This window comes from Cellvibrio polysaccharolyticus, assembly GCF_015182315.1.
Taxonomy (GTDB): domain Bacteria; phylum Pseudomonadota; class Gammaproteobacteria; order Pseudomonadales; family Cellvibrionaceae; genus Cellvibrio; species Cellvibrio polysaccharolyticus.
Map to the genome: position 1 here is coordinate 2,244,358 of NZ_PRDL01000001.1, position 115,343 is coordinate 2,359,700.

Sequence of the window (115,343 nt, forward strand, 5' to 3'; positions counted from 1 at the left end):
AATGACCGATCACACTAATGACAGCAGCGATAAGAACGGGAAACTGCTCTATTGCTCGTTTTGTGGAAAAAGTCAGCACGAGGTTCGCAAGCTGATTGCGGGGCCTTCCGTATTTATTTGTGATGAATGTGTTGATCTGTGCAATGACATCATTCGTGAAGAAATTCAGGAAAGCAGTTCCGAAGGCGCCTCCGGCAAGTTGCCCAAGCCGCATGAAATTTCCGGAATCCTCGATCAGTACGTAATCGGTCAAAAACGTGCCAAGAAAATTCTTGCTGTCGCGGTTTACAACCATTACAAACGGTTGAGAATGGGCGATAAAACGTCGCGCGACAAAGAACATGTCGAGCTGGGTAAAAGTAATATTTTGCTGGTCGGTCCTACCGGTAGCGGTAAAACCCTGCTGGCTGAGACTCTGGCGCGGCTGCTTGATGTACCTTTCACCATTGCTGATGCCACCACACTGACCGAAGCCGGTTATGTGGGCGAGGATGTCGAAAACATTATTCAGAAGCTTCTGCAAAAATGTGACTACGACGTTGAAAAAGCTCAGCAAGGCATTGTTTACATTGATGAAATTGACAAAATTTCACGCAAATCCGATAACCCGTCCATCACTCGCGATGTGTCCGGTGAGGGTGTGCAGCAAGCATTGCTCAAGCTGATCGAAGGTACCGTTGCGTCTGTACCGCCGCAAGGTGGACGTAAACATCCGCAGCAGGAATTTTTGCAGGTTGATACCTCGAACATCCTGTTCATCTGTGGTGGTGCTTTTGCCGGCCTCGATAAAGTCATTCGCGAGCGCTCTGACAAGGGCGGCATTGGTTTTGGTGCCGAAGTAAAAAGTAAGGATGACAAGCGTAATTTCGGTGAGACGCTTTATGATCTCGAGCCGGAAGATCTGGTACGGTTTGGTTTGATTCCGGAGTTTGTAGGCCGCTTGCCGGTTATTGCAACGCTGGATGAGCTCGACAAAGCCGCACTGATTCAAATCCTTACCGAACCGAAAAACTCCCTGACCAAGCAATATGGTCGGTTGTTCGAGATGGAAGGTGTAACGCTTGATTTCCGTCCGGATGCTCTGGATGCCGTTGCCCAGCGCGCCTTGCAGCGTAAAACCGGTGCGCGTGGTTTGCGCTCGATCATGGAGTCGGTACTGCTCGACACCATGTATCAAATCCCTGCTGAAGAAAATGTAACCAAAGTTGTGGTAGATGAATCTGTTATAAAAGGTGAGTCTGAACCTTTGCTCGTGTACGAGAATGCTGAAAAGCATGCCAAAGCTGCGACTGATGAGTAACGCTTGTTAGAAAACTGAATATAAAAAGGGCACCAGTGGTGCCCTTTTTATATTTTCCTGCCATTTCAACTTGTAATTCCTGCCAACTGCCCCCAATACTTAAGGCATGGCCAATCGGAAAACCGGATTGGCAATCTCTGATACCAAGGGGCTATTAATGGATCCACACGACACTTCAACGACCAGTTCATCGGAACTGCCACTTTTACCCTTACGTGATGTAGTGGTCTATCCGCACATGGTAACGCCTTTATTTGTCGGGCGCGGAAAGTCGATTGAGGCGCTTGAACGAGCTATGGCCAATGACAAGCAGGTTCTGCTTGTTGCGCAAAAAAATCCTGCTGAAGATTCTCCCGGCGCCGAAGACGTTTACCGCGTCGGTACTATCGCTTCCATCCTTCAATTGCTCAAGCTGCCAGACGGTACTGTTAAAGTTCTGGTAGAAGGCGTTGACCGTGCGCGCATCGACAACATCGAAGATCTCGATGCCTGGTTCAAAGCCAATGTCAGCGTTATTCCTGAAGTGGAAGTGGAAGCGGCTGAAAGCGATGCGATGATTCGCACCACCATTTCCCAGTTCGAGCAATACGTTAATCTGAGCAAGAAAGTACCTTCAGAAGTGATTACTTCGCTTTCAGGTATTGATGAAGCCGGCCGTCTGGCGGACACGGTTGCTGCGCATATGGCGCTGGATTTACCGCAAAAACAACAAATTCTCGAAATGCCCGATGTACGCGAACGGATTGAGCATTTATTGAGTTTGATGGATGCGGAGATGGATGTTTTTCATGTTGAGAAAAAAATCCGTGGTCGCGTCAAGAAACAAATGGAAAAAAGTCAGCGTGAGTATTATTTGAATGAGCAAATGAAAGCCATTCAAAAAGAGCTTGGCGAAATGGGTGAAGAGGTCAATGAGATTGATGACCTCGAACGCAAAATTGGCGAAGCCGGGATGCCGAAAGACGCCGAAGATAAAGCGCGCGCCGAGATAGGCAAACTCAAATTAATGTCACCTATGTCTGCCGAGGCATCAGTACTGCGTGCCTATATAGACTGGATGATCAAGGTACCCTGGAAAAAACGCAGCAAAGTCCGCCACGATCTGGCACGTGCCGAGTCGGTACTTGAAAAAGACCACTTTGGCCTGGACGAAGTGAAAGAGCGGATTCTTGAGTATCTCGCCGTGCAGCAGCGGGTGAAGAAAATCAAAGGGCCGATTCTTTGTCTGGTAGGTCCTCCGGGGGTAGGTAAAACCTCGTTGGGCGAGTCTATTGCTCGCGCTACCAATCGTGAATTTGTGCGTATGGCCTTGGGTGGTGTGCGTGACGAGGCAGAGATTCGCGGTCACCGCAGAACCTATATTGGCTCACTGCCTGGCAAGTTGATTCAGAAGATGGCGAAAGTCGGGGTTAAAAACCCGCTGTTTCTGCTGGATGAGATCGACAAGATGGGCATGGACAACCGTGGCGACCCGGCTTCAGCTCTGCTCGAGGTGTTGGACCCGGAGCAAAACAGCCACTTCAACGACCACTATCTGGAAGTTGACTACGATCTTTCCGACGTGATGTTCGTGTGTACCTCCAACTCCATGAATATCCCTGGCCCACTGCTGGATCGTATGGAAGTTATCCGTATTCCGGGTTACACGGAAGACGAGAAATTGAATATCGCGTTGCGCTACCTGATTCCAAAACAGATGAAGGCGAATGGCTTAACCGCGAAAGAGATTGAGATTGAGCCGGAAGCGATCCGCGATATCGTCCGCTATTACACCCGTGAAGCGGGTGTGCGTGGATTGGAACGTGAGATTGCCAAGTTATGTCGCAAAATTGTTACGCGCCACGTCAAGGAGCGCAAGAGCACGGCAGATCAGGTCACTCCGGCCTCGCTGGAAGATTTGCTGGGCGTTTATAAGTTCGACTTTGGCCGCGCCGAAGATCAGGATCAGATCGGGCAGGTGACCGGGTTGGCCTGGACGCAGGTTGGCGGCGAATTGTTGACGATTGAAGCGTCGGCAATGAGTGGTAAAGGCCGTATGATCAAAACCGGCTCGCTGGGCGATGTGATGCAGGAGTCTATTCAGGCGGCCTTGACGGTAGTTCGTTCAAGAGCGCAAAGCCTGGGGATTGCCCCGGATTACCACGAGAAAGTGGATATTCATATTCACGTCCCTGAAGGGGCTACACCGAAAGATGGCCCCAGCGCCGGTATCGGTATGTGTACTGCGCTGGTATCGATTCTCACCGCTATTCCGGTGCGAGCCGATGTTGCCATGACCGGTGAAATCACTTTGCGCGGTGAGGTGTTACGGATCGGCGGGTTGAAGGAAAAATTGCTGGCAGCACACCGCGGTGGCATTCGCACCGTTGTGATTCCTGCGGATAACGAGCGCGATTTGAAAGAAATTCCTGACAATATCAAGGAAGACATGATCATCAAGCCGGTCAAATGGATTGATGAAGTGTTGCAAATTGCCCTTCAACATATGCCCAAACCGCTCAGTGACGAAGAGTATCAGGCACTGCAAAAAGAAGCTCAAAAAGGCGATACCAACCGTATCAGCACCCACTGATTGAGCCAGCTTGAGCAATGTAAGGGGTGATGCCCGAAAGTGCATCACCCCTTGTTTTTATGGGGGCTTTGCGAGGCTTGAGGCCTGTTTTGATTAATAATTCATCAATCGAGCGTGCCAATTTCATAATCCCGCAATGTCTCCTTGACCCATATGGTGCCAGTTGGTATAAATCGCAATTCATTAGCTGCTACTCTGACGTTGGGCGCAGCGCCCGATAAGAATTTGCCGTGTATTGGCGACCTGAATTTTTTTGTAACGTATAATCAAAAGGGGTTAAGTGTGAACAAAACTGATCTGATTGAAGCTATTGCCGCATCTGCGGATATTCCAAAAGCAGCTGCCGGTCGTGCATTGGATGCAGTCGTCGATAGCATCACTGGCGCCCTGAAAGATGGTGATTCTGTAGTGCTCGTTGGTTTCGGTACTTTTGCTGTAAAAGAACGTGCTGCCCGTACCGGCCGCAACCCGCAAACCGGTGCAGAAATTCAAATCGCCGCTTCCAAAGTTCCTGGCTTCAAAGCCGGCAAAGCGCTGAAAGACGCCGTTAACTAATCTGAACATCGTTCGGAACCTGAAGCGTACATCTGCAGGATGTTGTTAAAAAAAGGCGCATCGATCATGCGCCTTTTTTTATAACCATCGCTTTAAGCAACGAAGTAATCAGTAATAAAAACAGAATTTCCCGCATCAGGGAAATCGGGGGCAGGGTAATACCGGCCGTCGGAATGTCAGGAGTTCATCATGCTTCAAAATATTCGGGACAACTCCAAAGGGGTCGTGTCTGGAATCTTGATCGGTTTGCTGGTCGTTATTTTTGCGCTGACCGGTGCAGAAACCCTTTTTAACAGCGACCCCAATGCCAGAAGCGTTATCAAGGTCAATGGTGAAGCCATCTCCGAAATGGAGATCAGCCGCGCAACAGCTACCCAGAAACAACAGATCGTTGATCGTTATGGTGACTCTGTTCCGCCCGAATTCCTGTCTGATGAATACCTGCGTACGCCGGTTGTCGAAAACCTGATTCAGCGTGCGTTGCTGGTTCAGAAGGCGAAAGAATCCGGCCTTACCGCCAGCGATAGCGTTATTAATGAGCAAATTGTCAGAACCCCGCAATTCCAGCAGGAGAGTGGTGCTTTTGATCCGATTCGTTATCAGAGTTTGCTGAGAAACGTTGGCTATACGCCATCAACTTACAAAAAAGCGCTGGTTGAAGATGTGCTGATCAGTCAGTTAACGTCCGGCGTTGTAGATACCAGCTTTTCCACACCAGCTGAAATTGACAAGGTTATCGCGCTTAACTTCCAGACCCGCAGCTTTGATTATCTGGTGCTGCCTTCTGAAAAAGTGAGAGAAGAAGTGACGGTTAGCGATGCTGAAGTTCTTCAGTATTACGAAAGCAAGCCGCAGGAATTTACAGTTCCGGAAGAAGTCGCAGTGGATTATATCGATCTGAATCTGGATAACATGCTGGATAACATCGACATTTCCGAAGATGAGATCCGCAAGCAATACGAACAAAATCGTGCTGCGTTTGTGGCTGCACCCGAGCGCCAGGTTGCGCACATTTTGATTGAAGACAACGATGCTGCAGTGATTGAAGAAATTACTGGCAAGCTGGCGGCTGATGAAGATTTCGCTGATCTCGCTCGTCAATACTCCGATGATCTGGGCTCCAAAGAAGAGGGTGGCGATCTTGGTTTTACCACCGGTGATACCTTCCCGGAAAACTTTGAAACCGCTCTTGCGGCATTGGCGGTAGGCGAAGTATCTGCACCGGTTGTTACGGATGCAGGTACCCATTTCATCAAGAAACTGTCCGAGCGTGGCGTTGAAGTGCCTGATTTTGAATCAGAGCGCGATCGCATTGCCGCTCAGTTGAAGCGCGACCAGGCTGAGCATGAGTTTGTTGGCCTCGTTGAGCGTCTGCGTGACTTGTCTTTCAATGCGGAAAGCCTTGCTGATGTTGCAGCTGAGTTGGGCGTAACGGTACAGAATACCGGTTTGATTCCTCGCACCGGTGGTGACAACGAAATTTCCCGTGAGAGCCAATTTGTTGCTGCAGCTTTCTCTGTAGATGTTCTTGAGCATGAAAACAGCAGTGAAGTTATCGAGCTGGCGCCAACACGCGCTGCTGTGCTGAAGAAAACCGACTACAAGGCAAGCCACGTAAGCCCGCTTGAAGATGTTAGCGATCGCATTACAGCAACCTTGAAAGAAGAGAAAGTGCGTGAGTTGATGACAGCAAAAGCAGCTGCTTTCAAGCAGGAAATTGCTGCTGGAAAATCGCTTGAAGCCATTGCCGCTGATAATTCACTGGAAGTAAAAACCGTTGAAGATACCGGCCGTAACAGCCCGGATGTTGAACGTGATGTACTTTTCCATGCATTCAGCATCGCCAAGCCTGCAGCATCCCAGCCAGTCATTGATGGCGTTGTGTTAGGCAGCGGCGATTACGCCATTGTTTCTCTCAAGTCTGTCGCTTCTGGCGCTGATCAATTCCCGGCGGAGCAAAAATCCATTCTTGCTGCGCAGCTGGCCAGTATTTCCGGCCAGAACGAGTTCAGAAATTTGCAAAACCTGCTGCAAGCTAACGCTAAAATCAAACAGTAGTCTGCATGCCGTGTGGTTTAAAAAGGAGCACTTTATGTGCTCCTTTTTTATTGGCCGCCTATTGGGTTGTGCCAATTTATTCGTTTAAAACCGATGTGAGGAATAATGATGACTGATTACACTTTTGTAATTGAGCAAACAGGTGATACGTCAGTGTTGCGTACCTCGAACTTGCAGCCCACGGTGCCTGTCGGACAAGAGGTATTAATTCGGCACACTGCCGTCGGCGTTAATTTTATTGATATCTACCACCGCTCCGGCCTATATGCATTGCCGTTACCATTTCGACCCGGTGTTGAAGGAGTCGGTGTTATTGAGGCGGTTGGTACAGATGTGACCCGCTTTAAAGTCGGCGATCGCGTAGGTTATTGCAGCGGGGTTTTTGGCGGCTACGCTACCACCAATCTGGTAGATGCCGAGCGGTTGATTTTATTGCCCGATTTTATCAGTGATGAAACCGCTGCAGCCTGTTTGTTAAAAGGGTTAACCGCAGCTTATCTTCTCACGCGCACTTTTGTGGTTGGCGACAAGCACACCTTGTTATGGCATGCCGCGGCAGGCGGCGTTGGTTTGATTGCCTGTCAATGGGCCGGTCAATTAGGCGCCCGTGTGATAGGCACAACCGGCTCCGAAGAAAAAGGGGCGCTGGCCATACAGCGTGGTTGCTCTGACGTTATTTTTTACCGCCATGAGCCTGTTGCCGAACGCGTTAAAGAGATAACAGCAGGGCGGGGCGTTGATGTGGTTTACGATTCGGTGGGTAAAGACACCTTTGCCGCGTCATTGGATGCGCTTGCCCCCCTGGGCATGATGGTCAGTTTTGGCAATGCATCCGGCGCGGTGCCCGATGTCAGCCCTTTGTTGTTGATGCAAAAAGGGTCGTTGTTTCTGACACGTCCCACGCTCTCGCATTATGCACCTGATCAACACGCTTTACAGGCACTGGCGGATAGCCTGTTTGCTGCTATTCATAAAGGCTGGATCACGGTGGATATTGGTCAACGGTTTGCATTGCGTGAGGCGGCAAAAGCACAGCAGGAGCTGGCCAACAGGAACACCATCGGCTCAACTATTTTATTGCCGTAAGTGAGTCAGGTGATTATCTTTATGCTGCGAATCCTTTAGAGTGGGCCGTCGGTATTCACTGACGTTGCCAGTGTATTTTTCCAGGAGTTAACGGCTGCCTTATGTCCTCGGATATCAGTAATAAGCTTGTCATCGCAATTTCTTCCCGCGCGTTGTTTAATCTCGATGATAGCCATCAGGTTTACATGAACGAAGGGCTGGAGGCATTTGCACGCTATCAAATAGAGCACGAAGACGACATATTAACCCCGGGCGATGCCTTTCCGATTGTTAAAAAACTGCTGGGTTTGAACCAGTTGGTGGAAGGCGGCGGGCGGGTAGAAGTGCTTCTCCTGTCGCGCAACAGCGCCGACACAGGTTTGCGGGTTTTCAACTCTATAGAACATTACGGACTGGATATTACCCGCGCTGCTTTTTGCGGCGGCACATCGCCTTATCGTTACGCAACCGCGTTTGGCTGTGATCTGTTTCTTTCAACAGAGCCTGAAGATGTGCGGGATGCACTCAATCACGGCATAGCTGCCGCCACGCTGATCGCTTCCAAAAGCAAGCCCGATCATGAACATGAGTTACGTTTTGCATTTGACGGCGATGCGGTGGTGTTCTCTGATGAGGCAGAAATTGTATATAAAAAACAGGGTCTTAAAGAATTTTCATTGAGTGAAAAGGCATCTGCTCGCACGCCTTTGAGCGGTGGACCTTTTAAAGAATTTTTGCTGGCACTACACGGGTTGCAAGTGGAGTTTGGTGAGCATTGCCCCATCCGCACAGCGCTGGTAACGGCCAGGTCGGCACCGGCTCACGAGCGGGTTATTCGTACCTTGCGCGCCTGGAATATTCGTATAGATGAATCGCTGTTTTTAGGCGGTTTATCAAAAGGGGCTTTTTTAAAAGCTTACGGCGCCGATGTGTTTTTTGACGATCAACGTATGCATTGCGATTCCGCCAGCGAGCATGTGGCCACCGGTCATGTTCCCCATGGCATAGCCAACGAAATCCTGCTGAAGCCCTGATTTTTCAACCAATGATAAATGCGGCTTTGAAAAACTATTAAATTGCCGGATATAGTCTAAAGTTATAGCAAAGTCTTAATAACAGCCTTTTTGGACGTTTGTTCGCATCTTCACTGGCGACTTATATTACCAAGTGGCATATAATTATTTTTTTTAATAGCTCTTCTGGCTTAATTTTGCTTTATCCAAAGGAGCTGGCGTTACAACATCGGGCTTTACTTCGCAAAAGCCATTCGGAGGGCTTATGAAGCTGCAACAATTACGTTATATCTGGGAAGTGGCGCACCACGATTTGAATGTGTCTGCTACCGCGCAAAGCCTGTATACCTCCCAGCCAGGCATCAGTAAGCAAATCCGTCTCCTTGAGGACGAGCTGGGCGTAGAAGTCTTCTCCCGCAGCGGCAAACACCTCACCAGAATTACCCCGGCCGGCGAAGCTATTTTGAAAACTGCGGGAGAAATCCTGCGCAAGGTTGAAAGCATCAAGCAGGTTGCCCAGGAGTTCAGCAATGAGCGCAAGGGCAGTTTGTCGCTGGCAACCACCCACACCCAGGCGCGTTATGCGCTGCCGCCGGTGATTGGTTCTTTTATTCAGCAATATCCGGAAGTGTCCCTGCATATGCATCAGGGCTCGCCAATGCAGATCTCGGAAATGGCTGCCGATGGTACGGTAGATTTTGCTATTGCCACCGAAGCCATGGAGCTGTTCAGTGATCTGATCATGATGCCGTGCTACCGCTGGAACCGCTGCATCGTCGTGCCAAAAAATCATCCACTGGCGCAGATATCCCAGTTAACACTGGAAGACGTGGCCAAACATCCGATCGTTACCTATGTGTTCGGTTTTACGGGGCGTTCCAAACTGGATGAAGCCTTTATCAATCGTGGCCTTGCGCCGCGCGTAGTATTTACTGCTGCGGATGCTGACGTTATTAAAACCTATGTTCGTCTCGGGTTGGGCATTGGCATCATTGCAAAAATGGCTTACAGCGAAACGACTGATAGCGATCTGGTCGCGCTGGATGCCGGGCATTTGTTTGAGTCCAGCACCACGCGTATCGGCTTCCGTCGCGGGACCTTCTTGCGCGGCTTCATGTATGACTTTATTGAAAAATTTGCCCCGCATTTAACCCGTGATGTGGTGAACGAAGCCTTCAATCGTCATTCCCGCATGGAACTTGATGAATTGTTTGACGGTATTGAGCTGCCATCCTATTAATCAATTGCGATGTTTGGTTGCGGTAAAATAACGAGATAAAAAAACAGGACGATGGCAATGCTGTCGTCCTGTTTTTTTGTCTGCGTAATCCCCAATGAACACTGGAAAATTTTCATTCACGCATCAAAACTATTTTATTGCTGCGTCAAAACGAGCTGATAAATGGATACGAGGATTAACACCACTTGCCATGAAAGCGCCCGTTGCTATCAGTCAGTGTCTCGTTGGCGACCCTGTTCGCTATAACGGCAAGGACAAATACGATCAGGAATTGCTGTTGTCACTGGGCAAGTATGTCCAGTTGCACCCCATTTGTCCGGAGGTTGCTATTGGTCTCGGTGTGCCGCGCAATCCGATTCAGCTGGTTAAGGTTCAGCAAGCCATTCGTGTTCGGGAAGTGGGTGATGCCTCTGTCGATTTAACATCGCAAATGCAGGCCCAAGCGGTTGCCGACAGTGCCCGGTTGGCTCATGTATGCGGTTATATTGTGATGCAAGGTTCGCCCAGTTGCGGTTTGCACGATGTAAAACGGTTTGATGAACAGGGTTTGTTACTGGATGAAGCGGGGCAGGGGATTTATATTGCCGCCCTCAAGCAGCAATTGCCTTTGTTGCCGGTTGAAGCGGCTGATGTGCTTCATAACAAACCGCAGCTGGATAACTTTTTAACGCGCGTGTTTACCTTGTTTGACTGGCAACAATCAACACAGGGAGGGCTCTCGGCAAAGCAACTGATTGCGTTCCACTCCCGCTATAAATATTTGTTAATGGCACATAACGCCCATGCTTATCGAGTGATTGGAAAAATGCTTTCCAATCTCGCCAGCGATGATCTTGCGCAAATTGCCAACCGGTATATTCAGTCATTGCTGGCTGCCTTGCAAAAACCGACGGTGCGCGGTGGGCAGACCAATGTGCTACTGCATTTGAAAGGTTATTTCCGTGCCGTGCTGACGTTGGATGAACACAAGGAATTTGATGCGCTGGCAGCCAGTTACCAGGCAGGTAATATTCCTTTGTCAAAACCTCGTTGTTATTTGCATGAAAGGGTTGAACGCACTGGCGATAATTATCTCGGGCAACAAACCTGGTGGCAGCCTTATCCGAATGCCGACCTGTTGCAGGACGAGTGACAACGTAGGAATTTTTGGAAAATTCATGAAAACATTGGTTTGGTTTCGTAATGATTTACGCTTGTCAGATAACCCGGCACTGTCCCGTGCGGCAATAGACTCTGACGCCATTGAAGCGGTTTACATTCACTGCCATGAGTATGTAAAAAGTCACCCGGTAGCGCCGGTTCGGCTGCACTTTATTTTCGAGCACTTGCAACTGCTGGGCGATGAACTGGCCGCACAAGGTATTTCTCTGACGCTGCTGGAGGTGAAAACAGCAAAGGAAATTCCGGCGGCGATATTAAAGCTGGCGCAGCAAAAATCCTGTGATCAGTTGCATATCAACGCAGAGTATCCGCTGGATGAATTTGTACGGGATAAAAATGTCGCAGCAACCTGTAAAGCGGCGGGCATTATTGTTCGTCGCTTTCATGATCGGGTCATAGTGCCGCCGGGGATGATTCGTAACGGTCAGGGATTGCCTTACAAGGTATTTACGGCTTTCAAGCGCACCTGGTTGCAACAGGCCACGGCGGTATCCTGGGCATCGCCGTCATCGGCACCGGCATTTCCCAAAGCCGTTGCTTGCAAATTTGATAACGCGGTGTTGAAAAAATGGTTTGCCGAAGCGGATGACCGTGTTGCGGCGCATTGGCCAGCCGGGGAGGCCGAGGCCCATGAACGCTTGAAGGATTTTATGGATACCGCCATCCGGCATTACCATGAGACCCGGGATTTTCCTGCTACCGAAGGTACCTCCACGCTGTCGCCCTACCTGGCAGTGGGTTCCATTTCTCCACGGCAATGTCTGGGTGCAGCGTTGCATGTGAACGGCGGTGAGTGGGACACGGGTAGCGAAGGCGTTACCACCTGGATTAACGAATTGATCTGGCGTGACTTTTATCAGCATGTAGTGACGGACTTTCCGCAGGTTTGTAAACACAACCCGATGCAAACCTACACCGACCAATTCCCCTGGCGAAAAGATGAGAAGGTGTTTGAGCGCTGGTGTCAGGGGCAAACGGGCATCCCTATTGTTGATGCGGCAATGCGCCAATTATTGCAAACCGGCTGGATGCACAACCGTTTGCGGATGGTGGTGGCGATGTTTTTAACCAAAAATTTGCAAATTGACTGGCGGTGGGGCGAGCACTGGTTTATGTCGCGGCTGATTGACGGCGATTTTGCAGCCAACAATGGCGGCTGGCAGTGGAGTGCATCTACTGGCACCGATGCTGCGCCTTACTTCAGGGTGTTCAATCCGGTAAGCCAATCACGAAAATTTGACCCCGATGGGCATTTTATTCGCCAATACGTACCTGAGTTGGCGCACCTGGATAAGAAAAATATTCATCAGCCTCCGCCGGTGAACGGCTATCCTTTACCTATAGTGGATCTGGTTGTTAGCCGAAAGCAAACCATTGAACTGTTTGGCAAGCTGGATCGAAAGCCGGCTGAAACAGGGAACTGAACGCCAAATACCGAATCTCAGCTGCGAGACCTCATCACAAGAAAAGCACCTGGTTGCTGGCGCCAGTAGTCAATGCCAGCGCTTGGCCGGATCAGGCGGGCTTACCGGAGTTGACGAGCGCCAATGAGCTTGTCATCATAAATCACATCCGGGTTTGCTCAGCGATCCGGGATATTGCCATTATCTCTTCAGCAGGTTTTATTGTTATGAATTTAAAGGACTCCCGTTTATCGGCTCGTTCATTTTTTCGTCAAATCGGTTTGACCCTCACTGTGTTGCCAGCGCTGGCTTTATCCGCGATGGTTCAGGCGCAGGATGGTTACTCGGTTTCCGGTACGGCCTATCAAATCAATACAACCAAAGTGGTCTACCGTGAGTTGTTCACTCCGCTGGATGGCAATCGGGAGATTACTGTCAATTATGCCAAGCCGGACGGCTCGGTATTTGCGACCAAAACCTTGCGTTTTACCGGTGAGCCAACCCAGCCGGAATTCGAGTTCAAGGATCAGCGCACCAATGAGCGCCGTGCCGCCAAATTTGAAGCGGGTCGTGTGTTTCTCTCTTTTGACCAGCAAGGTTTGAAGCAGGAAAAAGAAATTCTTGAAACGGCCAATTTAGTGATTGATGCCGGTCGTGATGCGCTGATTCAGCAGCATTGGGACGCATTGCTGGAAGGCAAGCGGATCCGTTTCCAACAGGCATGGCCGGAAAGACTGGAAGTCGCCGGGCTGCAAATTCGTGAAATCAAGGCTGACCGCTCACCGCTGCATAATGCATCCAACCCGACCACCTGGCGCTATTTTGTCGTGGAGCCTTCCCACAAGGTGTCTGCGATTTTCGCTACCCCGGTACATTTGGCTTATGAACCGGATGGCCGTTACCTGATGCGTTCACAAGGTCGCGCACCGGTTGCTAACGACAGAGGCCGTAATCAGGATGTTCGTGTTGAGTACGAATACTGGTAAGCACAAGCATTGGCAAGATGAAATGAGCCCGATAATTTAACGCTGGCTCAAACAAAAAATGGCGCCCACAAGCGCCATTTTTTTATTCACGAATCGGAAAATTCAGCTATTTTGCTCCGGCAACCAGGAGCACCAATCGCTCCAACTTCCCGGATACAAGCTGGCTTTAACACCTGCCATTTCCAATGAAAGCAAATTCACACAAGCTGTAACACCTGAACCACAGTAAACCACCACTTCTTGCTGCGGATCGAGAAATTGCCAGTGTTGCTGGTGCCATTCAACCGGCTTGAACAGCCCCTGATCATTCGAGGTCTGCTGCCAGTACTGGTTGACCGCACCGGGAATATGACCAGCCACCGGGTCTATAGGTTCTTCGAGGCCGGCGTAACGTTTTGGCTCGCGTGAATCAATCAGTTGCAAGGAAAGGTTGGGCGCTTTCAATTCTTCAATATGACGGATAGGGCGCTGGCCCGGGTTGGCAGCAAAATGCCCCGCTTCCGGCACTTCCGGGTTGCGGCGATCCACCAGGCCGCTACGGTTAACCCAATGGCTATAACCACCATCCAGCAAGCGGACTTTGTTATGGCCAAAATAACTGAGCAGCCACCACAAACGTGCGGCGTAGGCCAGCTTGGTGTCATCGTAAATAATAACTTCACGATCTGCCGACAAACCGATCCTGCGCATGGTGCTGGCAAACCGCTCCGCACAGGGCAGGGGATGGCGCCCACCATGCACGCCAATAGGGCCTGACAAATCTTTCTCTATATCCAGATAAAAAGCGCCGGGGATGTGGCCGTCGAGGTATTGCTCATAGCCGAGTTCCTTGTCCAACAGGTTAAAGCGGCAATCAATAATCAGTGGTTGCGTATCCAGGATTTCTTGCAATTCTTCAGCGCTGATGAGCAGGTTATTCATAAAGTTGCCTGAGTATAATGTTGCGTTTGACATAAACGGGTGTGACAGTGAGATAGCCGGATAGTGTCATTGAAAAGCGGCAGAAAACAGAGGCTGGTCGTGGTTATTAACGGATTTTTTGTGAAAATTTGAAACGGCATCGCATAAGGTGCGTGGTAATTGAATCGGATGCATCTTTTACCGGGTGATCTGGTGAGTGCAATGTGCGACCTTGGCCTGCGCCCGGTTTGAAACCTGTGCTGTAATATTTTTCTGAGTGCGTCAAAAGGTGCTTTAATAGATGTTTCAACCGGTTATGACCGTACACAGGAATAATCCAGGAGCCGTGCCATGCCTTCCCGGCAAAATCTACCGCTACATTCTCCCGCTGTCTCTCCAGCCATGCCGTCGTCAGCCACCATGCCATTATTTGCTCGCACCCCGCATTTGGGTGAGGGGAGCGAAGCCGGGTTTCGCAACAGAATCCGGGATTATTTTACCAGCACCTTTGATCGTTACGAGTCGCTTTTCGAGTGCCTCGCCAACGAAGCTGCTTACTATGTCAAACCCATTGCCCTTCGCCATCCGCTGATTTTTTACTACGGCCATACCGCCACTTTTTTTGTCAACAAACTGCTATTAACACGAATGATTACCGCGCGGGTCAACCAGCGCTTTGAATCCATGTTTGCCGTCGGCGTGGATGAAATGAGCTGGGATGACCTCAACGATGCGCACTACGAGTGGCCAACACCTGCTGAAGTAAAAGGTTACCGTGATGAGGTGCGCGCGCTGGTGCTGGATTTGATTGAGCATGCACCGCTGGAGCTGCCGGTTACCTGGAGCAACCCCTGGTGGGCGATTGTAATGGGCATTGAGCACGAGCGGATTCATTTGGAAACGTCATCCGTGCTTATTCGGCAACACAAGCTTGAGTATGTAAAACATTCATCACACTGGCTGCCTTGCACTCAGAGTGGAACGGCTCCGGTTAATACCCTGGTAAAGGTAGCGGAAGGGGATGTTCTGCTCGACAAAAACAAAACAGATTGCTGGTACGGATGGGATAATGAATACGGCGTGCATGAAACCTGCGTTAGCGCTTTTAACACATCGCGTTTTTTGGTGAGCAATCAGGAGTTTCTCGATTTTGTTAATGCCGGTGGTTATCTGAATCACCATAATTGGGAAGACGAGGGCAAAGCCTGGTTAACCTTCACCGGCGCCCGACACCCCACCTTCTGGGTTAAGAAAACCCGAGGCTGGTACTTGCGCTTGATGACCGAAGAAGTTGCCATGCCGTGGGACTGGCCGGTGGAAGTCAATTATCACGAGGCCAAGGCATTTTGTAATTGGAAAAAATCTGAAACCGGGTTGCCGGTTCGCTTGCCCACCGAAGATGAATGGTATCGGATATACGATGAAAGTGGTTTGCAAGCACCACAGCAAACGTTGGCCAATGCCAATATCCATCTGGATCACTTTGCATCTTCCTGTCCGGTAAACCGGTTTGCCCACGGCGATTTTTATGATGTCGCCGGCAATGTCTGGCAGTGGACAGAAACACCGGTTTATCCATTCGATGGTTTTGACGTACACCCGATTTACGATGATTTTACGACGCCGACCTTTGATGAACGGCACAATCTGATAAAAGGCGGCTCATGGATTTCCTGTGGCAATGAAGCACAGCGTTCCGCGCGTTATGCTTTTCGTCGCCATTTTTTCCAGCATGCGGGTTTCCGCTATGTTGTCTCTGAAGAGGTTCAATCAGTGCCCGCATCACATTATGAAACTGACAAATTATTATCGGAATATGCCGAGTTTCATTACGGTGATGAATGCTTTGGTGTTGCCAATTTCTCCAAAGCACTGGTGGACCTTGCACTCACTGCTTTGGCAAATAAACCCCTGCAGCGCGCGCTGGATATAGGCTGCGCCACTGGCAGGGCGAGTTTTGAATTGGCGAAAGCTTTTGATCATGTTACCGGCATCGATTTTTCGGCGCGGTTTATTCAACTTGGCGCACAGCTGGCGCGTGGCGAAACCTTGCGTTATACCCTGGCGGAAGAGGGTGAGCTGGTGTCTTACAAATCCCGTTCACTACAGGAATTGGCGCTGATCGACACCGCGCAAAAGGTGGAATTTTTTCAGGGTGATGCTTGTAACCTTAAAGAACAATTTTCCGGTTACGATTTTATTCTGGCCGCCAATTTGATCGACCGTTTATACAGCCCGGAGAAATTTTTACAACAAATTCACCAGCGTCTGAACCTTGGCGGCATCCTGATGATTGCGTCACCTTATACCTGGTTGGCCGAACATACGCCGCGTGAAGCCTGGCTGGGCGGTTTTAAAAAAGACGGTGAAAGTTTTACCACACTGGATGGCTTGCATCATTACCTGGACGCGCATTACAAGCGAATTGCCGAGCCTCGGGAAGTGCCTTTCGTGATTCGTGAAACGCGCCGCAAGTTTCAGCATACCTTGTCAGAGGTGACACTGTGGGAAAGAATTGCCTGACCGTTTAACTCCTCTGTTGCGGCTGTTTTTCAGCCGCAACAGTGTCAAGCATCAGTAGCTGACGCATCCGGCGCAGATTTTTCGCCGGGTTTCCAACCGGCAGGCTGGTTGCCATCCAGCTCATACGCAAAGGCGATGATGTAAGCTACCGCGATATAAAGTGTCTCAGGAATTTCCTCACCCAACTCCAGTTGCATCAGCAGGTTGACCAGCTCCGGATTGTCGCAGAGCGGTACGCCGTGCTCGGTGGCTACCTCCATAATCGCTTCGGCGATATCGCCGGTGCCTTTGGCGCTTACGTGCGGTGCATTAACGCCGTCGTAAAATAGCGCGACCGCTTTTTTAATCGGATCGGCGGGCTTATTCATAAGGTGACATCCACCAGCGAGTAGTTCAATGTTTGCTGATAGTCGGGCGGCAAACCATTAAGGCATTGAAAGTTCTTCAAGGTAATTCCTTCGGCTTCCAGCTGTTCTTTCAAGCGATTCATTTTTGCGCGGGCCAAGGCCAGGGTTTCCTGTCGATCTGCCCATACACTCACCGAAAGATTGTCCTGTCCGGCTTGTAACTGAACGTACACACCGCCCACCTGGGGCAAATCAAATTTCAGCATTGCCATCCATTGTTTGACTTTGCCGGAAGCTTTTCGCTTGTCATTATCTTTTTCCTCTTGCCACTCCTGTCGCAACTGCAAATGAAACTGGTGAATGTCGGCACCATACCGCACCGGAATATCAAAAATAAAAGACTGACCGACAGCGCTGCTTTCAGCGTTATTAAGTTGGTGCCCCAGGGTATGGGTTTGTTGCAACTGAATTTTTCCCAGCCCTAATAAAGTGTGCTGCTGCATCAGCATTAACAATTGATTGCGCAAGGTTTTCGTTGAAAGTTCCTGGTGGCTGCGTTGCGGAATCTGCTGCAAAAAAGATAATAACCCCTGCGGCATATCGGGCAGTCTGGCCGTAACCTCGGCACCGGCCCGGCTGGTGTAAGCTTCCACCGCATGCTGTTGGCTTGCTGTAGGTGCAACGGGCGGCGGAGAGGAGGGGTTGGGAATATCGCTCAGCCGCAAGCTCACACCGCTCTCCTGACGCAACTGCGATAATAAATGGAGCAGGGCGCCTTTCAAATCCTGGTGGGTGAATTGAAGGCTGACTGTATTTTTGCTCGCACTGGCCGTGGCTGCTCCTGCCGGAGTGGTTTGCAACATCTGGCTGGAAACCTTTTGTTCAAAAAAAGTGCCGCTGTTTTTCAGTACCAAAGGAATCATTTGCGGGTTGGAGAGTTGTGCGGGCGAACGCAATTGTTCTGCAAATGACTTCAGCGCCTGCTGCACCGTCGCTGGTAAGAGCAGCTGCCGTACATTGCCAGGCAGTTGTTGCATAACCGGTAATGCCTGAAAAATTTCTGTGGGCACATCACGCAACGGCAACACTTGCCGCAAGGTTTCCACCAACGCTTTTTGCAGTACCAGTTTATCTACCGGTTGAGTGGTGCCGGGTTGCGCATTTGTGAGGTGGTTGGCCGCAACGGGGGTTGGCGGGGCCGTTTTGGTATCGGGAGCAGCAGGAAATAACAAGGATGAAGCAATATTCAGCAAATTCCGCAAACTGCTCTCCACAGGCAATGGGTTGCTTGCCGTTGCGGGAAGCCCGGCTGGCACGGTCGGCACCGGCGCAGGAAAATCGACGATTGCCAACCGTTGGCCTTGCTGGCTGACCAGCACCTGCAAGGTTTGGCCAGCCACCAGCGGACGATCGGTGTAAGTCAGTAGCGGGCGATCCGGCAGTTGCAGCGTCACCAGTTTTAATTGTGGCGATTGCAGTAATTGTTGCTGCTCACCCAGTTGCTGTATTTGCGCTTTGACCGCAGGCGTCTGCGGCGCTTTTTGTAACTGCTGCATCTGCTCATTGAGCTGTTTTAGCAAGGCGTCGCGCTGCTCCGGGGTGATAGCAGCAACTTTTTCCACCATAACATCGACTATTTGCCCTTGCGGCAAACCGGCAATTTTTGCCAAAACTGCTGCATTATCGCCTCGAATTAACGGCGATGAGGCCGTTGGAGGGTTGGAAACCGGCGGTAACTGCATACACAGAAATCCAAAATCAAATTTAGAGGTGAAAAACAGGGGCGATGATCGCTATAATCGCGCGCTCGAATGCCAATAACCAGCTTATCGGCACGTTTTTCCAAATCCTGAGCCGCCACAGGCAACAACCAGTGAGCCCTGATTTTGACCAAACCTTTGCTCGACATACGTCAACTCAGCTGCGAACGCGATGAGCGAATCCTGTTCAGCCAGCTCTGTTTTCAATGCCGGGCGGGCGATATTTTGCAATTAATCGGCCCCAATGGCAGTGGTAAAACCACGTTGCTGCGTTGTCTTGCCGGTGTCTCCCGCGAATACCAGGGCGACATTGCCTGGCGCGGCCATTCCTTACCCGGCGCCGCCTGGCAATTTGCGCGTGAGAGCTTGTACCTCGGTCATCTGCCGGGCATCAAAAAAGCCCTGACACCGGTGGAGAACTTGCGCTGGTATCAGCAAACCTGCGACGGAACCGGCACTTTCAGCATCGAGCAGGCGCTTGAGCAGGTCGGGCTGGCGGGTTACGAAGAAACCCCGTGTTCTCAATTGTCTGCCGGCCAACACCGCCGCGTTGCGCTGGCACGGCTGTATTTATCATCAGCGGTGTGCTGGATTCTCGACGAACCTTTTACCGCGATTGACAAGCAGGGCGTTGCCGCCCTTGAAAGCCTGCTGGAACAACACGCCTCGCGTGGCGGTATGACCTTGCTAACCTCGCACCAGGATCTCAGTATTGCCGGCGTTCGCACCGTATCGCTGGCAGATTATCGTTTTGCTGCAACGGAGTCTCGCTATGACGACTGATTTGCAGACGATTTCATCTTTTTCCGGTTTTAAAGCCACTTTTCGGCGCGATTTGCTGCTGGCACTGCGCCAGCGCGGCGAGCTGCTGAATCCGCTGGTGTTTTTTTTGATTGCCGTCAGTCTGATTCCGTTGGGCGTGGGGCCACAAAGCCAGCTACTCTCGGTGCTGGCGCCTGGCGTACTGTGGGTTATGGCTTTACTTGCAACCTTATTGTCGCTGGATGGTCTGTTCCGTAGCGATTTTGAGGACGGGTCGTTGGAACAAATGTTGATTGCGCCACAACCCTTGTATCTCACGGTGTTGGCTAAAATCGTCGTACATTGGCTGACCACCGGCTTGCCACTGATGTTACTGGCGCCGCTGCTGGGTTTAATGTTGTCGCTGCCAACGCCCGGTTTCGTGCCTTTGTGCCTCTCCTTATTTATAGGCACCGCTTGCATGAGTCTGGTGGGTGCGGTTGGCGCGGCACTGACCACCGGTATTGGCCGGGGCGGTTTGTTGTTATCACTGATCGTCATGCCTTTTTATATCCCCGTACTGATCTTCGGCACCAGCCTGGTTCAGTACGGTATTAATGGTAGCCCTTATACGGTTCAAGTGGCGATGCTGGGGGCTTTACTGGCATTGTCGATTGTCCTTGCGCCGCTGGCTGCAGCCGGTGCGCTGCGTATCAGCACCCAATAACAAAGAGAGGTTTAACGTGGCTTGGCAATGGTTTCATCGTTTGGGCTCTCCCAGGTGGTTTTACGAAAAAAGTACGCCTTGGCTGCCCTGGTTGGCGGCTATTGCTATTGTGCTGCTGCTGGTTGGTGGTATTTGGGGGCTGGCTTACGCACCGGTTGATGCAAAGCAAGGTAACAGCTACCGGATCATCTATATTCATGTGCCAGCGGCCTTTCTGGCACAAGGTGGCTATTTCATCATGGCCATCAGCGGCGCGGTGGGCCTGATCTGGAAGATGAAACTGCCCTACATGGTGATGAAGTCGGCCGCACCGGTAGGCGCGGCGCTGACGTTTCTGGCGTTGGTGACCGGCTCTATCTGGGGCAAACCGACCTGGGGAACCTGGTGGGAATGGGATGCGCGCATCACCTTTATGCTGATTTTACTGTTTTTGTATTTCGGCATCATGGCGCTGCAACAAGCCTTTACCAACCGCGACACCGGCGACAAAGCCAGTGCCATTCTGGCGCTCGCAGGCACCGTTAATATTCCCATCATCCAGAAGTCGGTGGATTGGTGGTACACCTTGCATCAGCCCGCAACCATCAAATTTGTGGGAAAATCCAGTATTGACCCATCCATGCTGTATCCGCTGCTGCTGATGGTGATTGCCTTTTACGTGTTTTATCTGTGGGTATTGCTGTTGAATACCCGCGCAGAAATTCTGCGCAGGGAGAGCCGGACCCGCTGGGTTGGAGAACTGGTTGAGCAAAAAGCCGGGGTGAAATCGTTATGACCTTTCAATTTGAGTCACTGGCGGCTTTTCTGGCAATGAACAACCACGGCCCGTTTGTCTGGGCAGCTTACGGTATTACGCTGGTGGTATTAATTACCCTGGTGGTAATGCCGGTGCTGCAGACCCGTTCCTTTTTCCGTCGTCAGCGTCGCTTGCAGCGTCTGGCGGAAAAACAAACAGGACAATAGTCCCATTACAAAAGAAGTGACAATATGCACCCGGTTAGAAAACAACGCTTGATGTTGGTCATTTTTATTTTGCTTTTTTCGAGTATCGCGGTAGGCCTGCTGGTTTTTGCGCTACGGGAAAATATCAATCTTTTCTATCCGCCGAGCAAAATTGCGACCGGCGAAGTCCCTCACAATACCCGCATTCGGGCCGGTGGCTGCGTCAAGCCGGGTACCATTTTGCGCTCCAACGAAACCCTGGAAGTGACTTTCATCATTACCGATGGCGTTGCTGAAGTACCGGTTGCTTACAACGGCATTTTGCCCGACCTCTTCGCCGAAGGTGAAGCGGCGGTGATCAACGGTATGCTGGATAACAAAGGCGTGTTTCAGGCCGCTGAAGTGCTGGCCAAGCACGATGAAAATTACATGCCACCGGAAGTTGCCGCGGCCATGAAAGACAAAGGCGAGCACCAGGCCACCTGCAAGGAGATCCAATATGATTCCTGAGTGGGGCAATTTTGCGCTGATTCTGGCGCTGGGTCTGGCATTTGCACTGACCATCATTCCTTTGGTGGGCGCGTCCACCGGCAATGCCTTGCTGATGCATTCGGCACGTTCCCTGGCGACCGGCTTCTTCACCATGGTGCTGGTGTCATTTATTTTTCTGACCACCGCATTTGTGCAGGATGATTTCTCGGTGGCCTATGTGGCCAGCAATTCCAACAGCCTGTTGCCGGTTTACTACAAAATCAGCGCTGTGTGGGGCGGCCATGAAGGTTCGCTGCTGTTATGGGTATTGATGCTGGCGGGCTGGACGTTCGCCATCGCCCGTTTCAGTAAATCACTGCCGCTGGATATGCAGGCCAGAGTGCTGGCAGTGATGGGCTTTGTCGCCGTCGGCTTTCTGTTGTTTATGTTGTTAACCTCCAATCCGTTTGACCGGATTTTGCCGCTCTCGCCACAAGAGGGCAGTGACCTCAACCCGATGCTGCAGGACATTGGCCTGATTATTCATCCCCCCGTGCTTTATATGGGTTATGTAGGCTTCAGTGCGACTTTTGCTTTTGCGCTGGCTGCGCTGATGTCTGGCCGTATGGACAGCGCCTGGGCGCGCTGGTCTCGTCCTTGGGCCAATCTGGCCTGGGCGTTTTTGACCGTCGGTATTGCCCTGGGCAGCTGGTGGGCCTATTACGAATTGGGCTGGGGCGGCTGGTGGTTTTGGGATCCGGTTGAAAATGCCTCCTTTATGCCATGGCTGGTCGGTACCGCGTTAATTCACTCGCTGGCGGTTACCGAAAAGCGCGGCATCTTTAAAAGCTGGACGATTCTGCTGGCAATTTTTACCTTTTCCCTCAGCTTGCTGGGCACATTCCTTGTGCGTTCCGGCGTGCTGACCTCCGTGCACGCCTTTGCCAGCGATCCGGAGCGGGGTGTATTTATTCTGTTCTTCCTGCTGGTGGTAGTAGGTGGTTCGTTGATCCTTTACGCACTGCGCGCGCCGGTGGTGAAAAGCTCACCTGGATTCACCTGGTTGTCTCGCGAGAGCTTCCTGCTGATGAACAACATGCTGTTGATCATCATGATGTTGACCGTGCTGGCAGGTACTTTGTACCCGTTGATTAAATCCGCCTTGAACATGGGGCTGATCTCGGTAGGACCGCCTTACTTCAACATTACCTTCCTGCCGTTAATGGCCTTGTTGTGCCTGCTGATGGCGCTGGGCCCGCTGGTTAACTGGAAAAATAATGCCAGTGAAAAGCTGATTAAAATGCTGTATGTGCCGGGCGGCATCAGCCTGGTGGGTGGTATTGCGTTCCCGTTCCTGTATGGCGGTGAATGGTCCTGGCAAGCCGCGCTTACGGTATTTATCGCTTTATGGATCACCACCGCACTGGTGCTGGATATCCGCAACAAGATTCGCCACGCCGATACCGTAAAACGCGGTTTGGGACGTTTGACGCTGAGCTATTACGGCATGGTGCTGGCGCACCTCGGTATTGTGGTATCGCTCACCGGCGTGTGCTTGACCAGTATCTATAACGACCTGCGCGATGTGCGGATGGACATCGACAAGCCGGTTCAGGTGGCTGAGTTCGAGTTTGTGCTGGAAGGTGTTTTCCGCGTACCTGGCCCCAACTATGTTGCTGACGAAGCGGTAATTCGCGTGAGCAAGCACGGCGACTTTGTACGTGAAATGAAACCACAAAAACGTCGCTACCTTTCCAATGGCCAGGTGATGACCGAAGTGGCGCTGGACGCCGGTTTATTCCGCGACCTGTATATCGCCATGGGTGAGCCGCTCAATAACGGCGCCTGGGCAATGCGCGTTCACTTCAAGCCGTTTGTGCGCTGGATTTGGCTGGGTGCATTGATGATGGCCTTCGGTGCCGGTTTGGCCGTGGCTGACAAACGTTACCGCAAAAAAAACGGTGACCCTGCATTGGCGGCGGAGGCTCAAGCATCATGATCAGGCAGCGTATCAAGCTGTTTATCCCGCTGGCGGTATTCGTGGTGCTGGGCATTCTTTTCTGGCAGGGTCTGAAACTGGACCCGACCGCCATGCCCTCGGCGCTACTCGACAAACCGGTACCGGTATTTTCCTTACCATCGCTGGAAGATCCGGAAAAACCGGTAACCCGGGACATCTTCAAAGGCAAAACCAGCCTGATGAATGTATGGGCTACCTGGTGCCCGACCTGTTATGCCGAACATGCCTATCTGGTAAAACTGGCGGAGCAGGGCATTCCTATTGTCGGCGTCAACTACAAGGATGACGTGCCGGCGGCACAGCGCTGGTTACGGGAATTGCATAATCCCTACATCATCAACATTCTCGATGCCGATGGCCGCTTCGGTATCGACCTCGGCGTTTACGGCGCACCGGAAACCTATGTGGTGGATGAGAATGGTGTGATTCGCTACAAGCATGTCGGTGTTGTTGACCAGCAGGTATGGGATAACGACCTGAAAGTGTTTTTTGAATAAGCCCGTCTAGCGGAAAACGGTATGTATTCCTCAACGTTTATTTTTTTGAAAAAGCAGTTTGATAACGAGTTCTACCGGCTTGATGAGGCTATCGCTGAAGCGGCGAGATCCATTCCGGGTTATCTGGGTGAAGAGGTTTGGGAGAATCCACAGAACGGTTATGTCTCTACCGTGTATTACTGGGAATCTCTGGCGGCGCTGGATTTGCTGATCAAACATCCGAAACATATTGAAGCCAAAGCAAAGCAGGAGCTTTGGCTGGACGGTTATCAGGTTGTTATTTCGCAAGTACTAAAAACCTACGGCGATAAACCTTTCGGTGTTTTACCCGCTACTCATTAAACAGCGATTCTTCTTATCAATAGAGCAGTGATACCTCACTGCTCCTGGCTCGAATTTGCTTAGGCTGAAATATTAGTGCCGTGCAATCCGCATTCTTTCTTTGTGCTTTCTTCCCACCACCAGCGACCTTCACGCTCATGCTGCCCCGGGCCAACCGGTTTGGTGCAAGGCTCGCAGCCGATAGAAATAAAACCGCGATCATGTAGTTCGTTGTAGGGCAGGTTGTTGCCGCGGATGTATTCCCACACATCGTTGGATGTCCAGTTTGCCAACGGGTTGAACTTGGTGAGTTTTTCTCCCGGCCGGGCAAAAGCCAGATCATCCTGAATAACCGGAATACCGGCGCGAGTGCCGGGGCTTTGGTCTTTTCGTTGGCCGGTGATCCAGGCATCCACTTCCAGCAGTTTTTTGCGCAGGGGCTGAATTTTGCGGATACCGCAGCATTCTTTATGGTCGTCTTCGTAAAAACTGAACAGACCTTTGCGAGTAACCAGATCGCGCACTGCATCGCCATCCGGCGAAAGAATATCAATGGCAATCCCGTAATGTTTGCGCACCCGCTCTATAAAGCGGTAGGTTTCTGCGTGCAAGCGGCCGGTGTCCAATGAGAACACCTGAATATCCTGGCGAATACTGTGCGCCATATCAATCAGCACCACGTCTTCGGCACCACTGAAAGAAATCGCGATATTGTCGAATTCATTCAGCGCGTGTTTGAGAATTTTACGGGGCGACCAGCTTTGCATTTCAGCATCAGTATCGACCAAGGGAATCTGGTTATCAGACATGGGAACTTCTCCAAGGGGCAGGCGTGCCGTTAATTCGCCCGTCTGTTTAAACGGCACGGGCGATGGATGGGGCACAACTTACGAATAATGAGTCACTTGACGGACTTCAGGGCTTTTCACGGTGCTAACAGGATACCAGAGCCGCTGCCGCCTTTCTAATTTCAAGCTCGCAAGTTTGCTTTCAGCGCCGGAAACAGGTAGATTGCCGCCCGATAAATGAATGCTGTCCCGATAAAGCGCGGAGGTTAATGTGGAAATTGCATGTCTTGATCTTGAAGGTGTTTTGGTTCCGGAAATCTGGATTGAATTTGCCAAGGCAACCGGTATTGAATCACTGAAAGCCACCACACGCGATATTCCCGATTACGACGTGCTGATGAAGCAACGTTTGCGCATTCTGGAAGAAAACAACCTCGGTTTGAAAGAGATTCAGGAAGTGATTGCCACCCTGAAGCCGCTGGATGGCGCGGTAGAATTTGTTGACTGGCTGCGTGAGCGCTTCCAGGTCATCATTCTGTCAGACACCTTCTATGAATTCTCCCAGCCGCTGATGCGTCAATTGGGCTTCCCGACGTTGCTGTGTCACCGTTTGAACGTTGACGAGCGTGATCGTGTTATTGGCTACACCCTGCGTCAAAAAGACCCCAAGCGTCAGTCTGTGCTGGCTCTGAAAACCCTCTATTACCGTGTTATCGCCGCTGGCGATTCCTACAACGACACCACCATGTTGGGCGAAGCCGATCAGGGCATCCTGTTCCATGCGCCACAAAATGTGATTGACGAGTTTCCGCAGTTCCCTGCAGTACACACTTATGAAGACCTTAAAAAGGAATTTATCAAGGCAAGCAACCGTGCACTGACCTTATAAGTCAGTGAAATAAAATAAAGAAAAAGCCCGGGCAGCAAGGCCGCTGCCCGGGCTTTTTTATGCGTGTTGATCAGCCAGCCAGTGCGCGGTTGAACATGCCCAGCGCCGTCTGGTAGCCCCACAATTGCAACTCGGCATCGTAGCGCTCGCCTTCGTCACGCATAAACGCGTGCACGCCATTCACTTCGTGCCAGGTAAAGTTTACGCCGCAAGCGACCAGGTTGGCGTATACCTTGGCGCGACCTTCGGCGGGAATATGCGGGTCCTGTTTGCCCCACACCATTTGCAATTCGCCTTTGATTTCGCCGGTGCGAGTCAGGCTTTCGTTGCCAGGTTTGGAGGGCGTAAGACCGGAGTGAATGTCGGTAGCGTAAAAGCAACTGGTTGCCAGCACTTCGGGGTGAAGCGCTGCTCGATATGCAAGTCCGCCGCCCAGGCAGAAGCCCATGGCACCGAGTTTGCCGGAGTAGTAAGGCAAGCTTTTCAGGTAATCGACCATCGCCTGGGTATCTGTATCGTGCGCTTCCAGGGTTTTGGCTACCTTGTCTTCATTACCTTTATCGCGACCGGCATCGTCGTAGCCCAGCACTGTGCCGATGGGATTCAGCTCGTGGAATACTTCCGGTACCAGCACCACATAGCCGTGGCCAGCCATAATTTGTGCGCTGCGACGGATGGGGCCGGTTTGTTGGAAAATCTCCGAGTAGAGGACGATGGCGGGGTATTTACCTTCGTTAACCGGGCGATAAACATAGACACGCATGGTGCCGGTTGCAGTTTCCAGATCGACCTGATGGTTTTGAATAAGCATACTTTTTCCTCGAATTTAATTTTCTATAAGAAAACAACAATGTATCCGGAGTACTGGCAGTTATTGGTGACAGACCGTCTGCCGCAGGGATGCGGCAGTCGAGCCCCCACGGACGGGTTTACGGCGTGTCTGTCACTAATAACTGCCAGTGCGACAAAACCTTGGGAGCCAGGCTGCTTGTAGATCGTCTGCGACGATGCTTCGGAACACCTCGAACCGTAGTGGTTGCGGCGAGCCTGCCAGTTATTACAGCTGCGATAAATTTCCGATTAGCCGGAAAACTTCTCTTCCAGCGTTTTCATAAACAAGCCCACTTTGGTGAGGCTCTCCTGGTATTCTTCGTTCGGATCGGAATCCGCGACTATGCCGCCGCCGCCCCAACAGTGGATCTTGCCATCGGCACAAACCAGGGTGCGAATAGCGATGTTGGTATCCATATTGCCATCGGCACTTACGTAGCCCAGGCTGCCGCAGTAGACGGATCGCCGGGTTGGCTCCAGTTCTTCAATAATTTCCATGGCGCGAATTTTCGGCGCGCCGGTAATGCTGCCGCCAGGAAAACCGTCTTGCAATACCTGAAGCGGGTGGGTGCCCGGGCGCAGCTGCCCCTCCACAATGCTGACCAGATGGTGGACGTTGGCGAAACTCTGTAAAGAGAAAAGGGCGGGTACTTTTACCGCATCGCAGTGCTTGCTGAGGTCGTTGCGCAGCAGGTCAACGATCATCAAATTTTCCGCTTTGTTCTTGGTGCTTTGTTGCAGCCAGCGGGCGTTACGCTGGTCTTCATCCGGCGTTTTGCCCCGGGCGATGGTGCCTTTAATCGGGCGGGTTTCGGCTTTGCCATCCTGCACCGCAATAAAGCGCTCCGGCGACAAGCTAAGGATGCTGGCGTGGGCGGTGCGGTAGAAAGCACTGAAGGGCGAGGGCACCGATTGGCGCAATTCAAGATATGCAACCAAAGGATCGCCCTGGTAAGTCGCGGTGAATCGCTGGGCGAAATTGACCTGGTAGCAGTCACCGGCTTCGATGTAGTGGCGGATTTTATCTATGTTTTTCAGGTAATCATCAACATTAATACTTTCTTTGAAGCTATTGATATTAAATGATTTTTTATCAAAGTTAAGGTTTTGCTTTAAGTCGTGAAACTGTATTTTTTGCAGCAACTCCGCATCGATGTTTGCCTGTGGGTGCTGTACCAGCCACGCTTTCTTGTGTTCATGATCCTGAACAATGGCCCATAAATAGCGGCCGACATCCATCTCGGGGATGGCGATATCCGCTTTGGCTTGCTCTGGCAAACGCTCAAAGCGGCGTCCGAGATCATAAGCAAAGTAACCCATAAAACCGCCGGTGAAGGGGGTTTCCGGGCGAGGAGTTGTTGCAGCGAGCTGGTAGCTTTGTAATACCTGAATAGGGTTTTCTGCGCTTACTTGCAACTGATTGCCGAGGTGATCTTGAACCCGGGTGTGCATACCGGATGTGGTGATGATCAGATCCGGGTTGGCAGAGATAATGTCGAAGCGACCGTAGATGCTTTGAGGCCGTCCGCTGTCCAGCCAAACGGGCTGGCGATATTGGCTGATCAGCGCAAACCAGTTGGCTGAGTCCGGTGAATAAGGCAAGGCAGTCAGTTGAACAGAGGACATCACAAACCATTGGCTGAAATCAGGAGCGCCATTCTAGCAGGCCAGGTGAAAAGCGGGGATGCCCGTCGACGTGGCGCAGGGCAAAGATGCAGCCGGAAACCGGAGGTTGTCAGCCCCCGAATTCCGGCTCGGGTCAATCAGGTCGGTAAACCTTCCGGAAGATGCTGTACCGGTTTGGCCTGGGTGCCTTCCGGCGGCGAGTACCAGCCCGGATCACCGTGCAGGTGGTCACGTACTTTTACCAGGGTGAACATGCCGCCCATTTCCAGTTTTCCGTAAGGGCCTTCGCCCATCATCATGGGCAAGGTATTGGCGGGGCCTGGCATATGGCCCATATCAACATGCTCCTGATGTTCGGCCATACCGTGTTCGCCCATCGCCATATACCCCGGCACCAATTTTCGGATTTCCGCTTCCGCCTGTTTTTGATTGGCGCCCAGAGTGTTGGGAATGCCGTGGCCCATGGCATTCATGGTGTGGTGACTCATATGACAATGAAATGCCCAGTCGCCAGGCACTGCGATAAACTCGATATCGCGGGTTTGCCCCACGCCGACAATCTCGGTAACTTCCTTGCGCCATTGATTTTGCGGCCAGCGGCCACCATCCGAACCGGTCACGTCAAACTGAACGCCATGCAGATGCATCGGGTGATTCCACATGGACAGGTTGCCCATACGAATGCGCACCCGCTCACCGGTTTGCGCCACCAGCGAGTCAATAAACGGAAATACTTTGCTGTTCATGGTCCACAGATCGAATTCGGTCATGACCGACGGATCGGGGCGATAGGTGCCAGGATGCACTGCCCAGTTGTGCAACAGCACGGCGTAATCTCTATCGACCGGCGGTTCTGTGGGTGTTTTCGGGTGGATAATAAACATCCCCATCATGCCCATGGCCATCTGCACCATTTCATCGGCGTGCGGGTGATACATGTAGGTGCCGTTTTGCTCAAGGGTAAATTCGTACACCCAGGTTTCACCGGGTTTGATCGGTGGTTGGGTCAAGCCACTGATGCCGTCCATGCCCCATGGCAGCAGGATGCCGTGCCAGTGCACGGTGGTGTGTTCCGGCAGTTTGTTGGTGACGTAAATTCTCACCCGATCGCCTTCTACCGCCTCTATCGTCGGCCCTGGTGTAGAGCCGTTGTAACCCCAGGCTTTAATGCGATTGCCGGGGCCAAATTCATGCTCAACCTCCTCGGCAATCAGGTGAAATTCTTTTACGCCCTCGTTCATCCGGTAGCCCAGCGTGCGGCCATTGGGCGTTACCACGGGCCGATAACCATCAACGGCGGCGGCTTTTTCTATCGGCGTATGCGCCGCGGCGGCGGTTGTTTTTGCCGGCACCTCCGGGGTGTGATTGGCGTGGTCATGATGAGAATGGTCATGCGTGTCAGTTGATTGCGCCATAACAGTTTGTGCTTTAACCAGCCCGCTGGTAAACAAACCGGCGGCGCTTGCCACCAGCAGATCGCGACGATTAATCATGATGGTGTGCTCCGTGATGATGGTGGTTATGTTGGGATTGGTCTTCCTGCGGCGGTTCATTGGCAGGCACTCCAATTGTTTCAGGCACGGGTAACTGTTTGCCCAGCGCCTGCTCCAGATTGTTTCGAGCCAACCAGTAACTTTCGCGCGCGCGAATGCCTTCCTCTTCAAATTGCAGAAGGTGTTGTTTGCCCGCTAGCAGTTCAAAAGGGCTGGTGATCATGAAGTTGACTTCACGCTGCAACAAGGCGAGTCGCTTGTTGGCGTTCTCGGCGGCGGCGGCTGCCCGGGTTTGCGCGGCACGGGCGTAATGCATCTGCTCCAGGCTGGCAGTTACCTGCTGCACAAGCTTCAGGTTTGCATCTGATTGCTGCGCTTCGTTTTGAGCCAACAGCGCTCTGGTTGCCTGTTGGCGATATTGTCCCTGGTCGAACAACGGTAAGCCCCACTCGATATGGCCCCCTTTATTCCAACTGCCATCGAATTCCCGTTCGGCTTCAATACCGACGCTGATATCACGCCAGGTCGATTGGCCGGTCAGTTTTGATTGCTGCTGTAACTGGTGTTGCTGTTCCGCCAACAACCGCAATAAAGGCTGGTGAGTTTTTCCCTCGGCAATCAATGTATCAGCCTGCCAATGCTCATCGGGGAGGTTTGCCAATGCGCCGGGTAGCTCGGGAACATCTGCCGCTGCAAGCCCCAGCAAATAAACGAGCGTTCGTTTTTCCCCGGAAGCGGTCAGCGCCGCCTGCTCCAGATTACTCTGCTGCTGGCTGGCATCCAACTGGTGTAACAACAGGGTAGATTCGGGAATATTACCGGCATCGTAAAGGCTTTGAGCGAGGGTCACTCTGGCCCGGCTTGCCTGATATTGCACCGCACGCAGCTGTCGGATTTGTTCGGCGGCGATGGCAGAGAACCAGGTGTGTTGCAATTCGCTAACCAGCGACTGCAAGCCTTGCTGTATTTTCCAGCGGGTTTCCAGCCATTGCTGTTCGGCCAATTGCTGCCGCAAACCGCGAGTAAAAACATCCACTAGCGATTGGGTCAAACCAAAGTCCAGCTGCCAGCGGCCGCCACCCTCAGGGCGCAAGGCGCCGGTAGCAAATTTCGGATTACTGATAAGAGCGGCCTGGGCGCGTTGCGCATCGGCTACCCCGGCAGATGCCAGCAAGCCGCGCACCTGGGGCGAATGGAGCAACAGCAGCCGGGTAGCCTCATCGGCATTCAGCGTGGTTGCGGGATGCGCCGGCGCCGCTTCATTGCCAAGCCGGGAATAACCCGGCCCCAGAAGATCCAACGCTGCCATCTCGCTGCTATTAATAGAAGGCGTTACGGCGCAACCGGCCAGCAGGGCCATTGCAACGCATACACCGGTTGCCAGCAATCGCTGATGATAAGGGTATTTCATAGGGATACCTGTTAACTGCAAATCACATCGTGGGTGAGTCAATCATGATCAATACCGAATGCCGGAAGCAGAGCGCCGCGGCAAACGGATGTCAAAGCAGCAGAATCAGGATAGCCGGGGAGGGCGTCGCAAACTGTCAGGCAACAACGCAGGAATAAAAGGTAGTTCGAAATGATAGTTTGAAGCAGAGAGGAAAGGTGTTTTTGCCGAGTCTACCGGCAACAACAAAATCACGGAAAACTGGCAACTGGCCTGGCAGTGATAACAACTGCCAGCTGTTTCGGTTGCCGGAGCCGAGGGTTCAATATCTACCGCTTGTTCAGCGCAACCCGAATGACCGCTGTTGTGATGTTGGTGTTCTACCGGAGAGGCTTCGCGGGTTTGCATATCCAGTAAATGGCAGGGCGACCACTGGCCTGCCGCTGCTTGTAGCGGAAGCCACAAACACAACAAGAGCGCCAGAAATTGTCGATAAGCCGGTGTGCGCAAAATATAACCTGAGCCATTAAATGAAGGTTTATATCTTAGCCTGATTGCACCAAACTGGCAAAAGTGAACCATTGCAGTGCACTCATAAAGGGTCTAGCATGCCCGCTTTTGCAAGAAATGGTGCACGCATGCGTTGGAGAGAAGGACTCACCGAATGCCGTCAAATGCTCGGCATTGAAAACAATACCACCAGCCATACCGAAAAAATCATCTCAGGCCTTGGCGGCTTGACCGGCATTCTCGCCGTATACTGGATTACCTACACTGCCTTTGCCAATGCCGAAGCAGGCACCACCGCCTTTGTGTTGATGGTGACCTCCATGGGTGCCAGTGCGGTATTGTTGTTCGCTGTTCCTCACGGGGCGCTATCCCAGCCCTGGGCCGTATTCGGCGGTCATATCATCTCTGCCTTTATAGGCGTTTCCTGCCACCTGCTCATCGATAACACCCCCCTCGCCGGTGCTATTGCGGTAGGCGCGGCTATCGCGGCGATGCATTATCTGCGTTGTATCCATCCGCCCGGCGGAGCAACCGCACTGGCTGCGGTAATCGGCGGCAGCGATGTGTATGCGGCAGGCTATCATTTTCTGGTGATGCCGGTGCTGGTCAATGTACTGGCCATTCTCGCTACGGCAATTCTATTTAATTCCCTGTTTCCGCATCGCCGTTACCCGGCGCACCTTACACGTCGGCAACGTAAAACCGTGCCGGTAGAGCCGCAAACCCGCCAGTTTGATTTGACCCAGGAAGATTTTGCTGCGGCAATGACCAAGCTGGATTCCTATATGGATATCAACTCGGAAGCGCTGGTTGAGTTGCTGGAGCTGGCCAAGCAGCAGGCGGAACAGCGCTCAACGCATCCCGGACAAATTGTTACCGGCCATTATTACAGCAACGGAAAACTGGGCAGCTTATGGGCGGTGCGCCGGGCCAGTGCTGCCAGCGAACATGGCATGAGCAACTCATCCAATATTCATTGGAAAACCGTGGCAGGAACCGGTTTGGGAGAAGAGGGCGTTTATTCGCTGGAAATTTTCCAGGCCTGGGCGCGCTACCCGGTAGTGTTGCAAAACGGCCATTGGGTACGCTCCGATGATCAGGATGCAGATACCTGAGTTGTACAATTTCCTACAATAAAAAGCTGGAGCGAAATTCAACAGCAGGTCACGATGTCGCCTTTGATTTCCATTGGCAAAGGCGACTCTGATTATCATGATCCATACAATAAAAGCGTTAAGCACCTCAACAAAAACACTGCTTGCAGCCTTGGGTTTGCTTTCTATCAGCAGTGTCAGTTACGCAACCACCGTGCAAATCCAAACCGTACTCGGTGACTTTGAAGTGAACCTGTACGATAAAAAGACACCGGAGACGGTGAAGAATTTTTTGAGTTATGTGAATTCCGGTGCGTATACAGATACCGTAATTCATCGATCAAACTCAAAGTTCATCATTCAGGGCGGAGGGTTTAAATACACGGGAACACCCTCCGTGAGACCACCACTTGCAGCTATTTCATCACGAGCCCCTGTTATTAACGAACCCGTACTCTCTAATGTGCGCGGTACTATTGCCATGGCAAAAATAGGAAGCAATCCTAATAGCGCCACCAACCAGTGGTTCATCAACCTTACCGATAATAGCGCCAATCTTGACTCGCAAAATAGTGGATTCACAGTATTTGGTCAGGTAACTGGTAATGGTATGGCTATTGTTGAGGCAATTGCTGCACTCAAGAACTACAGCCCAACAAATTCTGCTGATTTAGGAAATTTTCCCGAGCTGCCATTGAGAGGCTACAATTCCGGTACAATTTCCATCGACGAAAAACACCTTGTTGTGGTAACGGGTGTTGTGGTACTTAACCCATCGCCAGACACTGCTGACGGACTCAATCCGCCTCTGAGTAAAAACAAAAATGACGGTAAGAAGAGTTCTGGTGGATCTACCGGTATACTTCTGATTGCCAGTTTGCTGTTGTTAGTTACCGCTCGCCGCTTCCGCTTCACTCGTTAATATCATCCAAAGGCAGTCGGTGTTGTGCCGGCTGTCTTTCACGATGGTTTATTCTGTAATCATTGACGGTTCGTTTTTCTCGCTGAACCTGACGCTCTTCCTTGTTGCCCCCGGTTAAAGACACTATATTGTCTGTCAGATAACATCAAACGAGGAGCGCGCTGTGATCACCTACCTGTATTGGATCTTTATTTTTGGCCTGAGCATTCTTGCCTTCTGGGCATTTGGTCGGCTCAATAGATGGCGCCCGGCGTTGATCAGCGCACTGGCCATTTTGATTGTGGGCTGGCTGGCGTATTTCTTTCACTTTGAGCAATTATTCGTCAAACAATACGGCGGGATAATGACCATCACCGTACCGGATGGACAAATGCATATCAGTGCAACCTGGAAGGAAAATCACCTGTGGGTTGAGAATTACGATCCTGCCAATAACACCTGTTATTTCAGCGAGTACTCAAAAGGTAATTTATTGCAGGGAAGGGTGGTGATCAAAAATTGTAACCCGGCCTCCTTCAGCCGCACACCTGCCAATCCTTCTTCAACGGCACCGGCACCGGCACCGGCGATACAACAGCCCTGAACAGAAATAAAAAAAGGTGGGAAATAATCCCACCTTTTTTGTATGCGCCGGTTTTTACACCGCCAGTGTGTCGTACACCACAACCTTGCTCCACAGGTGCGAGCACTTCTCTACGAACGCTTCGTGCAAGGCATGAACCTGATAAACGTTCTGGCCTTCCACATCATCGAAACACAGCAACTCGGAAACATGGTAGCTGTTATCCACTACATCGCGCTTCTCGGTAGAGGCGGGGATGCCCACGTGAATCGCACGCACGGTTTCGATTGCAGCCAACTCTTTAATACCGGCAATCAAGGCTGCACGATCGGCTTCGGAGTCAGGGTTTTTCAACCAGAAAAATACGTGATGCAGCAGGCGAGGCAGCTCATCCTTTTTTCCGTGGTGCTTGTCGCCGTGATTGTGCGCGGAAACAGACATAGCTGCACCCATCAGCGCGCTACCTGCAAGGAAGGTTCTTCTGGTGGTCATTAGTGGTGCTCCTGTAGATTGTTATAAAAAGGCCAAAACTGTGAAAAATAGCGGCTTGAGGCGCAGATGCAAGCATATTTACGGATCCTTACTATTACCTATTCTTCTTGCGGTACCGTTGTAGCCTTTAATAAGGCTGGGTCAGCTCGCCGTAGATCAGCGTCACGTATAAGTTGAGGATATGTGGCGACTGGCGCAATAACTTGTCGAGATCACGGCCCGGCATAGCGCTGGTACGAGGTCTTTCCGATACAAAACGCGATGCAGCCGCTTCCAGAATTTCACTGAAAATGACCGGCTCTTTGAAGCGCACCTGCGGATTGTTCAAGCAAAAACTGGTGTAGGCAAACAAGGCTTCAACCACCGCCGCTTTGTAATAAACCGGGTGTAGCTGCTGCGTAAGGTTATCCATCAAATAGGCAAAGCTGGTTTCTTCCGGAGTCATTGAGCTGCGAACCAATTCGCAGTCCAGGGTATGTTTATCGTTGCCACGCTCTCCGAAAACCAGTTGCTTGGCGAACATCAGGCTGTGCCAGATATTTTTCAGGAAGCTGTCATCAAAATGTGTAATCAGGCCGCGCGCCAACCGCCATTCAAACCAGTCGGTATCCACTGCGGTGGCCATACGAGCGCCGAACACATCGCTTTCATGATAAGGAAAGTAGGGGGCATCATGATGGATGCCGCGGGAAAAACTGTGGCTGTGTGAAGCCATAATAGTTTTCAGCTTTTTCACCAGCAGCGCAGGGGATTGCAAACCAATCCATTCCAGCATGCTCACATCATCGGCATCGCCTTTGTCCATGGCATACAACATCATAAAGTTACGCAATTGAATGGAGCGTAAACCTTCAAATAAAGTGGGCGCTGTTTTAACCAGTGTTCCGATGGCAGATAAGAGTTCAAGCACCAGGGTGCGTTCCAGCGGGTCAACAAACTGGTGATCCAGCTCGTCAAAAAAGCCCTGGTTGGAAAATGAATGACAGAAAGCAATTTCTGACAAGTCACTCGCACCCACCACCACAGACATATTGCGAGATGACATGATGGTCAAACTTTCATTCAAATCGGTATGTATCAACCCCAGTGCTGAAAAGCACAATCTCGCCACCAGCCAGGCGTTGTGTTTCTGAGCCTGGCGGTAGATATCTTTGACAAAATCGCGCAACAACACCGGAGATTCTTCGCTGCCAATATTATCGTCCAGCGATTTTTTCTGGATAAAAGCATTCAAATTACGGTAAGTAATAATTTCACTTTCCGATTCCAGCTTGTCTAGAATTTTTTGCGCTGCTGGCTGCAAGTGCTGCCAATGATGAGGCAGGTTTTTGTCCGTGTTTTTCCGGGCTTTTACCCGGTAAGTATCGGCATCAAAATGCGGCAGAATCAGGTTGTTAACCAGCGATGCGCGATAAGCCAGGTTGGCCGATGCATAACCCACATATTCGTAATTGGTTCGCAGCTGCAAATCTTTCACTGTGCTCAATAAGGATTCAACGTTGGGGATGCCGGACAGGTGCTCATCAAACAGCAGAGTGAAAACCGCCACCTCCTGATCCAGCCAATGGCGGTGAATGTAAGTGATTTCCTGAGTAATCAGTTCAACCAGCAATTTCGCATCGCTGTTGCGGTAGTCTTCCTGCTCGCTTTGCAAGGATGACAAACACAAATACACGCGATTATTAATCAAATACGTTTGCGAGGTGGTAAGGCTTTGCAAACGGCGGCGAGGGCGGCCCGTCATACCCATCGCCTCGTTTTCGCCCACATGCGCGTAAGCTTCCATCAACCCGGCCGCAGAAATAACCGTCATCGGTTTGATGTCTTGCAAGCTCTCCACAATAACGCCGTGCTTGACCAATGTTTGTTTGGTTTCTTCGCTGTCAGCGAGAACCACCAGCGCCAGTTGGGTTTTATTAAATTGGGTGGAGCGAGCGCGCAATGCGCAGGGGTCAAGGTCATCAATAGACACCAGACCTTCGTCCAGCATCAGGCCGGTGTAATACAAACTTTGTGCCCACACCAACGGCAGGTTGTCATTGGCGAGGCGCTGCTGGGTACCGGGTGATTGTTTTTCTGCGGCGATATTTTCTTCCGGCACAAAATACAATTCCGGCAGCAAGGCAACATCGCCCTCGCGAATCATCAAGCCTTCCAGCTTTTCGCGGTAATGTTTCGCGGTGGATTCATTGCCATCAAACAGCGCACCGAGATATAAATAGGTAAAAAATAACGGCCACTCCGATTCAATATGCTCAAAGTTGGCCAGTTCGGAATGCTCATAATAAATGCGGCTGGGTTCTTCCAGTGCCGTCTGGTGGCCATCCCACAAAAAGCGCTTGCAACCATAATGGCCGCCCAGCTTGGCCAGAATATTATCGCGGGTGCTGGTCACCAGCGTGTTTTGCCCGACCGCAAATGCAGGAAAGCCGATAATACTTAACAAGGCGCTATCGGCTTCTTTTGAAATGGATTCCCGTGGCAGTAAAGATGCCAGGGCGTTGCGGGCCAAAGAGATCGAGTCAGGAATAACCTGAATGATGCCGCGCTTGTCACCACGGGGGCCAAACACGTTGAAGCCATCCAGCGCTTGCAAGGCGGCCTTGGCCATCCCCACAGAACTGGCGTTGATTTCCGGCTCACCGTTATTGATTTTATTGCCGCGCTCCCAAATACCATAGTCGGGCGTACGGTAGGCGCTGGAAATGTAATACACCAGATTTTGCACAAAATTGGCTTCGCTCACCGTGCAAACGATGCGTAATCCGGACGCCGACATTTGCGCCAGCATCAACAGAAAGAGGGAGGTTGCATCAATTTGCAAATGCCCCCAGGCATCGTCTGCAACCACCGTCAAACCGGTTGCCGTGTCGTATTTGGCATGAAGGGCATCTTCGGGGCGCAAGGTATATTTGAATGCTTCAACCTTGTGCGCCTGGCGCATCATCGCCTGAAGCAAGCCACGCATCAGCTTGATAGTCGCTTGCTCGAGTTCGTCACGACGGTGGGTTTCATTGCGGCGCCGATAGGCCTGGCCCAGGGTCCAGATCGCCATCACCGAATAAACGTTATCGCGCACCCAGGCATCATTGTAGTTACCGTGATTGTTGTTGGCCGTACTGGCCGGAAGCAGGCCGGTAACCGGATGCTGGCGGCTCAGAATAACGGATTGAATCTCACGATATAAACGTCCCAGCAAATTTTGATCTTTCATAACAACCCGATGCGTTCGTCAAAAGGAGACTCACCAAAAGATCTGCAAGTCTGGCGTAGCGTTAACCAGTGTGGCGAAAAAAGGCCCTTAACGGAGCGAGAGGCCAACCCGGATTAAATGTAGCATATGGATAATATCCAATTTAACATAATATATATTATGCGAAGTCCTATATATTGCCCGGATGGCATGGCCGGCCAGACTGGACAACCAACTAAAGTATTGAATATTTCCAACTAAAACGTTGAATTTCCAACTAAAGCATTGAAGTATTCGTGCGGCGTTTTGAGCTTCAATCGGAGTCATGGCCTATAGATACCTCATCTTTTTGGAAACGCTTCTCTATGCGTCTTGCAGGCCGATTTAAACCAATCCCCCTAAAGCAATTGTCCTGCACGCATTTGAACCAATTTCCAAGCAAGAACTTAACCAATGGAGCTTGAGTTGTCCTAATCATAGGTAACAAATACTAATCCCTAATGACAGGTATCTGTACGGCTGGAGAAATGCGGAATATCCCCGCTTGTGGCCAGCTAAGGGGCTTGTTGGATCAGTAACGCCGAAATAGAAAAACGGCGCTTAAAGCGCCGTTAGGGATAGGGACTAGTCGCCGCCTTTCCTTAGCTTATAATCAGCCCGATTATAGGGTCGGAAATCGACCTTTCGGTCGCCGCTAGTACAGAGAGAGCCAGTTTCTCTGCCGCCTGAATTCGGATAACCAATGTCTGGAGGCTATTCCAAATATGCTCAATTGAGCCCTTACAGACAGTTTTGTCAATAAGCCCCTTTATGTCAAGAGCCGGCCAAAACAGGCTGCAAAAGATGAGCTATTAAACCGAAATAAACATCAAATTGGCGAAATGGTCTCCGCTTTAAATTTCTGTGCTGATGATAGCTGATCAGCTCTTTTCTGTGTTCGAGTGCCATTAAATCCGTTAAAATAACATTATTACGGATTATATAGATTCCCTGCTCCGGAGATATTTCATGGCCAAGTCCGGTCAAGCACGTGTACCTACTGCTGAGCAACAGCAGCAGATGTTTGCCATCATCAAACAGCACCGGCATAAAGAAAAAAATAGCGCCATCATGCAGATAAGCTTCAAACTGGGACTTCGCGCTCAGGAGATTGCGCTGTTACAAATAAAAGAGATCGCGCAACTGAACAGCTTGGGCACAGATTTCAAACTATTGGAAGTTATGAGTTTGCCGGCAGCCTACACTAAAGGTGCTGATGCTATGGGAAGATCCCAAAGCAGTTATCAGCGCAAAAGGATCAGTTTTGATGTTGAGTCATTTGATAAGGTGGTCAGGCAGATTGAAGCGATGGCAAAATCCGGGGCTGAAATTAATCCGGACAATTTCTATCCGCCAGTTAAGAAACATCGCGGTAAATCACGCGATCTCCCGATGATTCATAGTGATCTTCGTTTGGCGCTGACAGCTCATTTGCGGCACCGCCTTGATAGGGGTGAAAAGTTAAAGCCCTCCTCCCCTCTTTTTCTGACCCAAAAAGGTGGTCCCTACTCTCCCAATACTCTTCAGGAACACATGGCTTTGATGCTTCGTGATTGGACCGGCATTGAGAAGGCCAGCTCCCACAGTGGGCGCCGGACACTCATTACGAATATCATTCATACACAGAAAAAATCTGTAAAAATAGCTCAAAAGATTGCTGGTCATGTAAACCCATCTACTACCCTCATTTATGAGGAGCCACCTGAAGAGGCCCTGGAGCACGCACTGAGTAGTCTTCCCTGATAATTTGAAGCCAATCAAGTGGTGAAGTAAATCGCCTAAGTTTACTGGTGATAGCATAGGATTAAATCACAGGCCAAACATCGGAAAAGGCGTCGTCTTGATGGATTTTTTATTCTCTGCGATGATCTGCCTAATTCTCTCACCACTTATTATTTTTGAATTTTTGAGTTCGGCAACAGCGATGGTAATTTCATTCATGTAACGACGAATGATTGGAACTGCCGAATTGTAAGCAGAAATCATGAATTCTCTATCTTGAACTTCGGTTAGCTCCGCCCTTGGATCTAGCGAGTGATACATTGCTCGATCGATGGTGGCGTTTCTAAATAAAGTTTGAGTCATAGAATTACCGTCTTGATAACCTAAATAGCCATCTCGGTACAACACAAGCTCGGCAGCAAATCCACCGCAAGCAACCAGCTGTCTAATATGTTTATTGGTTGTACATCTGGCTCGAGCTTGATCGACGTTGTGATCCTCTAGGAACTCCACGCATTCCACATCGCCACCCAGGTCAATGCATACAAAGGCATGCCTCAATTCGTGCCAGCATTGATACTCTACATCGTTCACTTTCATGCAAAGCACCTCAAAACAAACACCTAAAGGAATGGGAAAATTGTCCGGTAGCTAAACGGACGGGTATATTTTCCGATGGAGTTAATTGTTGCCAATTTTCATCTTCACTGCTCGATGAGTGCCATTCATTAAGGATGTGAGGCTGCACCACCAAATTTCTGCACTATGTAATTGGCTGTCTTAATTGGTTTATTTTTGTAGCTAACTGATCTAACCGATCATTATCACTCATCAATCCAGTATAAAATATAGAATACCAGTTGTTGGGGGTCTGATATTCCTTATCCTTGCTATTCCTGTATCTATTAAGAGCAGCCTTCAATTCACTGCCAGTTAAATTCTGCGGCCCACAAGGAAGAACCAATTCGAGCATGTCATGAGGGCGGTCACTTAGACTACTCCAATATTTTTCAAACCAACCTTGAGTTCCATCATTAGAAATCACCTCATCTAAGTGGTATCTTAAAATATCTTTCTGAGGGTGGTTACCATCAATGATCTCTATGGATATTCCTGGTGTGTCAAATTGACCCTTGAATACGGCTTGATACAATCGGTCACTTAAAAAATCATCAAAATAAGGATGAATAGCTCTTGACGGTGACACAACACCCTTTACAGCCTTTCTCCTCAACGAATTACAGCTACAAGCAGGGACAAGATTTTTTGAAAAAAAAGAGTACTCGGGATAGTCGTCTTTAGGTAAATAATGATCCAAGGTTCCATTTCCAAGCCCACCACACATTGGACACACCGTGGGTGATAAATTACGGCGGTATTCTTCCATAAATTTCAGCCTCCCTTTTGGTGGAGAACTTTAGTGAGCGCTCAGGGCTCTTTTAAAAGGATCGGTGATACCTAATGTAGTTAGATCCCAAGGGTTTCCGCAACTCTGAATATACTTATCATATTGGGAAGAAAATCGGATATATTCATTTAATAAGCTGGGATAGCTACTGAGTTGAGTGTTATCCGCTAAAAGTTGTAATTCCTGAATATCGTTCACAGGAGGTGGGTCAATTCTCTTCATGCTCTTCCTCTATATCTAATTTTCTACGCAAGTACATCACTACATCAGCCGACAGCTCCGAATTTAACTCACTCAATAACGCCCTTCGATCGTTGGGTTTTTTTGGAAAGCTTGCTAAAATATCTTCAACTAATCCATTAGTTATTTCATCCTCAAAAACAAAATATGAGATAGCTCCCACATCAGCCCCGAAGGTCCGCAGTCTTGGGTTTTGAATGCTTACTTGGCCGCCCTCGCCCTCTTTGAATACAAGCACTTGTGTCTTGGGGACTTCCCGCACAAAGTAGGATGAATGAGTGGCAATAACGGCAACTGAACCGGTCAATCTCAATAATTTATCCAAAATTTTAACAAACTCGGAAATAAAGTTTGGATGGAGATGTGTCTCAGGTTCATCGAGCAAAACAAGAGTTCCATTTTCCACAAACAAACAAGCCTGCACAATAAATTTAATAATTGAAAGCTGGCCGCTACTCAGGGGATAAATTTTATTTTCAATATGGATCATTGGATTTGCGCTACTCACAGCTGCGCCGTGAATTTCTAGTGTTGCCTGCTCCCCTCCATTGCCGAGCTTCAACAAGGGTACGTAGTTCCTACCACTAATGTTCAAAACGTGATTGGCTGAAACTGAAATGTCAGTACTCAACGGTATTACAACATTTTTTATATCTGGGAAAAATTGGATAATCTCCTTAAATAATTCCCAGCGGTGATATTGCCCAATCAGCTCTTCAGTTCGACAAAGCTGAACGCAGAGATCGCAAAAGCCTCTGGAGATCCTTGTCCTAGCTGCTCTATTGAGAATCAAGCGACGATATTTTATACGTTTGTTAGCTCGCTCAGCAGGGAAAGAATTAACTGTTTCGCCTGGCGTAGCTATCGCTAATACCCGACTTATCATCGGGCGACCATATATTCCATCAGAAAGTCGCAAATCACCTTTGACCAGAGAGCTCACCATAGTATGCAATGCTTGGCTCTTTCCCAATCCGTTTCGACCGATAAGTACACAAATTCGTTTTGGTAAAAAGCTATCAGGATCAAAATTTAATTCAAAGCAATGCTCTTCGGAAAATCCTGCAACCCTGTAAGAAAGTAACAATTTGTTCGAAATATTTGAGAAGCTCTCATTTTCTAGACCATCGATAATGGATTTCGCATTATGGAATGCAAAAAATCGCTCAGAGTCCCTCATGAATGCTAAGCTAAAAATTTTAGTATTCTGTGCTTTTTCAATTAGCTTGGCTCGCCAAGCCACACCTCTAGATGCAACCAAATCATTTAATGTAAGCAGAATATTTTTTGAATTTTTTACCCCATGTTGAACAACAAACTTTCGGTAATCATCCATTCCGCCCTGAAGGGTGAAGAAATTCGGCAGTTCTTTAGCGTCGATCATATTGACTTCGCGAGATATTTTTCCGCTCTCATCAATATTGTCATTGCTTGATAAAAACCCAAGAAATAGATGTCCTTCTATCTCTTTTTGGTCATCACCTAAGTGCGCGATATATCTATATCTACATCTATATTTAAAATCATTCCAGCTATCTTCGACGGGAAATAAAACTATAACAGGTGCCTTGAGATTAGCAATATCAACAGCTTTACCATGAAAATAGATTCTTGAATCCAGAACAGTATTTTTTTCTATGCCATCTTTCACTGGATTTAATTCCTGCACTTTTTATAATTGATCCAATTTAAATTACAGAGCTCAGGTCTGCTAGTTCGGCGAAGTCCCTTTCTGGAAATACCCATCTGGATAAAAAAACTACTACTTCTGCTATTGGCTGGTTTTACCGCATCCACAACCGCCATTAGAACAATACAAACCTTAATACAGGCACACTAGATACGCCTATTTTTCAGAGCACATGGCGTTCATCTACCTTGAAATACTATTTTATCCCAGACTCTCAGTGATCCAGTTTAGTTACACATACAGGACATTCGCTCTGGTCATTCTGGGGTTATTAATTTATTTGCTTCAAGGAGCATTCAGTTATGTTTTGCTTCAATACTATTTGCGCAGTCCGCCGGAATGGTTGGCTAGTACTGGCACATACCTCTCATTGCTGCCGCTTGTCATACAGAAGCAGAGCCAAGGTAAATAACGAAGGGGCTACCCTTTATCAGGAAGTCGTCGGAAGCGCGCCGCGAGAATATTCCCTTTATGGGACGTCACACGATTACACGCCATTACAGATCATCCAGGAGGAGTCGTCCTCCAAGCATATCGTGTGCTTAATTTCTACGAAGTGTTAAAGGGGACGTTTATTCAAAGGGCTTCAATCTCTATCACCGAGTTCTTCAAATAGATGAACAGAACCCTATTATCCGGCATCGCAGCGAGGTCTGAGAGCTCTTCATAATTTTCTTTACTAACCATCCAGTCGGTATTCGTGCAAGCCATTCGGAAGAGTCTTGCGTCCGCCGATCGATTGAGGCGCCGCACTTGCTGCACGTCAATATCAGGCCGGAGTGAGGCCTCTGCTTTACTAAAGGAGAGGCGCTTATTCCGAGGTCCAATAAACTTATCAAGAACGACTGTAACCTCAATGCCTTCGGCTTGGAGTGCTGATGCGAGCGCCTTCACTGGGGCAAACCCTAAAAAATCATTCTTGTAGTCGTGACAGAGGTTGTTCCCGCCCAGAAACACGTGCTTAATGACTGATGCCAGAATCCTTATGTAGTCCGACCAAACCACCACCTAAAAAACACTCTTAGATTATGGCGGTGCTAGTTGGCGCAGGTTGGTTTTAAGATTAACACATCGGTGAATAATCAATGAAAATCTCGCGATTTCAAAGATAGATCATGCAGTCTTGCCGTCATATTTTTAATATGACCAGCCACCACATGAATAACCGGTGCGCCGACATCTTCGGCAAGGATTTCCAGGCTTCCTTTTATAATCAGCAATTTACCGGTGAGTATTTCGGTGCGAAAGCGCTCTTGCGTGGACGTATGCACAACAATATTGCTGGTCCCGGTTTCGTCTTCCAGTGAAATAAACATAACCCCATGGGCAGAACCAGGGCGCTGTTTGCCGGTAACAATGCCGGCGATACGCACAAAGCCTTTATGGTTGAGGTTGATAAGGTCTGCGAAACGACTGCAACGATCGAAGGGCGTTTCGCTACGCAATAGTTGCATGGGATGCTGGCGTAACGTGAGGCCGATGGTGGCGTAATCGTCCATGACATTTTCTTCCGGCGTTGGTGCTGGCATTAGCAAATCATCTTGTTCATTCTCAGCAGCCTGCAAGAGTTCTGAGTGCGGTGTGATGGCCGCCGCCTGCCATCGGGCTTGAAAGCGGTTTCCGCTTATTTCACGTAATGCATCAGCCGATGCCAAACATTCCAGCACTGCATCACCCAGGCCGGTGCGCCGGGCAAGATCTTTGATAGACGCATAGGGAACAGTGCCACGATGAGTTTCAATAGATTGCGCGGCATCCAGGCTTAATGACCTTACAGCAATAAAACCCAGACGAATCCCCTGCTGGCCGTTTTCATCCAGCTCCAAAGAGTTATCGCAAGCGCTACGGTTGATATTGACCGGCTTTACCACAACACCATGACGACGAGCATCCAGAATCAGTTGTGACGGGCTGTAAAAACCCATCGGTTGGCTGTTCAGCAACGCACAATAAAAGGCAGCGGGATGATGCCGTTTAATCCAGCTGGACACGTAACAGAGGATGGCGAAGCTGGCCGAATGGCTTTCCGGAAAACCATAACCACCAAACCCTTTTACCTGCTCAAACAACTGATCGGCAAAGATTTGTGTGTAGCCATTCTCCAACAATCCGTTTTTAAATTTATCTTCAAAGGTTAGTAACTTTGAGTTTTTCCCCCAGTTGGTAATAGCCCGCCGCAATTCATCGGCTTCGTCTCCGGTAAAGCCCGCGGCCACCATCGACAGACGCATCACCTGTTCCTGAAAAATGGGCACGCCTAATGTGGGTGTTAATACATCACGAATCGCATCGCTCGGGTAAGTAATATCTTCTTTGCCAGCGCGTCGGCGCAAATAAGGGTGCACCATATCGCCCTGAATCGGGCCAGGGCGCACAATAGCAATTTCGATGACCAGATCGTAAAAACAACGTGGCTTCAGGCGCGGTAGCATCGCCATTTGTGCGCGGGATTCAATTTGAAAAACCCCGACACTATCACCGCGACAGAGCATGTCATAGGTTGCTGTGTCTTCTTTTGGAATATCCTGTAATGAGCAAATGGCCGGGTTATAGGAATGAATCAACTCAATCGCACGCCGCAGCGCAGAAAGCATGCCCAGTGCAAGCACATCGACCTTTAACAAGCGCATTGACTCCAGGTCTTCCTTGTCCCATTGAATAATGGTTCTGTCTGGCATACTGGCATTTTCCAGAGGAACCAGATCACTGATTCTGGTTTCGGAAATGACGAAGCCGCCTACATGCTGGCTGAGATGCCGGGGAAACCCGTAAATTTGTTGTACCAGATTAAAAAAGTGTTTGAGTAAATGGTTGCCGATGTTTACGCCCATGGACTCCATGCGTTTTCCCAGATCAGCAAGATTATCCCACCACGCCATGTTTTTAGTTAGATGATTTAATAATGCGATATCAAGACCGAGTGCTTTACCGACATCTTTCACTGCGCTTTTGCTGCGATAAGTAACCACCGTAGCGGCAAGCGCGGCGCGTTCACGGCCATATTTTCGGTAGATATATTGAATCACTTCTTCACGGCGCTGGTGCTCAAAGTCCACATCTATATCCGGTGGTTCATCACGTTCTCGCGATATAAACCGCTCAAAGAGAACACCAATTTGGCCGGGAGCAATCTCGGTAATAAACAGGCAATAACATACCACCGAATTGGCTGCTGACCCCCTGCCCTGACAAAGAATATTCTGCTCGCGAGCAAAGCGAACAATATCGTGAACGGTAAGAAAGTAATATTCGTAACTGAGTTCGGCAATCAACGCTAACTCTTTTTCTATCAACCCGGCTACTTCATCAGATACCCCATCGGGCCAACGCTGTTGTTTGCCGGCATTAACCAGATTGGTAAGGTGCTCAGTGGGCGTTAAACCGGCAGGAACGACTTCATGCGGGTACTGATAGCGCAACTCCGCCATCGAAAACTGACACAGATCAGCGATAAGAGCAGACTCCGCTAACAGTGGAGATGGGTAAAGTTTGGCTAATTGCGGCAGCGACTTCAGGTAGGCTTCACCATTCAGTTCAAGGCGGCTACCCATTTCCTGCAAGGGGGTGTTATGCCGAATGGCAGTCACAATATCCTGTAGTGGCTTTCGCTCAGCACTGTGCATCAAGGCTTCACCGCAGGCTACCAACGGAATACCTTTGTCTTCAGACAGTTTATGCCAACGCGCAAAATCCCGCTGCTCTCCGCCATGCAACTGATGACCAATGCCTATCCACAAGCGCCCCTTGAACGCCGTATGTAATTCATTAGCGACTTCGTTGGTAATGGTTTCCTGAGGCCCACCAAGCCAGATAATCAGGCAAGTACGCAAGCGAAAGCGAAGGTCTTCAAAATGGGCTTCGTAACTTCCTTTTTCGGCACGGCGGCGCGCCAGAGTAATAAAACCGGATAACTCAGCATAAGCCTCTCGCGTGGGGGCTATCACAATCAATTTCATACCATTGGACAGCTGGAAGCGACTACCCACAATCAGTTTAATGCCGAGCTTTTCAGCAACCACAAAGGCCTTAACAACCCCGGCCAGCGAGCATTCATCGGTAATCGCTAATGCTTCGTAACCCAAGGCATTGGCTTGAGCGATGTATTCATCCGGCCAGGAAGCACCGGTAAGAAAGGTAAAATTGGTAATGGTGTTCAGGTGAGCGTAGCGCATCAGGAAAACACGCCATGCACGTACCAACGCTTCTCGTAAAGATCGAAATATACCCACAGGCGAACATTATCCTGCCGCGTTGCCAGGTAATAATCCCGTGCGACGGCACTTTGCCACCAGTTGCCAATAATCCGTTCCGGCCCCAGAGTAATGGAAAAATAGCCTTTCCAAAAAAGCCGCCCCTGGCGTTCTTCCGCCAATTCCGGTGCAGCCAGAAGCCAGGCAGGACGAATACTCTGCTGGTAAATAGCGGGCAATAGTTGCTGACTTTTTTCAGCAAGCGGTAAATAACTATTGGTCAGCTCGGGCACCCGGCTGTCCTTGTAAGACAACTTGTAAACCTTGCTCTCGCCCAACCTGGCTTTCAGTTTTGCGATGGTGATAGTGAAGTCGGTAGCGGAAAAGCCGTTGCGCCGGTTTTGTTCAAAATCCAGGTTCTGGTTGCGAGATTGAAGTGGCATTGTTTGCTGACAACACAAACCAATGGTATCTACCTCGAAAGGTAATTCGCGGACGTCAAATTGAATCAGAGAGAGGTCGTAGAGCAACTGCCAGCCGGTTTGCGGCAGGTCACTTTTCACAGCAATAGTAATCTGCTGGCGATAAATATCAGCAATACGCCATTCAATGTATTGGCATTGCTGCTGCCGCTTGCGCAGATAATCACAAAGCTGCTGTAACAAATTTTCAATAGCTGGCTTTAATTGCTCAACGATAGTTACCGGATATTCAAATTGAATATCCTCTTCAAACCATTCATCAGGCCGATAGGTATCCCGTGGTTTTTCAAACAGTGCTGTTTGCAAAATATTCCGGTCATTGCCATAAATATCATCCAGCAAATCCGTAAAATCACTTCCTAGGCGCTTTCTGAAACTGGCCGACGATTTTCCCTGTATTTGCCTGGCAAGGTCAGCGAAATATCTGAAGCCTGTCTTATCAAGCGACTCCAGCGCTTTCGGATAATCTGCCAGCAAATCAATGGACAGTGCATTCAGTCTTTCAATAAAAACTGACCGGGTTTCTTCGTCACTAATAGCGTAATGGGCAAATGAGAGATACCAAGCGGCAGCTGCCGAATGGCCCAGGCCGTATTGAAAACCGTGGGGTGTTTGATCAAGGAGTGAAAACGTTTTTTCCGCAAGCGGTTTTACACCACCAAACAAAGCCAGGCAGCTGGAAATTTCCAGCAACAGCCCGGATTGGGCAAAGGCTTTGCTGTTGTAATCTTCAATGTAGGGACTGATTTGATAGAGTAGCTCCGACAGCTGATGCAGTGCTGCCTGCTCTTTGGCTTCATCGCGCTCCAGCACCACACAACTGCTGAGCAACTGCGCGGTAGTGGCATCCATAGCTTGCTGAACCCCAGCCGCTACTGCTAATGCATTGGCAAAAATGACCTGCTTTTTTTGCACGACTATCGTCGTCCGGTCATCGGCAGCGTTGGCTGTTAATGCGGTCAATGCCAGATCAGAAAACCGAATGGCCAGCCAAAGCCGGGAGCTTGTCGCATTCACTGATTACTCCGCAACGGCAACACCTGGGCAAGTGGTCGCCCGGTTTCTTTGCCTTCAGAATTTTCAGATCGTTCGTTAAGCGCGTGATAAGGCAACACTGCTTGCCATTGCTCAGGCAGCGCCAGCAAAATCGGGCGCGGCTGGCGTAGTTGCAAATAGCCTTTTTGCTTGAACAGTGTCAGCTCAAGGCCCGCCGCTACTGCTTTTGCATATAAACGTAATACCGCCGGAGAGCTTTGCTGCTGGGCACCCGACGGGCGGAACATCACACACAGCCCCTGCCCTTCGGCGGCGGCGAGCTGACACTTGCGCAATTCGGTATAACCCGGTGCATCTTGCGGTTGCCAGGCCAGTACCGCTCCGATACTGGCGCGCACCAGCTCGGTAAAACAGGCAATAAACTGACTTTTATCCGGTGCCTCCACAATAATCAGCCTATCCAGATTAATGCCAGCTTGAATAAATGCCTGAGCGAAAGGCATCGCCGGTGGATTAAGCACCACGATCAAGCCCTGAACTTCCTGCAAAGCCGGCATAAACAACTGCCACTCTGCCTGCATCCCCGGTTGACAGACCTCGATCAAACTACCTGCCGGCCAGCCACCATTCAACAACTCGCTATTTAAGGCGTCATAGCCCGTATCTACGGCAACACCGGTATTAAAGCGCCGCGAATGCCCCACCCACACATCCTCCCGGAGCAGTAGTTGCTCAAGAGAAAATGGGGTAGATATAGAGGAATATGGCTCATTCATAACTGTCACAACACTGTCTATGCATACAGTATAGTTCAGCCAGCCATAGTGTCGTCAACCGATGGCTTAGAACATTTTGCAATGCAGCGTAGTGCCAATCGTTCAGGCGCAACCTGGATGCCATAATGGCAGTGAAAGAAACCAGGGCTTACCTGGCCTCCTTGATGAATTGAAGAGAGTCCCGTGATAGGTCCGATTGGTAAGTGGCAACGGTCTCCCAATGGCGTTGACAGCCAACTCGCACAGGTGATAACTGAGGCTAGATATGTCCCACATCTGTAGAAAAGATATTTAAAACAAATCAACAGGTTGCTATCCATGCAAAACTCCTAGCTGCGCTCATTTATAAAAATTACCTGGAAACCTTTTTGAAGGTATCTTAGAAAAGATACTTTGAGTGATCTCGCACAGACAAAGAATTCATTTCCTATAATTACAGCGATATCTAATTGAAGGACAGTACGCCTAACAAGTGTGGGATTGATGATGCAACTTAGCATCAAGGAGCATCAGTTTGTCGCGGAAAATTATTGCCAATAGCAAACTTGATAACGACATATTGGTCGACCGCCGGCTGGTGCAACTTACAGGCGTCGTCGATGGAGTCAATCAATATAACATTTTGTCTTCATTAGAGATGCTGAATGAGTATTTCGCCCTCTGGTATCCGGATGTTGATCTCGACAAAATGTTTCCATTGCCAAAAAGCGGCATACCTACAGATGCTGAATTTGAAACGCCACTACCTTCAGATGGTGGTATGTCGTTAAGTGCAAATTGGGAGCAGGCAAAGATTGCATACATGGTTTCACAAGTTGCAGTAGCTCTGAACGGTTCGCAGGGGCGATTTCGAACCAAGTCACCTGATCTTTGTACGATAGAGGCGAATGACGATAAGTGTGCGATGGAGGCATGGATCAAATCAGCTGGTGCCCGGTCGATCCACACCGCCCGCGCTTATCGAAAAGAGGCTGAGCGATTTCAATGGTGGGCTCAGATCGAAGCCGTCAAACCGCTCAGCGGCCTCACAGTTGAAGATGTGGGGATTTACGAAAATTTCCTCGCCGATCCTGTTTCCCGACACACAGGTAAAGCTTGGTACGATGATTCGATGAACGATTCGAATACTGGCAAAAGGCTCGGCGGAAAATATGCAACCCGTACATCGCAGGATTGGTACCCATTTGACGGGCCGCTCAAGCCTGAAGCCGCCAACTTCACTATGACAGTTTTGAAGAGTATGTACCGGTTCTGGGTGGACGTAGGCTACATAGAACGTAGCCCTTTGGCGCTTCGAAAGAGTTCTGCCTCGAAGCAAAGTGATGAACACCAGACCGACCGAGCACTCAGTCAGGGTACATGGCAGTTCGTTCATCACTATATCGAAAGTCTCGATGATCGTATTCCCTTGAACACCACGCCGCGCAAGCGGTTGGAGTTACTTCGATCAGCGAACCAGCGCCTTATGATATTTCGTGCGCTTTATCTGCTAGGTGTCCGGATTAGCGAGCTGGCCACTATCAAAATGAGTGACTTCGTTATCCGGCCGATAAGCGACGGGACAGACGCCTATTGGGTTAGCATTCAAGGCAGAGGCAACAGAACCCGCACTATTCCTGCAACGCGGGAGCTGATTGAGGTGAGCACAGCATACCGCCACACACTCAATACCTTCCCGGTGGTTAGACGAGGAGCACGTCGTGATAAATATGGTGAAACTAATCTATTGCCATTGCGACCATCAAAAGACGACAACAGCACTTTGATTCTGTCTTCATCGGGAACGGCCGCAGTCAGCTCTTCGCGGTTGGCGGGCATCGTAAAAGAGACGCTGGCCGAGGTGCTTGATTTGTATCGTCGTATGGAAAAAGAAGGTAATCCTCCAGTGGGGGTAAATCCAGATCAGCTTGAAAAAGCCTCCGCTCATTGGATGCGTCATACATCGGCTATCCACCAATCGCTCGACGGTATGAGCCTGCAGCATCTGAAAAAAATTCTTGGTCATGTGAAACTTGAAAGTACGCTGATTTATAGCAACAACAATGATAGCGATGACGCATTGGTGAAGAAACGCGAAGACTGGATTTCTGAAAGTTTATTTTTTCGCACGGATGATGAACAGCCAAATGATGACTGAGCGCGTACATTGCATTTAACTGCAGTAAACCCGAAACATTCATATTGCTGCGGATTTTAAAAAATACAGTCACCAGCAACGTAATTTATTTACTACAAGGCTCCAGGCACTCAGTCCAACGCATTGGTTGCTGTTGAGGGGCGGTCAAGCCATAACATTCACTCAGCTTATAACCCTGCCTGTGAACTCATTGACATTACCAGAACGCATTTATACCAATACTTTATCGTGTGAAATTTTTACTAGCTCATCGCAAGTAAGATGCTGTAATAGACGTCACCAAGAGGAAGTGCTATTTGTTCTTGCGTGGCTCCCCCCAATTTAACAACCAGTCTTCCAGTTGAACTACTGAAATTAGAAAACTGTATGAGACTATATTGAAAGAATAACAGCGAGCGAAGTAACTTGGCGATAATGATCAAAGATGTAGAAACGGTTCTGCGCGAGCAACCGAACCCATTGAGACTCATTCAGTTAGAAGCTCTAAATCCATCACGGGAACCCTACAGAGCAATCTTACTTCAACCAACTGGAGTGGTGGAAGCCAATGAGTACAGAGTTGGCCACTCAGACGCCGCATTAGGTCATGCCTTATGCAGCGGATTCCTATCCTCAGCAGCACGAAGCCATTCCGACCTTGCAGTAGCACCTGAATACTGCGTTCCCTAGACTGTCGTGGAAGAAATCGTCGAAGGGAAACTTCGACCGCCGCAAGGTGCCATCTGGATACTGGGCTGCGAAAGCATCGCACCTACTGATTTCGAGGATTTGGCTCGACGATACAACGCTACAGGTGAATGCCTGTTTCACTGCGAACCACTCGATCCTCGGCAAGCTGCACAACGTCGTTACGTAGATCCCCTTCTCTACGTCTTCTGGACCCAGAACGAAGACGGACAGGCATTGCTGTGTCTGCTGGCACAACTGAAGACGGTAGCGTGCCGAGACTACAGAGACGTAGAACAGACTTCACTTTGCCTAGGTAGTACGGTTTACGCCTTCAATCGTGGCTTCAACTCTATCAGTCTGATGTCGATCATTTGCTCCGACGCCTTTGACTTCACTCCGCACATCGACAATATGCACACCAACTGCCTTCTCATTCACATTCAGCTGAATCCAAAGCCGGCGCACACCGACTATGCAGCCTACCGCACAAGGCTCTGTTCAGTGGGAACAAACAGCCACGTTGAACTCCTGTGCCTGAACTGGGCCAAGAGCATCCGTGAAGTGAAAAGTGTAGGTAAAAGTGTTGACTGGAACAATGTCGCAGGTTCAGCCTGGTATGCGCCGCCAGCAAAATTCAGCGCCGACGATGGCCTCATCGACGCGCTGCACCAAGGCGGACTCTATTACTGCTTGCTAGCCCAGCGCTGGCACTCATTCTTCTTGAACTACGAAGGTCAGGTCATTCAACTACAGAAGCAGAAACTGTTTTTCCCGGGCGAACAAGCGCTGGCACCCAAGAATTTCGTTGCAGTGGAAGAGCGCTGCTCTTGGAATTCGGCAGGCAACAGTTGGGATCCCGGTGCGGTTGCCAACGACGGATTTTCCGATGCGCTGGTGGGATACAACGCCATTTCCGGGCACTTGCACGTCGCCTCCCAGGCCAGCCCGCTCGCGGTGGAACGTGCTATTGAGATGCTCATGGGACCCCGTGGGACTCCGGGATACTGGTACACAGTTAATGAGCTGGATGCGGTCCATCTGGACAATAGTGAGGAATCGATACGCAGGGTGACGGTTCATCAAGACCCTGACCTTAATCGACCAGGGTCGTCCTACCGCCTACAACGACTGCAACGTGCACACGATGCAATCGGACTCGCACAAAGCGACGTGCCTTGGCCGTCTCCAGTACAAGATTTGGCAAACGGTTTCAAGCTTTCATGGAAACGCAACTCCCCGCACAGCAATGTCGAACCAGACACTGGAGATCGCGGCCCTGCATCCCTAGTCTACCTTTCGGACCAAGCCAACGATTGGGCGATCGAGAGTATGCACCAGAAACTCAGGACGGCCGTGGCTAATTACGCAGTGACTGAGGCCTGCGAAGCAGGAAAAAGCGCCGAAGAGCTGAGTGACGCTGTTGTGCGCTCCCAAGACAGACTTTGCGTCGTGTTCCGTCGCGACAACCGTTTCGGAACGCGCGGTCCTGAAGGCACTAATCTCATTGACAACCCGGCTAGTGTATCGCCGGTGGATTTCTCAGAGGACAGATCATGATCGATGCGCAACGCGTTGAGGCGTTACTCAAGAGCCGCTACCCCGACCTTGAAGGCGTTGGACCAGGTGTCTTTCGAGGCATTGACCGCTTCGGCACCCGCGACTATGCGATTCGCTACTTCGACCTGAACGACCGGCTAGCAATGACGGCTGAATCGCTCAAAAGCTATCAGGAAGAAGTGCTTTCGCCAATGTACTTTTCAAGCGAAGTAGCAACCGATCTGCGATGGAACCACTATCTGTACTTTGTCACGAGTAATGAAGAAGCTCAGCGGGGAGAATTTGGCCGGCTAAAGGCCAAGGTAGAGGCTGACAGGGAGTATGCCAGAAAGCTGGTCGTCCGAGAGGATGAGGTTCTCCGTCTGCTGACTAACGCACAAACGTCAGAACCCCCGACTGCCCTGCCGATCGACCTCGCGACAACATGGTCAAACACCCTCGAACAACATGGCCTTTCGTTCATTCTTGACAGTGACATCTCCGTCCCGGACGCCGTTCGGCGAATCGTCGCGGGAACAAAGGACGGAGCGCCACGTCCGATTTCGACCGTCGCTTTACTCGATGCCGAACAGGCCGCTGTGAGTCAGTTTATCAAGCACTTGACCATCAAGGGCTTTCGCACCCATCCGGAAAAAAAGGACCATCCACTTGGCCGAGTGAACTTGATCGTCGGCAGCAACGGAGTCGGCAAAACCTCACTCCTTGAAGCTATTGAGTTCGCCTACTGCGGAAGGAATCGTCGATCCTCCACATTTCTTGGAAGCACATCGATCACTGTGGATCTCGTCGGAGCTGAACACAAGCTATCTTCAACCACGGATGCCACAAGACTCCGAGCGCGCCATTCCAATTGGTATGCCAAGACAGAACTGAAGACGGTCACCATCCAGGACAGTTTCGGCAAGTTCAACTTTCTCGACACCGATGCTGCGGTGAATCTCAGCGTATCGAACAGTTCAGCGCAAATCGGAACGGACGTCACTCGTTTGGTATTGGGTGCGACGGCGGAGAATCTGGCAGATAGGCTTCGTCGCGTCCTCAAGCAGTTGCAGGACGAACTTAAGGACCTACGACGCGACCAGCTTAACAATGAACAGTTGAAACTGGCCGCCAAGAGTCGTCTGAACGCAATTAAAGCGGCCCCCAAGCTATCAGACAGCTTGTTCCTTGAGCTTCTCGCCGCATTGAAAGGGCTGGGATGGAGTCAGCCTCCCAATGATAAGAGGCAACTTGAAGCATTGCGCGAGGGGTTGCAGGAGGCCAATTCTGCCGTCGCGCTTGTCCGCCACTCGTCGATAAACGTGCTCCATAGCAAGCCCGAATCCGTGCTTCGGCTCATAACGAACCTTCAAGATGAGGCAACCAAAGCGGACGCCTTGGATCAGCGTGCTAAAGCCGCACGACTGGCTCAAGCCAACGCAAGGCGCGCTGCAGAGGCAGCAGCGGGACTCGGTGCCGCCATAGAGGCCCTACTTCCGTATGCCCGCGCCAACTTCCCGAAACTTGTCAAACAAGTATCGGAGGCTAGAGATCAGGTTCGCACGCGAACTGCGAGGTTGAGCAAGGTCGCCAATCTCAGTGATACAAGCGCGATCCAGCAGTTTCTGGAAAGCTCCGTTGCTCAGGCGATTGACTTGACCGATGCAGAAATCCGGGAGCATGAGCAGCGGCACGACGCTGCGCAAACCTCACTTCAAGCTGTGGAGAAGACACAGAGCGTGATGACCGTTCTAAGGCAGCGCTTGGTTGGAACTGCTCAGGACATACTGCAACGCTCAGCCAATCCCGACCATTGCCCTTTGTGTCGGACGGAATTTGAACAAGGTCAACTGCTTGCCCGGATGATGGCCGATGTTGAGGTCAGCACATCGGAGCACGCCGGCCAGCTGCAAGTGGAAATTACTTCGGCCAGAGAATCGATAGCAGGCGCCCGAGCTGTTCTGGCCCTGCTCTATCCCTTGCGTGCATTCACTGCAGATGGCCCACAGACACTCACTATCGCCAAAGTTCTTGAACAGATCTCCCTAGAACGATCTGCACTTGATCATGATCGGCAAGTACTTGAAGCTATCCAGGCGCAGCTTCAGCAACTGCAGTCCGATGGGTTGTCATCCCAAGACCTTTCAAGCAAGCTACTGGCTGCGGGCATCAGAGAACTGTTGCCAACGGAGGAACTGCAACACCTCTATTCAAATAACATTGAAACGATGGAAAAATTGCAAGGCGCTGAAAGGACGGCGCTACATGACTCAGATATCGTCAGACAGGAATGCGAGGCAATGGCCGAGCGCTTGTCCATCGAAGCGCTGGGAGACACGGGTCAACTCGCCAGATCGGTCAAAGAGCTGATCTCCGATGCGGAAGCGGCCTTGGGAGCGCAGCAGATCCTCACATCACTCGTTGCTGTTAGCGCCGAAGCGAGCGCCGAAGAAGTTGCGTTGAGACTCGCAGCCATTCATGGGCTGCTCGCCCAGGTCACCACGGCTGTTGCGCAAGAAGGAATCAATGACAAGGACTTCAACGACGAAACCAGGATCGTTGAAAATCTTACGAAAAAAATTGAAACCAACAAGACGAAAGTTACGCGTGCCGCCGACGCGGAAGGGGTGCTCGACACGCTGGCGCAGCAGCGGTCCGGAGGCGAGTTGGAGAGCCAGATCTTGACTGAGAATGCAGAGGAGATTGCACACACTTTTGCCAGTATCCATATGCCTAACGAGTTTGAAATTAAGGTCATTGATGGAAAACTCGTCATTCGTCGCAGGAGCACTGGTGCCGAAGTTGAACTATCCCATATGAGCACGGGGCAGCGTGCCGCGTTCGCCTTGTCGCTGTTTCTGGCCATGAATGGACGCCTCCGATCTGGCCCCCTGGTGCTGATTTTCGATGATCCTGTAGCGCACATCGACGACATCAATATGCTATCTTTCCTGGACCACCTTCGCCAACTTGCCATCAGTGGGTCGAGACAAATTTTCTTCGCTACGGCAGACAACAAACTCGCAGGATTGTTTCGGCACAAATTTCGATTCCTTGGGTCGGACTTCAAAGAACTACACCTTGCTCGTTCTTCATAATTAATTTGGTCTTAGAAAAAACAGATCACATCTTTTTCTAAGGAAAAACATTTATTTCACCATTGACCCATTGGTTCCGTACTTCAGAGAACTCATCTGGAGAAAGGGCTTGATGCCGCCAACTCTCCACAATAGGTGGAACACTCCTTTTCTGAAGAGAATAAAAATTCCATAACCTCATGGCCACGCCAGATGATCTATGACGTATGGCCAAGCTTTCATCAAAATTCAAATTACTGGCCGAATTGTCGTGGCTGGTGTCTCTAAGTGTTCGAGTGAGCCTGTTTAGTGTCCGTCGCTCCAATGCTCCAGAAAAAAGATTGGGATAGTTTTTGAGGACTAGTGGGATTATTGAAAAAGCTGAAGTAATGGAGGATGTTGAGCACCAAGCAATATATTGCTCAAGTATTGATATTGCCTTACAAGGTATTGAGCTATTTCCATCAAAAGTGAGTTGAAATAATCTAGAAAGAGCTCTGAGCGCGTCCCTTTTAATATGGGTGCTGTCTGACAATAACGCATCCTCTATTTGATCAAAAATAGACTCTTCTTGATTTTGGAGTAGGTGTAAAAATGCAACCTCCGCCTCGAGTTGAGGCATATCATAATCCCTCATATCTTGGAAGAAGACTGTTATAGATGACAGCAAATCTTCTGAATCATCAGTCTGGATTTTTGGAGCAACTACAGAGGATATTAATTCAATCATGCGAGAGAATCTGGCAGAAAATTCCTCTGAAATTGGACTTCCCAGCCTTTCATAGACAAATCCAAAGCTCATTTTGAGGCGCGTTCAAACGCCTCCGGACTGACGCCACCGAGATGACTATGGCGACGCGTTTGATTGTAGAACATCTCGATATAATCAAACACGTCTGCCCGCGCCATTTCACGGGTTTTATAAATCCTTTTCTTGATGCGTTCCTTTTTCAGGCTGCTAAAAAATGATTCGGCAACGGCATTATCCCAACAATTTCCACGCCGACTCATACTGGGCTCAAGATTGTGGTGCTTGCAAAAGCGCAACCACTCATCACTGCCATACTGTGAGCCTTGGTCAGAGTGTATCAACACCCGTTGTTTAGGACGGCGGCGCCAAACAGCCATCAGCAACGCATCCAGCACAATCTCTTTGGCCAACGAAGGCTTCATTGACCAGCCCACCACCTTGCGTGAAAACAGATCCACTACAACCGCCAAATACAACCAGCCTTGCCAGGTTCTGATATAGGTAATATCCGTCACCCAATAATGATCCGGCTGTTCGACTGTAAATTCCCGGTTGAGCTGATTTGAACTGACCAATGATGGACGCCCAACAATTTTCCCGGGAGCCTTATAGCCGCGAATAGCCTTGATTTGATGGGTTTTCATGATTCTCGCCACGCGGTGCTTACTACAACGCTCACCGATTTCACGTAAATCGAGACAAATGCGTGGTGAGCCATAAATACCGTGACTTGCGTTATAGGAGTCACGAATCAACACCAGTAATCGAGCATCCTCCAGGGATCGATGGGATGAGGATTTATGGAGCCATTGATAAAAACCACTGCGTGCTACTCCAAACAACCGACACATCAGTTGAATGCTAAAGCAGTGCTGATGATCGTTGATATATTGGTACTTCACTCGGGCTGGCTGGCAAAGTACCGCGCGGCCTTTTTTAATATATCGCGCTCTTCTTCCGTACGTTGCAATTGTGATTTGAGTTTAAGAATTTCACGTTTTGCCTCCAGTAACTCCCGCTCCTGAACATCCGATTTATCGGGTGCTGCCGCGTTGACCCATTTGTAAAGGCTGTGTGTAGAAACGCCAAGGCGCTGGGCCACCTCGGCAATGGAATATCCACGTTCGGTGACCTGCTTAACTGCTTCGTCTTTAAATTCCGGGGTATACCGTTGATTACTCATATGACTTCCTCCTATGCTCGTTGTGTAGCTTAGGCGTGTCCACTAGAGTCTGGGAAGTCCATTGTGTAGCTTAGGCGTGTCCACTAGAGTCTGGGAAGTCCATTGTGTAGCTTAGGCGTGTCCACTAGAGTCTGGGAAGTCCATCTTACTTCTGCACTTGTCCCTTACGTTAGGCTGGTCAAAGGCCGTAGAGTCACCGAACTTGGAACCTTAGCCAAGCCAAGCGGAAGTGCGTGCAGCTTCAGTCACCTGCTTAATGTAGTTCCAGGGTTAAAAAATTATCTGGACAGGTCGCTGAAGTCTTCCGATCAACATGCTCGGTCGGGTCAAAACCTGAGAGTATATGTCTTTCATAAATCTTTTTTGCGCTACCTAAGAGAGGCCCATTGGCCAGCGGATACCTATCCCTTTAATGTCTCTTCTTTAGGGTATGAGAGTGTTCGCCGTTATTACCACGAAAGTATGGACCAGCTTGCTCACCCTAAGGAAGCAAAGCGCACAATGACCCCCCGAAATATACCGGATGTTATATTTCAGGATATTGAAATTGATGAGCATACAGTGGATTGCCACGGATCTATTGTTATCATAATCAATGACAAATGGGAGCCTTTACGAGTTTCCCGCATAACTCTGATCTCAGCCAGAGATGTTGCGAGCGCTGCAATTCTTGCAGTAGTTCTTGTGCTAGGGACACCGTCAAAAGACGATCTACTTGCACTATTCGCAGCCCTTACTCGGGCATGGCAGAATCTTACATTGACAGCTCCGGGGCTAACCTACCCTCCTAGAGAAGCTATGCCAACTGCGCTAGGACGAAGTTTCATCCGTCCAGCTTATGGTGTTATCCGATTTGACAATGCCATGATACATAGAGCTATAGCCGTACGTGACTACGTTTGTGATCAACTTGGTGCCACCTTCAACTTGGGCTTTCCGAAATATCCGTTGGCACGCGTTCTCATTGAGGGCGCTTTTAAAAATTTAAATCTCACTATTCATCGTATTCCCAGTACAACTGGTAGCAGCCCTGTAGATCCGCTTAAAGAACCGGAACAGCACGCGAAAAAAGCCCCACTTATCTCCATCAAGGTATTGGAAGAAGCCATCCACCTTCACATGGCTCATCTCAATCAGAAACCATTAGGTAATCTTGGCGGCGTCGCACCTATTGATCTGATGCGCCATCAAATGGCTAATCATTGGATACCACTACGTCCTACTTGCGCCGTGGAAAATATCAACCCGATGAAAGATAGTAGAGTGGTACCCGTTCATTTTTCACGTAAAGAGCGTCGCCGACCGTGGGTGAACTTTGCATACCTCTCATACGAAGCCGCCGGAGTTCTATCTGCTGTTAAACAAGGAGTGAAAATTCGCATTGAATTTGACAGATCTGATTTACGGCTACTTGAGGCATTCAATTTGAAGGGCGAGCATCTAGGCACGCTGCGAGCTCCACGCAATTGGCAACGATTTCCTCATGGGCTATCGACTCGCAAGAAAATCATGAATCTGATAAAAATTAAGGCCATACAAAGTGACGATCCGTTCGGAAGCTATTTTGATTATCTACTCTGCCGCCGTACATTGCCAACTTCAGCACTTGAACTGGTTCGAGTCAGTCGTGAATTTGGTGACTATCCACAGATGCTCTCGCCAAATAACAGACCGATAGAAGCTCCGCTCTCACCAATTAAAAAAACTGAGTCGGCTTCGATCAAACCAGATGCAATTCCTGACTGGTCACCCAACATGGTTGTAAAACGGAGGCCTGAATGATGCATATTGATGCGAATGATCTTTTTATTACGACACCAATGATTAGTGTTCTTCATGACACTCTGCATAAATGGGCCTGGTGCGGCTTCACTGGCGGTGTGATAGTTGGAGATGCACGACTTGGAAAGTCGTGGGCAACTCGCTGCTTGGGCGATAGTATGCCTACGGCCGACAGCGAGCAGATGCGAATTTACCACATCAGCTTCGGCCCCCGTGACAAGACGACAATTCGGGCGGTGTACTTTCGTATAGCAAGCACACTAGGTGCCGAAGACATAAGAAAAACTACAACCTCAGATGAATTACAAACCTTCCTGTTCCATGCATTTGCAGAAGCAGCAATGATTAACAGGCGTCGCCAGGTAATGTTGCTAGTTGATGAAGCTCAAGAACTGAGCTTAAACCAGTTGTCTGTATTTGCCGAACTGTTCAACGATCAGGACAGAGTGAAAAATCGTTTGATGGTTATCTTTATAGCTAACACTCAGAAATTCAAACCATTGGCTAAAATCCTGCTTGATGAGGAGAACCAGTATTTACGCGAGCGATTTTTTCACAACATACACCGATTTTACGGTATCAGGACGCTGGATGAGCTAAAAACTTGCCTGACATTTTTCGATCGACACTGGATAGATGATAAAAAAAAGATCTCAATCGTCGACCACTTTTGTCCTCAAATGCGTAAGGAAGGAGTATCTCTTGTTGACCTCGCAGAAACAATATGGACAACTTATGATAAACAATATGCAAAACCTTTAAATCTGAAATCCTGGGGCATGACCTATTTTCAGCGAACTGTAAGTATTCTATTGATGGATTACTTGGCGCATTACTGGAATAACGATGAAAACACCATTCTAACTATGATAGAAAAAAGCATGGCTGCAAGTGGCATCAGGCCGAATCTTCGGTCCATTGAGTGATATTATGTTGAACACTGGCCTCGCTCTTAGCAAACCTCTGGATAGTAGTTACAGTCGATTCCGTTGTTTTTTAATAAGCAACTGCTGTATGACGAAAACAACTATCATGAAGACCTTGCGCCAGAAAATTGAAAAAAAATTGCGCCCCCGTCCTGGCTATTTGGTAAAATTAGTAGAATACCATCAGGAAAAATTCTGTGAAGTGAATGGGTTATCTTACCGTCATCCGGGAAAAATAGCTCATGATGCCATCATCCGTAATTGCCCAAACTGTGCCAAAGAAGGTTACCACTCTGCCATATTCGAGTGGCGGTGGCTGGCTAATTGTCCCATCCATAGAATGCCTTTGTCCGACACATGTCCCGCATGCTTAAAACCTTGGCCAAATATGATTGAGCTGGCTCGCCGCAACTGCAAAGTCTGTGGTGCCATTAATTTGAGTTTGAAGGACCAGCCGAGCCACACGCATGAATATTCTCTGTTACATTTCTTATCCATGATGGAACGATTCTACATGAGGCGGTTACAGGTGCGCCTTTTTTCGCTACATCATCATAGTTCGAATGAGAAGTACGATCAGTTAAAAATATCTGACTATTGGTTTGCAAGTGCTTTTACGACGCTGTACCCTCAAACCAGTTGCAAACTGGACAGTCTCTCCACTCCGTTACAACCAATGGTGTCACGTTGTTTTTCCGATCGAGCTTCGCCAGACGAAGAAAAAATTCTTGGCGATCCAGTTAGACTGGAAAAATAGATGAAAATTTACGGAAAAATGTGGCGGCATACATACTAAAAACAGCTAAGAAAACTCACAATTTTAGAGAAAATCAGTCGATTTCTCATCTCGAGTATATTGGAATTGACCTCACTACGAATTGTTATCTCTACTCCTACACATATTGGCTTGCATTCATAAATGACTGTGACAGGTTTAGAAACAAGAGGATTAAATCCCGATATTTTCACGAGAGCACGGGACTGACTTCTCCTTTGATCCCACAACCCATGCACTACATGAATACCGTTATTGGAACTGATGCTGAAGTACATTCAGATTGCGATCACAATGAAAAAATATTAATTCCTCTTGATCTGCGAAACCAGATTTACCAACTGGATTTAATGTTTTTCTTTAACAAGCTTGTAGATCATTTCCAATCATTAAAATTAGAGGCAATTAATAGGGAAGGACGTCGAAATTTAGTGCAACCATGCTCGCACCAACCCTCCAAGGAGTCCCTTGTTGACTGTATGCTTATTCACTGGGAGCAAGGAAAGCTTCTGGTTGTTTTTCCAAAAAAATATGATGGATTTATATAAATGCTTGTTCTAGGTAAAGCTTTATGGAAACCAGATCAAAGCTACCCGAACGTATACAGGTCTTTCCTAATTGCTAATCAAATGACCAAAAAGGCTTCTTTGCGGCAGGCCTTGATGCGGAATTTTCTTGAAATTAGTGACAGAAAACTAGGGCATTTAGATACGGCGAGCGCATTTTGGGAGGTAATTAAGATACGAGAAAAAGACAGATTTCAGTATTCTGACTTCATGTATAGAATAAAGCGTAATTGCAGGATATGCGCCTCAAAAATTTTCCATTCTCCTTTGTATGATAATATCAGCTGGCTTTGCCGGTGCCCTGAACACCCTCATGAAGAACTGTTAGAAACCTGCCCTCATTGTGGCGGTTCTTGGAATAACATTGTAGCCACAAATGATTGCCCTATTTGTGGAACCTGTTTTTCGTTCTCGACCCTTATTAAAAATGACGCTCTCGGCAGAAGTGAAAGCTATAAAAATATCGAAATCTTGAAAGAGATTATCTCCTTTGCTCAATTCGGCATTCCAACGCATGATTACAGTTTTCCGAGCTATGATGAACAGTGGGAGCTTTCCCACCGAACTCATCCGCTGCTCCCATCTCTTGTTTCAGCATGGAAAAGTTGTTACAGACAGCATCTGGAAATATGGGGTGTTACTCTATTCCCCTGTAAAAGCGTTACCGAAGAGGCGGTTGAGCTGTCAACGATACCCTCAAAACCTGATCCCAAACTGTTAGGTTGGGCGTCCGACGAGAGCATCAATTTAATTGGTAAGAACATTGAGGGCTTTCTAAAAACACGCTGCAATTGTCAACAGCGCACACCGACCTATCGAAAAAGATGCTCCGGTTGCATTGCTTACAGATTATGGAGGATTTTAGTAAAAAAGAGCGGATATTTCTCAGGAAAATTCTTGATGAGATACTATGCAGGACGTTTCGGCTGTCGCCCACCATACAAACCAATTCCATACGTATGCCTGTCGGTAAAGAAAGGAGCAGCTCTTTACTCTATCCCCCCTCAGATAAAAAAATTGATTTATCAGTTTGAGTTGTGGATGACCTATATATATTTCTTGGAGATGATCGAATCTCAGGAAAGTTTCAAGTTGCTGGGAAATTGTAAAGTTGGAACAGATCGTGAGGTTTCCTATTGTAGCTCTCAAAGACGTATTCCAATAGGGATTTACAGGGATAATGATGGGGAGGCTTTTACAGCTATTGTACCCGAATCTCTTATTGGAATTGGCGAGATGATCCCAAAAGAATATTTGGTGTCTAATTATGTAAGGGTTTACTCCAATGATTTCATGACTTTAAAAGCCCCTTAGATTCTAAAATCTGATTCCAGGGGCGGTGTCCCATCAAAAATGATAGATCGAGGTTTTTAGAAAATATATACAACTAAGCTTTCTATCCCATCTCAGAGTTTGCCCGATAATTAGTTGCATTGATTGGATCGTTTTTTTATGCACACTACCATGTGGTCAAATCTATCGTTAAACGTTTCTCTTCAGTTAATACGGAGCAATGTGGCGTTTTCCAACGGAGTACTCAAAAGTTGGCTAGAACCCCCGCGCTCCTGAGAACTCAGCACAAAAATCTGACGGGCAGCCCTGCTTGCACCTAAGTAAACTCGCGACACATAACGCCGGCGCGCGCCTTGCCCCTGATCCTCGTCATAGTCTGCACTATCCGCATGGATGAGGAACACGGTGTGGAACTGCAGCCCCGCCACAAATTCTGGCATGCTGAAGACACATTTGTTCTTCGCATAGCGCAGCTCTTTGAGATCGTCGCGCGTGGTGATCGGCACGAATTTGTCCCGAGCGCGACCGGCAACGCGGATTTTTTCAAACAATTCTTCATTCAGACACAGTACCGCGACTTGGCTGCCGCCACCATCAATGTTACGTCCTATACTGGTGGCCTTTTTAAAGACATCGTCGACCATCTTGATGTCGGATATGCAGACGGTCAAGGTCGGTGTTTCTCCATCACCCTGCTGCGACTCGGCCACGTATGTTGCATACTCGCCCTCCAGATCCATTGCTGGGAAAGAAGCGTCGAGATCTCGCAGAAACGCTGTGATTTGGGGCGTGGAGCGATAGACCTGTTTTAGTTCAGTCAGTACGGATTCGCCAACACCTGGGTTGCGAAATCTTTCCATCCCTCCGCTAATAGCGACGTCGTTGGTAGCTTGCTTGATATCGTAGGCCATGAGTAATGGCCAGCGGCCGCCAACCTGCGCCCGAGTCTTAAACAAGTTGTGAAGCAACATGGCTTCAGCGCGAGTGAAATAGTGGTATTCATCAACGAATACCAAGTCAAAGCCATCGCGCTCCCGCAGAGTTCCCCATTCGTGCGTTCCCAAATAACGGTCGAAATCGGCGATCATCTGATCCATGCCCAGCATTTTCGCCGCCCGCAGCAGCGCCCGGTAAATGTCGTGTATTTCCAGAACGACTCGGCGGTGGATTTCGCTTGGCAGAACCATCTGCCAAGGCTCCCTAGTGCGACGAGCATAGCGATTTGCTTCGTGAGTGTCCTTCTTGATGGCTTCCAAGTCCAATACACACGCAAATTCGTTCATAAGCTCATCAATGAGTGAGGCGTCTTCCTCATGACTATCTAGACGTTCCTGAAAGTCCGGACACCTGGAGAACAGATCCAGTACGATGCGAGGGTCTTTTACAACCTGGTTGATGGCTTGCTTGATAAGCATCCTTTGGAACTCGCGCCCCTCCATACCGTCAAGGGACAAGGGTATCACGCCTTTTTTCTCGTAGCCCAGTTTCTCTTGTGCCAGCTCATAGATGGTGCCGATCCACAGTTTTGGCTGCCCAGATGATGTCTTCAACGATGTCCAACGCTCTGTAGGGTCCAATGCATGCAGCATGCCTCTGACGCCTGTATGAGCTAATGCTGAACTATGGGTCAAGAATGCGAAGGTTTTGTCGCTGTCCGCGCCTGAATACAGATCTCGCAGGCACTTCACCACCATCGACTGCGTCTTACCAGTGCCTGCGGAGCCTCGCAACCGTACGGGCCTGTCATGTGGCTGGTTGACGAACATGAGTTGCTCTTGATTCAGGCGTTGTTCGTACCACTCCTGCAATGTACCCACACTTGAGAGCCTAACGCCCAGCGACTCAAAAAGTAAGACACCGAAGCTGCCGACCGGGGGAGTAGCTATATGGGCGGGTGGAACTGTCAGCAGGGCATCACATATACCATCAATCGCGCGCTGATAGAGCGCACTATCCTCCGGCACTATTACAGGATCTTTTGCTTTACTGGTGACAGCAAAAGCGTAGAGATTATTGGTGTCATCTGGAGATTGATCAAAATATATCCGTTGCTCGGAGTCCCTCGAGTGTTGTGCGAAGACTGAAAGCAGCTTCCCAGAATGATATTGCTGCCAGTGAATAGGAATCGAAATGCTGCGGTCAAAATGGCGCAATGCCACGCGAATTACGCGCTCAAATACAATGTGTGGTTTGGCAAGTCCGGTCTCAGGAGCAAACACAGCTGTATTGATGACCAAGTAGCCATGATCTATGTCAGCAGCTTCGGATAACAGGTATACGATACCGTTCGATTCTATACGGCGCAGGCCGTCAGTGTTTTCAGGCACTTCGAATTTCTGTAGCCAAACATCCTCTATAAAAGCCCGATCAAGAATGTTAATGGCCCTCTGGTCAATAACGAGAGCAGATATGGTTGTCGTCATGATAATGCTCCTTGCATGTTTTTCTTGAAGAGTTCCTCAACCGTGAGCTCGGCCGCTGCTTCACAAGCAGACTCGAAGGTCGTAGGCATTCCAATGCGCGAAAACAGAAATGCTAGCTTTTGAGTGATCGAGTAGCGGATGCTATCGTTGAGGCGCCCCAGTCGATGGAATGCATCCGGACGATCATGGATACGCGCGTCCTGCTCAGTGAGATACAGGTCAGGGGCCATTATGGTCCACATTGAACGCAGCATCACCACAAAGCCGAGGCCTGGTTGTCGAGGCAAATCCGGAAGTACGAAATAGTCTTGGAATCCACCACCGTCCTTGAATGCATTACGCACGCTTTCCTGTTGGCTCCTTTCATTGATGTCAAATAGTATCCAAGCTGCTTTCAACCGGCTGAAAGCGCTCTGAGTTTGGTCCACGTTCACCGTGAGCGCGAGGCCTTGGAGACTGCGTAGATGCTTGTTATCTGCGGTTGGCGCCTCGCCAGTGGCGCTTTCCAAGATTTCTTCGGCGGTCTTGCTACGGAGCCAATGTATCAGTGAGTCATGTTTTAGCGCCGTAAGGCCAGGTCTTCGTTTGCGGATCTGACTATTGAGGTAATCGCATATTGCCGTAGAGCGCTTCTCCGAGAGTTTTCGCAATTGCTCCTGAGCCCAAGAACCTTCGACGTAAGCTGTCATAGGCAAAATTTCTAACCAGGTGTAGCGCTCTCCGGCTTTCTTTTGTGCGATATCGCAATCAGCCGTAATTACAATCCCGAGCCTTTCTGTCTCTCCGGTCTCGGTATTGAACTTTCGGATTATGTCGCCTTGACGTACATCCTCCGTGTCATCGATCTCCGTAAAAAAAAGTGTCATTCATCCTGCCTCTAGACGGATCAAGCATTTACCATTTGAACGGATCATATTACCTGATTTTGGCGCCCTATATTGCATTCACGTTCGGACATTGAATCCATCCTGACACAGGAGCGGCAGCTAAAATAAGCTATTTAGCATCCATCAAGTTCCTTTTTTAGCTAAATATACCAGGAAACTTTACAGACAGTCGGTGCTGTTGTTCAGTTGTGGGGGGCTTGATCGTATGCATTAGCCCATAGCAGCTAGAAGCTGAGGCACTGGAGCCAAGATGACTCAGCGAGACGATGAATCTGGAACTTCTGACCAAACCTAAGGGGTCCTAAAGTCGGCGCATTGTTGACCCTTGACGGTGTCAAGGCACAGATGTCGTTCAATCATTAACTTGATGATCGAGACGGATCGCTGGCCTCACTCAGGGAACACCTCGCCAAAACAACCCGAAGCTATCGTAAAGTTGAAGGACAATTATTCACATAGATTTAACTCAGATCGTTCCTATGCCTCCCAAGAAGCTGCAGTGCCAAACTAGGACGTATAAATATTTCAACGTTTTAGTAGGAAAATTAAAATATTGGGAAATTAAGATCGTGAATCTTGTACTTCAATACTTTAGTTGGAAGAAAGAATAAATTTTATCTTTAAATTCAATAACATATTTTTTTGAGGATTTGATACTTTAGTTGGCTATCTACAGACAGATAACCCACTTAAGTAATAAATGCCCCAACTGGCTCATCAATCTATTCCCCGGATTAGACGGATAATACTTTTCTCCAGCAAAAATCTCACCAAAGGTGCTGCGCATAATTGTAGATTTGCTGTGCGTATGTCTGATGACATCCTATCCTGGGCCAAAACCCTGAGGAAATCCGACCCAATGTCCTGAATTGTTAAGCACTTAACGCCGGGGTTTTGAGGTTAATAACATAGCAATCTCTTGAACGCATGCATCCTTTGCGCGCCTTTGCTGTATTGCACAGACAGCCGAAACGCTCATACCGTCAATGCCAGCGCCGCGATTGTGCTATTTTGACAGGCATCGACTTTCCGCCATTCACGCACTTTTCATGCACTAAAAAAGGACCTGATGGAAATGATTAATTTCAAGAAGATAGCTACGGCAACAATGCTGGGCTTGGCATTTGCGGTTTGTTATGCAGATGACAGTCGGCCGTTACCGGAACCGCCAAAGGGTTTTTATGTGCCTGCGGAAAACCTGATCACCGGCGGACAACCGTCAAAAAGTGACTTTTTACAGCTCAAAAATGCCGGTGTTACCAAGGTTATAAACCTGCGCGCACCTGCTGAGGAGATTGATTTTAACGAGCAACAACAAGCTGAAGCGCTCGGGCTGGAGTATGTTTCCCTGCCTGTAGCCGGCGCTGCGGATATCACGCTGGAGAATGCAGAAAAACTGCATGCGCTGCTGGCAGACGAGCAAAAAGTCTTTTTACATTGCGCGTCCGGGAACCGTGTCGGCGCCCTCCTCGCTATTCGCGCGCATGCATTTCAGGGACAACCGGCGGATGCATCGCTGGAGGTTGGCCGTGCTGCCGGCCTTGGATCGCTGGAAGAAAAAGTGAAATCCGTCTTTGAATCCCTGCAATGAAGACCCGCACTATAGCGCCACCTGGCTACAGTGGCGCTCGGGTATTTTTACTAAAACCGCGATAATTAAACAGCTTGCTCCTGACGTTCAGCTCGGCTTTTACGGTGATCAATTCAGTGGTAAGCCCGGACAATTTTTCCTGCAAATCCGTCTGTATAAGACGCAGAGCGCCTATTTCTGCGGTGTTTTGCTGATTTTCCCGCTCCAGTATTGCTGACGCAGTAACCGCGCCCATTACTTTTTCTTCACTGACCTTCAGCGCCGTTTCGAACTGCTGGGCATTGCGGCGGGATTCCGTCAGCTCGGCAATCAGCCGAGCGTTATCCTTGTTCAGCTGTGTCACATCGGTTTGCTTGAGGGATATCGTTTGCTTCAGCTGTCTTATTTCTCCCTGAAGTTGCTGAACCTGATGCTCATGCCGGCGCTGCTCCTGCTCCCGCTGTTCTTTGGCGGCGTTCCGGAAGTGCTCCAGCGTATCCCGGGCATGCTGATGCTTCTCTTCAAGGGAGCTGATATGCGCCGATTTTTCCTTTAAATGGGTATCTTTATCGGCGACCTGTTGTTGCAGGCGCCCTACCTCTATCTGCATTACCTGATGGTCATTGCCTAAAGATTTGACGCTTTGTTCCGACGCTTCCAGCTGCGCCCGGAGTTGCTGGATCATCTGCTCGGCAGCGTCTGCTTGCTGCGTTTTCTCTTCGAGGTGCGATTTCAGGTCTTGTAGTACACCTGCATGTTGTTTCTGGTAGTCCTCTACCAGCGCCCTCGCCTCCTCGTGCAGCTGGTTTGCCAAGCCCTCCACCATGGCGGCAAGCGTATCGCCCAGTGCTATTTTCTTATCCGCCGTCAAAGGCTTTTCATCAGCCAACTCCTTTAAATAGCGGTGAATAGTTGCTTTTGAGCCGGTATTTCCCAATTCGACACGAACCGCATCTATCGAAGGGTTGATCCCTTTTGCGAGCAAAGCATCTTTGGCCTTCTGGATCTGGAACTTGTTAACACCGCTATTTGCCATGATTTTTATGCGCCCTGATTATTTCGTACTGTATTACATACTATGTAATTACATACTAAATATAGACTCTTTAAAGATCAATAATTAGAAGCATATAAGATTGAATAATTGGTAATTATCTGATGTTAGAATGCGTTTTGGGATAAACAAGGGTGAATTCAGTACAGCTATGCATAGCATCGACACTTACATTAATGCCGCCACCCGCGAAAACACGCGGCGGAGCTATCGCTCGGCAATCGAGCACTTTGAGGTTGAATGGGGTGGCTTTCTTCCTGCAACGGCAGATTCCATTGCCCGCTACCTGGCGGATTATGCAGCTAACCTGGCTGTTAATACGTTGCGGCAGCGACTGGCAGCCATCTCCCAGTGGCACATCGAGCAAGGCTTTCCCGACCCGACCAAAAGCCCTATGGTTAAAAAAGTCATTAAAGGCATCCAGTCTGTTCACCCGCCACAGATCACCCAGGCAAAACCCCTGGCACTTGGCCATCTGGAACAGATAGATGAATGGCTGGATGGCCAGATAGTCAACGCGCTTTCACGAGGCGACCAACCGGCATTGCTGCGAGCAAGGCGTGACCGGGCGATTGTGCTGCTGGGATTTTGGCGGGGGTTCCGCAGTGATGAACTTAGCCGCCTGGAAGTTCAACACATTGTGTTAACGCCGGGCCAGGGGATGACGTTATTTCTGCCTCACACCAAAACCTTGCATCAGGGCACAACCTTCAAAGCGCCGGCACTTAACCGGCTCTGCCCTCTACAGGCCTATGAAGCATGGCGGGATGCGGCGAAACTCACCAACGGCCCGGTTTTTCAAGGCATCAACCGCTGGGGGCAGCTGAGCGGGCGCACGATAAACCCGACAAGTTATATCCCTTTATTGCGCGGCTTGTTTGAGGCCGCCGGCGTCGCAGACGCCGCGCTTTACTCAAGCCACTCACTGCGCCGCGGGTTTGCAACCTGGGCCAGCACCAGCGGATGGGACTTAAAAACACTGATGGATTATGTGGGGTGGAAGGATATGCGATCGGCAATGCGCTATATCGAAGGTGCCGATCCTTTTGCTCATCATCGTATCAATGCAGAACTCGCAACCCATGCTGCTCATAACAAGACGCTGGAGGTGCTGCTTTAAATAGCGGATGCATTGCGGATTGCCAACGCCCTACCGTTAATCCATCAGGACATTGGCAGGATCAGGCAAGAAAAAGCGTCGAATGGTCTACCGGGTAACGAGGCTTTTTCCTAAAAATATCGGTCAGGCAAGCAACCGGTATTTTGCAGCTAACATCCACTGCTCATCAGGAAATCAATATGAATATCACCCTCTCCCGGAAAAAATTCATTCACGGTGCACTACTCGCCGGCGCCGCCATCGTTGCTGGCGCCCAATCCGTGTCCGCAGCCACGCCAGACGCTGAAAAAACAGCGGCTATTCCCATGACACAAACCTGGGATAAGACGTTTCCCAAAAGCGATAAGGTTGACCACCGCAAAGTATCTTTTAAAAACCGCTACGGTATTACTCTCGCCGCTGATGTGTATCTGCCCAAAAACCGTGGTAACAAAAGTCTGCCAGCGCTTGCCATCAGTGGCCCGTTTGGCGCCGTGAAAGAACAATCATCGGGCTTGTATGCACAAACGATGGCCGAGCGTGGTTACGCTGCCATCGCATTTGACCCGTCTTATACCGGTGAAAGCAGTGGCGAACCGCGCAATGTTGCATCACCGGATATCAATACTGAAGACTTTAGTGCAGCGGTCGATTTCCTGGGATCGCAGGCTGCGGTGAACCGTGAGCAAATCGGGATTATCGGCATTTGTGGTTATGCCGGTATGGGTTTGAATGCAGCGGCGGTCGATAAACGTATCAAAGCCGTCGCCACTACCAGCATGTACGATATGTCACGGGTAATGTCGAAAGGTTACAACGACAGCACCACCAAAGCCCAACGTGCAGAGGTACTGGAAAAACTGAGCCAGCAGCGCTGGGTAGACGCATCCGCACCGGGGGCAAGAGTCTTGCCGGAAACCCTGGAAGGCGTGAGCAATCCGGTGATACAAATGTACTTTGATTATTACCGCACACCGCGCGGTTTTCATGAGCGCTCCGCCAATTCCAATGGCGCATGGACAGCCACAATGCCGCTGTCTTTTATGAATATGCCATTGCTTACCTACATTGACGAAATCTCTCCCCGCCCCATCCTGCTGATTGCCGGTGAAAATGCCCACTCACGTTACTTCAGTGAAGACGCTTACAAAGCGGCTGCACAACCCAAAGAATTGATGATTATTGAAGGCGCCGACCATGTTGATCTGTATGACCAGACCAACATCATTCCCTGGGGGAAACTGGATGCCTTTTTTACGGAACACTTGAAGTAAACAGCAGAACTGTTGAGTCAGGGATGGCTCGACTGAGAAAACACGCTCGTGCAATTGCGAACGAAAAGATGCTGAGCCCTTTGGTTAAGGTGCTTCAGCATAAGTGCTTTTATAAGTACAACCGAAGGGAACGCGATAATACTCAAGCGGTTCAAGCCAGATGTTGTAGATTACCAGGTGGATGTTGTATTCGTTGACGTGCTCGCGATGGCTTTCATATTTTTTATATTCAAACTGTTCATTGCCGTTTGATATCGAAATTACCTCATCTGATTTTTTGCTCCAGTTCGGTTTCGCTATCTCTGTCGCATCAATTTCCCGCGTAAAATCATCTACTATCAGGGTGCCATTTTCAGAAAACTGAAATCCATATTCAGTTTCACAGTCCGTGCTTACAAATTCTGCTTCAGTAATGGTGATGGGAAATTCCGCTCGAACTTTGCTTTTACGTTCTGCTGGCAACTGCAACACGGATGGCATTATGTAAAGGCCGATATTACCCGCTGTATATTCATGTTTGCCGATCTGATCAGTCTGTATCGCAAAACCGCGCCCTGCGGTCACGCCATTATGTGCCAGCACATTTTCGATAGCATGCAGGTCTTTCTCCAGCCCTTTATAAGGCGAGTACAAGATGGCGTTGTTTTTCGAGGGTGATTCGTTATCTCTTTCCACCACCGCAAACCCTTTAGCCTCAAGGCCAGCGCGTATCTTTTCCTTGTCTGCTTCAGGTACGCCGTTCGCATGCAAATGTACGGTCGTAGTTGAACATCCTGATAGAAAAACAACCATAAATAAGGTGAATAGTGAGATGGCAGGCCGGATGACTTTCATATTGTTATTCTCGATGCAATATTTCCGTTTGCGGGATAGCCCTGAATGAAGGAGCTGGCTATACGTTATTGTAATATAATTAGCATTGCAAGATTTTTGCATCGGGGATTGTTATAATTCCACCGCATTCAAACCCTTCTACAGCAGAATTTCTCAAAGTTACTATCAGGATATGGGCGGAAGCGGATAGATTTTGTAGCGTGATGCCTTACCAAGAATGGCGCTGACCAGATATTTGTAAATATCCTTGTCCAGCGGCTGGGCATTTGCGCCATTGAGAATATCAGCGTAGTCGGCTTCGGATTGCGCAACACCGAGGATGCGCCAGTTATCAATGAGCAAATGCGTGGCGCTTTCCTGGTGTTGATCCGGTTCTATTAACACCACCGGGCCATCATAGGGCCAGGCCTTGAGGGCCAACGCCGAAAACCCCTCCAGCATTTTCACGTTATGAATCAACACAGACGATTTTCCTATGCAATAGCCGGCGCACTTTTTGAGTTGATGGCTGGTACAGGCGCGATTGCCTGGATGTTCAAGCCCGGCCAGTTGATAACAAAGGCCGTGCTGGTCGCACAGGGTTTGAATATCCTGTTTGGCATTTTTCGCTGATGGGTAAAGCCCATAGAGTTTGCTGCGGCCAACCAGGTTATCGTTAAGCGAAACAATTTTTGGCACCAGCGTATTATTGCCGGCATCCTCCAGTTGAATGCTGTACAAATTACTCACTCGTCGCAGTTTGCGATTGTAAAGCGGTTGCAGGGCTTTGATCTTTTGCGACTCAAGAATCAACGCCGTCAGTTCCCCTGATGTTTGGTCAAACGTGATATGACGTGTTTGCTGGCAAATCTTCATCTCTTTCGACGAGCGATGGTCCGCCGTAAAATGCGAGAGCACCCGCTTTCTGATATTGATACTTTTACCAATGTACAGCAGCTCTTTGGCCTCGCCCCAAAAATAATAAACACCGGGGCTGTTGGGTAACGCTTCAACGAGTGCAGGATCAAACCCGACCGGCAAACTCCCTCGCCGGTTTTGACTTTGGAGTGCAGCACGCACTTTTTCAGCACTGTTTTCTTCTTCGGCGATTTGAATAAATTTAAAGGTTGCTCTGGCGTCATCCAGTGCCCGGTGGCGGCTTTGCACCATAATTTGATGGCGGGCGATGATCTTTTCCAGACTGTGGCCGTCTCTGTCCGGGTACAAGGCGCGCGACATCTTTACAGTACACAGCAGCGGCGCTTTGAAGGTAAAAGCAAGGCGGGAAAACTCGTTGCGGATGAAGCCGTAATCAAAGCGCACATTGTGGGCGATAAACAATTTTCCCTGCAGGCGAAGCAGAATTTCTTTGGCCACCTGTTCAAAGTAAGGCGCCGATTCCACCATCGCATCCGTGATGCCGGTGATTCGCTGAATCATGGGCGGGATTTTCATACGCGGATTGATCAGGGTTGACCACTCGGTCACGCCGTTTTCGGTCACTTCTACAATGCCGATTTCGGTAATCCGATCGTAAGTGACATTGCCCCCTGTCGTTTCGATATCAACGATCACCGCGGGCAACTGAACATGTTTGAGCATAAACCTGTTTTTCTCCGGCGGTTGTCGATTGGCGAGTAGCTGTATTAATGTACAGTATAATCCGATTTGCCCGTCACTCGCCAATACTCCTCGTTAACGCTTGCAGCCGGAACACTATAAAACTGCGCTAAAGCCCCACCCCGCGATACCACAGGCCATAACCACCAACCATGACGGTAGCTTCCCTATCATTAAAGCTGCCAGCGCTGCCGCGGCAAGCGCTATATCCTGCGGGCCTTGAATGGCGCTGGTCCATACCGGTTGATAAAGCGCCGCCAGCAGCAAACCCACTACCGCCGCATTGGCACCACACAACGCCGCCTGCATGCGCGCATTCGCCCGCAGTTGTTGCCAAAAAGGCAGCACACCGACAATCAACAGGAAAGAAGGGACGAAAATCGCTACCAGACAGATGAATCCGCCCAACCAGCCGCTACTGGCAGCGCCAAGAAAAGCGGCAAAGCTGAACAAAGGGCCGGGAATGGCCTGAGCAGCACCGTAGCCGGCTAAAAAGGATTGCTGGTCAACCCAACCCGCAGGCACCACCTCAGCTTGCAACAACGGCAACACCACATGACCGCCGCCGAATACCAGTGCGCCAGCCCGATAAAAGGCATCCACCATCAAAAGTGTCTGGCTCGGGAACAGCAAAGCCAGTAGCGGTAGCCCCAGAAGTAAACTGAAGAATAGGCCCAACCATATCAGCCCGGCGTTTCTTCCTACCATGATCGGCAATGGCGTGAGCGGCGTGTTCATCGCCGGTTTAAACAGCAACATACCGACCGCTGCCATCAGAATAATCACCAGCGGTTGACCCCACACCGATGGCAGAAGCAGAACAAAAGCGGCTGCTACCAGCATAAGAAAGACGCGTAATACATCCGGACAAAGATGACGCGCCATGCCCCACACCGCCTGTGCCACCACCGCCACTGCCGCCACTTTTAACCCCTGCAGCACGCCAGCAGACATGGCATCGCCGTAATGATTAATGCCCAGCGCAAACAGTATCAGCAAGATAGCGGACGGCAGCGTGAAGCCTGTCCATGCCGCGAGTGCGCCGGTATAACCGCAACGTGAAAGGCCTAGCGCCATCCCGACCTGACTGCTGGTCGGCCCCGGCAAAAATTGACAGAGGGCAACAAGGTCCGCGTAGCTTTGCTCGCCAAGCCACTGCCGCCGCACCACAAACTCATCACGGAAATAACCCAAATGGGCAATCGGCCCGCCGAATGAGGTCATGCCCAAACGCAGAAATATCCAAAACACCGCCCAGGGACGGTGGTCAATGCGGGTCGTGTTCGTCATCACCTTATGCTATCGGGTTAAATACGGGCATTTAAAACGAACATTATGACAATGATCCTGCTAGCGGGAAATTTTAATGATCCGTCATTCGCTGCAGCGCATCCGGTTTGTCGTGCACGCCAAAGTTGTCAACGATAGTGGCACTGGCTTCGTTTAAACCGATAACTTCCACCACTACGCCTTGCCTGCGATATTTCATCACCACCTTATCCAGCGCGGATACTGCTGTGATATCCCAGAAGTGTGCCCGGGTCACATCAATAACCACGGCTTTTACCTCTTCCTGGAAGTCAAAACAGGTAACAAACTTGCCCGCAGAGCGAAAAAATACCTGGCCGATAACCCGGTAGGTACGCAGGGTTTTATCCTGATTAACATCGGATTCAACTGCCATGTAATGGCTGATTTTATTGGCAAAGAACAACGCGGCTAATAGCACGCCGGCAAAAACACCGTAAGCGAGATTGTGAGTAGCAACCACAACCGCTACCGTCGTCAGCATGACAATATTGGTAGAGAGCGGATAGCTTTTCAAATTAATAACCGAAGACCAATTGAAAGTACCGATACACACCATGATCATAACCGCCACCAGCGCGGCCATGGGAATAATGGAGATAAGGTCGGCAAGAAACACCACCATCACCAGCAAAAACACCCCGGCACTCAAGGTCGACAAGCGCGTACGGCCACCGGATTTTACGTTGATAACCGACTGGCCAATCATCGCGCAACCGGCCATTCCGCCCATCAGGCCCGAAGCAATATTCGCCACGCCCTGCCCTTTGCACTCCCGGTTTTTATCACTTTTGGTATCGGTCATGTCATCAACAATGGTCGCGGTCATCAGCGATTCCAGTAAACCGACGATCGCCAGCGGCAGCGAATACGGCAGGATGATCCATAAGGTTTCAAGGGTTAACGGCACGCTGGGCCAGAGAAAAATCGGCAAGGTATCCGGTAACTCGCCCATGTCACCCACCGTGCGGATGTCCAGCCTGGCGACGATGGCAATCAGCGTGAGCACAATAATACACACCAGCGGCGAGGGAATAATTTTCCCGATGCGGGGCACATAAGGGAATAGATAAATAATACCGAGGCCCAGCGCCGTCATGGCGTACACGTGCCAGCTCACATCCGTCAGCTCCGGCAGTTGTGCCATAAAAATCAAAATCGCCAACGCATTAACAAAGCCGGTCACCACCGAGCGCGAAACAAACCCCATCAAATCGCCCACTCGCAAATAGCCAGCCACAATTTGAATCACACCGGTTAACAAGGTAGCGGCCAGCAAATATTGCAAGCCATGCTCTTTTACCAGCGTGATCATCAGTAGCGCCATGGCGCCGGTTGCGGCCGAAATCATCCCCGGGCGGCCACCGGCAAACGCGATAACCAACGCAATACAAAACGAAGCATATAACCCCACTTTAGGGTCAACACCGGCAATGATAGAAAACGCGATCGACTCGGGGATTAACGCCAGCGCCACGACGAGACCGGCAAGTAAATCTCCGCGCAGGTTGGAAAACCAACTGTGTTGTAAATTTTTCAGCATGCAATAAATCCGGATAACCAATAACCATCGCCACCGGTGGCCCGACGGCGAACACAGGCCAATAGCGATAGTCATTGAAACAAGCAAAGCAATAGCAAAACACCGGCGGGCGCCAGCGTTAAAGAACTATCAGCAGGGAATAAACAATAAGGCGGAGGGTATTCACATCGGCCTTGGGCCAAGGTTGACACAGGCAATAATAATGACAGGTTGCCGGGCAAAAAAAGCAGGCGCACTTTATCAGTGAGGGAGAACAATCTCAACATCACCCGCCATCATGGCTGGCGTTTTACTGGGAAGCTTGCGGGTGGTCCGAAACCACCCGCAAGCCTGTTGGCCTTATTAAACGGAATATTATTACAGTGGGCCTTCTCTGGAAGAAGTCGGGGTCAGCTTCAGCAACCAGCCATTGCCGCCGCGGTTGCCGTCTTCCAGCAGCCAGATGGCGCCATCCGGCCCCTGCTCCACTTCGCGGATGCGGCGCTGCATATCAAAACGCTCCGCTTCGCGCGCCGTCTCGCCGTCGAGCTCAACACGAATCAGCGCCTGGGAAGACAGGCCACCAATAAAGCCGCTGCCATTCCATTGCGAGAAGAGGTTGCCGTCGTAAATGATAAAGCCTGCCGGAGAGATCACCGGCGTCCAGGTGATCAGCGGCGCGCGGAATTCCGGGCGGGTGCTGTGATCCGGGATGGGCGTGTCATCGTAGTGGTTGCCATTGGACACAATCGGGTAACCGTAGTTAACACCTTTCTCAATCAAATTGAGTTCATCGCCGTCTTTTGGCCCCATCTCGTGCGCCCATAAACGACCATCGGCGGCAAAGGCCATACCGAGAATATTACGATGCCCCAACGACCAGACCTGGGATGCAATTTCACCTTGTCCGACAAAGGGATTATCAGTAGGCACGCTGCCGTCGTCATTCAGGCGAATAATTTTACCGAGATTGCTATTCATGTCCTGCGCCGGATCGAATTTCTGGCGCTCACTGGAGCTGATCCACAGCATGCCTTCAGCGTCAAAAATCATGCGATAGCCAAAATGGCCTTCGCCCGTGGTTTTAGGCACCTGACGCCAGATCACTTCAAGATCTTCCAGTGAACCTGCGCCGTTTTCATCCAGCTCCAAACGCGCGCGCGCTACTGCGCCCCCCAACAGGTCATCGTCTTTTTCTACGTAGCTGATGTAAATAATCGAGTTGGTGGCGTAATCCGGATGCAGCACAACATCACCCAGGCCGCCCTGGCTAACGCGATCAGTTTCCGGTACGCCGCTAATTTCGCTCTTTGTATCGCTGGCCGGGTTGTACACATGCAAACTGCCGGTCATTTCCGTTACCAGCAAGCGGCCATCCGGCAAAAAGGTCATCGCCCAGGGCGCCGTGAATTTGGTTACTTCGGTCGTGGTGAATGACTCGGCCGGTGTTTCCTCTGGCGGTATTACACTGGACACCGAAGAAGACGTGGCGACGGAGGACACCACAGCAGCGCTACTTGCGCTGTTTCCGTTATCGCTATCGCTACAGGCCGACAACAACCCCAGGGCAGCGCCAAGCGTCAGGACATAACCAAACTTATTCATGAGTGATCCTTAAATAGAGAAAGTTGGGACAATAACTATAGCTTCTATTTTATGGCGGGGAGCATCTCAGTGAAGCAGGCGTGAACCGGTTGGAATTTATACAAGCAGAAAAGCGCGTTAACGTCATTAACGCCCTTGCTCCTGCGACAAGAGGGCAAATCAGAGTCAGCGAAAGGTGGTTGCCAGCATGCGGGTTGCCATCCATTGACCATCGCGCTTGGTAAATTCAGTGGTCAATTGCAGGTTCCATTGACCGCGCCCGCCGTAGATTGTCGAATTTACGACGTCTCGCCCCACGAGCACCGCCACATTGTCCGCGATACGAACCGTCGAAGAAACTTCTGTTACCGCATGATAGATCATGCGCCCCGCTGTTATATCGGCGAGCCACTCGTGTTTCTGCTGAAGGCGCCCCGTCATATGAGTCAGTGTAAAATTTTCGTCAAGCAATGCGGCCAGAGCGACGGTATCGGCTTCAAGCATGGCGGCATAGATGCGACGAAATACGGTCTTGACCTCTTCTTCAACCGTACTTTCTTCATTTAAAAAGGTTTTATCTTCATCCGCCATAACTGACCTCTCATTACTTGTGGAAATTGCTGTAGCGCTAACCGGCATAAGACACAGCGCCAACGATAAGCCGCTGAAAATTTTTAATAAATTTTTCATTTTTATAGAATTTCAATAGATAGGTTATTGGTGCGAAGTTGCGAGTTTTTATAACAACCATTCCGGCTAACCGGTACAGGATCATGTGCTCAGCACTGAGTCAATATTTGCAGCCAACCGTTAACCATGCTCCATGATGCCCGGCTTCTGCGCGACAAAATCTTTGAGGTAGTTGGCTTAATTTTTCTTTGCTCCGGAAAATGTTCTGCAAAGGCCTTGTAAGCACCCACATGTAATCTGGCAACAGAGGCAGAAAAATAACTACAAATCCGTCAGCGCAGACTCTGGCGAGCGCACACCTTCCAGTTCAATGGCTGAGAACGCGGTGCGAAATTCTTTTAATTCGGCACTGGAAAATGTCACCTCCAAAGCACCAAGATTTTCATTCATATGATGGGTTTTTGTGGTGCCGGGAATGGGCACAATCCAGGGTTTTTGAGCCAACAACCACGCCAATGAAAACTGCGCGGGCGTTACGCCTTTTCGGTCAGACCAATGTCTTACCAGGTTTAATAAGGCCATATTTTTTTGTAACGCGTCCGCCGTGAAATAGGGAACTTGCGACAGCCGCGATTCTTCTGAAAACCTTGACCATTCATCAAACTTATCCGCCAAAAAGCCACGACACACGGGCCCCCAGGGAACAAATCCGATGCCCAGTTCTTCGCAGGTTGCCAGAATTTGATTTTCAGGCGTTCGTTGTAATATTGAATACTCGCTTTGCAGTGCTGCCACCGGTTGTATGGCGTGCGCGCGACGTAAGGTATCCGGGGAAGTTTCTGAAAGGCCAAAATGGAGTGCTTTGCCCTCCTGAATAAATTGTCGAGCAACTTCTGCCACTTCTTCAACCGGCACTTCAGGGTCTATGCGATGCAAATAAAGAAGATCAATCCGGTCGGTTTTCAAACGCTTGAGCATGCCCTCCACGGCTTTGCGCAAATGTGCCGGTCGGCTGTTTCGCCCGGTGCTGGTGTTTTGCTCAAATTGAAAACCAAATTTGCTGGCAATAACGACCTGATTTCTTACCGGCGCCAGCGCTTCACCGACATATTCTTCATTACTAAACGGGCCGTACACTTCGGCGGTATCAAAAAAAGTTACCCCGCGCTCTACCGCCTGGCGTATGACCGGGATCATTTCAGCTTTGGCTCTTGGCGGGTTATAGCTTTCGCTGGTCATACTCATGCAGCCCAGCCCGATAGCAGAAACTTCCAGCGCCCCTAACCTGCGCTTGTTTACTGCCTGCGGCACGGCACCGCGCCCGGAAGCTTCACTCTGTGGCAGCGCAAGAGCCGCCGGCGCGGCGGCCAGGGCAGCACTGAACATACCGGTGTTTATTAAAAATTTCCGGCGATTGGTATCCGCGTCTTCCTTTATTGATGCAGGGCGTTGGGCTTCATTGTTCATCCGTCATTTCCTGTTTTAAGAGGCTTCTGTATGGTCTGCATCCAGCATAGAAGCATCCCGTTTATTTATTAATGACGAAAATCGGGATGCTTTAATGAGCTTTGCTCATCAATTGCCAGGCGCTGCCGGTTTTGGCAAGGACTCATGACAGCCTTCCTTCAATCTGATAACCTGTCTATCCATCCAGCACTTCGGCTTGGCCTGCCACCCCTGTTCACCCTGTCAATGTGAGCGCTATGGATAACCACCAACGAAAAATTATTCATATCGATTGCGACTGTTTTTACGCCGCAGTTGAGATGCGCGACAACCCCTCATTACGTGGACGGCCGATTGCAGTGGGTGGTGATGCGGGCAAGCGCGGGGTTGTGGCCACCTGTAATTATGAATCGCGCGCCTACGGTATCCATTCTGCAATGCCCTCCGCCCAGGCAAAAAAGCTCTGTCCTCAGCTGTTAATTGTGCCGCCTCGCATGGCGGTTTATCGCGAGGTGTCAGCCGCCATTCAGGCGATTTTTGCGGATTACACGCCCTTGATTCAGCCCTTGTCGCTGGACGAAGCCTATCTCGATGTTTCCGATAGCCCGGCTTGCAAAGGCAGCGCCACACTGATCGCTCAGGATATTCGCCGCCGTGTTCATCAAAGCCAGGGCATTACCGTGTCTGCCGGGGTGGCGCCCAACAAATTTCTGGCAAAAATAGCCAGTGACTGGAACAAGCCGGACGGCCTCAAAGTCATTTTGCCGCATGAGGTTGATGCCTTTGTGGCCGCCTTGCCGGTTAAAATTTTGCACGGCGTTGGCCGGGTAACTGCCCAGCGGCTCAATAATCTGGGCATAGAGACCTGCGCGGATTTAAAGACATGGGGCAAAGCCGATCTGGTGCGGGAAATGGGCATTTTCGGGGAACGCTTGTGGGCGCTGGCTCGTGGCGTTGATGATCGTCCGGTGGAGGTAGAGCGCAAACGGCAATCGGTCAGCGTAGAAAACACCTACGATCACGACCTACCAAATCTGGACGCCTGTATAGAGGCCCTGCCCGCGCTACTTGATGAGCTGGATGGCCGCATCATCCGTTTGAAAGGCGAATACCACGCAAGCAAGCCTTTTATAAAACTCAAATTTCACGATTTTACTCAAACTACCCTGGAGCAAGCGGGCGCACCCATGACACTTGAAGGCTACCGCGAACTTTGCATACAAGCCTTTGCTCGCGGCGGCAAACCGGTACGGCTTATCGGTGTGGGGGTTCGGCTGGATGATGCGAAAACCAAACAAGGCGAGCAGCTGAGCTTGTTTTCACAGTTGGGTTAACGGCGCAGCCCATGGAAACAAGCCCGCCTCTGATGATTGCTGCTATCGGTTTTTACAGCTTCACCTGCGTTAAAAAATTCACCTCGCCCATTGCATCACCCTGCCAGACAAACTCAACCAGAGCGGAAGGGATGATGTCCGTGACGACTTTCGGCGTGAACAATCCCCAGCAGGTTGCGCCGGTGTTACGCACTGAATGGTATTGAATGCCGGAATAACCCTGCTCTCTTAACTGACTGCCCAGAATGCGGCTGGCGCTGTAGTCGGTAGCGCTATAGATCGGCTGATCCGGCGCAATGGTCGTGGCATCGTACAGGGCTGGCGCATTGAAGGCGCAGAGTAAAACCCGGAATAACATGCGGTCATACTTCAAGCCCTCAACTGCGGTCCAGTAAAGTTGCTGGTGATGCCTGACTTCTTTAATCGCCGTGTCTGCGGTATCGGCCAGATAGAGCACGCCAAAATCACCCGCGCTAAAGCGGCTGCCATCGGGGTTAACATGGGTAAAGGGCGCAACCGCGTAAGAACAACCGCGAATACCAAACGGCATTTCCTCTCGCGCCACCCTATTCAGGTTGCCCACTTCATTTTGCAGGCGGGGATTGGTTAAGGCTTGCAGAGCAAACAGCGCCTCGAAATCTGCCGCATCGGCGACGTCATCAAACAGGGCAATCGGCGGGAATCGGGTATTCACCAGGCGGAAACATTCTTTGGTTTCCAGCGCGATAGCAGGCAGTGCTTCGGCAACCTTTACCACTGCCCGCCTCGCAGCGCGTCAATACGCTGGTGGGTTTCATACAAAGCGGCAAACGAACCGGTGGCAATAACCTCCAGCGGAGAGCGGCCATTAAAGAAGGGGTTATTGTTCTTCATGCTCATAAAACCATACTGGTTTTCCGGGTTTTCAAACAACAACCGCAAATGCGCATGAATGTTCACCAGATAGCTCAAGCGTTCCAGCTGGTCTTCATTCAAACGGGCGGATTCCGGATCGCGGAAATACTTGTAGTAAGTGGCTTTGGGCAGCCGGAGTATGGCCATAGCCTGTTCCGCGCTACAGCCCCATTTGTTGAGGATGGCGAACGCCGCTTTCAGCCCTGCGCTGGCCAGCTGGCGATTGGTCGTTTGTATGGCTGCGTGACTCATAAAGCCCCCTGATGTGTTACACAAAACAATAATAGACTTATATTTAATTTTTGTCCAAATATAGATTTTCTGGCAGAGGCGGAAACAGATGAAGCCTGTCACAGTTCCTAGCTTTACCAAGGCTGTACAATCAGGAAAATTTTCATAAATAAAAGGAAGCTCACCATGCCAAATACCCCATTGGTTTTCCGACAGCGCCTGTTAAGCGCTCTTTTATTGTCTGCCAGCCTGGCCTTGCTGTCGCCGGCCGTCACCGCCGGGGTAACCAGCCCGCAAACCATCAAAGCGGCTGTGGCGGATGCAAAAACCTGGCGCTGGCACACCGTAGAATCCAAAAAAGCCCCCACCGCACGCCATGAAAATGGTTTTGTTGCCGTGGGCGACCGCTTGTATTTGATCGGGGGCCGGGGTGACCGACCCTTGGATATTTATGACCCTGCCACCGGCAAATGGAGCCTGGGCAAGCAGCCACCGATGGAAATTCACCACCTTCAGGCAGTCGCTTACGACAACAAACTGTATGTAATTGGCGCGCTGACCGGCGGTTTTCCGGAAGAACCACCGATTGCCAATGTGCTGATTTATGATCCTGCCACCGACCAATGGTCTACCGGCGCAGCCATTCCCACGGATCGGCAACGCGGCACTGCCGGTGTGGTAGTGCATAACGACTTGATTTATGTAGTCGGCGGTAATTCACGCGGCCACATGAGTGGCTTTGTCAGCTGGCTGGATGTATTTGACCCGGCGACCGGCAAATGGACACAACTTGCCGATGCGCCCCATGCACGCGACCATTTTCATGCAGTGGTGATTGATGGAAAAATTTACGCGGCAGGCGGTCGCACCTCATCCCACGATACCGGCGAAGTGATGTCGCTGACGGTAGCGCTGGTGGATGTGTATGACATTGCAGAAAAACGCTGGAGCACTTTGAAAGCCCCCCTGCCGACCCAGCGCGCCGGTACATCAGCGATTGAAATGGATGGCAAGCTGCTGGTGATAGGCGGTGAAAGCGTCAACCAGGTGGTCGCGCACGATGAAGTAGAAATGTACGATCCGGTTACCGAACAATGGAGCAGCTTGCAATCCTTGCCGGTGGGCCGACACGGAACCCAGGCGACTGTTTTAAACGGCAAGCTGTATATTGCTGCCGGCAGCGGTAATCGCGGTGGTGGCCCGGAACTCAATGACAACCTGGTACTGAGTACCGCTAAAAACTGATTGACTGGAACCAATAAAAAGCCGGTGATTCTCGCCGCCAACGCGGGAATCACCGGCTTTTTCAGGTCAATCCTGTTCAGATTACCCCTGTTCAGATAACCCCAGGCTCAACTTAAGTGTTACGCGAATTTTCTGTTAAGCCAAAGCCCGATATTACTCCAGATCTTCCTGAACCTTTTCAACACCATCCACCACCGCATCGCGGGCTTCGTGGGATTTGTCTTTCAGGTATTCGCCACTTTCACGACCGGCCTCTTTGGCGTCGTGCTTCCACTCACCGGCTTTTTCAGACACAGCATCGGCCGCTTTTTCAAGATTGCGGCTGCCGCTTTCTTTCGCTTGTCGGGCGGATTCAGCGGCCTTGTCTGACCAGTCGCGAGTGGCATCGGCGGCGTCATCTTTCCATTCTCCCGCTTTTTCTGCCGCCTGGCTGGACCATTCGCGGGTTTTATCCGCAGCTTTGTCTACCGCCTGATTGACATCTTCTTTCAGCTGCTCGGCACGATTTTCGGTAGGCGTTTTATTCGGGTCATTGCGATGATCGGGGTCATCACGACTGCATCCGGCCAGTGCCACAACGGCAACGCTTGCCAACGCAATCCGGTGAAAAAATTTCATAGAAAATCCCTCTGTTGTACGGTTAACGGGTGTGTCGAATGAAGGTATAACCGACTCCCTGTAGTCAACGCGATATCCCTTCGCGTCTTTCACTATAGTGCAGGCTTCGCTGGCATGCGAATCTGCTGGCTGACACAAAGTAAACGCGTTTATCGACCATACCGATGAATGGCGCTGTGTAGCTCCGAGGCCAATGAAGGCGAAACCTGCTGCCAGTCAAATTGCCATTTCCAGTTTTTACCCACCGTGCCCGGTGTATTCATGCGCCCTTCGCTCCCCAGCGCCAGCAAATCCTGCATAGGAATAATCGCCAGTTTGGCCACCGATGACAGCGCCGCATTGATTAACAAGCCCGGCATGGTTTGCGACGAATTGAACAAGTAATCGGTGATCGCCGACCGGGTGTTTTCGTCCAGTGATTCGTACCATTCCCGCGATGTCGCATTGTCATGGGTGCCGGTGTAAACCACTTGTTGAACTTCCTGTTGATGCAACAGGTGCGGGTTTTCCGCGTTGCCATCAAAGCCGAATTGCAGCACCGCCATACCGGCAAGGCCAAATTTTTTACGCAGGTTTTCCACGTCGACGGTGATAACACCGAGGTTTTCAGCCACCAGCTCCACCTCCGGCAAGGCCTGAAAGATCGCGCTTAACAAAGCCTCGCCGGGTGCTGGCGTCCACCAACCCTGGCGCGCATCTTCGGAGGGCCAGGGGATTTCCCAAAAGGCTTCCAGCCCGCGAAAGTGATCAATACGAATAATGTCAAAACAGTGTTGCTGGGTCGTAATGCGCTGAATCCACCATTTAAAACCACTGTCTTGCATCACTTGCCAGTGGTAGTGCGGGTTGCCCCAGTGCTGGCCGTACTCAGAAAAATAATCCGGCGGCACACCGGCAACGGTTATCGGATTACCCTGCCCGTCCAACTGAAATAACGCAGGGTTGGCCCATACATCGGCGCTATCGTGGGCGACAAAGATAGCGATATCACCAAATAAAAAAATTCCTTTTTGATTGGCGTAGTGTTTCAGTGCCTGCCATTGATGAAAAAATACAAACTGCTCAAAGTAGACCCGTTGGAGCGCCTGCTGGTGATCGACTGAAAATTGCTGCAACGCGCCACTGTCGCGAGAGGCAAAGACTTTTTGCCAATGATGCCAGGGCTTGTTGTCATGGTATTTTTTCAAACAACAAAACAACGCGTAATCTCTTAACCAGAACGCCTGCTCTATGCAAAAAATATCATAAGCTTTACGGCGCTCTGTCGAGAGTGAATGGGCGGCAGAGAGAAAATACTCAAAAGCAGTATCAGCAACGGCTGGCCAGTGGTAACTGTCGCCCTCCGGGTGAAACCCTTCCGGCAGCCAGTCATTTTTTTTCATCAATTCAACATCAATAAACTGGTCGTTGCCGGCGTGGGCAGAAATGCTTTTATAAGGCGACAAGTCATCGTCTACCGGCCCCAGCGGCAAGGTTTGCCAAACGGTGGCGCCTGCCTCTGCCAGAAAATCAACAAAACGGTAAGCGGATTCCCCCAGGGTACCGCAACCGCTGGCCGAAGGCAGTGAGGAAATGTGTAGCAAAACGCCAGCACGCCGACGTTGTAATACCTTGTCTGTTGATGTGGTTCCGGTTGGCGTCACACGTTAATCCTCTACATGGCCTTTGCGCATGACTCCGCCACTGGCAGGGTCGCCCTGCCCGGTGCCAATCACTTCCTGCAAGTAAACCGGTGGCTCCACCTTCATCAGGTGGTAAAGGTTGGTGAGGTGTTTGCGGAACAGGTAATCAAAATCGCGCACACTTTCCGCCGGGTTGTAATCACCAAACCACCAGAACCAGTCAGAACTTTCACAAAGGGCGAGCTGTTCTTCAATCAGTAACCACTCGTCTACCGAAAAGGCATCTTTCTGGATGCGATCAAATTGATCTTTCGCCTGCACCAGCATCCACCAGGCTTTATTTTTGTCAGTATCGCCAATCCAGGTGGAGAAGGTTCCGTAGACCCAGCTACCCGCCGTAAGGCGCGGCAACTGGGTTACCGGCTTGGATTTATCAAGCCATTGTTCAAAGGTGCTCAGCGTCAAGCCGGGGTGGTCAGCCAGGCGCTGATATAAACTGGACAGGAACTCGTAGGCATTTTCCGGGAAATATTCCCAGGCATTTTCACCATCCATAATAATAGGGATGATCAGCTCTTTTCCGCCGCGAGCGTGTTCGGCAATTTTTTCCAGCCGGTGAATAAGATCGTTAACGGCATCCTGGGCGTGCCAATTGGAATAATGAAAACCGATGGTGTCTGAAAGCGCATCGTCCCGGAAAAAACACGACACAGGAACACCGGCAAACTGAAACGGTTGATAGAGAAACTCCGGGTCATCAATCAATTCCGGGTGGGCCGCTATATTGTCTGCTGATTTCAAACTGTTGCGCAGCACCGAGTCACCACTGGCAGCCCAGCGAAACCCTTTGCGCTGTAAAGCCACCAGCGTTTGTTCGCTCAATGCGCCTTCTGATGGCCAGCAACCGCTGGGGCGACCACCGAAGAAAAAATCGTAAGTCGCCAAACCTTTATCCAGCTGCCATAAAGTGCGCTCCCAGCCGCCAATATATTCGCGGTTGGGCAGCGTCACGTCGGCCATGGCTTCCCTGGCGCTATTGAAGCTTTGCAGCAAGGGCAAAATGGGATGCGAGTAGGGGTTGATGGATATTTCAATTTGTCCCTGCTCCAGCAGGGTTTTGTAGCGTGGAATAATGCCAGCCAACAGTTCCCGAATCAGCCCCGCCAGAGCATGGCGGTCAGCCAGTGTGAAGCCACCCGCTTTTTCTTGCAGGCTTTGTATCAGCGTATTTTCCCGCCGCACGGTTTCGCCCATCCAGGACAGGTGGTACCACACCAGTAAATCGGAAAGAAATTGCGGGCTTAGATAGCTTCCCAGCGGTTCGTTTTCTTTCACGCTTTCCAGCGTGTCCGCCAGCCAGCGGTAAGCCGGGAAGCGTTTGATCATGCGCTGGCGATTGGCTCGCAAACATTTATGTGCCAGGTCAAAAAATTCTTCCGAGCCGGGTTCGGGCAATTGCTCGGCAACCAGGGCGGCAAGAATTTCGTCCCGAATGGGACGCCGTTCCTTTTCCCATGCCAACAAATTTTGCGCATAGTCGTCAATCTGCTCCAGCAGCACTGGCGATAAATTAAAAACCGCTTTCGCATGGGGTACTGCTTCAAGATGCGCAACCATGTCCACATAGTCTTTAAGACCATGCAAATAGGTCCAGGGAAAATAATACTCACGAGTAGCGGCATCCCGATAATCAGGTTGATGCATGTGCCAATAAAGGACAACAGAAGTTTTTAACGCCTTGGTCATAATACATTTCCCACACCAGAAATAACTTTAAATAATTCGGGCACTGTTTATGCATAGCCCCTGTTAGCAGTTGTTTTTCTTGTTTAAAAATAACGGATTTTCATGACCACAGTATTTATTTTGGTAATAAATCCCGTTGTGAGCTTTCAATGTGAACTCATACACAAGAATAACTCCAAGAAACTATCGTGCCAGCTTTATTCCCTCGGATGGGATTTTTCTGTGCAATACTTTCTTGCCAATTTTTGCTTTATGTCATGACCTTGTCACAGCAAGGCAGCCACAATTAAAGGTGGTGATATTCAAGCATTGGCATTAACAGGTGGGGAATTTTTAACATTTATCAGGCAAGTGCCTGATTTAACAAACGAAGCGGGAAAATGATGAGTAAAGCGGATGTCTCAAGCATATATTCCGAAGAGTCAGTAAAGCACAAAAACAACGTTGTTTTATTTGCAACGAAAAGTGCACTGGCAGAAAAATCCACCGCCAATAGCGTCTCGGTATTGGCCGGTAACAGCGTTCGTTCACGGAAAGAAAAGAAGGCTATAGCAACGCCTAAAATTGATGCGACCAGTTTCGCCAACCGTTACCTCAAGCCGCTCTCGCTGGCTTTCGATGCGCCATCTGCTGGCAACGCTTTTGGATTTGCACCAGCAATGAGCAAATCGGATTTGCAAATGTTCCATGCCGGGCACCATCTTAAAATTCAGGACATTCTCGGTGCACATTTACACCGCGAAGGTAATGTTGATGGCGTACGCTTCGCGGTGTGGGCGCCGGCGGCAAAACACGTCAGCGTCAGCGGTGAATTCAACCAATGGAATATTTTCGCGCACCCTATGCAGCGGGTTACCGATTGCGGTGTGTGGGAAACTTTCGTGCCCGACCTTACCGCCGGCATGCTCTATAAATTCAATATCACCCGTCAGGATGGTTATCACCTGCTGAAAACCGACCCCTACGGTCGCGCTTTTGAGATGCGCCCGAATAACGCTTCTATTATTACTGCACCTACCGAATACCAATGGAACGACCAGCAATGGCTGGACAGCCGCACCGAAACGCAGGCGTTCAACAAGCCTTTATCCATTTATGAAGTGCATCTGGGGTCGTGGCAGCGGGATGAGCACAACAACTACCTGAATTATCGTGAGCTGGCGCACCGTTTAGCCGCCTACGTTAAAGACCTCGGCTTTACACACATTGAGCTGATGCCTATTACCGAATATCCGCTGGACGATTCCTGGGGCTACCAGACCACCGGCTATTACGCGCCAACCAGCCGCTTCGGTTCGCCGGATGATTTTCGTTACTTTGTAGATCATCTGCACCAACAAGGCATTGGCATCATTCTCGATTGGGTACCGGCACATTTCCCCCGCGATGATTACGCGCTGGCGCGATTTGATGGCACAGCCTTGTATGAATATGCCGATTCGCGTCTTGGTGAACATCTCGACTGGGGCACCTATATTCCCAATTACGCGCGCAATGAAGTGCGCAACTTTTTCCTTGCCAGCGCCCTCTTCTGGTTGGACGAATACCACATTGATGGTTTGCGGGTAGATGCGGTGGCGTCCATGTTGTACCGCGACTACTCACGGGAAGGCGGCGACTGGCTACCCAATATTTATGGCGGCAATGAAAACCTCGAAGCGATCAGTTTCCTGCGTGAGCTGACGCAAATTTGTCGGGAGCAAAAGCCCGGCACGCTGGTGATTGCCGAAGAATCAACATCCTGGGCCGGTGTCACCGCGCCTGTTGAAGATCAGGGGCTGGGCTTTTCGCATAAGTGGAACATGGGCTGGATGCACGACACCCTCGCCTTTATGCAAACGCACATGGCCGACCGTGTTCATGCGCAAAACCGTTTGACCTTCAGCGGGCTTTACGCCTGGAGCGAAAAATTCCTGCTGAGCTTTTCCCATGATGAAGTGGTTCATGAGAAGCACAGCCTGCTGCATAAAATGCCCGGCAACCCTGATCAGCAATACGAAAACCTGAAACTGCTCTATCTGTTTATGTATGCATGGCCCGGCGCCAAATTGCTGTTTATGGGCAATGAATTTGGCCAAAGAAATGAGTGGCGTTTTTATCAGTCACTCGATTGGCATTTTCTGGATGCCGAGCCGCACCGTCAAATTCAGGACACCCTGAAAAACCTGAATCATCTCTACCGGGATGAGCCATCGTTACATCAGTGGGCTTATGAGCCGCGCGGTTTTCAATGGATTGATTGCAGCAACCCGGAAGAGCCGATTCTTGCGTTCCAGCGCAATAGTGAATTCGATTTCAGTATTGCGATTATCAACTTTGGTGAGCATTACAAGCCCGGCTATCGCCTCGGGGTTCCCGAGCCAGGTGATTACCAGGTGATATTTTCTACCCGCCAGGGCGGTGAGCATTTCACCCTGACGGCGGAAGACCACGAAAGCCACAATAATCTGTTTAGCATTGAGTTGGATCTGCCTCCACTGGCCGGCTTTGTGTTGAAAAAGGTTTGAAAAAAAGGCGCTAACCCATCAACCGTAAAGGACAACGATTACCGATTTTTTTACCCGGATATTTATAGAACAGGACGCCTTATGACAAAAGTACTTTTTGTGACCAGTGAAGTTTACCCTTTGAGCAAAACGGGTGGTTTAGGCGATGTTTCGGCAAGTTTGCCGACGGCACTTTCAAGGCAAAGTGTAGACATTCGGGTTTTGGTTCCGGCTTATGCCAGTTCCATGCGCATTGCGCAGGAAATTGGCATCAAGCCGTTGATGACAATGACAGTGAATAACCAGCTGGTCACCTTGCACGAAACCCGCCTGCCCGGCACCCGGGTTAAAGTGTGGTTGATGGACGTTCCGGCGTTTTCCCAGCGGGAAGGCAATTTTTACTGCGGGCCGGATGGCCACGATTGGTTTGATAACGCAGAGCGCTACTTCCTGTTTTGCCGGGTCGCCGAAGAGCTGGCCATGAACCGCACGCCGATTGATTGGCAGCCGGATATTCTGCACGCCAATGATTGGCAAACCGGGTTGATCGCGCCCTTGCTGAGTGAACAGGCAGGCCGCCCCGCTACGGTATTTACTATTCACAACCTCGCCTATCGCGGCGAGTTTTCCAGAGATACCTTTTTCCGTTTACCGCTTCCCGAAAGTTGGTGGAACTCCGAGCGGCTGGAATTTTTTGGCAAACTGGCTTTTATCAAAGGCGGCCTGGTTTTTTCAGACAAAATTACCACCGTAAGCCCGAGTTATGCCTATGAAATTCAAACCCCGCTTTATGGTTGGGGGCTGGACGGTTTGTTGCGTGCCCGTCAGTACAATATTGAAGGCATTCTCAACGGTGTGGATGTTCAGGAGTGGAACCCGGCAACAGACCCGCACCTGACAAAGAAATACAGCCGCTTTACCCTGGCCGATAAAAAAATCAACAAGCGCGCCATGCAAGAACGTTTCGGGCTGGAAGTCAGCGACGATATTCCGGTGGCCGGTTTTGTCGGCCGCATGGTGTATCAAAAAGGCATTGACCTGATTCTGTACGCCCTGCCCGAACTGCTGCGCAATAAAAAATGCCAGTTGGTGGCGCTGGGTAATGGCGAGCGTCATTACGAAGAAGCACTGCAACATCTGGCCAGCCAATTTCCGGGACAGGTGGCGATGACCGCCGGTTACAGCGAAGAAATGGCGCACCAGATTGAGGCCGGTGCCGATATTTTTCTGATGCCATCAGCTTATGAGCCGTGCGGTTTGAATCAAATGTACAGCTTGCGGTACGGCACGGTGCCAGTGGTGCATGCGGTGGGCGGACTAAAAGATACCATTGATAATTACGATGGCGACAATATCACCCACGCTAACGGTTTCGACTTTCATGACTTTAATGGCGATCAATTCCGTTACAGCCTGCAACGCGCTATTGATGCCTGGCACGACCCGGAACTCTGGCAGCATTTGCAGCGTAATGGTATGAAACAGGATTTATCCTGGAAGCGCAGTGCACAGCGTTATCAGGCGATGTATCAACAGTTGATTGCGGCAAAAGAGCCAACGCATGCCGAGCCGATTATTGTGGAGTTAAACCCGGCGCTTAACGAGCCGACACCAATTCGTAAAAAGGTGTCGGGGGCAACCCGTCTGATAAAAAAGCAGGAGCTCCGTCACGAGCCCCCGCCACTTCTCGCTAAATAGGGTTGATCAGGGCAATGCATCTATTTCCTGCTGCCGTTGTTCACGGCTGCTGTGCAATTGCCCCAACCCTTTGCGTATTCTGCGATTACCCAATAGTAAAACAATCGGCGATGCAATCCAGATAGAAGAACTGGTACCAATCACGATGCCGAACAACATGGGCAAGGCAAAACTGCTCACCGCTGACCCGCCGTAAATTGCCATGGGAACAATGGCAAGAAAAGTAGAGAAAGAGGTAAACAGGGTTCTGCTCAGGGTTGACGTAATACTTTCGTCAAACAATTGCATCAAAGGTTTATCCGGGTAGATGCGCAAGTTTTCCCGGATGCGGTCAAACACCACAATTTTATCGTTAACCGAATAGCCGATGAGCGCCAGTAACGCCGCAATCGCGGTAAGGTTAAACTCGATACCTGCCAGCACAAAGAAGCCAATGGTTTTGGTCAGGTCGAGTGCCAAGGTCAGCATTGCTCCCAGCGCGAAGTGCGATTCAAACCTCACCCACAAGTAAGCAACCATTCCGCCTGCGGCAATTAAAATGGCGAGAATACTGGCGTCTACGAAATCACCACTGACACGCGGCCCAACCATTTCCACCCGTTTGAAAACCACGTCATCAGCAATTTCCTGAACGTTTTCGCGCACGTTTTGAATGGCATTTTCACCGCTAACGGTTTCTGCTTCAGCCATGGGCAAACGCAGTAAAAAGTTACCTTCGCTGCCGAATTCCTGAATAGCCACTTCAATGCCGCGCTCATGCAAGCCGGTACGCAAGTCGCCAATGCTGGCTTTCTGGGTTTGAATTTCCAGCACGCTACCGCCACTGAAATCGATACCGTAATTCAAGCCGGGTTTCGCCATCAACCCCACAGCCACAACGGAGAGAATTAGAGATACCGTCAAACCGATAAAGCGGCCTTTCATAAAATGGATGGTGTTGCCCTGGGAAATTTTTTCCAGCCATTTCAGAGAAGAAATTTCCAGCGGGCGGCGGCCCATTTTGTTAACGCGCCATTCCATCATCAAACGGGTTACAGAAATCGCGGTAAACATGGACAGCAAAATACCAACCGCCATGGTGATGGCAAAGCCGCGAATCGGGCCAGAGCCAAACAGGAACAACAACGCGATCGCAATCAGTGTAGTGATGTTGGAGTCAAGAATGGTGCTGTAAGCTTTATGAAAACCGTTTTTCAGCGCGGTTACGGCACTGGCGCCACGCCGGGTTTCGTCGCGAATACGTTCGTTGATAAGGATATTGGCATCTACCGCCATGCCGGTTACCAGAATAAGGCCGGCAATACCCGGCAAAGTCATGGTTGCACCCAGCGCACTTAACACACCGAATATCATGCCAAGGTTAATGGTTAAACCTACGCAAGCAATAAAACCCCATGAACCGTAAATGCCCACCATAAACAGCAGCACCAGAATTGCACCGGCAATACCACTACTGATACCAATGGCAATCGCATCGCTACCCAGATCCGGGCCAACGGTACGCTCTTCAATAACATCCAGCGGTGCAGGCAAGGCACCGGCGCGAAGCAACAAGGCAAGGTCGTGCGCTTCGGCGGTGGTGAAAGAACCACTGATTTCACCGCTACCGCCAGGAATAGCGCCGCGAATAACCGGGGCAGTAATCACCTTGTCATCCAGCACAATCGCCAGCGCACGCCCGACGTTTTCACTGGTCATTTCACCAAATTTGCGACCACCTTCCTTATCCAGTTTAAAGTTGACCACCGGCTCACCGCTGTCCGGGTTAAACGCCAGACTGGCATCTTTTACATGTTTACCGGCCAGCGCAATTTTCCGCTCCAGCACATAGGTTTCGCCTTCCTGCTGCCCTTCAACACGCATTACGGCTTCCTGCCCGAATCCACCGTTGCCTTTTGCAGCCCAGTGAAATTGCATGGATGCCGTGGTGCCTAATAATTTGCGAATGTGCGATGGATCATCAACACCTGGCAATTGCACCAGAATGCTGTCTTTACCCTGACGGGCAATAATAGGGTCAACCATGCCAGTTTCATCCAACCGACGACGTACCACTTCAAGGCTGCGCTCAACGGCATCTTTCATCAACAAGGCTTCACGCGCTTCGGTGGCTTGCAGTTGAATACCTTTGTCTACGTCACTCAAGGTGTACAAAGGTGTGGTGCCTTCTGCCGGGCGAATCAGCTGGCGGGCAATTTTTTTCAGTTCGGCAACCTGCTCTTGCTGTTGCACGCGCACTGTAATTTGGTTGCCATTGACTACTGGCGGTGCGTAACGAATTTGATCGGCACGCAAGGTGTCAGTGATTTGTTCGGCCATGCTTTGGCTGGCATTAACACCCAACTGGCTGGCGTCTACGGCGAGCAATAAATGCGAGCCGCCCTGCAGGTCGAGACCTTTGGTAACTTTGTTACTGCCGTACCACTCGGGTAATTTTTCAAGGGTTGATCCCGGCAGCACGTTAGGCAACGCGCTGAGCAGAACCATAATAATAATGAGACTGTACCAGACAGTCCGCTTGGCCAGTGATGACATAGATCCTCCGCTTCCTGCCACGGCGGGCAGAAAAAACGCTAACTGAATAACTGAACGGGTTGTAAAAATCATCGTTAAAAATCCCTGCACCAGAGCGCCGGTTTTTAAACGAAAACTCACAACAATATTAAAAAGTCAGACGAGCAAAGAGGATGGCGGGGCTTGCGAAGGGTAAAAGGTTGCTGCCAGAAATGCCGGCGTAGTAACCGGGTACAACCAGGCTGGCTGTTGAGTGGATAAAAAATCGATATCCGGAAAACTGGCAAGGTGGTCAACGCCACTGATTTTCGGCGACTCGGAACGCTCCTGCTCAATCGCAGAAAAACGCCACACAGTGCCTGGCTGAGCCAGTGAAAGATCGTTATTCCAGTGAGTAAGCGTGTTACCCGAACGGGATTCCGCAACCGACAGTACCGATTGGCCGGTAGAAAAATGCGCGGTAATGGCCAGCAAACACAGCAACAAAAATACTGCCGACACCTGACGTAGAGGTGAACCGGTAAGCGTATCGTCGTTGTCCGAAAGGGTCATGCAGGCGGGTTCATGAAGTGGCTGTAGAACACAGAATGGAGATGAGTCTGCGCCCGAAAAAAAAAGCCGTCAAGCAGATTTACATCAGTGCATTACAAGAATAAAAAATAAAGTTTTCAGAAACAGAAGGATGGATGCCAAAGCGGGATTCAGGAATCCGGTGCAACACCGGGTTCCTGGCAGTGCAACCATTAATACTTGATGGTGCAACCATAAGGACGGCTAACCGGAGTACTTACCGGCTTGCCAGCCAGAGCTTCGTCCAGAGCAGCAGACGCGTAATTTTTGGAATCCGCCAGAACTGCCGGGTTGGCAGAATCGTTATCGTCAATCGCACCGGCGTAAACGACTACGCCTTCCGGGTTGATGATGAAGATATGCGGCGTGGTTTTGGCGTCATAGGCTTTACCCATTTTGCCATCGGTATCCAACAGGAAAGGTGCGCTGGAAGCCAGCTTATGGTTTTTGGCTTCTTTTACCGCTTCTTCGGCAGTCAGGTAACCTTGCTTGCCTTGCGCGGAAGAAATAATGGTCAACCATTTAACGTCCTGGTCGGTGTATTTTTCTTGCAGGCTCTGCATGTTATTGCTGCCATAGTGTTTTTTCACATAGGGGCAGTCCTTGTTGAACCACTCCAGCACCAGCCAGTCACCTTTGTAGTCGGCCAGGGTGTGGGTTTTTCCTTCGGCATCGTTTACGCTGAAATCCGGAGCTGCTTTGCCAGGCACAGCGGCCGCGTTGGCAAACAGAGGTAAAGCCAGTGCGAGAGTCGCCACACCGCGAAGCAAGGTTTTTATGGTCTTCATCGTGTTTCTCCTGTGGGATTAAAAAAGCTTGTTTATCAAGGAACCAGTTCCCGGATCATATCCAGCGAAAGGATCTGCGGCAGCACCTGAACTGCACCACCGTCCGCCGGGTAGAACGCGTAAACAGGCACAGAATTACGCCCTAATACGGACAATGCCTCTGTTATCACCGGATCATAACGCGTCCAGTCAGCACGGATGCGTAATACATCATGTTCTGAAAAAATAGCATTGGCGGCGTCAGTGTCCAGAACCACTTTTTTATTCACCTGGCAGGTAATGCACCAGGCGGCAGTAAAATCTATAAACACCGCTCTGCCCTCCACCCTTGCGGCGGCAATGTTTTCTGCGTTGTAACCTGCCCATTCGCTGTCAACCGCTACACCCGGTTGTTCGCCAAAACCGCGATTCAAGGTGTTCCCGGCCCAAACAATCGCCACCAGCGCCAGGATCCAGGCAAGTAGCTTCCAGAGTTTACTGCCGGTTTGACCCAGCCACAGCGCAAAAGCCAGCAACAACAAAGCGATACCACTCACCAGCCACGCTTGCTGACCGGTAAGCTGCGCCAATACCCATACCAGCCACAACACGGTGGCGAATAACGGGAAGGCAAAGAATTGGCGCAAGCGCTCCATCCAGGCACCGGGTTTGGGCAAACGGGACGACAAGGCCGGGCTGGCGGTTAATATTAAAAAGGGGAGCGCCAGTCCTAACCCCAGGCCGAGAAAAATCGCCATCGCGTAAGCGGCTGGCAAGGTCGCGGCGGCACCCAATGCCGCGCCCATAAAAGGACCGGTGCAAGGCGCGGCGACAAACACCGCCAATACACCGGTCATAAAAGAAGAACTGCTCTGGCTTCCGCCCGCCCACTGCATGAGGCGGTGACCGATCTCAAAACTGCCCAGAAAGGCCAGCGCAATTAACCAGAACAAAACAATTAAAAAGAACACCACCAGCGGCGATTGCAACTGGAAACCCCAGCCAATAGCAGCACCGCCAGCGCGCAACGCCAGAAACACCGCGCCTAACGCGAAGAAAGTACTCAGCACACCTGCGGTGTATAGCAAACCTTCATGCAAGCGCTGCTTCGACTGCGCCACGCCCTGCCCCGGTGTTTGAATCAGACTAAAGAGTTTGATCGACAACACCGGAAACACGCAGGGCATCAAATTCAGAATGGCGCCGCCAATAATCGCGGAGATCAACAAAATCCAGAATGAAACACCTTCGCCACTGCCCTGATTCAATGCGCCCTGAGCAACCGGAATTTCCGGAAACTCCCACGCCATACCATCGGCCGCGATGACCAACCCGGTGGTTGCTGAAGCGGTCATGCCCGGCAAGGTAACGAATCGGTATTCGAAGCCGTTATCACTGCGCTCTACTTTTGGCGCATGAGGGTCTACCCAATTACCATCCAGCGGAAAGGCTTCCGGTGCTTCAATGGTATCCAGGTCAATGCCCTCAACTTGCGGCTCCACCTGAACCCTCAAGGCGGAATCAGCAGCGCTCCAGTGGGCGCCGGTGACTTTCCAGGGAGATTGGCTGGCAGATTGGGGAATACGGGCATCAAAACGCTGCAGAGTCGCTTGTGCTGCCTGCGACCATTGTTCGCCAGCCGCAGCCACCGGACGATCAAGCGTTAGCAAGCCGAAACCGGGGATGCATTCTTCCTTGCACACGAGCCATTCCAGATCGGCTTCTATATGCACATTTCCGTTGTTGCCGACTTGCGCATCAGCCACCTGAGCATCAAACAGATAGGCAACATCTTTTTCGTAACCCAGGTTAACCAGATGCGCTACCGGCAAGCGCGCCGGGTAAGGCCAGCGCGTTTCGCCAATTTCAATGTTTTCGGTTTTGAAGGAAAAACGGGGAGCAGCGCCGGAATCTCCCGGATTGCGCCAGTAGACGTGCCAACCCGGGTCCGGCTCGAAATGAATGCCCAGCGTGGTGTTGCCGGTAGCAAATTGCTCCGGAGCCAGCCAGGTAATGACGACATGATCAGACTCAATACGCTCCGCTGCCTGTATTGGCGGCAACTGCAACAAGCCCAGCAGCGCTATACAGAGCAAGACCCAGCGAGTCCTTATTCGGGTTGGGAACAACATGGTTTAATACTTTCCGTTAGCAAAGTCTGCTTTTGATCTTAGTGTTGAGAATAAGAAACACAAGCATTGGTTTCTTGCAAAATGTAAAGAAACATTAACGGAAGCCGTTGGGAAGTATGTTGCGCGGAATAAAAAACAGGCGGATCAAATAAATGATCCGCCTCGGATTTTTGGAAAGGTGTGTTGTTTTTGAAAACTATGTAGGTGCCACTCTGTCCGTTTGTCATTAGACTATTTGTTCCAAAAACGCATGAATACATTCCCTGTAGCTCTGACGAGTCATCCTTGGCCGGGCGCCCCTGACTAACAGTTTTGGAACAAACAGCCTAACGCCAAACTCACATTGTGCCAGCTCGAAGTTTGTCAGCAACCTGCGAGGGATCATGCAATTGATCCTACTTTTTATACAGGCAGGCATAGACGAGACAGAACGATGATCAGTCCCTGTCGTATCATTGTTTGGTAACGACAGATCCCCACAAGTCATATTCGTCGGCGTGTTCGATTTTTACCTGAACCATATCGCCCGGCTTCACATTTTGCTCACCGTTCAGATACACGTTGCCGTCAATCTCCGGCGCATCAGCGAAGCTGCGGCCAATAGCGCCTTCTTCATCAACCTCATCAATCAGCACTTGTTGAGTAGAGCCAACTTTGGCCTGCAAGCGATCTGCCGAGATTTTTTGCTGCAACTGCATAAAACGGTCAAAACGCTCCTGCTTGATCTCGTCCGGTACATGATCCGGTAATTCATTGGCGCGGGCGCCTTCCACCGGTGAGTATTGGAAACAACCGACGCGATCCAGCTGCGCTTCCTGCAAAAAGTCCATCAATTGCTGGAAATCGTCTTCGGTTTCACCAGGGAAGCCAACAATAAAAGTAGAACGCAATGTCAGATTCGGTACTTGCTGACGCCAGTTTTTGATGCGCTCCAGCGTTTTTTCAACCTGACCGGGGCGGCGCATTTTGCGAAGTAATGTCGGGCTGGCGTGCTGGAAAGGAATGTCGAGATACGGCAGCACTTTGCCTTCGGCCATCAGCGGCATAATGTTGTCGACGTGCGGATAAGGGTACACGTAGTGCATACGCACCCATACGCCAAGCTCGCCGAGCGCACTGGCCAATTGGTACATATCGGTTTTCAGCGGACGGCCTTCCCAGAAGTCCGTGCGGTGTTTGATGTCTACGCCGTAGGCTGAGGTATCCTGGGAGATTACCAGCAGTTCTTTCACACCGGCTTTCACCAGACGTTCGGCTTCGCCCATCACCTGCCCGATAGGACGGCTGACCAGCTTGCCACGCATGTCCGGAATAATGCAGAAGCTGCAACTGTGGTTACAGCCTTCGGATATTTTCAGGTAAGCGTAGTGACGCGGGGTGAGTTTCACGCCTTGCGGCGGCACCAGGTCAACAAACGGGTTGTGTATCGGGCTGGGTGGCAAATGCTGGTGAACCTGCCCCAGCACCGCCTCGTAGGCGTGCGGGCCGGTAATACCGAGCACATGCGGGTGAATTTGACGGATGTCATCTTCTTTCGCGCCCAAACAGCCGGTAACCAGTACCTTGCCGTTTTCATTCAAGGCTTCACCAATGGCGCCCAATGATTCCTGAACGGCGCTATCAATAAAGCCGCAGGTGTTCACGATCACCATGTCTGCATCCTTGTAGGTCGGTACGATGTTGTAACCTTCCATCCGTAATTGGGTAAGAATGCGCTCGGAATCAACCAGATTTTTGGGGCAACCAAGGCTGACAAAGCCGACAGTGGGATTGGATTTCATAGTTTGGCCGGGTACCTGAAAAAAAGTGCGCTATTGTAGGGGTTGAACGGTTTTTTTCCTATCCCGACAATAGCAAGATGGCGAAAAAATGTTCAAATAAGATGCTATTTAGTGATGCGAACCGCCGCAATGCCGGGTTAAGGCGATTCTGCCAGGTGAATTGCAAAGCTCGCCCCCGGCGCAGCCTGTTCGGGGCAGCAGTTAAAGCGTTTTGATACCCGCCTCGATTGCCGTCAGGGCTTCTGCCAGACGTTCGCGGCGGGTGCCGATGTTCAGTCGCATAAATCCGCTGCCCTGCTCACCGAACTGCAACCCCGGGCTTAGCCCAACGCCGCACGTGTTGATCATAAAATCGCGGAGCGCGGCATCGTCCAGTTTTAACGAACGACAATCCAGCCACATCAAACAGGTGCCTTCGGAGCGGCTGACTTTTAACAGCGGCAGACCCTGCTGAACCTTGTTAAACACAAAATCGCGATTGCCTTGCAGGTACTTCAACAGCGCATCCAGCCATTCGCCCCCCTGCTGATAGGCTGCGGTAAATGCCACCAGTGACAAAGGGTTGGCATAATTGGCCGCAATCAAATCGTAGGCGGCCTGAATTTTTTGGCGGGATTCGGCGTTGGGGATAATCAAACAGGACAACCCGAGCCCTGGAATATTAAAGCTCTTGTTGGGGCTGACGGCGGTGATCACCCGCTCCGCAAGATACGCTTCGAAACCTTCACCCAGCGCCGCCAGCATGGTGTGTTTGCTCTCACTGAATACCAGATCGGCATGAATATCATCGGAAATAATGTACAACTTATTGCGCCGAGCAATATCCAGCAACTGCAACAACTCATCGCGCCGCCATACGCGCCCGACCGGGTTATGTGGCGAACATAGCATCAACAGGCGAGCATCACGGGCGAGAATTTCCAACTGCTGAAAATCCATGCGATAACCGTCAACACCGGCTTGCAAAGGGTTCAGCAAAGGTTGCCGACGGGTTTTCTGAATCGCACCCAAAAAAGGATGATAAACCGGCGGCTGAATAATCACGCCCTCACCTTCCCCGGCAAAGGCCAGGCAAGCGGCATGCAAGGACGAAACCACACCGGGCGCGGCAACAATCCACTCGCGTTTTATTTGCCAGTGATGCCGGGTAGCAAACCAGTCGATCACCGATTGGTAAAAGCTGTCTGGTAATAACGAATAACCGTACACCGGGTGTTGATTGCGTTCGGCAATCGCTGCCTGAATACAATCCGGTGAGGCGAAGTCCATATCGGCAACCCACAAGGGGTTAACATCGGCACGGCCGAAAACCTGCTGCCGGCCATCAAATTTTAATGACGCGGTGCCTTCGCGTTGAACGGGAATATCGAAATTCGGCAGCAGCATTTTAAAGAGTCTCTGAACATGTTGGCGAAGAAGCTAGCGCAAGGCAAAAATAAACGTGGGTAATTTTCAGAGGTTACTTAAACCTCCGAACCGGCCTGACGCCCGACATAATCCTTGGCGAATTGCCAGGCTACACGACCGCTACGCGCGCTGCGTGTCATATACCAGCGCAAGGCATCCGGCTCGGTATCATCCCGCCATTCACCGCCCAGATACTGAACCCAGTAGCGTGCCGTTTCGAGATATTCATCTTGCGAGAAGGGGTAAAAACTCAGCCACAAACCAAAGCGCTCTGACAGAGACACTTTTTCTTCGGTAGCATCGTTGGGTCGCACTTCACCATCTTCGTAAGACACATCCAAATTTTCCCGCATCTTTTGCGGTAGCAAATGGCGACGGTTGGAGGTTGCATAAAACAACATATTGTCTGAAGGTGCAGCGATAGAACCGTCCAGCACAGACTTCAACGCTTTATAGGTAATTTCGCCCTCTTCAAAGGAGAGGTCATCACAGAAAATAATGAAGCGCTCCGGGCGCTCACCAATTAAATCCACAATGTCCGCCAGGTGCAGCAAGTCGGTTTTATCTACCTCAATCAGGCGCAAACCCTGATCAGCAAAATGATTCCAGCAGGCTTTGATCAAGGTAGATTTACCCGTACCACGGGCACCGGTCAACAGCACATTATTGGCCTGACGCCCGGCAACAAACTGGGCAGTGTTGCGCAGTATAGAAGCTTTTTGGCGTTCAACATTTTGCAGCGACTCCAGCGCAACCTTGTGAGGGTTTTTAACCGCTTGCAAATAGCCCACACCGTTGATGGGCTGACGCCAGCGAAACGCGCTGGCTGACCAGTCAGTTTCCGGCGTACCAGCCGGCAGTAATTTTTCTACACGATCCAGCAATAATTCCAAACGTGAAGCCAGTTGATCAAATGCGGACACTGTGGACTCCTGATAAATAATAGAACAGGTTTAATTTATTGAAGCTGATTCACCATCATACGCCGGGTTGGCAGGTGCTCATTTGAGCGCTTGTCATCCGCTTACACGTTTTGGGGAATGACAAACAACCATAACAACATCAATCTTATGTGCCCTCGACTTCCAGCATAAAATCCAATGATGCTTGTTGTCGTATGGTGCGGCGATGATGCTCCATCAGTTCACGGATTTTTTCCGGCGCGCACTGCTGACGATCCAGCACGACTCGGGTATTCAACTCCCCCACCGGCACCGTCGTCGGGCACTTGCTGAATACGAATTGATTGGAAATCAAATCCATAAACGGGCCAGACTTGCTGCTCGGCATAATAAACAGTAACTGCAAGCCCAGACTTTGCGTTAAATAGTTAATCACTTCGCGGGAACGGTGTTCATCCATTTTCGAGAAGGCTTCATCCACCAGCACCATGCGCAAGTGACTGTTGCCTTCATTAAAGCGCAGAGCCGATGTGATGGCTGCGCTGCGAATAATGTAAGCCGGTGTTTCCAGCTGACCGCCCGAACCGGTACCGTATTGGCTCAGAGCAATAGGCGCCTTGCCTTCCGGTTCTTTATAAATTTCGTAGCGGCGGTAGTTGCGATAATCGGCAATGCGAGCCAGGTCGCGCATGGCCTTTTGTTCGTCTTCATCGAGCAACATTGCCATCAACTTTTCGCGCACCTGACGGTGTTTTGGCTCCAGCGGAATATCAAACAAGCTGGCACCATCGCCAATACCCGGATTGTCGTTTACCGCTTTGAAGAACTGATAATACTCTTTAAATTCCGGCACCCAATCGTAATCAAAGCGGTAGCGTTCGCGGTCGGCACCAAAACGGTGATGTTCCAGTTCGCTGTTAAGTAACTCCAGCGTTTTTTTGCCGTCGTTAATCGCCTGATAAATGGAATGGCAGAGGTTGGTTACAAAAGCGTTATTGAAACTTTCACGCAAGGATTCCAACTCGGCATGGCGCTGCGCCAGAATATGGTTTTTATCACGGTTGTAGAGTTTGTCCAATTGACGGCGCGCATCGCACACATCCTGAAAGTTTTTCAGGCCGGACTCTTCGCGAAAATCCGGATTAAATATCAGACTATCGAAGCTGCCGCAGAACTGGTTGTGTTTGTTGATGGCCTGATCAAGGCGATGCAGGCTGTCACGGGATTCCGACATAACCGCAACCAGCTGCTGCTCAAAATAACTTTTGTTATGAATGGCACAGTCGGCATCCGCTTGCTCCAGACAGGTTTCGGCGTTGAAATCCGGCCACAATGCCTCAAGGCTTTGCAGATTGCTCTCTGCCTCATCAACCGCACCGAGGTTTTGCTCCTGATCACCATCCAGCTGTTTGCATTGCGCATCGACGTTTTTCAGGCTGGCAGAAAACTCAATGCGCTGGTCATTCAGTTTGGCAATTTCCTGTAGCTGCAATTTGTCTGCGGCTTGCAAGTTGGCCAGCTCTTCGTCCAGCGCTACCGAGTCACTGAGATCCAGCGAAGCAATGCGGCTTTCAATGGTTTGCAAGCGGCGCTGAATTTCCAGCAGGGATTGCAAGGCATCGGCGTAGGTAAGCCGCGACAAACGGTCAACCGCTTTTAACAACTGCCCGGCTTCATTGGCCTGATCGGTTGCCGCTTGCCACTCTTTGGTCAGTTGCTCAAGCTCGCGCTTTTTTTCTACTAGGGCTTGCTCACGCGCGTCCTGACCAAATACCAAATCGCCCGCCGGCATATCGCAACGGAACATGGCGTAGTTGCCGGAACCCATGGCATCGCGTGTTACACCGCGGCGGGTGTTACGCAAAGCTTCTGCTGAATCAACCCGCTCAACATTTCCGTAACTTGCCTTGAGATAATATTCTGCAGTGGCGTGGGTGAACTGCATAATGTGAACGATAGAATCCGAGCCGGGCGCGGACATTTTTTCGCAGTCACGGCGCGCCTTGTCGCCCTGAATAACACGAGCTCCCTTGCCCTGCCCTTGCAAGCTGCGCACCAGCCGAATAGCTTCTGCTTCGTACTCCGGCTCAACAATAATGCCAAACCTGGCGGCCCCGATATACCCCTCAATAGCGGCCTGCCATGCGCGGTCACGAACCTCTACATAATCACACAGCACGCGAGCATCTGCAGCCGGGCACTGTTGTTGAATGGCATTAAGGGCTTCGCGAACAAACTTCGGGTAATCAACCTGATCGCTTTCCAGCGAACGGATTTCCCGTTGTTTGCTCTCGGCGGATTTTTGTAAGCGCTCCGCGGAGGTGTGCCTTTTATCGCGTTCCTGAGCCAACTGGTCGCGTAAATTTTTAACATCATCAGCGTTGTACCACCAGGCTTGCCACTGGTTGTGCAGCTGTTGAATATCAATCAGACGATCAAGGTGCTCTTCCAGCGGGCTGATATCGATCCAGTCGCGGTTAAGTAACCCATGAAAATCCAGCGTAAGCGTGGACTCGGAAACCTGACGGGTGAGTTGAATAAAGTTTTTATCAGCAAGTGCGGGAATTGCCAGCGAAATGGATGTTTGCCGCAGAGAACGTGTCACTTGCTGGGCGGCCTGGATATTACCTTGCAGCGCCTGATCCTGCTGTAACAGCGTCGGCACAGATTGATGCAAACGATTTTCCAACGCGGTTTTTTCGGCGTTGAGTTGATCCTTGTCACGCAAGGCAGGCACACCCAGGCGGCGCGCTTGCACCAGGGAAATTTGCGCAGCCAGATCTTCGCGTCGTTGTTCGCACAAGGCGGTGGTTTTTTCATTGGACAACAGCACATCACGTAGCTGCGTCTGCCGTTTTTTGCTGTTGACGTAGAGCTGCTGACTTTCGTTGTAAGCACGCTTCGCTACGCTGTAACGCAGCACCTGTTGCTCCAGCCAATGGTTGATATAACTGTCTGCCACATCGCGGCTGTAAGCCAGGCGATCAATCGACTCCTTCAGCTTGCGGGCATCGCCCTCCATGGTATGAATACGCTTCAGCATCGCCGAGACAGTACGAATGGCTTCGCCAAGATCGCGGGCTTCCAGTACTTCGCCCGCAACGAACTCGTCAATACCTTTGATGGGTTTGTAGGCCATAAACCGCGAGAAAGCTCTTGCCGCGTTCATGGCTTCGCGCTCGGAAACCGCTTCGCGGGTATAGCCGCGCAAGGCGCCGTACAAACGACAAAGATAGGCTTTTTTCTTATCGTATTTTTCGACCCGTTGGCTGCCAAACTCGCTGCGCAAGCTGGCATAAATGCGATCCAGGGGCACCACGTAAGCGCCTGCGCCGTCTTCTTTTCTTAAATCCTTTAGCGCCAGCTGTACATCGGGAAGAATGAAATACTGAATATCATCCAGCCGCGCAACTTTTTGTTGGCCGGCGGTTTCAAGCTGTGCCTGCATGCCAATTAAAACACTGAACGGCTCGCTGTTTTCTCCACGCGTGGGATAAAAAACCGCTGCCAAATAGCCGAAACAACCTTCCGGACGCGCATAAGCACCGTCATCGCAACCCAACACATAAGACGCAAGAGTGCGCACCTGTTTGCCGCGACCACGCTGGCTGGACTCATCCTGACCGGGGTTGAAGTGAAACAGATTATCGTGCGCGGCCGTCATAATCGTTTGCACAGCATCGGCCGCTGTAGTTTTACCCGAACCGTTGCCGCCGGAAAAAAGGCTGATAGGCCCAAACTCCAACTCGGTGTTGGGCACATTACCCCAGTTCACATAGATAAATTTTTTGAGATACATGTCGTCACCGGGTTCAGGGTCTTAAACGTGGAGTGAGCCAATACTCAGGATTCGGCATCAATAGAAATTGATTTGGCAGTGCTTTTCTTACCAACCGCTTTTTTAGTGGTGGGCTTGCTCGATACAGCGGTTTGTTTTGTTGCAACCGGCTTGCCCGCTTTGGCAGTCGTTTTAGCCGGTTTTTCGCTGACGTTTTTAGTAACAACAGGAGGCGCGACCTTTTTAGCTGTGGCTTTTTTTACGGCTGGTGAAACGCTCGCTACCGCTTTTGCGGCAACAGGCTTTTTGCTCGTTGTTTTGGCCGGTGCAAGTTTGACCGGTGATTGGGTTGGCAGGGGCTCGATTACCGGTGCTTTTTTTGTGGCTGTTTTTTTCGTAGCAACCTTTTTTTCAACCTCAACCCGGGCAACAATTTCAGGCTCAACAGGAGTTTCTGCTTGCGCTGGAACAGGAGCATCCGTTTCTTCAAAAGCCTGCTGCCCGGTTTGTAAAGCATCTTCAACATTCACTGGCGTATCTGTCGGCTCACCATCGGCCTGTGATTGGGTAAGTAGGTGATTGCCCAATTTGGCATCCTGACGAATGGCTTCAAGCCACTCATTACTCACCAGATTAACAATTAGCGGGCGGATTTTTATCCAGCTTTCACCCTGATCCAGGTCTGCCTCATTAACAAAGTGGATCAGCCGCAGTTGGCGTAACTTTTTGAAAACCTGCCGCCGCTCTACCATTTGTTCCGGCAAGGCGCGCTTGAGCAAATTTTTCATGGATAAAGTAATCGCTTCGAGCGAGATAGCCGTGCAACCCTGCTCATCAATAGCGCCTTCCCGCAAGGCCTTGTCATACTCGGCGCGAAGCACCAGTACCATGGCCACTTCGTGCTGGGAGAGACGCTGGCGAAAACCGCCGTTATAGGGCTCGTCATTTTCATCGTCAACACCGGCAAGGCGCGCGCCAGGCGGAATGAGCCGCACATAATGAAAATGCTTGTCGTGCTGAAAGCGCACGCCAATCAATGAAAGATAATCATCTACCAGCGGTTCAATGCGAACAAACTGATCATAAAATTCTGCTTCAACCTGGCTGTCATCACGACACAATACGCCGTAATCCAAAAGGCGTTGTACCAACAACTTCCAATCCTGCAAGCTAAGATCACGACTGGCCAACTGTTGCGACAGGGTGTCCGATAAACTACTCATGATGTACATCAACCAGTTTGATAACAAATTCATCGCGGGCAATAAAGTAATCGTCCAGTTGCACGCGCGGCGATTCATGCAGCCATTCGGCTTGTTGTTCAATTTCGAAACGGAATTCGGAGGAGAGATTGTTCACTGAACCCGCCTCTACCGCATGCGCCAATGCCAGTAGTTCATCGGAGTTGGCGGCGGTAAGATCGCGGCTGTTAATGCGGCCAGTATCGCGCAAGGCGGTATGGAGATATTGATGTATAGCACTGCCCTGCACAATAAAAGCGCGGTCCAGTGCTTGCTGAATCATCAACACCCGCTGTGCTTCTTTATCCAGCGGCTGCTCCTGCGCCAGACCGCTGCGTATGCGGGTTTTCTGCCAGGCATTGCGCAACTGAATTTGCGCAGGGTCCGGGTAGCCCAATTGAATGCCTGCCAGTGCGTTACCGTATTCTGCAAGCAACGCATCCTGATCAGGCGTTTCTATCGCTGCCAGATCACGGCATAACTCAATAAGACTGTTTTCACCCTGAGTGTGAATGTAACTCAACTGGCGAATGATAATGTCCGCTCGCTGGGTAAAGGTATTCAACGCCCGGCGCAGCGCTGGCAACATCACGTCACAGGCATTTTTCAAACGCGATTCAATGGTGCCGAGCAATGTGTCGAGCAAGGAGACACCCTGCACCACTCTGTGCGGCAAGGACTGGCGCAAGCGAATTTCCATCACCGCACGCCAGTCGCGCTCTGCCATCTCAGCATCGCCCTGGCCGTATTTGCGCTTGCGGCGAATGTCGCTGATCAACTTGCCAATCTGGTCGCGGTATTTTTCAACACTGTCGGCGGACAAGCGCACTTCGAGATCCGGTTTGAAAACCTTTTCCATAAAATCGAAAAATTCATCGGTAGCGTGTTGCACCAGTTGGCGCGACTCTACTTCGCGCACCAGTTGGCGTTTGCGCTCTTCCAGTTCGGAAATTACATCGGTGAAGTCACTGATAATACGTTCGGAATATTCGTAAGCATCCAGCAGGTCGTGCACTTCGCCCTGTTCAAGAAAAGCTTGCAGGCTGTTGCGGGTATTACGGGTGTTGCGATTGCGGGTACGAAAACGCTTGTTGTCATCGTCGGTAAACGGCTGGGTAAAAACGCGCCCACTGCGGCTGAAACCATAGGTGCTTTGCAGCGTGGCTTCATCGACCTGTTTTTCCAGCCAACCGCATTCCAGCAAACGGTTAATAATGAAACTGGCCAGCTCGCGGTGACTCTTGAAACGCCCCTCCCCTTCACTGCCACTTTCCTGCTCATCGAGCATCGGCGTTCGGGCAATGGCTTCCTTGAAAATATCAATCAACTGATCGCGGTTCATGGCATGACCATAATCGCGAATGTCGGTGTAGAGATGGCGATATAACAGGCGCAAACATTCCGCAACAATTTCGCGGTATTTACCGGTTAATGGCGAAAAAAAGTGCGTGCGCTGATCAACAAAAAACATGCTGATCAAATGCACGCTTTGGCAAATAATGTCGTTTCTTCTTCAGTCCAGGCGTTGTCGGCCTTCACCAACATTAAATCGCACCAGACTTCGCTACCTTTTTCAGCCTCGGCAATCGCCTTGTCGAGTTCACGGGGTGACAACTTGCTGGCTTCAGCCATGGAAGTTGCAGTAAAGGCGATTACCGTTGATTGCAAGGAATCAACATTCTGACCTTCCGCACCAACGTCGGGCAACGCCGGTATTTCCATTGCTCGCTGCGAGACATCTGACGCAGGCAAATCCACTGGCAGTGGCGCCGGGTTACGCAAAAGCCAGATACCAATATTCAACAGCAATAAACTGATAGCAAGGATGATGCTGAGCACCGGGTTTTGTTGAAAAAAATTCAATATGCCACGCATAACCAAAGTTCTCTTAAGCAGTTAGCCACTCGGCCATTTGTTCTGCATAGTAAGTAATAATCAAATCTGCCCCGGCACGCTTGAACGCTTGCAAGGATTCCAGAACGATTGCTTTTTCATCAATGACACCGGCGGCGGCACCGGCTTTAATCATGGCGTATTCACCGCTCACCTGATAAACCGCCAGGGGACGTGATGAATGGGCGCGAATATTGGCCAGCACATCAAGGTAGGCAATGCCAGGTTTCACCATCAAAATATCAGCGCCTTCGGCTTCATCCAGTAAGGATTCAGCAAGCGCTTCGCGGCCATTGGCCGGGTCCATCTGGTAGGTATCGCGGGTGCCTTTAAAGGTGCTGTCTACCGCGTCGCGAAACGGACCGTAAAAAGCAGAGGCAAATTTGGTGGAATAAGACATCACCGGAATGTGGCGATAACCGGCGGCATCCAGCGCCTCGCGGATCGCCGCGATCATACCGTCTTGCATACCGGAGGGCGCGATCATATCAACACCGGCTTTGGCAGAAGCGACCACCTGCTTTTGCAAATTAATAAGTGTCAGATCGTTATCAACATCTACCGTGTTACCGCAGGAATGAATAACGCCGCAGTGACCATGGGTGGTGTATTCACAAAAGCAATTGTCACTGATCACCAGCATTTCCGGTACAGCGGCTTTGGCGATGCGGATCATCCGGGCCAGCAAACCATTCTCACTCCAGGTATCCGAGCCATCTTCATCTTTATGGGTGGATACGCCAAATAAAATAATAGCTTTAACGCCTGCGCGCCAAACACGCTGCACCACCTCTGCCAACTGTGTTTCAGGATAGCGAACCACACCGGTCATGCTCGGGATGGCAACCGGTTGTTCAATACCTTCCTCGACGAAAATCGGAAGAATAAAATCGTCCATGCTCAAACGGGTTTCCTTAACCAGCTTGCGCAGCACGCTGGTTTGCCGCAAACGGCGAAAACGAAAAGTTGGATAAGCTGACGGAGATTGCATAGTCATTGCAGTAGCCTTGTCATAAAAACAAACCCGCAGATTGCAGGCGTTACAGTAAATTTCCTTCATGACTCCATTCGCAACGAACGGCCATGTTACCTGAACCGGGCTTGTGGCCTGAACCGCCCGCCTCCCATATAAACGTGTGCGTACCGGAAAGCTCTGTTTCGAGATGAACCGTAGCCGACACCCAATACATTCTTTTCAACAATTGCTCGAATTGCTCTACCCACTGATCCCACTCGTATTCAACTGCCTTGTAGGATGCACCAAAATGCATAACGTCTGTCTGGTAATGGGTGTTCATGGTATGTGCCGCAGGAATGGAAAACATTTCACGGGAAAGAAATGGCCATTCATCGGCACAGGGCAAAGCCAGCATGGCTTCGCGATTGGTGCGCAAGCGCTCGGTGTCTGCCACCAGTGACACGGTATCTTTTATACATCCGTATACGATTGATTCCTGGTCCATAATTTTATTCCCGCAATATATTCATCAATACAGCGAAAAACTCGCAATCAACCCGCTGCCGGGCGGCTAACCAAACAAGCGCCAGCCACGACGTTCCAAACGCTTCTCGCAACCCGCCAACTGTTGTCGATAACGGGATGCTCTGGTTTCTACCTGGCGCGCAGTGGATAGCAGCCAGTTTTTCTTACGATAGGTGCCACGGTTATAGCCACCGTGCCCTTCGTGGTAAGCCAGATACTGATCGTAAGCGTTATTCAACGGAATACGACTGCGCTGAAGACTTTTGCGGTTGTACCAACCGATAAAATCAATAGCATCGTTAAAACGATCGCGCTTTGCCCAACCGTTACCACTATCGCGCCCGTACTCTCGCCAGGTTTCTGTTTTTGCCTGGGCATAACCCATCGCGTTACTTTTACGCGGGCCGGGAATTACCCATAAAATACGCTTGCGCGCCGGTCGGGCATTATGAACAAACTGCGACTCCTGATACATGATCGACATCATGGTCGGGATATCTGAACCCCATTTTTTACTGGACGCTTTTGCCGGTTTGTACCAGCCCCGCTTTTCTTCAAAAATCTCGCAGAGATTGGCGCTATTGGACGGTGGTGTTGTCGCACAGCCCGTGGTCAGTAACAACAAAAAAGGCACCAGCAGTGCCATTACAACTTTCATAACGCAATTCCATGCTCTTTTAATACGTCCAGCAACCCTTGCTCATCCATAACCTTCAAACCCAGGCTTTCGGCTTTTTGCAGCTTGGAACCTGCTCCGGGGCCCGCCACCACGTAATCGGTTTTTGCCGACACGCTGCCAGCCACCTTGGCACCCAACGTTAATAAATGCGCCTTGGCGTCATCACGGGAAAAATGTTCAAGCGTACCGGTAAGCACCCAGGTGGTATTGGCAAGTGGCAAACTTTCGAGGGGTTTGACCTCAATATCGGGCCAGTGAATACCAGCAGCTTGCAGCGCAGTTATCGCGCTGGTGTTTTTTTCCTGACTGAAAAAATCTGCAACAAAGTGCGCACCTACCGGGCCAACATCCGGAACTTGCTTCAGGTCTTCTGCGGTGGCCGCCGCCAGCGCAGCAAGATTACCAAAATAATTGGCAAGGTTTCGGGCAGTGGCTTCGCCAATTTCACGAATACCCAAGGCGTAAATGAATTTCGCCAGCGTTGTGCTTTTACTTTTGTCGAGCGCCTGCAATAAATTAACCGCAGACTTTTCGCCCATTCTATCAAGCGCCGCCAACTGTTCGCGAGTTAACGAATAAAGATCAGCAACGGCATTAACGCTGCCCTGATCAACCAATTGCTCAACCAGTTTATCGCCAAGACCTTCAATATCCAGCGCCTTGCGTGAGGCAAAATGTTTAATGGCCTCTTTGCGTTGCGCGCCGCAAATCAAACCGCCATCGCACCGGGCCACCGCTTCGCCGGGAGCCGTTTCTACCGGCGAGCCACAAACCGGGCATTGCGCAGGAAAAAGAATATCCCGGGCATCATCCGGGCGGCGATCTTCAACCACGGCAACAATTTGCGGAATGACATCACCGGCGCGGCGAATAATGACCGTATCACCAATTTTAATACCCAACCGGGCAATTTCATCGCGATTATGCAAGGTTGCATTGGATACGGTTACGCCACCCACAAATACCGGTTCAAGGCGAGCCACAGGTGTTACTGCACCGGTTCGGCCCACCTGAAATTCCACATCGCGCAGCAGCGTCATTTCTTCTTGCGCTGGAAACTTGCAAGCAATTGCCCAGCGTGGCGCACGGGAAACAAAACCGAGCTGCAGCTGCAATGCCAGTGAGTTAATTTTAAACACCACGCCGTCAATGTCGTAGCTCAGTGACTGACGCTTTTCACCAATATGATGATAATAATCTATGCATTCCTGAATATTGGCAGCAACTCTGGTGTCCGGATTTTTTTTGAAACCCCAAGCCTGCAAGGATTCAAGAACATCACTGTGCTTTTGCGGCCAGGGAAAATTTTCATCCACGCCATCGACCAGGCCAACGCTGTAAGCACACATTTCCAAACGGCGACTGGCGGTAATTTTGGCATCCAATTGGCGCAAAGTTCCCGCCGCTGCATTTCGCGGATTAACAAAAACTTTCAGCTCTTTCTCTCGCGCTTGCTGGTTCAGTTTTTCAAAGCTGGCGCGGGTCATATACACCTCGCCGCGCACCTCCAACTCACGAGGAAAACCTTTACCATTAAGGCGCAACGGCACGGAAGGAATGGTGCGAACATTCTGAGTGATATCTTCGCCATTAAAACCATCACCACGCGTAGCGCCCTGCACCAAAATGCCATCGCGATACAGCAAGCTGACAGCGATACCGTCCAGCTTGGGTTCGCAGGCGAATTCGAGTTCGTCAGCGTTTTTTAAACGATCCTGAATACGGCGATTAAAACTCACCAAATCTTCATCATCGAAAGCATTGTCCAGCGAAAGCATCGGCACCCGATGCTCAACGCTCGTGAATGCAGACAAAGGTGTTGCGCCTACACGTTGCGTGGGAGAGTCAGACGTTATTAATTCCGGATGTTCATTTTCGAGGCCAATCAGCCGTTGCATCAAACGATCGTATTCAGCGTCAGGAATAGAAGGTTGATCCTGAACATAATAACGATAGTTGTGCTGATCTATTTCAACACGTAGCGCGCTGATTTCCTGATTAACATCGGGAGTGGATACCATGGAAATATTTCCGAATGTGTTGCACTGAATAACGTTAAAAAATTCAGTCAATAAATTTTCACTTTCAGTAAAAACGAAAATATCCCGACAATCTATTGCCATACAGCAATAAAATTATCGGGATATTGCAGAGAGATCAGTCGCGACGTTGACGTGAGAAAAGGCGGCGTCTTTCGAAATCGCGAATGCGCTCGCGGCAATGATCAATAGTCTGGCGGGTCATTACGCTACGCTGTTCATCTTTCAATTCGCCACCCAGTGCATCGGCAATATCGCGCGCGGTGTCGACCATCAAGTCAAATGATTTCATGGAGTCTGCTTTCAACGGCAGCGTCATAAACAAGCTGACGCCGGGCGTTTCAAAATCGTCCATGGCTTCCAGATCAAAATAACCGGGCTTGACCATGTTCGCCATGCTGAACAGCAATTCGCCGTCACCTT

The 115,343-nt window shown here is 50.3% G+C and carries 90 protein-coding genes (1 of these 90 running past the window's edge); 39 read left to right on the top strand and 51 right to left on the bottom strand.

The window, feature by feature from the left end:
• The first annotated feature begins 1 nt into the window (after position 1).
• The 10 genes from clpX (at position 2) to C4F51_RS09635 (ending at position 13,353) form a co-directional block, all read left to right on the top strand.
• Positions 2-1,300, top strand: coding sequence for an ATP-dependent Clp protease ATP-binding subunit ClpX (gene clpX / locus C4F51_RS09590; RefSeq protein ID WP_193909326.1), 1,299 nt, complete (start codon positions 2-4; stop codon positions 1,298-1,300).
• Between the two features lie 157 nt (positions 1,301-1,457).
• Positions 1,458-3,872 (top strand): endopeptidase La, encoded by a 2,415-nt coding sequence (gene lon / locus C4F51_RS09595; protein WP_193909327.1) that lies wholly within the window; start codon positions 1,458-1,460, stop codon positions 3,870-3,872.
• Between the two features lie 282 nt (positions 3,873-4,154).
• Positions 4,155-4,427 (top strand): HU family DNA-binding protein, encoded by a 273-nt coding sequence (locus tag C4F51_RS09600; RefSeq protein WP_193909328.1) that lies wholly within the window; start codon positions 4,155-4,157, stop codon positions 4,425-4,427.
• 189 nt (positions 4,428-4,616) lie between these two features.
• Positions 4,617-6,485 carry a SurA N-terminal domain-containing protein gene (locus tag C4F51_RS09605; RefSeq protein WP_193909329.1) on the top strand — a complete coding sequence of 623 codons (1,869 nt, stop codon included), beginning with the start codon at positions 4,617-4,619 and terminating at the stop codon, positions 6,483-6,485.
• A 108-nt stretch (positions 6,486-6,593) separates the two neighbouring features.
• Positions 6,594-7,571: a quinone oxidoreductase family protein gene (locus tag C4F51_RS09610; protein ID WP_193909331.1), complete on the top strand. Its 978-nt coding sequence runs from the start codon at positions 6,594-6,596 to the stop codon at positions 7,569-7,571.
• Positions 7,572-7,672: 101 nt separating this feature from the next.
• Complete coding sequence (locus C4F51_RS09615; RefSeq protein WP_193909332.1) at positions 7,673-8,584, top strand: 5'-nucleotidase; 912 nt, start codon at positions 7,673-7,675, stop codon at positions 8,582-8,584.
• A gap of 244 nt (positions 8,585-8,828) precedes the next feature.
• Positions 8,829-9,803: an HTH-type transcriptional regulator CysB gene (gene cysB, locus C4F51_RS09620; RefSeq protein WP_193909333.1), complete on the top strand. Its 975-nt coding sequence runs from the start codon at positions 8,829-8,831 to the stop codon at positions 9,801-9,803.
• Between the two features lie 190 nt (positions 9,804-9,993).
• Entirely contained in the window at positions 9,994-10,935 is a 942-nt protein-coding gene (locus tag C4F51_RS09625) for a YbgA family protein (RefSeq protein ID WP_193909334.1), read from the top strand.
• Between the two features lie 25 nt (positions 10,936-10,960).
• Complete coding sequence (locus tag C4F51_RS09630) at positions 10,961-12,388, top strand: cryptochrome/photolyase family protein (RefSeq protein ID WP_193909335.1); 1,428 nt, start codon at positions 10,961-10,963, stop codon at positions 12,386-12,388.
• Positions 12,389-12,594: 206 nt separating this feature from the next.
• Positions 12,595-13,353, top strand: a complete 759-nt coding sequence (locus tag C4F51_RS09635) for a hypothetical protein (protein ID WP_193909336.1) — start codon at positions 12,595-12,597, stop codon at positions 13,351-13,353.
• Between the two features lie 102 nt (positions 13,354-13,455).
• On the opposite strand, the gene C4F51_RS09640 is transcribed toward C4F51_RS09635, so the two are convergent.
• Positions 13,456-14,274 carry a sulfurtransferase gene (locus tag C4F51_RS09640; RefSeq protein ID WP_193909337.1) on the bottom strand — a complete coding sequence of 273 codons (819 nt, stop codon included), beginning with the start codon at positions 14,272-14,274 and terminating at the stop codon, positions 13,456-13,458.
• A gap of 330 nt (positions 14,275-14,604) precedes the next feature.
• On the opposite strand from C4F51_RS09640, the gene ovoA reads away from it, so the two are divergent.
• Positions 14,605-16,776 (top strand): 5-histidylcysteine sulfoxide synthase, encoded by a 2,172-nt coding sequence (gene ovoA / locus C4F51_RS09645; protein ID WP_193909338.1) that lies wholly within the window; start codon positions 14,605-14,607, stop codon positions 16,774-16,776.
• 44 nt (positions 16,777-16,820) lie between these two features.
• Here ovoA and C4F51_RS09650 read toward each other — a convergent pair whose 3' ends face one another.
• Together C4F51_RS09650 and fliK are read right to left on the bottom strand one after the other, a co-directional pair.
• Positions 16,821-17,144: an EscU/YscU/HrcU family type III secretion system export apparatus switch protein gene (locus C4F51_RS09650; RefSeq protein WP_193909339.1), complete on the bottom strand. Its 324-nt coding sequence runs from the start codon at positions 17,142-17,144 to the stop codon at positions 16,821-16,823.
• The gene (gene fliK / locus C4F51_RS09655) at positions 17,141-18,865 is read right to left on the bottom strand and encodes a flagellar hook-length control protein FliK (RefSeq protein WP_193909341.1); all 1,725 of its coding nucleotides are present in this window, start codon (positions 18,863-18,865) and stop codon (positions 17,141-17,143) included. The genes C4F51_RS09650 and fliK overlap by 4 nt, the downstream gene beginning before the upstream one ends.
• 144 nt (positions 18,866-19,009) lie before the next feature.
• Between fliK and ccmA the strand changes: the two genes are divergently transcribed.
• Genes ccmA through C4F51_RS09695 form a run of 8 tightly spaced genes read left to right on the top strand, consistent with a single transcriptional unit; the run spans position 19,010 to position 24,623 of the window.
• Positions 19,010-19,666 carry a cytochrome c biogenesis heme-transporting ATPase CcmA gene (gene ccmA, locus C4F51_RS09660; RefSeq protein ID WP_235992314.1) on the top strand — a complete coding sequence of 219 codons (657 nt, stop codon included), beginning with the start codon at positions 19,010-19,012 and terminating at the stop codon, positions 19,664-19,666.
• Positions 19,656-20,351: a heme exporter protein CcmB gene (gene ccmB / locus C4F51_RS09665; protein ID WP_193909343.1), complete on the top strand. Its 696-nt coding sequence runs from the start codon at positions 19,656-19,658 to the stop codon at positions 20,349-20,351. The genes ccmA and ccmB overlap by 11 nt, the downstream gene beginning before the upstream one ends.
• A 16-nt stretch (positions 20,352-20,367) precedes the next feature.
• Positions 20,368-21,126, top strand: coding sequence for a heme ABC transporter permease (locus C4F51_RS09670; protein WP_193909345.1), 759 nt, complete (start codon positions 20,368-20,370; stop codon positions 21,124-21,126).
• Positions 21,123-21,314, top strand: a complete 192-nt coding sequence (gene ccmD, locus C4F51_RS09675; protein WP_193909348.1) for a heme exporter protein CcmD — start codon at positions 21,123-21,125, stop codon at positions 21,312-21,314. The genes C4F51_RS09670 and ccmD overlap by 4 nt, the downstream gene beginning before the upstream one ends.
• A 24-nt stretch (positions 21,315-21,338) precedes the next feature.
• Entirely contained in the window at positions 21,339-21,803 is a 465-nt protein-coding gene (gene ccmE / locus C4F51_RS09680) for a cytochrome c maturation protein CcmE (protein WP_193909350.1), read from the top strand.
• Positions 21,793-23,763 (top strand): heme lyase CcmF/NrfE family subunit, encoded by a 1,971-nt coding sequence (locus C4F51_RS09685; RefSeq protein ID WP_193909352.1) that lies wholly within the window; start codon positions 21,793-21,795, stop codon positions 23,761-23,763. The genes ccmE and C4F51_RS09685 overlap by 11 nt, the downstream gene beginning before the upstream one ends.
• Positions 23,760-24,281: a DsbE family thiol:disulfide interchange protein gene (locus tag C4F51_RS09690; RefSeq protein ID WP_193909354.1), complete on the top strand. Its 522-nt coding sequence runs from the start codon at positions 23,760-23,762 to the stop codon at positions 24,279-24,281. Before C4F51_RS09685 ends, C4F51_RS09690 begins: the two co-directional genes overlap by 4 nt.
• A 21-nt stretch (positions 24,282-24,302) precedes the next feature.
• Entirely contained in the window at positions 24,303-24,623 is a 321-nt protein-coding gene (locus C4F51_RS09695; RefSeq protein WP_193909356.1) for an antibiotic biosynthesis monooxygenase family protein, read from the top strand.
• 59 nt (positions 24,624-24,682) lie between these two features.
• Here C4F51_RS09695 and C4F51_RS09700 read toward each other — a convergent pair whose 3' ends face one another.
• Positions 24,683-25,411, bottom strand: a complete 729-nt coding sequence (locus C4F51_RS09700; RefSeq protein WP_193909358.1) for a phosphoadenylyl-sulfate reductase — start codon at positions 25,409-25,411, stop codon at positions 24,683-24,685.
• A gap of 250 nt (positions 25,412-25,661) precedes the next feature.
• Here C4F51_RS09700 and thrH point away from each other — a divergent pair, with 250 nt between their 5' ends.
• On the top strand, positions 25,662-26,279 hold the full coding sequence (thrH, locus tag C4F51_RS09705; protein WP_193909359.1) for a bifunctional phosphoserine phosphatase/homoserine phosphotransferase ThrH: 618 nt from the start codon (positions 25,662-25,664) through the stop codon (positions 26,277-26,279).
• A gap of 70 nt (positions 26,280-26,349) precedes the next feature.
• Here the strand turns inward: thrH and C4F51_RS09710 are convergent, their stop codons facing one another.
• The 5 genes from C4F51_RS09710 to C4F51_RS09730 form a co-directional block, all read right to left on the bottom strand.
• The gene (locus tag C4F51_RS09710; protein WP_193909361.1) at positions 26,350-27,090 is read right to left on the bottom strand and encodes a dienelactone hydrolase family protein; all 741 of its coding nucleotides are present in this window, start codon (positions 27,088-27,090) and stop codon (positions 26,350-26,352) included.
• Between the two features lie 269 nt (positions 27,091-27,359).
• Positions 27,360-28,736, bottom strand: a complete 1,377-nt coding sequence (pabB, locus tag C4F51_RS09715) for an aminodeoxychorismate synthase component I (protein ID WP_193909363.1) — start codon at positions 28,734-28,736, stop codon at positions 27,360-27,362.
• Positions 28,737-28,873: 137 nt separating this feature from the next.
• On the bottom strand, positions 28,874-30,229 hold the full coding sequence (locus C4F51_RS09720) for a multicopper oxidase family protein (protein WP_193909365.1): 1,356 nt from the start codon (positions 30,227-30,229) through the stop codon (positions 28,874-28,876).
• Positions 30,222-31,640: a TolC family protein gene (locus C4F51_RS09725; protein WP_193909367.1), complete on the bottom strand. Its 1,419-nt coding sequence runs from the start codon at positions 31,638-31,640 to the stop codon at positions 30,222-30,224. Before C4F51_RS09725 ends, C4F51_RS09720 begins: the two co-directional genes overlap by 8 nt.
• A 105-nt stretch (positions 31,641-31,745) precedes the next feature.
• The gene (locus C4F51_RS09730; RefSeq protein ID WP_193909369.1) at positions 31,746-32,129 is read right to left on the bottom strand and encodes a hypothetical protein; all 384 of its coding nucleotides are present in this window, start codon (positions 32,127-32,129) and stop codon (positions 31,746-31,748) included.
• A gap of 128 nt (positions 32,130-32,257) precedes the next feature.
• Here C4F51_RS09730 and C4F51_RS09735 point away from each other — a divergent pair, with 128 nt between their 5' ends.
• The 3 genes from C4F51_RS09735 to C4F51_RS09745 all read left to right on the top strand — a co-directional run bounded on the left by C4F51_RS09735 (position 32,258) and on the right by C4F51_RS09745 (position 34,728).
• A complete protein-coding gene (locus C4F51_RS09735) occupies positions 32,258-33,244 on the top strand; it encodes an HPP family protein (protein WP_193909371.1) in 987 nt (328 codons plus the stop codon).
• A 97-nt stretch (positions 33,245-33,341) separates the two neighbouring features.
• A complete protein-coding gene (locus C4F51_RS09740; RefSeq protein ID WP_193909373.1) occupies positions 33,342-34,145 on the top strand; it encodes a peptidylprolyl isomerase in 804 nt (267 codons plus the stop codon).
• Between the two features lie 163 nt (positions 34,146-34,308).
• The gene (locus C4F51_RS09745) at positions 34,309-34,728 is read left to right on the top strand and encodes a hypothetical protein (RefSeq protein WP_193909375.1); all 420 of its coding nucleotides are present in this window, start codon (positions 34,309-34,311) and stop codon (positions 34,726-34,728) included.
• 54 nt (positions 34,729-34,782) lie between these two features.
• Here the strand turns inward: C4F51_RS09745 and C4F51_RS09750 are convergent, their stop codons facing one another.
• A complete protein-coding gene (locus C4F51_RS09750) occupies positions 34,783-35,199 on the bottom strand; it encodes a Dabb family protein (protein WP_193909377.1) in 417 nt (138 codons plus the stop codon).
• A gap of 127 nt (positions 35,200-35,326) precedes the next feature.
• Positions 35,327-38,413 carry a glycoside hydrolase family 15 protein gene (locus C4F51_RS09755; protein WP_193909379.1) on the bottom strand — a complete coding sequence of 1,029 codons (3,087 nt, stop codon included), beginning with the start codon at positions 38,411-38,413 and terminating at the stop codon, positions 35,327-35,329.
• Between the two features lie 987 nt (positions 38,414-39,400).
• Here C4F51_RS09755 and C4F51_RS09760 point away from each other — a divergent pair.
• On the top strand, positions 39,401-40,174 hold the full coding sequence (locus tag C4F51_RS09760; protein WP_193909380.1) for a site-specific integrase: 774 nt from the start codon (positions 39,401-39,403) through the stop codon (positions 40,172-40,174).
• Between the two features lie 66 nt (positions 40,175-40,240).
• Here C4F51_RS09760 and C4F51_RS09765 read toward each other — a convergent pair whose 3' ends face one another.
• The 7 genes from C4F51_RS09765 to imuA all read right to left on the bottom strand — a co-directional run bounded on the left by C4F51_RS09765 (position 40,241) and on the right by imuA (position 49,935).
• Positions 40,241-40,753: a hypothetical protein gene (locus tag C4F51_RS09765; protein WP_193909382.1), complete on the bottom strand. Its 513-nt coding sequence runs from the start codon at positions 40,751-40,753 to the stop codon at positions 40,241-40,243.
• 163 nt (positions 40,754-40,916) lie between these two features.
• The gene (locus tag C4F51_RS09770) at positions 40,917-41,540 is read right to left on the bottom strand and encodes a hypothetical protein (RefSeq protein ID WP_193909383.1); all 624 of its coding nucleotides are present in this window, start codon (positions 41,538-41,540) and stop codon (positions 40,917-40,919) included.
• A 229-nt stretch (positions 41,541-41,769) separates the two neighbouring features.
• Positions 41,770-43,452, bottom strand: coding sequence for an AAA family ATPase (locus C4F51_RS18335; RefSeq protein ID WP_193909385.1), 1,683 nt, complete (start codon positions 43,450-43,452; stop codon positions 41,770-41,772).
• Between the two features lie 615 nt (positions 43,453-44,067).
• Positions 44,068-44,385, bottom strand: coding sequence for a Rossmann-fold NAD(P)-binding domain-containing protein (locus C4F51_RS09780; RefSeq protein WP_193909387.1), 318 nt, complete (start codon positions 44,383-44,385; stop codon positions 44,068-44,070).
• Positions 44,386-44,573: 188 nt separating this feature from the next.
• A complete protein-coding gene (locus C4F51_RS09785) occupies positions 44,574-47,663 on the bottom strand; it encodes an error-prone DNA polymerase (RefSeq protein WP_193912513.1) in 3,090 nt (1,029 codons plus the stop codon).
• On the bottom strand, positions 47,663-49,180 hold the full coding sequence (locus C4F51_RS09790; RefSeq protein ID WP_193909389.1) for a Y-family DNA polymerase: 1,518 nt from the start codon (positions 49,178-49,180) through the stop codon (positions 47,663-47,665). Before C4F51_RS09790 ends, C4F51_RS09785 begins: the two co-directional genes overlap by 1 nt.
• Complete coding sequence (gene imuA, locus C4F51_RS09795) at positions 49,177-49,935, bottom strand: translesion DNA synthesis-associated protein ImuA (RefSeq protein ID WP_193909390.1); 759 nt, start codon at positions 49,933-49,935, stop codon at positions 49,177-49,179. Before imuA ends, C4F51_RS09790 begins: the two co-directional genes overlap by 4 nt.
• Before the next feature lie 514 nt (positions 49,936-50,449).
• Here imuA and C4F51_RS09800 point away from each other — a divergent pair.
• The 3 genes from C4F51_RS09800 to C4F51_RS09810 all read left to right on the top strand — a co-directional run bounded on the left by C4F51_RS09800 (position 50,450) and on the right by C4F51_RS09810 (position 57,375).
• A complete protein-coding gene (locus C4F51_RS09800; protein WP_193909391.1) occupies positions 50,450-52,072 on the top strand; it encodes a tyrosine-type recombinase/integrase in 1,623 nt (540 codons plus the stop codon).
• Between the two features lie 675 nt (positions 52,073-52,747).
• Positions 52,748-54,298, top strand: a complete 1,551-nt coding sequence (locus tag C4F51_RS09805; protein WP_202987663.1) for a hypothetical protein — start codon at positions 52,748-52,750, stop codon at positions 54,296-54,298.
• Positions 54,295-57,375: an AAA family ATPase gene (locus C4F51_RS09810; protein WP_193909392.1), complete on the top strand. Its 3,081-nt coding sequence runs from the start codon at positions 54,295-54,297 to the stop codon at positions 57,373-57,375. Before C4F51_RS09805 ends, C4F51_RS09810 begins: the two co-directional genes overlap by 4 nt.
• A 37-nt stretch (positions 57,376-57,412) precedes the next feature.
• On the opposite strand, the gene C4F51_RS09815 is transcribed toward C4F51_RS09810, so the two are convergent.
• A complete protein-coding gene (locus C4F51_RS09815) occupies positions 57,413-58,084 on the bottom strand; it encodes a hypothetical protein (protein WP_193909393.1) in 672 nt (223 codons plus the stop codon).
• 68 nt (positions 58,085-58,152) lie between these two features.
• A protein-coding gene (locus C4F51_RS09820; RefSeq protein ID WP_202987589.1) for an IS3 family transposase occupies positions 58,153-59,288 on the bottom strand; the annotation gives its coding sequence in 2 pieces (ribosomal slippage) (positions 58,153-59,045 and positions 59,045-59,288; 1,137 coding nt in all).
• A 462-nt stretch (positions 59,289-59,750) separates the two neighbouring features.
• Between C4F51_RS09820 and C4F51_RS09830 the strand changes: the two genes are divergently transcribed.
• The 5 genes from C4F51_RS09830 to C4F51_RS09850 all read left to right on the top strand — a co-directional run bounded on the left by C4F51_RS09830 (position 59,751) and on the right by C4F51_RS09850 (position 64,651).
• Positions 59,751-61,070 carry a hypothetical protein gene (locus C4F51_RS09830; RefSeq protein ID WP_193909394.1) on the top strand — a complete coding sequence of 440 codons (1,320 nt, stop codon included), beginning with the start codon at positions 59,751-59,753 and terminating at the stop codon, positions 61,068-61,070.
• Positions 61,067-61,996, top strand: coding sequence for an ATP-binding protein (locus C4F51_RS09835; RefSeq protein ID WP_193909395.1), 930 nt, complete (start codon positions 61,067-61,069; stop codon positions 61,994-61,996). The genes C4F51_RS09830 and C4F51_RS09835 overlap by 4 nt, the downstream gene beginning before the upstream one ends.
• An 88-nt stretch (positions 61,997-62,084) precedes the next feature.
• A complete protein-coding gene (locus C4F51_RS09840; RefSeq protein ID WP_193909396.1) occupies positions 62,085-62,753 on the top strand; it encodes a hypothetical protein in 669 nt (222 codons plus the stop codon).
• 260 nt (positions 62,754-63,013) lie between these two features.
• Complete coding sequence (locus C4F51_RS09845) at positions 63,014-63,319, top strand: hypothetical protein (protein WP_193909397.1); 306 nt, start codon at positions 63,014-63,016, stop codon at positions 63,317-63,319.
• Complete coding sequence (locus tag C4F51_RS09850) at positions 63,320-64,651, top strand: hypothetical protein (RefSeq protein ID WP_193909398.1); 1,332 nt, start codon at positions 63,320-63,322, stop codon at positions 64,649-64,651.
• Positions 64,652-64,833: 182 nt separating this feature from the next.
• Here C4F51_RS09850 and C4F51_RS09855 read toward each other — a convergent pair whose 3' ends face one another.
• Positions 64,834-67,053, bottom strand: a complete 2,220-nt coding sequence (locus tag C4F51_RS09855; protein WP_193909400.1) for a UvrD-helicase domain-containing protein — start codon at positions 67,051-67,053, stop codon at positions 64,834-64,836.
• Entirely contained in the window at positions 67,050-67,919 is an 870-nt protein-coding gene (locus C4F51_RS09860; protein WP_193909402.1) for a hypothetical protein, read from the bottom strand. Before C4F51_RS09860 ends, C4F51_RS09855 begins: the two co-directional genes overlap by 4 nt.
• 1,090 nt (positions 67,920-69,009) lie before the next feature.
• On the opposite strand from C4F51_RS09860, the gene C4F51_RS09865 reads away from it, so the two are divergent.
• Positions 69,010-69,531, top strand: a complete 522-nt coding sequence (locus C4F51_RS09865; protein WP_193909404.1) for a fused DSP-PTPase phosphatase/NAD kinase-like protein — start codon at positions 69,010-69,012, stop codon at positions 69,529-69,531.
• A 25-nt stretch (positions 69,532-69,556) separates the two neighbouring features.
• Here C4F51_RS09865 and C4F51_RS09870 read toward each other — a convergent pair whose 3' ends face one another.
• Positions 69,557-70,546, bottom strand: a complete 990-nt coding sequence (locus tag C4F51_RS09870) for a DNA-binding protein (RefSeq protein WP_193909406.1) — start codon at positions 70,544-70,546, stop codon at positions 69,557-69,559.
• A gap of 169 nt (positions 70,547-70,715) precedes the next feature.
• On the opposite strand from C4F51_RS09870, the gene C4F51_RS09875 reads away from it, so the two are divergent.
• Both C4F51_RS09875 and C4F51_RS09880 read left to right on the top strand, forming a co-directional pair.
• Positions 70,716-71,684 carry a site-specific integrase gene (locus C4F51_RS09875; RefSeq protein ID WP_193909408.1) on the top strand — a complete coding sequence of 323 codons (969 nt, stop codon included), beginning with the start codon at positions 70,716-70,718 and terminating at the stop codon, positions 71,682-71,684.
• A gap of 179 nt (positions 71,685-71,863) precedes the next feature.
• Positions 71,864-72,937, top strand: a complete 1,074-nt coding sequence (locus C4F51_RS09880; RefSeq protein WP_193909410.1) for an alpha/beta hydrolase — start codon at positions 71,864-71,866, stop codon at positions 72,935-72,937.
• A gap of 84 nt (positions 72,938-73,021) precedes the next feature.
• On the opposite strand, the gene C4F51_RS09885 is transcribed toward C4F51_RS09880, so the two are convergent.
• From C4F51_RS09885 to C4F51_RS09915, 7 genes are all read right to left on the bottom strand, one after another.
• A complete protein-coding gene (locus C4F51_RS09885) occupies positions 73,022-73,771 on the bottom strand; it encodes a hypothetical protein (protein ID WP_193909412.1) in 750 nt (249 codons plus the stop codon).
• Positions 73,772-73,936: 165 nt separating this feature from the next.
• Positions 73,937-75,352, bottom strand: a complete 1,416-nt coding sequence (locus C4F51_RS09890; protein WP_193909414.1) for an exonuclease domain-containing protein — start codon at positions 75,350-75,352, stop codon at positions 73,937-73,939.
• A 114-nt stretch (positions 75,353-75,466) separates the two neighbouring features.
• Positions 75,467-76,660, bottom strand: a complete 1,194-nt coding sequence (gene chrA, locus C4F51_RS09895; RefSeq protein ID WP_193912516.1) for a chromate efflux transporter — start codon at positions 76,658-76,660, stop codon at positions 75,467-75,469.
• 73 nt (positions 76,661-76,733) lie between these two features.
• Entirely contained in the window at positions 76,734-78,221 is a 1,488-nt protein-coding gene (locus C4F51_RS09900) for a SulP family inorganic anion transporter (protein WP_193909416.1), read from the bottom strand.
• Positions 78,222-78,578: 357 nt separating this feature from the next.
• Entirely contained in the window at positions 78,579-79,805 is a 1,227-nt protein-coding gene (locus C4F51_RS09905; protein WP_193909418.1) for a PQQ-dependent sugar dehydrogenase, read from the bottom strand.
• A 165-nt stretch (positions 79,806-79,970) separates the two neighbouring features.
• A complete protein-coding gene (locus C4F51_RS09910) occupies positions 79,971-80,375 on the bottom strand; it encodes a nuclear transport factor 2 family protein (protein ID WP_193909420.1) in 405 nt (134 codons plus the stop codon).
• Positions 80,376-80,735: 360 nt separating this feature from the next.
• Entirely contained in the window at positions 80,736-81,881 is a 1,146-nt protein-coding gene (locus C4F51_RS09915; protein WP_193909422.1) for an aldo/keto reductase, read from the bottom strand.
• Positions 81,882-82,117: 236 nt separating this feature from the next.
• On the opposite strand from C4F51_RS09915, the gene dinB reads away from it, so the two are divergent.
• Positions 82,118-83,194: a DNA polymerase IV gene (dinB, locus tag C4F51_RS09920; protein ID WP_193909424.1), complete on the top strand. Its 1,077-nt coding sequence runs from the start codon at positions 82,118-82,120 to the stop codon at positions 83,192-83,194.
• 52 nt (positions 83,195-83,246) lie between these two features.
• Here dinB and C4F51_RS09925 read toward each other — a convergent pair whose 3' ends face one another.
• Together C4F51_RS09925 and C4F51_RS09930 are read right to left on the bottom strand one after the other, a co-directional pair.
• On the bottom strand, positions 83,247-83,951 hold the full coding sequence (locus C4F51_RS09925) for an RES family NAD+ phosphorylase (protein WP_193909426.1): 705 nt from the start codon (positions 83,949-83,951) through the stop codon (positions 83,247-83,249).
• A complete protein-coding gene (locus tag C4F51_RS09930; RefSeq protein WP_193909428.1) occupies positions 83,945-84,340 on the bottom strand; it encodes an MbcA/ParS/Xre antitoxin family protein in 396 nt (131 codons plus the stop codon). Before C4F51_RS09930 ends, C4F51_RS09925 begins: the two co-directional genes overlap by 7 nt.
• A gap of 165 nt (positions 84,341-84,505) precedes the next feature.
• On the opposite strand from C4F51_RS09930, the gene C4F51_RS09935 reads away from it, so the two are divergent.
• On the top strand, positions 84,506-85,564 hold the full coding sequence (locus C4F51_RS09935; RefSeq protein WP_193909430.1) for a Kelch repeat-containing protein: 1,059 nt from the start codon (positions 84,506-84,508) through the stop codon (positions 85,562-85,564).
• A gap of 153 nt (positions 85,565-85,717) precedes the next feature.
• On the opposite strand, the gene C4F51_RS09940 is transcribed toward C4F51_RS09935, so the two are convergent.
• The 3 genes from C4F51_RS09940 to C4F51_RS09950 all read right to left on the bottom strand — a co-directional run bounded on the left by C4F51_RS09940 (position 85,718) and on the right by C4F51_RS09950 (position 89,550).
• On the bottom strand, positions 85,718-86,182 hold the full coding sequence (locus C4F51_RS09940) for a hypothetical protein (RefSeq protein WP_193909432.1): 465 nt from the start codon (positions 86,180-86,182) through the stop codon (positions 85,718-85,720).
• 149 nt (positions 86,183-86,331) lie between these two features.
• The gene (gene malQ, locus C4F51_RS09945) at positions 86,332-87,825 is read right to left on the bottom strand and encodes a 4-alpha-glucanotransferase (RefSeq protein ID WP_193909434.1); all 1,494 of its coding nucleotides are present in this window, start codon (positions 87,823-87,825) and stop codon (positions 86,332-86,334) included.
• A 3-nt stretch (positions 87,826-87,828) separates the two neighbouring features.
• The gene (locus C4F51_RS09950) at positions 87,829-89,550 is read right to left on the bottom strand and encodes a glycoside hydrolase family 57 protein (RefSeq protein WP_193909435.1); all 1,722 of its coding nucleotides are present in this window, start codon (positions 89,548-89,550) and stop codon (positions 87,829-87,831) included.
• Between the two features lie 380 nt (positions 89,551-89,930).
• Here C4F51_RS09950 and glgB point away from each other — a divergent pair, with 380 nt between their 5' ends.
• Both glgB and glgA read left to right on the top strand, forming a co-directional pair.
• Positions 89,931-92,057, top strand: coding sequence for a 1,4-alpha-glucan branching protein GlgB (gene glgB, locus C4F51_RS09955; protein WP_193909436.1), 2,127 nt, complete (start codon positions 89,931-89,933; stop codon positions 92,055-92,057).
• Between the two features lie 81 nt (positions 92,058-92,138).
• Positions 92,139-93,734: a glycogen synthase GlgA gene (glgA, locus tag C4F51_RS09960; RefSeq protein ID WP_193909437.1), complete on the top strand. Its 1,596-nt coding sequence runs from the start codon at positions 92,139-92,141 to the stop codon at positions 93,732-93,734.
• A gap of 6 nt (positions 93,735-93,740) precedes the next feature.
• Here the strand turns inward: glgA and secD are convergent, their stop codons facing one another.
• From secD to zipA, 16 genes are all read right to left on the bottom strand, one after another.
• The gene (gene secD, locus C4F51_RS09965; protein WP_193909438.1) at positions 93,741-96,269 is read right to left on the bottom strand and encodes a protein translocase subunit SecD; all 2,529 of its coding nucleotides are present in this window, start codon (positions 96,267-96,269) and stop codon (positions 93,741-93,743) included.
• Between the two features lie 135 nt (positions 96,270-96,404).
• Complete coding sequence (locus tag C4F51_RS09970; RefSeq protein ID WP_193909439.1) at positions 96,405-96,800, bottom strand: hypothetical protein; 396 nt, start codon at positions 96,798-96,800, stop codon at positions 96,405-96,407.
• A gap of 191 nt (positions 96,801-96,991) precedes the next feature.
• Positions 96,992-97,606, bottom strand: a complete 615-nt coding sequence (locus C4F51_RS09975) for a thioredoxin family protein (RefSeq protein ID WP_193909440.1) — start codon at positions 97,604-97,606, stop codon at positions 96,992-96,994.
• 35 nt (positions 97,607-97,641) lie between these two features.
• On the bottom strand, positions 97,642-99,681 hold the full coding sequence (locus C4F51_RS09980) for a protein-disulfide reductase DsbD family protein (protein ID WP_235992315.1): 2,040 nt from the start codon (positions 99,679-99,681) through the stop codon (positions 97,642-97,644).
• 488 nt (positions 99,682-100,169) lie between these two features.
• Entirely contained in the window at positions 100,170-101,498 is a 1,329-nt protein-coding gene (rimO, locus tag C4F51_RS09985; protein WP_193909442.1) for a 30S ribosomal protein S12 methylthiotransferase RimO, read from the bottom strand.
• Positions 101,499-101,699: 201 nt separating this feature from the next.
• A complete protein-coding gene (locus C4F51_RS09990) occupies positions 101,700-102,884 on the bottom strand; it encodes a MalY/PatB family protein (protein ID WP_193909443.1) in 1,185 nt (394 codons plus the stop codon).
• Between the two features lie 77 nt (positions 102,885-102,961).
• Positions 102,962-103,828 (bottom strand): ATP-binding protein, encoded by an 867-nt coding sequence (locus tag C4F51_RS09995; RefSeq protein ID WP_193909445.1) that lies wholly within the window; start codon positions 103,826-103,828, stop codon positions 102,962-102,964.
• Between the two features lie 145 nt (positions 103,829-103,973).
• Positions 103,974-107,606 (bottom strand): ATP-binding protein, encoded by a 3,633-nt coding sequence (locus C4F51_RS10000; protein WP_193909447.1) that lies wholly within the window; start codon positions 107,604-107,606, stop codon positions 103,974-103,976.
• A gap of 44 nt (positions 107,607-107,650) precedes the next feature.
• The gene (locus C4F51_RS10005; RefSeq protein ID WP_235992316.1) at positions 107,651-108,808 is read right to left on the bottom strand and encodes a DUF4194 domain-containing protein; all 1,158 of its coding nucleotides are present in this window, start codon (positions 108,806-108,808) and stop codon (positions 107,651-107,653) included.
• Entirely contained in the window at positions 108,801-110,297 is a 1,497-nt protein-coding gene (locus C4F51_RS10010) for a Wadjet anti-phage system protein JetA family protein (protein ID WP_193912520.1), read from the bottom strand. Before C4F51_RS10010 ends, C4F51_RS10005 begins: the two co-directional genes overlap by 8 nt.
• Positions 110,298-110,302: 5 nt before the next feature.
• On the bottom strand, positions 110,303-110,701 hold the full coding sequence (locus tag C4F51_RS10015; protein WP_193909448.1) for a DUF3012 domain-containing protein: 399 nt from the start codon (positions 110,699-110,701) through the stop codon (positions 110,303-110,305).
• 13 nt (positions 110,702-110,714) lie between these two features.
• On the bottom strand, positions 110,715-111,716 hold the full coding sequence (gene hemB / locus C4F51_RS10020) for a porphobilinogen synthase (protein WP_235992317.1): 1,002 nt from the start codon (positions 111,714-111,716) through the stop codon (positions 110,715-110,717).
• 43 nt (positions 111,717-111,759) lie between these two features.
• Positions 111,760-112,182, bottom strand: a complete 423-nt coding sequence (locus C4F51_RS10025; protein WP_193909450.1) for a hypothetical protein — start codon at positions 112,180-112,182, stop codon at positions 111,760-111,762.
• Between the two features lie 66 nt (positions 112,183-112,248).
• Positions 112,249-112,860, bottom strand: a complete 612-nt coding sequence (locus tag C4F51_RS10030; protein WP_193909452.1) for a transglycosylase SLT domain-containing protein — start codon at positions 112,858-112,860, stop codon at positions 112,249-112,251.
• Positions 112,857-114,902 (bottom strand): NAD-dependent DNA ligase LigA, encoded by a 2,046-nt coding sequence (gene ligA, locus C4F51_RS10035; RefSeq protein WP_193909454.1) that lies wholly within the window; start codon positions 114,900-114,902, stop codon positions 112,857-112,859. The genes C4F51_RS10030 and ligA overlap by 4 nt, the downstream gene beginning before the upstream one ends.
• A 136-nt stretch (positions 114,903-115,038) precedes the next feature.
• Positions 115,039-115,343: the 3' portion of a cell division protein ZipA gene (gene zipA, locus C4F51_RS10040; RefSeq protein ID WP_193909456.1), read on the bottom strand. It continues 904 nt past the right edge of the window; 305 of the gene's 1,209 nt are visible here — the last part of the coding sequence; its start codon lies beyond the right edge, outside the window; the stop codon is at positions 115,039-115,041.

What these genes read in the sequence shown, in the direction of transcription:
- glgB (WP_193909436.1), top strand. Translation starts at nt 89,931, where the DNA reads ATGATGAGTAAAGCGGATGTCTCAAGCATATATTCCGAAGAGTCAGTA.
- C4F51_RS09750 (WP_193909377.1), bottom strand. Translation starts at nt 35,199, where the DNA reads ATGACCACCAGAAGAACCTTCCTTGCAGGTAGCGCGCTGATGGGTGCA.
- C4F51_RS09850 (WP_193909398.1), top strand. Translation starts at nt 63,320, where the DNA reads ATGCTTGTTCTAGGTAAAGCTTTATGGAAACCAGATCAAAGCTACCCG.
- glgA (WP_193909437.1), top strand. Translation starts at nt 92,139, where the DNA reads ATGACAAAAGTACTTTTTGTGACCAGTGAAGTTTACCCTTTGAGCAAA.
- secD (WP_193909438.1), bottom strand. Translation starts at nt 96,269, where the DNA reads ATGTCATCACTGGCCAAGCGGACTGTCTGGTACAGTCTCATTATTATT.
- ccmE (WP_193909350.1), top strand. Translation starts at nt 21,339, where the DNA reads ATGCACCCGGTTAGAAAACAACGCTTGATGTTGGTCATTTTTATTTTG.
- C4F51_RS10010 (WP_193912520.1), bottom strand. Translation starts at nt 110,297, where the DNA reads ATGTTTTTTGTTGATCAGCGCACGCACTTTTTTTCGCCATTAACCGGT.
- C4F51_RS09615 (WP_193909332.1), top strand. Translation starts at nt 7,673, where the DNA reads ATGTCCTCGGATATCAGTAATAAGCTTGTCATCGCAATTTCTTCCCGC.
- C4F51_RS09710 (WP_193909361.1), bottom strand. Translation starts at nt 27,090, where the DNA reads ATGCTTATTCAAAACCATCAGGTCGATCTGGAAACTGCAACCGGCACC.
- C4F51_RS09695 (WP_193909356.1), top strand. Translation starts at nt 24,303, where the DNA reads ATGTATTCCTCAACGTTTATTTTTTTGAAAAAGCAGTTTGATAACGAG.
- C4F51_RS09700 (WP_193909358.1), bottom strand. Translation starts at nt 25,411, where the DNA reads ATGTCTGATAACCAGATTCCCTTGGTCGATACTGATGCTGAAATGCAA.
- C4F51_RS09865 (WP_193909404.1), top strand. Translation starts at nt 69,010, where the DNA reads ATGGAAATGATTAATTTCAAGAAGATAGCTACGGCAACAATGCTGGGC.
- C4F51_RS09885 (WP_193909412.1), bottom strand. Translation starts at nt 73,771, where the DNA reads ATGAAAGTCATCCGGCCTGCCATCTCACTATTCACCTTATTTATGGTT.
- C4F51_RS09720 (WP_193909365.1), bottom strand. Translation starts at nt 30,229, where the DNA reads ATGATTAATCGTCGCGATCTGCTGGTGGCAAGCGCCGCCGGTTTGTTT.
- rimO (WP_193909442.1), bottom strand. Translation starts at nt 101,498, where the DNA reads ATGAAATCCAATCCCACTGTCGGCTTTGTCAGCCTTGGTTGCCCCAAA.
- C4F51_RS10015 (WP_193909448.1), bottom strand. Translation starts at nt 110,701, where the DNA reads ATGCGTGGCATATTGAATTTTTTTCAACAAAACCCGGTGCTCAGCATC.
- chrA (WP_193912516.1), bottom strand. Translation starts at nt 76,660, where the DNA reads ATGACGAACACGACCCGCATTGACCACCGTCCCTGGGCGGTGTTTTGG.
- ovoA (WP_193909338.1), top strand. Translation starts at nt 14,605, where the DNA reads ATGCCTTCCCGGCAAAATCTACCGCTACATTCTCCCGCTGTCTCTCCA.
- C4F51_RS09755 (WP_193909379.1), bottom strand. Translation starts at nt 38,413, where the DNA reads ATGAAAGATCAAAATTTGCTGGGACGTTTATATCGTGAGATTCAATCC.
- C4F51_RS09765 (WP_193909382.1), bottom strand. Translation starts at nt 40,753, where the DNA reads ATGAAAGTGAACGATGTAGAGTATCAATGCTGGCACGAATTGAGGCAT.
- ccmB (WP_193909343.1), top strand. Translation starts at nt 19,656, where the DNA reads ATGACGACTGATTTGCAGACGATTTCATCTTTTTCCGGTTTTAAAGCC.
- C4F51_RS09935 (WP_193909430.1), top strand. Translation starts at nt 84,506, where the DNA reads ATGCCAAATACCCCATTGGTTTTCCGACAGCGCCTGTTAAGCGCTCTT.
- pabB (WP_193909363.1), bottom strand. Translation starts at nt 28,736, where the DNA reads ATGTCCTCTGTTCAACTGACTGCCTTGCCTTATTCACCGGACTCAGCC.
- C4F51_RS09640 (WP_193909337.1), bottom strand. Translation starts at nt 14,274, where the DNA reads ATGAATAACCTGCTCATCAGCGCTGAAGAATTGCAAGAAATCCTGGAT.
- C4F51_RS09830 (WP_193909394.1), top strand. Translation starts at nt 59,751, where the DNA reads ATGGACCAGCTTGCTCACCCTAAGGAAGCAAAGCGCACAATGACCCCC.
- C4F51_RS09815 (WP_193909393.1), bottom strand. Translation starts at nt 58,084, where the DNA reads ATGATTGAATTAATATCCTCTGTAGTTGCTCCAAAAATCCAGACTGAT.
- hemB (WP_235992317.1), bottom strand. Translation starts at nt 111,716, where the DNA reads ATGACTATGCAATCTCCGTCAGCTTATCCAACTTTTCGTTTTCGCCGT.
- imuA (WP_193909390.1), bottom strand. Translation starts at nt 49,935, where the DNA reads ATGAATGAGCCATATTCCTCTATATCTACCCCATTTTCTCTTGAGCAA.
- lon (WP_193909327.1), top strand. Translation starts at nt 1,458, where the DNA reads ATGGATCCACACGACACTTCAACGACCAGTTCATCGGAACTGCCACTT.
- C4F51_RS10005 (WP_235992316.1), bottom strand. Translation starts at nt 108,808, where the DNA reads ATGAGTAGTTTATCGGACACCCTGTCGCAACAGTTGGCCAGTCGTGAT.
- C4F51_RS09810 (WP_193909392.1), top strand. Translation starts at nt 54,295, where the DNA reads ATGATCGATGCGCAACGCGTTGAGGCGTTACTCAAGAGCCGCTACCCC.
- C4F51_RS09855 (WP_193909400.1), bottom strand. Translation starts at nt 67,053, where the DNA reads ATGACGACAACCATATCTGCTCTCGTTATTGACCAGAGGGCCATTAAC.
- ccmD (WP_193909348.1), top strand. Translation starts at nt 21,123, where the DNA reads ATGACCTTTCAATTTGAGTCACTGGCGGCTTTTCTGGCAATGAACAAC.
- cysB (WP_193909333.1), top strand. Translation starts at nt 8,829, where the DNA reads ATGAAGCTGCAACAATTACGTTATATCTGGGAAGTGGCGCACCACGAT.
- C4F51_RS09840 (WP_193909396.1), top strand. Translation starts at nt 62,085, where the DNA reads ATGACGAAAACAACTATCATGAAGACCTTGCGCCAGAAAATTGAAAAA.
- C4F51_RS09605 (WP_193909329.1), top strand. Translation starts at nt 4,617, where the DNA reads ATGCTTCAAAATATTCGGGACAACTCCAAAGGGGTCGTGTCTGGAATC.
- dinB (WP_193909424.1), top strand. Translation starts at nt 82,118, where the DNA reads ATGGATAACCACCAACGAAAAATTATTCATATCGATTGCGACTGTTTT.
- fliK (WP_193909341.1), bottom strand. Translation starts at nt 18,865, where the DNA reads ATGCAGTTACCGCCGGTTTCCAACCCTCCAACGGCCTCATCGCCGTTA.
- C4F51_RS09950 (WP_193909435.1), bottom strand. Translation starts at nt 89,550, where the DNA reads ATGACCAAGGCGTTAAAAACTTCTGTTGTCCTTTATTGGCACATGCAT.
- C4F51_RS10030 (WP_193909452.1), bottom strand. Translation starts at nt 112,860, where the DNA reads ATGAAAGTTGTAATGGCACTGCTGGTGCCTTTTTTGTTGTTACTGACC.
- C4F51_RS09930 (WP_193909428.1), bottom strand. Translation starts at nt 84,340, where the DNA reads ATGAGTCACGCAGCCATACAAACGACCAATCGCCAGCTGGCCAGCGCA.
- C4F51_RS09770 (WP_193909383.1), bottom strand. Translation starts at nt 41,540, where the DNA reads ATGGAAGAATACCGCCGTAATTTATCACCCACGGTGTGTCCAATGTGT.
- C4F51_RS09880 (WP_193909410.1), top strand. Translation starts at nt 71,864, where the DNA reads ATGAATATCACCCTCTCCCGGAAAAAATTCATTCACGGTGCACTACTC.
- C4F51_RS09740 (WP_193909373.1), top strand. Translation starts at nt 33,342, where the DNA reads ATGATCCATACAATAAAAGCGTTAAGCACCTCAACAAAAACACTGCTT.
- C4F51_RS09630 (WP_193909335.1), top strand. Translation starts at nt 10,961, where the DNA reads ATGAAAACATTGGTTTGGTTTCGTAATGATTTACGCTTGTCAGATAAC.
- C4F51_RS09690 (WP_193909354.1), top strand. Translation starts at nt 23,760, where the DNA reads ATGATCAGGCAGCGTATCAAGCTGTTTATCCCGCTGGCGGTATTCGTG.
- C4F51_RS09900 (WP_193909416.1), bottom strand. Translation starts at nt 78,221, where the DNA reads ATGCTGAAAAATTTACAACACAGTTGGTTTTCCAACCTGCGCGGAGAT.
- C4F51_RS09890 (WP_193909414.1), bottom strand. Translation starts at nt 75,352, where the DNA reads ATGCTCAAACATGTTCAGTTGCCCGCGGTGATCGTTGATATCGAAACG.
- C4F51_RS09725 (WP_193909367.1), bottom strand. Translation starts at nt 31,640, where the DNA reads ATGAAATACCCTTATCATCAGCGATTGCTGGCAACCGGTGTATGCGTT.
- C4F51_RS09860 (WP_193909402.1), bottom strand. Translation starts at nt 67,919, where the DNA reads ATGACACTTTTTTTTACGGAGATCGATGACACGGAGGATGTACGTCAA.
- C4F51_RS09785 (WP_193912513.1), bottom strand. Translation starts at nt 47,663, where the DNA reads ATGCGCTACGCTCACCTGAACACCATTACCAATTTTACCTTTCTTACC.
- C4F51_RS09875 (WP_193909408.1), top strand. Translation starts at nt 70,716, where the DNA reads ATGCATAGCATCGACACTTACATTAATGCCGCCACCCGCGAAAACACG.
- C4F51_RS09870 (WP_193909406.1), bottom strand. Translation starts at nt 70,546, where the DNA reads ATGGCAAATAGCGGTGTTAACAAGTTCCAGATCCAGAAGGCCAAAGAT.
- C4F51_RS09650 (WP_193909339.1), bottom strand. Translation starts at nt 17,144, where the DNA reads ATGAATAAGCCCGCCGATCCGATTAAAAAAGCGGTCGCGCTATTTTAC.
- C4F51_RS09685 (WP_193909352.1), top strand. Translation starts at nt 21,793, where the DNA reads ATGATTCCTGAGTGGGGCAATTTTGCGCTGATTCTGGCGCTGGGTCTG.
- C4F51_RS09905 (WP_193909418.1), bottom strand. Translation starts at nt 79,805, where the DNA reads ATGAATAAGTTTGGTTATGTCCTGACGCTTGGCGCTGCCCTGGGGTTG.
- C4F51_RS09915 (WP_193909422.1), bottom strand. Translation starts at nt 81,881, where the DNA reads ATGAACAATGAAGCCCAACGCCCTGCATCAATAAAGGAAGACGCGGAT.
- C4F51_RS09845 (WP_193909397.1), top strand. Translation starts at nt 63,014, where the DNA reads ATGAATACCGTTATTGGAACTGATGCTGAAGTACATTCAGATTGCGAT.
- C4F51_RS09970 (WP_193909439.1), bottom strand. Translation starts at nt 96,800, where the DNA reads ATGACCCTTTCGGACAACGACGATACGCTTACCGGTTCACCTCTACGT.
- C4F51_RS09975 (WP_193909440.1), bottom strand. Translation starts at nt 97,606, where the DNA reads ATGAAGACCATAAAAACCTTGCTTCGCGGTGTGGCGACTCTCGCACTG.
- C4F51_RS09610 (WP_193909331.1), top strand. Translation starts at nt 6,594, where the DNA reads ATGACTGATTACACTTTTGTAATTGAGCAAACAGGTGATACGTCAGTG.
- ligA (WP_193909454.1), bottom strand. Translation starts at nt 114,902, where the DNA reads ATGGTATCCACTCCCGATGTTAATCAGGAAATCAGCGCGCTACGTGTT.
- C4F51_RS09635 (WP_193909336.1), top strand. Translation starts at nt 12,595, where the DNA reads ATGAATTTAAAGGACTCCCGTTTATCGGCTCGTTCATTTTTTCGTCAA.
- C4F51_RS09910 (WP_193909420.1), bottom strand. Translation starts at nt 80,375, where the DNA reads ATGGCGGATGAAGATAAAACCTTTTTAAATGAAGAAAGTACGGTTGAA.
- C4F51_RS10025 (WP_193909450.1), bottom strand. Translation starts at nt 112,182, where the DNA reads ATGGACCAGGAATCAATCGTATACGGATGTATAAAAGATACCGTGTCA.
- C4F51_RS09990 (WP_193909443.1), bottom strand. Translation starts at nt 102,884, where the DNA reads ATGCTGCTGCCGAATTTCGATATTCCCGTTCAACGCGAAGGCACCGCG.
- C4F51_RS10000 (WP_193909447.1), bottom strand. Translation starts at nt 107,606, where the DNA reads ATGTATCTCAAAAAATTTATCTATGTGAACTGGGGTAATGTGCCCAAC.
- C4F51_RS09835 (WP_193909395.1), top strand. Translation starts at nt 61,067, where the DNA reads ATGATGCATATTGATGCGAATGATCTTTTTATTACGACACCAATGATT.
- C4F51_RS09625 (WP_193909334.1), top strand. Translation starts at nt 9,994, where the DNA reads ATGAAAGCGCCCGTTGCTATCAGTCAGTGTCTCGTTGGCGACCCTGTT.
- C4F51_RS09760 (WP_193909380.1), top strand. Translation starts at nt 39,401, where the DNA reads ATGGCCAAGTCCGGTCAAGCACGTGTACCTACTGCTGAGCAACAGCAG.
- C4F51_RS09940 (WP_193909432.1), bottom strand. Translation starts at nt 86,182, where the DNA reads ATGAAATTTTTTCACCGGATTGCGTTGGCAAGCGTTGCCGTTGTGGCA.
- clpX (WP_193909326.1), top strand. Translation starts at nt 2, where the DNA reads ATGACCGATCACACTAATGACAGCAGCGATAAGAACGGGAAACTGCTC.
- C4F51_RS09735 (WP_193909371.1), top strand. Translation starts at nt 32,258, where the DNA reads ATGCGTTGGAGAGAAGGACTCACCGAATGCCGTCAAATGCTCGGCATT.